The following is a 115,343-nucleotide window of genomic DNA, read 5'->3' as shown; positions in this document are numbered from 1 at the left end:
TGTAGAACTTGAAAATAGAAATTCAGTTATTATTTTTGATGAAGTTCAGTTATGTCCAAAAGCAAGACAAGTTATTAAATTTTTAGTTAAAGATGGTCGTTATGATTATATAGAAACCGGTTCTCTTATTTCTATAAAGAAAAATGTAAAAGATATTTTAATTCCAAGTGAGGAAAGAAAACTTCAAATGCATCCAATGGATTATGAAGAATTTTTATGGGCTTTAGATGATAAAACAACGATGAGCTTATTAAAAATGACTTTCGATAATAAAAAGAAATTAGGGGATCAACTAAATAGAAAACTTATGAGAAGTTTTAGACTTTATATGCTTGTTGGTGGTATGCCACAAGCTGTTAATGAGTATATACAAACAAATAATTTTAAAAAGGTAGATGATATTAAAAGAGATATTATAAATCTTTATGAAGATGATTTTAGAAAAATTGATTCTACTGGAAGACTTGCACTTTTGTTTGAAGCTATTCCTTCCCAATTAAACAAAAATACAAAAGGTTTTCAAACAAAAAAAATATTAAATTCTTATAAAACGGAAGATACAACTATTCTAAGTTTAATATCAGAATTAAAAGATTCTAAAACAATATCAGTTGCTTATCATGCTAATAATCCTGAAATAGGTCTTTCTGCATATAAAGATTTAAATCTATTTAAACTTTATATGGCAGATACAGGTTTATTTGTAACCTTACAATTTAAAGATAGAGATTTTACAGAAAATACAATTTATGAAAAATTACTTAATGATAAGTTATCTACAAATTTAGGATATCTTTATGAAAATGCTGTTGCTCAAATTCTAACAGCTAATGGACATGACTTATTCTATTATACTTTTAAAAATATTGAACAAAAACGCAATTATGAAATTGATTTTATCATCTCTAAAAAGAATAAAATATGTCCAATAGAAGTTAAATCTTCAAATTATAAAAAACATACCTCAATTGATGAATTTTATAAAAAATACTCATCAAGAATTTTAGAAAGATATATCATTCATACAAAAGATGTATCTAAAGATCAAGATATACTATGTTTACCAATTTATTTAACACAATTTATTTTATAAAAAATGATAATTTATGAGTATATTTTGTAAAAAATTCACTGTTTTTTCAAAAAACAGTGAGTTTCATGTATAGAAAATCACTAAATTTTAAAAAAACAGTGAAAAAATAATAAATACTTTATTAATGAGATATTTTTCTCATCTAAAAATGAATATATAAAAATATAAATAAGAAAAAAATTCTATTTCAGTTTTGAAAGATTTTTTTCTTTTTTCTTTATGTAAAAATAAGGGCAAGGAGGGAAAAGAAATGTTACACAAAAAATTAAAACCATTCCCTAAAGATTTTCTTTGGGGTGCAAGTACAAGTGCCTATCAAGTAGAAGGGGCAAACTTAGAAGATGGAAAAGGTCCATCATGTCAAGATGTTAAAGTTATTCCAGAAGGAACATCTGATTTAAAAATATGTGCAGACCATTATCATCATTATAAAGAAGATGTGGCGTTAATGGCTGAAATGGGATTTAAGTCTTATCGTTTTTCTATTTCTTGGTCAAGAATTTTACCTAAAGGAATAGGAGAAATTAATCAAAAAGGAATTGATTTTTATAATAATTTAATTAATGAATGTTTAAAATATCAAATTGAACCGATTGTGACAATGTTTCATTTTGATATGCCAGCATTATTAGATAAGAAAGGTTCTTGGAGTAAGCGAGAATCTATTGATTGGTTTTTAGAATATGCAAGAGTCTTATTTGAAAACTTTGGTGATCGTGTTAAATATTGGTTAACAATCAATGAACAAAATATGTTAACTCTTGTAGGACCAACGATTGGAACACTTATTGTTCCTGAAAATACAACAAATTTAACAAAAGAGATTTATCAACAAAATCATCATCAATTAGTTGCACAAGCAAAAGCTATGGCTTTATGTCATGAAATGTTACCAGATGCAAAAATTGGACCAGCACCTAATATTGGACTTGTTTATCCAGCAAGTTGTAAACCAGAAGATATTTTAGCTGCTCAAAATTATAATGCCATTAGAAACTGGCTTTATTTAGATATGGCGGTATATGGTGTTTATAACAACTTAGTATGGGCCTATTTAGAAGAACATGACGCATGTCCAGAATTTGGCGAAGGTGATGAAGAAGCATTGAAGAACGGTCATCCTGATTTTATTGGCTTTAATTATTATACAACATCTACTGCTGAGGAAAGTGATGGAACAGAAGAAATTGACCCAGGTGCAGATCAACAATCAGATCGAGGAGAAGCAGGAGTTTATAAAGGATATCATAATCCACATTTAATGAAAACAGAGTTTGGTTGGGAGATTGATCCTGTCGGTTTTAGAAATACCATGAGAGAAATGTATTCACGTTATCATTTACCAATGTTGGTTACTGAAAATGGCTTAGGTGCTTATGATACATTAACGGATGATGGAAAAATTCATGATCCTTATCGTATTAAATATTTACAAGAACATATTAAACAAATTCAATTATCTATTACAGATGGTGTAGAAATGATGGGATATAATCCATGGAGTGCCATTGATTTAATTTCTACACATGAAGGAATGAAAAAAAGATATGGTTTTATCTATGTTGATCGAGATGAATTTGATTTAAAAACATTAAAAAGATATCGTAAAGATTCTTTCTATTGGTATAAAAAAGTGATTAAAACCAACGGAGAAGATCTAACAAATGATTAAAGGAGAAATAAGAAAATGAAAGTATTATTAGTATGTAACGCAGGAATGTCAACAAGCATCTTAGTACAAAAGATGGAAATGGCAGCTAAAGAACAAAATATTGATTTAACAATCACTGCCTTAGGCTTTACTCAAGCAGAAAAAGTTTTAAAAGAATGGGATATTGTTATGCTTGGACCACAAGTTAGACATCAATTAGTAGGACTTGAAAAAGCTGCAGAAGGTCAAGTTCCAGTAGAAGTTATTAATATGAGAGATTATGGAACAATGAATGGCGCAAATGTTTTAAAAAGAGCTATTGAAATTGTAGAAGCTAGAAAATAGTAGAAGGGGTGCATCGAAATGGATGCGTTTTATAAGGAACTCTATGTTGTTTATTTTAGAAAGTGGCTTTTTAACCAACAAAATAAGACATGCATTGTCTATAATGATCCTCAAGATCAAGATACTGTTATTTTAGAAGAGAAGAATTGTCTTTGCAAAATCACATTTAATCTTCATTCAATCATAGAATTTACAATAATTAATAAAAAAACAAATAAAGCAGAATGTTATTTGCATTTTCAAATGCAAAATTTAAATCATGCTTGTAAGCTTTTTTATGAGATGCTTGAAAATATGTCTCAAATAACGAATATACCAGCAAAAAAAATACTTTTAACCTGTTCAGGTGGGCTAACAACAGGATATTTTGTAGAAAAACTTAACACGACTGCACAACTTTTAGAATTAAACTATATTTTTCAAGCAATTAGTTTAGAAAAATTAGAACAAGTATCTCAAAAATATGATCTTATTTTACTAGCACCTCAAGTTTCTTATCAATGTGCTTTATTACAAGAAAAATATAAGAATAAGCAAATCTTAAAGATACCAGCAACTATCTTTGCTAGATATGATGCTTATAAACTCATAGAACTTATAAAAGATACCTTAGAAAACCCTGAATAGGGTTTTCTTTATCTTTATAAATATATTAAAATAGAAGTGGTGATAATATGAATTTATTTATGAACTTAAAAGAAAATAAAGAGCTCTCTAAAAATGAAAGAATACTAGCCGATTATATTTTAAAACATCCAGAAGATGTTTTAAAAATGTCATCTAAAGAACTTGGTAAAGCCTGTTTTGTTTCTACAGCGACGGTTTATCGTTTATGCGATAAATTGAATCTTGCGGGATTTTCTGACTTAAAAATAAAAATTACGAGCTCTTTAAATGATTATCTAAAAAGTAATGGAGATTTTAACTTTGATTTTCCTGTTAATCCGTTTCAAACTCATTATGAAATTGTCCATAAAATCAAAGAAGACTATGAACAAACTCTCAATTTAACCGCTAATCTTTTTAGTTTAGATCAACTAAGACTCATTGCTTCTGCAATGAAAAAAGCAAAAGTGATTGATATTTATACATCAGCAGGAAATATCAATTTTGCTTTAAACTTCCAATTTCAAATGAAAGAAATAGGTGTAAATGTCAATGTTCCTATTGAAGATTATCAACAACGATTAAGTGCCGCTAGTAGTGATGAAAACCATCTAGCAATAGTGATTACTTTTGGTGGAAGAGGCATTTTATCAGATATTGTACCTCGTATTTTAAATAAAACAAAAACACCAATTGTTTTAATTTCTTCATATGAATATACTTTTAAAGATATAAAACCAGATTATCAATTATATATTTCACCTTATGAAAATCATTATAAAAAGATATCCTCTTTTTCTACAAGATTATCACTTCTTTATATTTTAGATGTTTTATATACATGTTATTTTGAATTGGATTATCAAAATAATTTAGATAGAAAATTAAAATATTATGAAAATCTTGTAGAAGGTAATATTAAATGAGAAAAGAATTCTAAATAATAAATAGAAAATGAGAATTTTTGAGAAAAAAATTCTTTTTTTTATCTCTAAATTGTTTTAAAGAATGAGATTTTCTATGATAGCTTTAGGAGGTATTTTTATGAATGTAAAAGCAATTATGTGTGATATAGATGGAACACTTCTTTCAAGTGAAGGGGTGGTTACCCCTAAAACAGTAGAGATGATCAAAAAAGCAAGAGAAAAAGGAATCTTATTTGGTTTATCTACAGGAAGAGATGTTAATAGTATTCAAACTTTATTAAAAACATGGGGAATTGATGGTCTTGTTGATATGATTGTTGGTACTGGTGGTGCAGAAATTTATGACTATACGCTAGATATCGCTAAAGCTCAATTTCCTTTAGATGGAAGATTGATTCAAAGTATTGTTAAACATTATGAAGATATGGATTGTAACTTTGCCATTCCTGAAGATGGTATCTTATTTGCGCCAAAAGATGATGAACATATTCAAATGTTGTCAAAGGCAGATAGAGTACCTTATCAAGTTGTTGATTATAATGAATTCTTACAAAATCCAAAACCTAAATTAATTATTATTTGTAAACCAGAGGATATGGATAAAATCATTGAAAGATCAAAAACATTCCATAGTGATGAATTTAAATCATCATCCCTTAAAACAGCAAGTGTTCTTTATGAATATATGGATCCAAGAGTTTCTAAAACAGCAGGATTAATTGAAATCTTAAAACTTCATCATATTGATATTAAAGAAATTGTGACATTTGGAGATGCTGATAATGATTATGATATGACCTTAAATGCTGGTGTTGGTGTCGTTATGGCTAATGGAAGTGATAAAACAAAGAGTGTCGCAGATTATATTACGGATGATAATGATCATGATGGTATTGGAAATTATATTGAAAAATTTATTTTAGGAGATTAGAAAAATGGGAAAAATTATTTTTATTGATGTCGATGGAACATTATTAGATTATGAAAACAAATTACCTGCTTCTGCTGATAAAGCTATTAAAGAAGCAAGAAAAAATGGACATCGTGTATATATTTGTACAGGACGTAGTGAAGCTGAAGTTTATGATTATATTTGGGATATTGGTCTAGATGGAATGATTGGTGGTAATGGTTCTTATGTTAAAGATGAAGATACTGTTGTGATGCATCAATTAATTACTTTAGAACAATGTAAACATATTGTAGATTGGTGTCATTCTAGAAATTTAGAATTTTATTTAGAAAGTAATAATGGTTTATTTGCTTCAGAAAATTTTGAAGAAAAAGGAAATCCAGTAATTAAAGTTTATTGTCAAAGAAAAGGAAAAGAAAACGCCAGTGAACAAACAGTACGTACAGTTTTCCCTGAAATGATTTATGGAGGAGAACTATACCGAGATGATTGTAATAAAGTGAGCTTTATTTTAAATAGTTACCAAGATCGTTTAGATTCAATTGAAGAATTTCCTGATTTAAAACCTGGTACTTGGGGTGGCGCTGGAGAAATTGCATTATTTGGTGATTTAGGTGTTAAAGGTATTGATAAAGGACACGCTATTGATGAGTTATTAAAACATTTAGGGGCTTCAATCGAAGATACTTTTGCTTTTGGTGATGCAAAAGTAGATATTCCAATGCTTGAATATTGTCATGTTGGTGTGGCTGTTAATAGCGGTGGTGATGAAATCAAAGCCATGGCTGATTATGTTACAGATGATGTTGATCAAGATGGTATTTATAAAGCATTTGTTCATTTTGGTTTAATTGATGATGTTTTAAATCTTTGTTAAAAGTTTTTGCTTGGGCAAAAGCTTTTTTAGTAAAAAGGAGGTGTATATTACATACACCTCAAATTATTTAATTTGTATCTGATAAAGTTAATTGGTTTGTACAAGATAATACCTGTTATAGCACTGACTAAATGGAAGAAGATATCAGCTGTACAATAAGTGTATTGAACGTATCCACTAAAGTAGTTTATATATATTTGTAAATTTTCAATTCCAAAAACAATAAGAATAACGATAAAAATACTTTTAAATAAAGTTGTTTCATATCTAATAAGATATCCTAAAGGTATAAACATAAGTAAATGACAAATAGAATATTTAGTTTGATGTAAGAACCTATAATATGGATTATAGAAAGTTACCATATATTTAATATCTTCGGAAAAATGATAATGATTACCTGGATTTGTTACTACTGGGAAAAATAATACACAAAATAATAATGAAATATATAGAGCACATATACTACTATAAATAATAGAAAATTTCTTGTACTTATAAAAAATGATTGTAAGTAAAATAGCACTTACTATAAATAATATATACGGAAATTCAATGATATTATTGCCACTATAATCATAAAATTTAAATGAATTAATCATTTGCTCTTGCTCTCCTCTCTTAATTTCTTGCTCTCCTCTCTTAATTATAGTTAAAGTATAAAAATAATTTAGAATTTAAAATATCAAAATAGTATTAATTTTCTATGTTTTTTATATATAGAAGTTACTTTTTTCTTTTAATAAACAAAGCTATAATAAAGTGAGGTGATTTTAATGGAACATGTAGAAAAATATAAGATTTTTCAAAAAGAATTGGTAGGTACAAAAGAAGGAAATCCTTTTAAAGATATTATAATAAAAACAAGTTTTATAAATGAAAATGAAAAGATTGAAACAGAAGGATTTTATAAAGGAAATGGTCTGTATGAAATACGTTTTATGCCACAAAAAACAGGGAAATGGCAATATGTTGTAGAAAGTAATGATTCTCAAATGAATGGGATCCAAGGAGAATTTGTTTGTGATGAAGCAAGCAAGAAGAATCATGGACGTGTTTGTTTGAAAAAAGATGTGATGTCTAAAAATAAAATAAACTTCTATGACAATGAAGATGATTTTCATTTTGCTTATGAAGATGGTACAAACTATTATCCATTTGGTACAACATGTTATGCTTGGATCAATCAAACAAATGAGCTTCAAGAAGAAACATTACATACCTTAAAACATTCACCATTCAATAAAATAAGAATGTGTATCTTCCCTAAATATTATAGTTATAATACAGAAGATCCTCAAAACTATGCTTTTATAAAAGATGAAAAAGGTTTTGATTTTACAAGATTTGATAATACTTTCTTTGAAAATTTAGAAAAAAGAATTCAACAACTTGATGAACTAGGTATTCAAGCAGATATTATTTTATTTCATCCTTATGATCGTTGGGGATTAAGTAAAATGACAAAACAACAAGATATTTATTATCTTTCTTATGTTATTAGAAGATTAAGTCATTATAAAAATGTATGGTGGTCTCTTGCTAATGAATATGATTTAATGCCTCAAAAAAGCATTGAAGCTTGGGATGAATATGCTAGAGTTATTATGAAATATGATGTTTATGGACATTTAAGATCTATTCACAATTGTATTCCTTTCTATGATTATCATAAATCATGGATAACACATGTCAGTGTACAAAGAGTAGATGTCTATAAAACTGCTGAAATGGTAAGTCAGTGGCGTGAAGAATATCATAAACCAGTGATTATTGATGAAGTAGGTTATGAAGGAAATATTGATTATGGTTGGGGAAGCTTAACAGGACAAGAATTAACAAGAAGATATTGGGAAGGATGTCTTCGAGGAGGTTATCTTTCTCATGGAGAAACTTATGTAGATAAAGGTCCATCTATTTGGTGGTCACATGGTGGTAAGCTTTATGGAGAAAGTGTTGAAAGAATTGGCTTTTTAAAAACAATTATTGAAAATGCTCCACAAGGAGTAAAACCATTAAAATTAACTGCTGAAAATCATGAAGAAAACTGGGATTCAATTTGTCTTTGTAAAGAAGATCATTGGTATTTATATTATTATGGATTTTTTAAGATGATGTATAGAAATTATACATTACCACAAGGTAAAAAATACAAGATAGAATTAATTGATACATGGAATATGAAAATTAAAGAATTACCAGATATTTATGAAGGTAAAATACGTATTTGTTTAGGTGGTAAACAATATATGGCAGTACGTATGATAGAGATAAAATAAAAAGTCTAACAATTTGCTAGACTTTTTATTTCCATAATTTTTCAGGATAAACACCTTGATGAATAAGTTCTTGAATAGAATCTTGAACAGCTTGTTTATCTTCTGGATAAGTAACTCCAAACCACTTATCTGTTGTTTCTAATACTTTAACAGAAGCTCTTTTTGATTTGATAAGTTGATCAACAATAATTGGTAATAAATATTCTTTTGTAAGAGGATCATCATTTTTATTCAATAAAAATTCTTTAAAACCATTTTCAAGATAATCAATAAAATGAGGATAACCAGCCCACATATTCATAGAAACACGATTATTTTCTTGAATAATATCTTTACTTTCTTCTGTATCACAATCAATTGTTCCATGATCATTTCTAATAATACCTTTTGTTTCAATAACTCTATGTAAATAACCATCTGCATCTTCTACGCAAATACCACGAGTCACTGTCCCATTATCACTTAAAGTATTCTTTAAGATAAAACCAGCCATAGCCATTGTAAATTCACTTTGTTCTTGATTAGCACTAATTAAAAAATCATGAAGTTTTTTAAATGCTAATTTTCCATAATAATCATCAGCATTAATAATGACAAAAGGTTCATTAACAATACCTTTACAAGCTAAAATAGCTTGACCAGTTCCCCAAGGTTTTACTCTTCCTTCAGGGACACTGCATCCACTAGGGATATGTGTAATTTCTTGATATACATATTCAACTTGAATATATTGTTGGATACGATTGCCAATAACTTCTTTAAATTCTTTTTCTATATCTTTTCTAATAATAAAAACAACTTTATTAAATCCAGCTTCGATAGCATCATAGATTGAATAATCCATAATGATTTCATCATGAGGGCCAATTTTCGCAAGTTGTTTAATTCCTTTTCCATAGCGTGAACCAATTCCAGCCGCCATAATAATAAGTGTTGTATTCATATTTATCTCCTTTGTATAAACAAGATTATAACATATTTTCATAAATATCCATGTAAATTTTATTATTTTATCACGGTGTGATAAAATAATCATGAGGTGAAAAACATGAACTATAGTTTAATTCTTTTATGTGCTGGAAGTGGCAAAAGAACAGGTTTGAAGTATAATAAAATATTTTATAAAATAAATAATCAAACTGTTTATGAAATGAATATTTCTCATTTTTTAGAGGATAATAGATGTAAACAAATTATTGTTGTAACGAAAGAAAATGAAATAGAAGAAATTAAAAAATTAGTCAATGATCCAAGAATTGACTATGTTTTTGGTGGAAAAGAAAGACAAGATAGTGTTTATGAAGGTTTACAAAAAGTAAAAGAAGATTATGTTTTTATTCATGATGGAGCAAGACCGTATGTAAGTAAACAAAGTATTAATGATTTAGTTGAATGTTTAAAAACATATGATGCTGGGTTATTAATGGTTCCTTGTAAAGATACTATTAAAGAAGTTAAAGAGGGTATTGTTGTTAAAACTTTAAAAAGAGAAACTTTGATGCAGGCTCAAACACCACAAGTATTTAGAAGTGAAGATATTAAGGTGGCTTATCAAAAGGCAAAAGATGAAGGATATGTTGCGACTGATGATAGTCAATTATTTGAAAGATATATAGATAAGGATATTAAAGCAGTATTAGGGGATTATAGTAATTTAAAAATTACAACACAGGAAGATTTAAAATGAAAGGTAAGCATATTAGGAAAGAGAAAAAGAGTATAGTTTGGATTTTAATTGCTTTATTTGTTTTAATAGGAGTTATTTTTGGATATTTTCATTTTAAATCTGATGATCAAGAAGATTTAAGTCAATATAAAACAGTTGTAGGAACAATTAAAAATGTGGGTGATGAAACATTATTGATAGAAACAAATGATCATCAAAAGTATTTAATTTCTATTGCAGGAGCAATAGATTCTAATAAAGGTCTTATCAAAGGAAATAGAATATATATTTACTATGAAGGAACATTAGATATAAAAAATAAAGATATCCAAAGTATAAAAGTAAAATCATATAAAGTATTGGAGTAATAAACCTAGAACAATACCAATTAAAGAAGGTATTGTTTCTTTTTTATTTTCAATATTTATATTTTCTTTTTCATCTACTAACATCCATATAGAAACAAAAAACAAATCTACCCACATATCAAGATGTTCAAAAGTCTTACCAACAATAAAAGTAAAAAATGTATATAAAATAGTTTTTAAATACTTTTTTAAATATTCTTTAAATAAAGGAGAATATTTAAAAAGTCTATTAAGATATTTTTGAATAAAAGAAAAATCATTTTTGATTAAATAATGAAATAAAATCATAAAAAATATCCAAAATAAAAATAATAGATAATCCATAATATCACCTCAATATAGCATATGAAAAAAACATGCCTATAAAGGGGTAAAATTACATAAAATAATCATTTTATTATTGCATAAAAGTAAACAATAAGATATAATGGACGAGCATGTAAAGATTATTTTACTGCCTGCTTACTAAAAAGTAAGCCAAAAGACCATAGGAGGTAAAAGAGATGAATAAATATGAAATTATGTTTATTGTAAAACCAGATGTTGAAGAAGAAGCTAGAAATACTTTAATTGAAAACTTCAAATCAATCTTAACTGCTAACGGTGGTTCAGTTGATAATGTCAACGAATGGGGATTACGTGATTTCGCTTACGAAATTAAAGATTACACAAAAGGTTACTATGTTGTAGTTGATGCAACTTGTGCACCAGCAGAAATCGCTGAATTCGAACGTTTATCAAGAATCAACGCTTCAGTTTTACGTCACTTAACTCTTCGTAAATAATTAGGAGGCATTTGACGATGATTAATAGAGTTGTTATGGTTGGTAGAATGACTCGTGATCCAGAACTTAGAAGAACTGGAAACGGGGCTGCAGTTACAAGTTTTACGTTAGCATTAAATCGTAACTATAACTCTGCAGATGGGCAACAAGCTGATTATATTTCATGCGTTGTATGGAATAAAGTCGCTGAAAATGTTGCACAATATTGTGCAAAAGGATCTTTAGTAGGAGTTGAAGGTAGACTTCGTTCTAGATCTTATGATAACGCTCAAGGACAACGTGTATACGTTACAGAAGTTGTTTGTGACTCTGTTCAATTCTTAGAAACAAGAGCTCAAAGAGAAAGAAACCAAAGTTCTATGAACCAAGGTATGATGAATAATCAATATTCTCAACCTGCTCAACCACAAACAGATAATTTCCAAGATATGCAAACAGTTGAATTAGAAAAAGATTTTGATAATTCGTTTAATATCATGGAAGACGATATTCAATTTTAGAAAAGGAGTATATGAACATGGCTTTTAAAAGACAAAGAATGGGTAGAAGAAAAGTTTGTTATTTTACAAAAAACAAAATTACTTACATCGATTATAAAGATGTTGAATTATTAAAAAGATTTGTTTCAGCTAACGGTAAAATCATTCCTAGACGTGTAACTGGAACTTCTGCTAAATATCAAAGACAATTAGCAGTAGCTATCAAACGTGCTAGACAAATGGGATTATTACCATACGTTGGTGAATAATAACTATTAAAAAACCTTGATAAATTCAAGGTTTTTTTGTTTTTAAAAACATATTGACATCATTTGTATAAACTATTGAGTTTTTCTGATAGTGCTTCTTTACTTTCGGCGTATAAGTGGCTATATGTTTTTAAAACAGTATCTACCGTATCACCAATTCTATCAGCTACAATTGTTGGGCTATATCCTAAATCTATAAGTAATGAAACATGATTATGGATTACGTTTTAAATTACTTTCTGAATATTACGGTGTGGCAAGGCCACTCCGTAATATTCAACTTGAGATCGTATTCTTTGATATGTTAAATCATCAACGAAAAGACTTTGTTTTCTTTTATCAAATAATAAATAAAGTTGTCTTTGAATAGAGGACATTTCATAAAAGTCCTACTAATATTATTTTTATATAGTACATATGTTGAATTTCATTTCAACATATGTATTCGCTAAAAAAGAGTTTTTTCTTTTTAAATAATAATTAATTGATACAATAGTATAAAGGAGGAATCATTGTGGGATTTTTAGACAAACTATTAAAAAAAGAAAATAATAAACAAGAAGAAAAACCTGCCAAAAGAATCTATCAAAGATTAAAAGAAGTAAGTGAAATTGAATATATACGCTTTGAATTAGAAGAAAAAGAAACACATATCTTTGATAGTAAAGTAGGTGGTGCTTATTATGTACCTAGAGATCAAAATCTTCCAGTAAATCAAAAAACAGGAGCACCTTTATATTTATTAGCACAAATAAATTTTGAACAAATACCTCATATAAAAGATCTTCCAGAAAAAGGATTACTTCAAATCTTTATTAGTGGAGATGATGATGTTTATGGATTAGACTTTGATAATGAATATAACCAATCAGGGTGGTGTTTACGTTATTTAGAAGAAGTACCAAAATTAGTAGATAAATTATGTATCTATAGGTTTCAATGGAGCGAAGATACTGATCTGCCTTTAGAAAAAGATACAACTTTTTTATTAAAGGCTCATTTAGATAAACAAGTTATAACAATGAATGATATTCATTTTGATGAAGTTGTTGATACTTATTTAGATGAAAAATTAAAAGAAGCTATGCAAGATGATGAGGTAATGGATGAATTAAATGATTTGTTTACTTTGATTCCTTGTCAAATAGGCGGTTATCCTTTTTTCACACAATATGATCCTCGTCAAGAAGATAGTAATGAAGTATTGTTATTTCAACTTGATTCACAAGATCATATTTTATGGGGCGATTCAGGCATCGGTAATTTCTTTATTTCAAAAGAAGATTTAAAAAATAAAGATTTTAGTCATGTTCGCTATAATTGGGATTGTTATTAGATGCATATTGTTTGCTTAATAGAGAAAAATAGTTTATATTATAAATAGGAATAATTACTACTTATAGAAAAGAGGAAAAGGCTATGAAACAAAAATTTTATATTTGTAAACACTGTGGAAATGTGATTGAAAAAGTTGAAGATAAAGGAGTCCCTGTGGTATGTTGTGGAGAAGTTATGAAAGAACTTCAAGCAGGAATAGAAGATGCTGCATTTGAAAAACATATTCCTGTTTATACAGTGGAAGGAGATACTGTTCATGTATTTGTAGGAGAAGTTGAACATCCAATGACAGCAGAACATTGGATTGAATGGGTTTCTTTAAAAACAGATAAAGGTATTCAAAGAAAATATCTAAAACCAGGAGAAAAACCAAGTGTTGATTTTAAAATCTTAGAAGATGAAAAAGTAGAAGAAGTGTATGCTTATTGTAATCTTCATGGATTGTGGAAAAAATAATGAAGCTATAAAAAGACCAGAAATGGTCTTTTTATATGTATTATATGAACAGTTCAATTATAATTATCATTTGATAAATAGTTTTTAGTATATTAATTCTTAATAATATATAAACAATGGTAAGTATAATAAAAACAAACACTTTAAAACAAGATATACGTCTTAAAAAATGGTAATTAAATTTGTTTATGCAACCGTTGGTTTAGTTTATGTATGCTTTATAAAATACCAAGTGAGGATGAACATCGTTTATTTGATTAAAAAAGTTTCGAATTGAAGTGAACTGAATAAGTTGGACCAACAACTTAGGAGGTTCACTTCATTTTTTGCTTTTTTGATGAATTATTAGGTTCTTAGGAATCGAGTCTCATTGTCAATAAGGAAATTGGAATAAATTTAGGACATTTTCATTTTCGAATCACATTTTTTAAGTATTGCTGGTAAGACTTGGAGATTAGAGCATTATGATTTTTTTGTATATTTAGAAATTCTATAAAATTATTGATTTATATCTTAATTAACCATCTGAAACAGGTGGTCAATTAAGATTTATATTAAAAAATCACTAAAAAAGGACTTAGCCTTTTTGTAAGCTAAGTCCTTTTGTCACACTTCTTTGTACAAATCCCATAATTGGTGAGAAGATACAAGTTGCGATAATGGTTCCTTCTCTTAGGGCAAAACCACATTGAAAAATAAGTGATAAGCTTATACATGATATAACAAGGATAATATCTATAACTTGTCTTGTTTTTTGAAAATCTACTTTAAATGTATTTGAAAAAGTTAAGGCAAAGCCTTCACAAGGGAAAACACATACATTTAAAGCAACAAGTAAACCACAACCACTGGCAGAAATACATAAACCAATGATTTCCATAATGAGTGATTGATAGTATTGAAGAGAAATACCTCCTAATACTTGATAAACAATCGTATTAACAACCATTCCAAAACATAAACTCATTAAAAATTGAAGAACATATTTTATTTTAAATTGTTTAGAGAAAATGACTTGAAAAAGAATCATACAAGCATTCACAAATAAAGTGAGCGTTCCTACTTTAATATGTGATATATAATTAAAAGTTAAAGCTAAAGCTTCATAGGGAGAAACCCCAATGTTTGCTTTAAAACAAAGGGAATCTCCAATAGAAACCATCATTAAAGTAAGAATAAAAAGACAATATTTTTTCATTAAAGTTTTTCTCCATTAGAAGCAATGACTTGTTTATACCATTCAAAAGAATCCTTTTTATATCTTTTTAATGTACCATTTCCTTCATTATCTTTATCAACATAAATAAATCCATATCTTTTCTTCATTTCACCTGTTGTAAAAGAAACAAGATCAATACATCCCCATGGTGTATAACCTATCAAATCAACACCATCTTCTTCAATAGCTTTTTTCATTTGAACAATATGTTCCTTTAAATAATTAATACGATCTTGATCATGTACAGTACCATCAACAAGTTCATCAATTGCGCCAAAACCATTTTCTACAATAAATAAAGGAATTTCATATCTTTCATAAATAGCATTCATAATATAACGTAAACCTTCAGGGTCAATTGTCCAACCCCATTTTGTGGTAGTTAAGTATGGATTTTCAACATTATGTTCATTTACAGCTTCAACAGAGGAAGCAAGATCAATGGTGCTTTCACCATTAACTGTTGTAGACATATAATAACTAAATCCAAAGTAATCCACTTTTCCTTGTTTTAAGATATTTAAATCATTATCTTCCATTTCAAGATGATATCCTTTTCTTTCAAACATCTTTAAAGCATAAGCTGGATAATGTCCACGACATAAAACATCACTAAAGAAATAACGATCATGCATAGCTTCTAGGGCAAGTTGATTGTTTGATGGTTTACAATCAAATGGATAAACAGGTTCCATCGCTAACATACATCCGATTTTAAAATCAGGATTGATTTGATGCCCTAAGATAACGGCTTTAGCACTTGCAACAAATAAATGATGCACACTTTGATACATAGCAAGTTCTGGATTTTCATATTGGCTATAAAGAACACCAGCATTTGTCCAACCAAAGATATCGTTATGATAATTGGCTTGATTGTTGATTTCGTTAAAAGTCATCCAATATTTCACTTTATTTTTATAACGTTTAAAACATACTTCTACAAAGTTCATAAAGAAGTCAATCATTTTTCGATTATGCCATCCACCATATTCTTTAGCTAAATGATAAGGCATTTCAAAATGACTTAAAGTAATGACAGGTTCAATTCCATATTTTAATAATTCATCAAATAAATCATCATAGAATTGTAATCCTTTTTCATTAGGTTCTAATTCATCTCCATTAGGAAAAATACGTGTCCAAGCAATCGATGTTCTAAAACACTTAAATCCCATTTCCGCAAACAATTTTACATCTTCTTTATATCTATGATAAAAATCAATGGCTTCAAGATTAGGATAATATTTACCTTCTACTAATCCATCAGTAATTTCTCTAGCAACTCCATGTGCTCCAGCAGTCATGACATCAGCAACACTTAATCCTTTACCATCACAATAACCACCTTCTAATTGATGGGCAGCAACTGCACCACCCCATAAAAAATCTTTCTTCAACATTGATACATCCTCCTTTTTTTCGCATTTATCATAATCATAAATAATAGAAATGAATAGATAAGATGTGTTGATTAATAATTATTTCCTATTAAATGATCTATTTTAAGATAAAATTGGAAATTTTTTCCTAAAATAAGTAAAATAGAACTATAAATTTCCAATTATTTATAAAAAGGAGGAAAAATATGTTACTCATTCAAAAATTAGAATATTATGATCATTTAACCCCAAATGAACAAACTGTTGCTCATTATTTACTTGATAATCAACATCGTATACAAGATATTTCAATTTCAGAAATAGCCAAAGAAACGTATACATCATTATCGACAACAGTACGTCTTTCACAAAAATGTGGCTATCAAGGATGGAAAGAGCTTAAAAAAGCATTGATTGAAGAAATCAGTTATTTAAATAAAGAAACAACCTATGTAGATGCTAATTATCCTTTTAAACAAGGAGATTCAATCTTTAAGATTGCAAAAAATATGTCTTCTTTACTTTCAGAAAGTATTTTAGATACGTATCAACTTTTAGATCATGATTATTTCCAAAAAGCAATTCTTTTAATTAATTCATGTCAAATAATTAATGTTTATGGTATTACGCATCCTATTAGTGTTGCTTATGATTTTAAATTAAAAATGCGTACGATTGGAAAAACAGTCAATATTGTAGAAGATGAAGATTCTTATTATTATCAATCTTATTATACAGATCAAAATACATGTTCATTATTTATTTCTTATTCAGGAGAGACGTTGGAATTATTAGATGCTATGAAAAGAATTAAACAAAAAGGTTGTCCTTTAATTGCACTTACAAGTATTGGTGATAATACTTTTTCAAAGTTGGCAGATACATGGCTTCCTATTTCTACAAAAGAAAAGTTATCTAATAAAATCTCAACTTTTTCTTCTAATATTTCAATCCATTATTTATTAGATTTAATCTTTGCTTGTGTTTTTGAACATGATTATCAAAGAAATATTGAAATGAAAAAAGAAATATCTAAAGAATTAGATCATGAGCGTTTTTCTAATGTTTCTTTGTTGAAAGATGAAGATAAAAAATAAAATTCATTGGTGTGAGCTAAAATGAGATTTGGTATAATGAGTGAAGAAAGGAATGTGAGCAGATGAACGAATTAGAGCTTTTAAATTTAATCAATCAAGGTGAAAGTGAAGAAATAGAGTTTAAATCGTGGATAGCAACACCAAATTTCAAACAAATGATAAAGCTTTGTGTAAAGGAGATTGTTGCACTTGCTAATTCTAATGGTGGATATTTATTGTTGGGAGTAGAAGATAATAAAGAAATTACAGGGTGTACAAATTATGATTTGCAAAATATTATAGAGAGTATTTATGATCGTACAACGCCTAATCTTTTTACAAGGGCTGAAATTGTTGAGTCACAAGGAAAAGATGTTATTGTTATTACAGTTGACAAAAGTAATCGTTTATGTGGAACCTCTTCGGGTGAGTATTACAAAAGACTTGGGAAAAATTCAAAGCCATATACACCTGATAGAATGAAAGAAACATTTGATGAAGAAAATGATTATTCTTCAAGGGTTATTAACCAATCATGTGTGGATGATATTAATTTATTAGAAGTATATAAGTTGAAAGAAAAATTAAAAACACGTGATTTACAGTCAACATTGGTCGATTTAGATGACATATCTTTTTTAAAAGATTTATCTTTATTGGTAGAAACAGAAGAAGGATTAAAACTTAATGTTGCAGGATTATTATTTGTTGGAAAAGAATCAGCTATTCAAAAATTCTTGCCACAGGCAGAATGTATTTATTTACATTATAGCGATAATAATAGAGAAGAATATGATAATAGATTAGATTTAAAAATGCCCATTATTTCAGTATTAGATAGGTTAACTGAAAAAATTCAAGATTATAATCATTTAATTAATGTACAAGTAGGATTATTTCGACTTGAATTATATGATTTTTCTGAAAGAGTATTTCAAGAAGCTATATTAAATGCTTATACACATCGTAGATATGACAGCCCTGGTTCGATATATGTTAAACATTATTCTGATAAATTAGTTATTGAAAGTCCGGGTGGATTTATGGCAGATATTACGATTAATAATATTATTACGCATCCATCTTTACCAAGAAATAAACTAATTGCAGAAACATTACAAAGATTACGATATGTACAAAGATCAGGACAAGGTATAGATATTATGTATAAAGAAATGGTATCTATGGGAAAACCATATCCAGAATATACGGCATATGATGATGCAATTCGTTTAACTCTTTATAGTGTTTTAGAAGATGAAGGGTTTGTAAAGTTTATAGTGGAAACACAAGATAAAAATATGATTTCATTCTCTTTATCTGAATTAATGATTCTTCGCTATTTATTTGAAAATAAAAATATAAATTTATCACAATCTAAAAAAATAACACAAAGATCAATGAGTGAAGTAAAACATGCGTTAATTCATTTAGAAAAATTAAATCTTATCGAACAATCTGGAAGAGTATATATGATGACACCAAGTATGTATCATCAAGTAAAATCTGATATAAATTACACCCAAGACCAAAGTGTAACTTATTTAAAATCTAAAAATTTAATATTAGATTATTTAGATACACATGAAAGTATTAATAATGAAACTATTAGAGAATTGTGTAGATGCACTAAAAAACAAGCTGCAACCTTTACCAAAAAAATGAGAGAAAAGGGTATATTAATAATGGAGGGGAAGGCGCGAGCTACGATATATAAATTAAATAAGAAATAGATTTTCTTATAATAAAATCGTTCCAAATCGTTCCAAATCGTTCCAAATCGTTCCAAATCAATCCATAGTGGAACGCAATTATAAAAAACTATTGACCTCGAGTTACTCGAACTTTCTATAATGATAGAAAAGTAACGGAGGTAAAAGAGATGGAATATAAAGCATTAAATAATGGTATAAAAATGCCGATGGTTGGTTTTGGTACATTTCTAAATAATGGAGATGAATGTGAAAAATCTGTTTGTCAGGCAATTAAAGCAGGATATCGTTTAATTGATACAGCTGAAGCTTATGGTAATGAAAAAGAAGTAGGGAAAGGTATTCAATTAAGTGGTATTGATAGAAAAGAATTGTTTATTGTTACAAAAGTGAATTTTAAATCTTATGAAAATACAAGAGAAACGGTTTTAAATTCTTTAAAGAACTTACAAGTAGATTATTTAGATATGGTTTTATTGCATTGGCCTTTTGGAAATTATTATCAAGCATGGAAAGAATTAGAAAAACTTTATGAAGAAGGTCTTATTAAAGCGATTGGTGTTTCTAATTTTGAACCTGATCAATTAGTTGATTTAATTTCATTTAATAAAGTAAAACCAGCTATTAATCAAATAGAAACACATTTATATTGTCAAAGACATAAACATCATGAATGGGAAGATAAATATGATGTCGCTCATATGGCTTATGCTCCTTTAGGACAAGGTAAAGCAAATGAAATGTTTCAAGAAGAAAAAGTAGTTGAATTATCTCAAAAATATCATAAAACACCTGCACAAATCTTATTAAGATATAATGTTCAAAATGGGGTTATTGTGATTCCTAAATCTATTCATGAAGATAGAATTCAAGAAAATATCAATATTTTTGATTTTAAACTTACTGAACAAGAAATGAATGATTTAAAAGCATTAGACCATCAACAAGCAATGATTGGAAACCCAGAAGATCCATCAATGGTTGAAATGGCAATGACGTGGTAATAAAAAAAGAAATATCATTCTTTAGAATATTTCTTTTTACTAGGATTCTTATCATCTGGAAGTAGATGATGAAGAATCTTTTTTTCTTTTTCTATTTTATGATTTAAAAATTCGATACGTTTTTTAGCAATCTCTAATTCTTTTTCAGCGTTTTCTTTTTGTTTTAAAAGAATATCAAGTCTTTGTTTGATTGCTTCATCACCCTCTTGCATGCATAGTTCATGAAAGGTTTTAATATCTTGAATGGACATACCTAAACTCCTTAAATAACAGGTTCCTCTTAACCAATCAATAGCTTGTTCATCAAAGATACGACGATTATTTTGATCTCTTTGGACAGTTATCACACCGATATCTGTATAATAACGAACGGTATGTTCTGATAAATTCAACATTTGACACACTTGTTTTAAAGTATACATAAATTTCTCCTTGACCTCGAGTCACTCGAGGATATTACAATTCTATTGTAATCAATCAAAGATAAAAAATAAAGGAGAATAAGATGGAATATATTACATTAAATAATGGTTTAAAGATGCCATTATTAGGATTTGGTACAATGAATATTTTTGATGAAGAAGAATGTACAAGAGTATTAAAAGAAGCTTATGAAGAAGGTTATCGTTTATTTGATTGTGCACAAATCTATGGAAATGAAGAAGTTGTAGGAAATGCTTTAAAAAAAGCAGGTATCGATAGAAAAGATATTTTTTTGACGACAAAAGTATGGTTTACCAATTTTGAAGGAGAAGATGTAAGAAAATCATTATTAGAATCAATGAAAAAGCTACAAACAGATTATTTAGATTTAGTTTTCATTCATTGGCCTTATGGAAATACTTATCATGCTTATCGAGAATTAGAAAAGATGTATGAAGAAGGTTTAATTAGAAGTATTGGTATTTCTAATTATCAAGAAAGTCAATATTTAGATTTAATTCATTTTAATAAAGTTGTTCCTGTTGTCAATCAAATAAAAATCACATTAAGATGCCAAAGAAAACAGATGAATGAAGTAATGAAAGAAAGAGGAACTTTATTACAAGGGTATCAAGTTTTTGGTAAAGAAGAAACATTAGCAATTTATGAAGATGAAAGAGTAAAAGAAATAGCTTTAAAATATCATAAAACAACAAGACAAATCGCGATGAAGTATCTTGTTCAAAAGGGTATAAGTGTGATTACAAGACCAATGCAAAAACAATGGATGAAAGATAATTTAAATTTATTTGATTTTACATTAAATGAAGAAGAAATGAATTATTTAGCTTCATTTGATTTATTAGAATATAATACAAAACCTTCACAAGATTATCAAAGAACATTAAGTATGTTAGAAAAATAAACTAAATTTTCATAATATGAACATACAATGATAATTATATATCTTATGATATACTCTAGATAAAGAATAAATAAGGAGGACATAGAATGAGTTTACCAAAAGATTTTTTATGGGGAGGAGCAACAGCTGCTAACCAATATGAAGGTGGATGGAACGAAGGAGGACGTGGTAAATCGAGTGATGATGTTATCACTAACGGAACACATACAGAACCTCGTTGTATTACTTTTATTAATAAAGCAGGTGAAAAAGTAAAAGCACCTATGTTTGTTGGGGCTGATTATCAAGATGTTGATCATTTTGAATGTTTTGATGATTGTTTATATCCTAACCATGAAGCTACTGATTTTTATCATCACTATAAAGAAGATATTGCTTTAATGGCAGAAATGGGCTTTAAATGTTTTAGATTATCTATTGCTTGGTCTAGAATCTTCGCTAATGGAGGTATGGAAGGTGAACAACCATTAGAAGAAGGATTAAAATTCTATGATGATGTTTTTGATGAATGTAAAAAATATGGTATTGAACCATTAGTCACATTATCACACTATGAAACACCACTTGCTTTAACTGAAGCTTGGAATTCATGGGCTGATAGAAGAACAATTGATTGTTATGTAAGATATTGTGAAGTTGTTTTTAATAGATATAAAGATAAAGTTAAATATTGGCTTACATTTAATGAAATCAACTGTATAGAAATGTCACCATGGATGGAAGGTGGTGTGCTTACAAAAGATAAACAAACAATGATCAATATGGCACACTATCAATTTGTCGCAAGTGCTAAAGTTGTTAAATTAGGACATCAAATCAATCCTGATTTTAAAATTGGATGTATGTTAGCTTATACTTTAACTTATCCAATGACATGTAATCCAGAAGATACATTAGCTGCATGGAAAAATACTCATAATAATATTTTCTATACAGATGTACAATGTAGAGGATATTATCCATCTTATCGTTTAAAAGAATTTGAAAGAGAAGGAATTACTCTTCCAATTGAAGATGGTGATTTAGAAATCATTAAAGAAGGAACAGTTGATTTCTTATCATTCTCTTATTATATGTCACAAGTTGCTGCTTCTAATCCAGAAGAATATGAAGGAGCAGGTGGTGGAAACTTATCACTTGGTTTAAAAAATCCTTATCTAAGTGCTTCTGATTGGGGCTGGCAAATTGATCCAACAGGACTTAGAAATGCTTTAGATAGATTATATGATCGTTATCAAATGCCATTATTTGTTGTAGAAAATGGTTTAGGAGCATTTGATACAATTGAAGAAGATGGATCAATTCATGATACTTATAGAATTAATTATTTAAGAGATCATATTAAAGCTATGGATGCTGCTGTTAATGAAGATGGTGTAGACTTAATGGGATACACTATGTGGGGATGTGTTGATTTAGTTTCAGCTTCTACAGGAGAAACAGCAAAACGTTATGGATTTGTTCATGTTGATAAATATGATGATGGTACAGGAGATTTATCAAGAAGAAGAAAAGATTCATTCTATTGGTATAAAAAAGTAATAGAATCTAATGGAACTGATTTAGATTAAAAAATAACCCGTGGGTCATAAGACTTACGGGTTTTTAATAATCATAATATTGATCTATTTTATCAATGAGTTCTTTATATTTCTTCTTATTTTCTTTTAACATAACAACATAATAAGTCACATGAGCTTCATCTTCATCAATTGGTAAAATAATACGATCAGACATCTTTCCTTCTCTTTTAATAGAAAGATTTGAAGTATAAGAAGGAAGCGTAGAAGCTTTCACGATTTCATTAAAAGTAAGGCGTTCTTCTTGTAATAAATATTTTGTTTTTGGTGTTTTTTGCATATGTAAATCATGCCAAAAACCAATATTTGAATAAAGTAACATGGTTTGTCCATCTAAATCATGAAACTTAATTGTTTTTTTCTTTGTAAGAGGATGATTTAAAGGTAATGATAATAATAAGTCTTCTTCTACATATGGAATACAAACATATTGAGAGTCATCAACTTGTTCAGGTGTAATAATTAGTTGATACTCTTTTTCTTTTAATTTTGTCAGAAGTTCTTTTTGTTCAAGAACTTTTGTTTGAATATTCATTTGGGGATAGATTTCTTGAATTAATGGTTCAATATCCCACATTGGTGCAGGAGAACAAGTTGCAATAGAAATACGATGAAATGATTGATCATATTCTTGTACATCACTTACCATTGTTTGAATATTTTTAATGATTTTTTGAGCATGTTTAACAGCTAATTCACCATTTTTATTAAGAGCAATTTTATTTTTATAATGATCAAAGAGTTCTACTCCTAAATCACTTTCTAATCTTTGCATAGAACGTGAAAGGGCTGGTTGTGAAATTAATAATTCTTTGGCTGCTTTAGAAATTGTTTTATTTTCAGCAATGCAAATAAGTTGTTCAAGTTGGTTAAGTTCTATCATAATGTATTCCTCCTACTATGCGTTTAAATTATAGCACATTTCTTTATTGGTATTGTACTTTTAAATGATAAAAAAATAAAATATAAGTGTAGAAACAAGGAGGAACCAAAAAATGAAAACATGGTTAATTACAGGATGTTCAAGTGGTATTGGAAAAGGAATTGCGAAAGCTGTCTTAGAAAGTGGAGATCAAGCAATCGTTACTGCCAGAAATAAAGATAAAGTGATGGATATTGTAGAAGCTTATCCAGAAACTGCTTTAGCTGTATCTTTAGATGTATGTAGTCAAGATAGTATTAAAAATGCTGTAAAAGAAGCATACGATAAATTTGGAACAATCGATGTTCTTGTTAATAATGCGGGATATGGTTATCGTAGTGCGGTAGAAGAAGGAGAAATCGAAGCGGTTCAAACATTATATCAAACAAACTTATTTGGACCAATTGAATTAATTAAAGCTGTTCTTCCTAAAATGAGAGAACAAAAATCAGGTTATATTTTAAATGTGACTTCGATTGCAGCAGCAAGATCAGCTGTAGGTTCAGGATATTATGCTTCAAGTAAAGCAGCTTTAGAATTACTTACAAATGGTTTAATGAAAGAACTTGCTCCATTAGGTATTAAAGCCATGGTTGTTCAACCAGGAGCTTTTAGAACAAGATTCTATGATGGTGAATCTCTACAAGGAGCTAAAGCACAAATTGGTGATTATGAAGCAACAGTTGGTAAATCAAGACCAGGTAACTTTGAAAACAAACATCAACAAGCAGGAGATCCAGATAAAGCAGGAAAAGTCATTGTAGATGTAGTGCATAATGATGATTTACCAGAAATTTTAACATTAGGTAAAGCAGCAGTAACAGCTGTTAAATCAACTTTAGAAGCAAAAATTGCAGAATTAGATAAATGGGCTGAAGTATCAGCTTCATGTGATTATGAGGAAGGAAAGTAGAAAGATGAAAAGAGTAAGACTTGGAAAAACAGATATGTATGTTAATGCGATTGGACTAGGATGTATGGGATTAACTCATGCTAGTGGACTTCCAACGCCTAAAGAAGAAGCAGTAGAAATTTTAAGAAAAGCACATGACATGGGATATGATTTCTATGATACAGCTGAATGTTATACAGGAGTTAATCCTGATGGAAGTACAGCTTATAATGAAGAAGTTGTTGGTGAAGCTGTAAAACCATTTAGAAAAGATATTATCTTATGTACTAAATTTGGTGTTAAACATATGGGTGATCACCTTGAATTTGACAGTTCACCAGAAACAATTAGAAAATCATTAGAAGGATCATTAAAGAAATTACAAACAGATTATGTTGATATCTATTATCAACATCGTATTGATCCTAAAGTAGAACCAGAAGTTGTTGCTGGTGTGATGAAAGAATTAATTGAAGAAGGAAAAATTAAAGCATGGGGTATTTCTGAAACAAATGAAGAATACTTAAGACGTGCTAATGCTGTATGTCCTGTAACTGTTATTGAAAATAGATATTCAATGATGGCTAGATGGCATGAAAACTTAATGCCTGTATGTAAAGAATTAGGGATTACTTATGTAGCTTTCTCACCTCTTGCTAATGGAGCACTTACAGGAGCTTATCAATCTAAAAAAGATTTCGGTAGTGGTGAACAAGATTTTAGACCTGATATGCCTCAATATACAGAAGAAGGAATTAAAAAGACAAATGAATTATTAGATGTTGTATCTAAAATTGGTGAAAAACATCAAGCAACAAATGCGCAAATGTCACTTGCTTGGATGATCAATAAATATGATTTCATTATTCCAATTCCAGGATCAAGAAAACTTGAAAGACTTCAATCTAACTTTGAAGCAGGTAATGTTGAATTAAGTCAAGAAGAAGTTAAAACAATTGATGATAAATTAAATACAATGGAATTTAAAGTATTTGGAGGTCATTAATGATTCAATTAGATAAAAGGGAACCTGTTCCCTTTTCTTCTAATCCTTTTGGATTGGTTTATGAAAATGCTATAACTGAAAATAAAGAAAACGAAGTTCAAATACATTTATTCACTTATTCCTTAAATGGAATAAAAATCGCTTCTAATATCTATACACCAAAAAACTATAATAAAGCTAAAAAATATCCTGCTATTGTTATTGCCATGCCTAATGGAGCGGTCAAAGAACAAGCAGCAGGGCTTTATGGACAAAGACTTGCTGAAAAAGGATATATTACAATTGTCTCTGATTGCATGTTTTTTGGTGAAAGTGAAGGAATGCCAAGACAACAAGATATTCCTTATTACCGCATAGAAGATATTAGAGGAATGATTGATGCTCTTTCATCTTTTCCAGGTGTTGATCAACAACACATTTATGGCTTAGGTCTATGTGGAGGTGGAGGCTATATGCTTTCATGTGGTCAAATGGATAAACGTTTAAAGAAGATAGCCACGGTTTCTATGTTTAATACTGGTGCTGTTAGACGTGAAGGTTTTCAAAATAGTCAAGTTGATACTGTGTTAAAAAGACTTCATGAGGTTGCTTCAATTCGTGAAAAGGAATTAAAGGAAGATACTTTGGTTTATAATGCGAATATGACAGAGATGAAACCAGAAATAGGACATCAATTACCGATTGAAATGTATCGAGAAGGCTATGAATATTATGTAGAAACACATTTTCATCCTAATAGTCATTCATGTTTTTTACAGAGAAACTTGATGGATCTGATGGCTTATGATCCAGTTCAATTTATGTATCTTATTGATCAACCACTACTCATGATAGTTGGAGACTTGGCAGATACTAAGTATATGAGTGAACAAGCTTTTGAACTAGCAATTACGACAAAAGATAAAGAACTTTATTATCTTAAAGAAGCAACACATATTCAAACTTATTACAAAGAAAACGTTGTTAAAGAAGCAATAGAAAAATTAGATTTATTTTATAAATAAAGTTGGTGAAAAAATGCAAAAAGCAATTATTGTTTGTCCTATTGAACAAAAGGATGAACTTATAAATCTATTACAATTAAATGACTATTCTTTTCAATCACTTGATTCAAATGAACAACTTTATTTGATAGGAGATATCGAAGAATATCAAATCAATTTATTAATTAATATTATTAAACACTATAAAATTGTTAGAAATGAAACACAATTATATATAAGTTATCGGGAGGTATAAAAAATGAGTATTTTATTTATTAATGGAAGTCCTAATAAAAATGGTAATACAGTAAGACTTACTAAAAAATTCTTAAAAGATCAAGAATTTAAAACATTAAACTTAGTTGATTATAAAATCTATAGCTATGGTCAAAATTTTGAAGATGATCAATTAGATGAAGTTATTGAACAAATGAAACAAGCAGATACAATTGTTATTGGTTCACCACTTTATTGGCATAGTATGTCAGGAGCAATTCGTAATGTTTTAGATCGTTTCTATGGTTATGTAGATGAAAGCTTATTACAAGGAAAAGATATGTATTTTGTCTTCCAAGGATATGCGCCTACTAAAGAACAATTAGCAGCTGGTGAATATACAATGAGTCGTTTTGCTAAACTTTATGGAATGAACTATAAAGGTATGATTACTGAATAAAAAGACTATAAAGAAACCTAGCTTTTAGGTTTTCTTTATAGTCTTTTTTATAGCTTTAAATATTCAGCAAGTTTGGTGAATTTTGGAATACATATAAAATGTTTATCAAGAAGTTTTTTGAAAAAACTAATGAATGTTCCATTAAACAAAGCAACAAGAATAGTTTCTATACCAATACCAACAATTCCATGAAATAAGAATAAAGACATGATAAAAGATAAAATAAGGAATGTACAATCAAAGCATGTTTTAAATATTTTTAAAGTAATATGATATTTTTTTGATATTTCTTGAACAAAAAAATCATAGATTTGAGGATATAAATAAGTTTTATAAAACATAGCGACAGCCATTGCTGAAAGTATAAAACCGATAAAAAAATAAACAATACGCAATTGAAAACATATTTCATTTTGAGTTTGAAAGAAAGGAATAACTATTTTCCAAATATCTGCCATTGTTGCATATAAAACACCTGTGATAAAAGAACTCAAATATGTCATTTTAAATTTCTTCATTAAAATACAAAAAATGATAAAGATAATCCCTTCAACAATATATTCTGCTTGACCATAAGTAAGTGAATAAACTTTTTCACTTAAAATATAAGCGGGTCCATTTATAGCAGATAACCCCATGTTTGCAATAGTCATTAAGTCTATTGAAAATGATAAAACTAATATTGCAATTAAATACAATATCTCACTATTTATTCTTCTTTTTTTCATTTTAACCACCTCAACGTGCATTATAGAAGTATTTATCTATAAAATTAAAAATGTTTCCAAATTGGAAACATTTCTAAACATGTCTACAATTGGTAGATAGTCATTTTCTTTCTATTTCAATGAGGTTCATGTATAGTTAAAGTAGGAGGTGGTATTATGGATAATGATAGATTTGCTAGAACAATAAAAAATGCAAGACTTAAAAAAGGGTACACTCAAAGTCAACTTGCTGATTTACTAAATGTCAGCAACAAAACAATTAGTAAATGGGAAACAGGAAGAGGTTATCCTGATATTACCTTACTTGCTGAAATAACATCTGTTTTAAAATTAGACTATGAAGAACTCCTTCAAAGCAATGAATATATTATTCAAAAAAGAAAGAAAAAAAGAAAAGATATTTTTATCATCAGTATTGTTTGTTTTATTTTTGCAATTACACTCATTGGTACGTATAAAGTCCAAAAACAACAAAAATATGAAAATAATTATAATAATATCATTCAAAGATTATGTAGTGATTATTATGTAGGTGACCAATTGGCTTTAGCTTATCGTGAACCTGCTTCGTTAGTGGTTATGTATTCGGGTGGTTTGACACAAAAGAAAGTTATTCAATTTTGTGATTATTTAAATATTAATGATTTTAAAAAGATTAAAACAATTAAAACGGAACTTACATTTAATCCTGTAGTTTCTTATATTGATCAAGATAATCAAGAAAAACAATATGAATTTTATATTATGAGTCAAAAAGATGATATAAAAGTAACGATTGTCATACTTAAAAATAATATCATTAAAATCCTTGATAATGAGAATCATCAAATTGACTATTATCAAAGTCAAAATATAAATTATGAAAAACTTAATATAGATCACTTACCTTGGTAATGCCAAGGTATTTTTTTATAAAAATGTTATAATTTTTGTAACATATGATACCTTTAAAAAGTATTACTAATGAAAGGAGGTTTTTGTATGGAAGAAGTGATTCAACGAGAAAAAGAACTGGTCTATCGTTTAGCTTTTAGTCAATGTCATCAAAAAGATCAAGCAGATGATATCTTTCAAAATGTGATGTATCGCTATATGAAAAGAAAACCAGTTTTTGAATCTTTAGAACATGAAAAAGCTTGGTTTATAAGGGTAACACTTAATTGTAGTAAAACATCTTTGAAGTCTTTTTGGCATAATAAAGTAGATGAAATCGATGAACAAACTTATATTTTTGAAAAGCAAGAAATTGATTTGACCCCTTATTTAAATAAGCTTTCTAAAAAGTATAATGCAGTTCTTTATTTATTTTATTATGAAGGATATTCAACAAAAGAAATGGCGGAATTATTACATATCAAAGAAAATAATGTTCGTGTTTTATTAAACCGAGCAAGAAATCAATTAAGAAAGGAGATAGAGGCTGATGAAAAATAAATCATTTAAAAATTATTATGATGAAATTCAAGTTGATGAAAATCTTCTTCAACAAATTCCTATAAAAAAACATCATTACTATAAACCTATTTTGATTATTTCTTGTGTAGTTCTTTTATTTGTATTAGGTATTCAAAACAAAGAAACAAAAGATACATTTGAAATTCTTGCTTATAATCAAACCTATAATTCTATTACTACTCAAGCAACACCGATGGATTATTATTTAATTCATGATCAGGTAGATATAATGGATAAAGTGCAATTGAAAAAGAAATATGAAGAAAAGTATTTTTCTAAAAAAACAGATTTTAAACAATCGCAATTAGATTTAAAAAATTATGATGGAAAATATTATTTAGATGGATATCTTACAACGAGTTATTTTACAGTAGATGTACAAAGTGATGAAATTGAATCAATTCGTATTGTTCAAGGAGGAAATCCTTTAGAGATTCATCTAGGTGGAAAAGTCTATCAAAGTGATACTACGATTTCTTATGATCTTTATAAAAAATATTATCATACAAAAAAAGGCTTAAAAGTTATTTGGAAACCAGAAGACTATCTTTTTAACTCTAAGATGAAAGATATTTCTGATAATTTTAGAATTGAAGTGAACTATAAATCTAAAGCAAGTAAACTTTTTGAAGTAGAACTTTCTTTTAATCAAAAAGGACAAATGTTTGTTAAAAAAAGAAAAGCAAAACGTACAGAAATCAATACTGAATTAAAGCAATCAAAACATAAATACTTACGTTTTAGTACTTTAAGTGAATCAGAAACAATCAAAGAATTAAAAGAACTCCTTCCTCAAGAAGTTATAGATGAATTGATGAAAAATGGTTATGTTTATGAAGATAAAAAAGAAAATTATTTTAATTTCAGTAATGATAAAGATGAACCAACCTTAAGACTTGATGTTAGTTATGATAAAAATAACAAAATCATTCAATATGTTTCAAAAGAATATGGTTTTACAGATAGTATTACATCAACTCTTGAAAAAGACCCAATAGAAATTATTAAACATGCACAAGATATTTTGATGAATCAACAACTTCCTCTTACAGAAGTCATCCTTCCTAGTCATTATAGTGGAGGAAACTATAAAGCATATATTGATGATTCTTATCAATATGTTATTCAAACAGATATCAATATGCTTGTTCGTATAGAAAGAAGAGAAGAAAATGATATTGTAGAAAAAGAAGTCACTTCAAATATTTATAGCTATGATGATATTACTTCAGCAATTAATACAGTTATTGATTATTTTAATGAAAATTTTAAAGGTTGTACATTAAAAGAAATTTATTATGCGGGAGATAATGAAAATTATTTTAAAGAAATACTACAACAATATGGTGGAGATGAAGCTATTGTTTTAACATCAACATTTGATGTTGATGGAAGTGGTGGAGATGGTTCTTTAAATCCTAATAGTACTTATAAAGATTGGATTTGGTTACTTGTAAGAAATAAACAGGGTGAATGGAAACATGTGGATCATGGTTATTAAAATAGTATAAAAAAGAGGAGCATCCATCAAGGATGCTCAATCTCTATACAAACACTACACTTCCGACATGGTTATTATGAACTATTTTATTGAATAAATAAAACAAAATAATTAAAAAAATTAATTTTCACATAATCCATTGATAGAAGAGTATAAAATAGAAAAAATAGTTATTTTGATAATAAGTTTTTTATTATTTGTTATGTTGTTTTAGTTTGTAAAAATGAATCAGTATAATAATACAATTCCTTTTTAACAAATTATTTCCCAAGAAATAATTCATAAATTGGAAGATTTAAAATAAAGGAGAAAGATGATGACGAAAGAGAAAATAGAAAATAAATTATTTTGGCATTATTTATCAGGAGGAGTATTAACACTTATTTGGATCTGTATGGAAATTGATATTTATCCTGTTAGAAATACTGATGAGTATTATTGGGGTGGATATAATCAATTAAGTTGTTTATGCTTGATTATTTTAGGAATTTTGGTTTATAAAATAATAAAGATCATCTCTTTGAAGAAACAATTAAAAAAAGCACAGTTGTGCATAGAGCATAAATAAAGTTTGATTGTTTTTTGTGATAGATGCACAAGAAAAATATTTTTTCTTGTCTTTAAAATAAAATATCTCTAAAATACACCTAGACACTAAATGTCACCTTGCTACTGTCAGAGAGCGAAGGTGGCATTTATTTTTTTAGGAGGAAATTTATGAAAAAAGAATTAAAAATGCCCAAAACAAGATTTGAAGCTATTGTTTTTACAGCTATTACAGCTTGGATGATGGTTTATGTAATGACACTTTACAATACAGTACTTGCAACATCATCTTTAACCAATAGTACTTTTTTTATTGCTTTAAAAAGTATGTGGATCGAGTTTGTGATTATTTTTTTATGTGCTTATTTTATTTCAAGTAAAGTTGCTAAGTATTTTGCTTTTAAAGTTGTGCAGCCAACAGATCGAGGAATTGTTATTGTTTTAATGATTCAAGTATTTACGGTTATTAGTCAAGTGGCACTTGCTAGTATTTTAGGTGTATATCATGGTTATGGTTTTGATAGTCAATTTATTCCTCATTATTTGATAACATATTGTCGTAATTTTATGATGGCTTTACCTGTTCAACTGTTTATTGTAGGACCAATGGCGAGATATTTATTTAGAGTTTTATTTTCTTCTACAAATGGTGTTGAGGAAGAAAAGATTGAAAAAGAATTATTAGAAGAAGGCTTCGCTGAATAGTGAAGTCTTTTTTTGTACAGGTTTATGTGCAATTTTTTTGCAAAAATAGTATACCAAGAGTTGCATGTTTTTTTGCAATTCTTTGTTATATTCAAGAACAGAGGGCTTTGCTAATATATAGGTGTAAGGAACGGAGGGATAGAAAATGGTGATTGATAAAGATCTTATCTTACTAGATTTAACAGGAGATAAAGAAACAATTATTTCTACTCTAGCCAAAAAAGCATTCGATCAAGGGAGACTTGAAAACCAACAAGAATATATCGATGCTGTATTAAAAAGAGAAAAAGAATATTCAACAGCTTTAGGTTATGAGGTAGCTATACCTCATGGTCAAAGCGATACAGTGAAAGATCCATTTGTGGTATTTGGTAGAGTGAAAGATCCAATTATATGGGATCAAAATTCAGTAAGAATAATATTTATGATTGGTGTTCCAGAACATAATAAAGATAAGATTCATATGAAAATCTTAGCTAATATTTCAAGAAAATTGATTGATGATGAATTTAGAAAATCATTAATTGAAGCTAAAGATGAAAAAGAAGTATTCGATATCTTATCACAAATAACAATTTAGAAGGGAAGAGTAAAAAATGAAAATCGTTGGAGTTACAGCTTGTCCTACAGGTATTGCTCATACTTATATGGCACAAGAAGCATTAGAAAAAAAAGCAAAAGAATTAGGACATGTTTGTCATATTGAAACACAAGGTTCTATTGGTATTGAAAATGAATTAAGTAAAAAAGAAATCAAGGAAGCAGATGTAGTTATTTTAGCAGTAGAAATTGGTATTGAAGGAATGGACCGTTTTGATGATAAATTGGTTGTTCGTGAAAATGTTGCTAAATGTATCTCTGATCCAGAAGGTGTTATTAACGATGCTTTATCGCACGTGAAATAAATAAAAATAAAGTTGTCAAAAAAAATTTAGAAGAGAGGGAAAGACGATGAAAGAATTTTTTAAAGAATTAAAAAATCATGTCATGACTGGCGTATCATACATGATTCCAGCAGTTACTGTTGGTGGTGTCTGTATCGCATTTGCCTTAGCTACAGGTAAAGCTGGCGCAAATGGGATGGAAGTTACAAATGCCTTTTGGGCAAATATTAATACGATAGGTGGAGCTGCAATTGGCTTCATGTGTCCAATGTTAGCTGGTTATATCGCTTATTCAATTGCTGGTAGACCTGGGTTACTTCCAGGGATGACAATGGGTTATCTTGCTAATAATGCTATTGGTAGTGGTGAAGTTAAAACAGGTTTCTTAGGAGCTATGATCTTGGGTATCTGTGCTGGTTATTTAGCTAAATGGGTTAAAGGATGGAATGTTCCTAAATTCTTAAAAGCAATTATGCCTATCTTAATTATTCCTATTGTAACTACTGTTATTGTTGGTTTAGGTTATATTTATATTTTAGCTAATCCTTTAGGTGGAGTTGTTAATGCTCTTACAAATGGTTTAAATAGTTTAAGTGGTGGTTCTACTGTAATCCTTGCGATTGCTATTGGTTGTATGATTGCCTTTGATATGGGTGGTTCTGTTAATAAAGTTGCTTTTGCAACAGCTTCAGCATTAATTGCTACTGGAAATACTGAGATGATGGGTATGACAGGTGTTGCTATCTGTGTTCCTCCAATTGGTATGGGTATTGCTTCAATGTTACTTAAAAAGAAATTTACTCCAGAAGAACAAGAAGCTGGTAAAGCAGCAGCTGCTATGGGATTAATTGGTATTACTGAAGGTGCTATTCCATTTGCTGCATCTGATCCATTACGTGTATTACCTTCTATTATGGCTGGTTCTTCAGTTGGTGCAATTATTGCTGGTCTTGCAGGATGTACTGATGCTGCTCCTCATGGTGGTTTAATTGTTTTACCTGTTGTTGGAAATGCTTTGATGTATATCGTAGCTGTAGCTGCAGGTGTTGCAGTTGTTGTTGGTATGATTTATCTTTTGAAAAAAGATATTCCAGCAGAAGAAGAATAAAGCTAAAAAGACGTTCTTTGACAGAACGTTTTCTTGCTTGTAAAATATGATAGGATAAGGAGGGTTTAAGATGAATGCTAGACAAAAGAAATTGTTAAAAATTCTTATTAATGAAGAAGATTATATTTCTGTTGATCAATTGATGGATCAATTAGCTGTTTCTAAAAGAACAGTTCATAATGATCTATGTAAAGTAGAAGACTTCTTATCTGATTATCATATTGAATTAAAAAGAAAATCAAAACATGGTGTAAAAATAGAAGCGTCTGTTTCTAAAAAAGAATCACTCCTCTATTATTTAGATATTCATAAAGAAGAAACAGATATTTTATCTACTAAAATAAGAAGAATGAAAATATATTCTAGATTGTTATCAAACAATGAAGGAACTTCTTTAAATAAATTAGCAGATGAATTTATGGTTTCTAAAACATCTATTGTTAGTGATTTAGATATTATAGAAAAACAAGTACAAAAATTTAATTTATCTTTAATAAAAGACCGTAAAGGAACACGTATTGAAGGAAATGAAATTGATATTAGACATGCACTTAGTCAACTTGCAAGTGACTTTGTACAATTAGAATTTGAAGAAGATCAAATAGAACCTAAAGTTAGTCGTCTAGATTTATCGACTTACTATCGTTTAAAGAATCTCTTCAATATTGATGCAATTGAAAAAATAGAAAAAATTATTAGTGAAGCAGAACAAAGATTAGGCTATGTAATTAATGATTTATCTTATGTCAACTTAATAACCCACCTCCTCATTTTAATAAAAAGAGTTGATAATGATACTTTATATACAAAAGAAACAGCGAAACAAATTTATCAAGCAGAAGTGATTGATAAAACAATGGCAATTGCTAATTATATAGCAGTAGCCATTGCTCAAGAATTTGATATTGAACTTCCAGAAGGGGAAGTTCAATATATTCATCAATATCTTGTATGTTCAGGTATTCAAAGTGATTTTATGCACCTCAATATTGAGAATCATTTATTGGATATCAAAGAAGAACATATTGAACTTGTTAATCAATTGATTGAATTTGTCTCTGTAGCGATCCATTGTCCATTACAAGAAGATAAAGAATTAAAAATAAGTTTAATGACACATATCGTTCCTTTGCTTCAAAGAATAAAATATCATGTTAAATTAGATAATCCTTTAATCAATGAAATAAAGGTACAATATTCAGCAATGTTTTCAATCATTACATTAGCAGTAGAAATGATTGATAATCAAACACTACATAATTTAAGTCAAGATGAAATAGGTTTTCTAACAATTCATTTTCAAGCAGCTGTTGAACGTTCAATGCAACAAAAGAATGTTATTATAGTTTGTCCAGAAGGAATTGGTTTTTCAAGATTAATTGCGCATCGTATAGAAAGATTTATTAGTTCTATTGTGATTAAAGATATTGTTTCTTTAAATCAATTACAACAAATTGATTTAAAAGAAATCGATTTTGTAATTTCAACAGTACCTATTAAAGAATGTGCTAAACCAGTTGTGTTAGTATCTTCTTTTTTATCAGAGATGGATATTAGAGGTATTAACAATTTTCTAGTAGATCATGTAAGTGAACAAAAACAATATTATCAACATTTAGGAAAAATCATTGATGAAACAGTTGTTCATGTTCAATTGGACTTTGATAATAAAGATGATGTCCTTAGTTATTTATGTGATGAATTACATAAACATCACTATGTTAGTGAAAACTATAAAGAAAGTGTATTTCGTCGAGAAAAAATCATGGCTACTGATTTAGGTAATAATATTGCTATTCCTCATGGTAGTGAAAAAGAAATTATAAAATCTAAAATCGTTATAGCAACCTTAAAAAAACCTATTTTATGGAATCAACATCAAGTACAGATTATTTTTATGATTGCTATGAATATGAAAGAACCTCAAGTAACTAAAAATACTTTAAAAGATCTTTATGCAGTTATGGATAATAAACAAGCCATGCAAGTTTTATTAGAAGCCAAAGATGCTAAAGATGTTATTGAATATCTTAAAGCTTAAGAAGAAATTCTGGCTCCGTGTCAATAGTGGAGGGGCTTAAGAGATAGCGAAAGCTATCTCTTTTCTTTTACTCAAATTCATATGAGAACCCAAGATGAAGAAGAATCCTCTTTCTTAAATTATAAAAATATCTGTAGCCATAGGCATTTCGTTTTACAAGCTTGACCTTGTTGTTCATACTTTCAATAAAACCATTATTAAAACTTGTTTCATATGTTTTATCGTTTCTAACATAGATTGCTTTGTATGTAAGTGACTTAAGTATTGGCACAAACCAGTTCTTTCTTATGTTTTTTGCAGACGAAATAAAATATGTATTATTTGTTTCAAATATATGGTTCAGCCAGTTATTCAATTCTTTCTTGTAATCATTGTGCTTTTCATGGATGAGTTTCAACAGATTCTGATAGATCATATAGCTCTGGTAGAATTCATCTGTACCATCCTGTTCAAATATATGTTCAACATATGTTCTGCAGGTAAAGTGTTTTTTTAAATGACGATCATACCATTCTGTTTGATCATCAAGATCCTTTCTATATTTGTCAAAAAGATGAAGATTTTTCTTAATAGATTTGGCTATCTTTTCATTTTTTAATGAAGAACAGGTATCCAGTCTGCTTCTTTTTAGACATTCACCGAATAATTTTACATAATGAAAACGATCAGCGATAATAGAAGCATTGGGAAAAAGACGCTGCATGATACAACGAAAAGGATTGGAAAGATCCATAATGATGATCCTTACTTTTTTTCTTTCTTTATAGGGAAATCTAAGAAAATAGTTTCTTAGACTGCGTTCTTTTCTGTCTTCAATAATATCAAGAGTTTTGCCGTTGATAGGATCGGTAATATGAAAAGCATAAGTTCCTTTATCAGTGGTTGCTTTAAATTCATCAATAGAAATAACAGACTTAAGATGATAGAATCGTTCTTTTACTTTGATGTGATGAAAAAATATTCTGTATACAGAAGATTTAGAAACACCCATCATACGAGAAATAACGGCCATGGCCGTATTCTCTCTAAATTGAATCAGGCAGGCATGAGCAGCAGAAGAAGTCATTCTAGTATTTTTAAATTTAAAAGGGATATCATCCTTAAAATAAGAATGACATGAATGACAGAAATATCTTCTGTATTCAACCTCAATAACGAATCTTTGATGACCATTGGCAATATGAGACAGGGAAATCTTACGTAAACCTTTAGATTCATGATGTTCGATAACGCCGCAATGAGGACAGACGAAATTATCTTTAAGAACAGATCTAAGTCTAATAAATTTAGAATGGTGACCATGCTTATCAAGACCATATCTAAAGCAAGAATCAGAGTCCTCATAAGGGACAGGAATAAAATAATCAGATAAATTATCAGGAAAATCTAGAGATTTAAATAAATCATTGATATAATTCAAATTGGACATAGTGGAATACCTCTTTTCTATTTATTTTTGGTCATTTAAATTGTAAAACGGTATGAAAGCTATGTCTATTTAAATATAAGAAAACTGGAGCAGGATATATTTCCCCTCCAGTTTTAGTATAGAGCCGAAATTCTTAGGCTTTTTTCTTAATTTAGGAAATCCATTGTTTCATTTCATTGTAAAGATTATTGTAAAGATGAAATGGAGGAATAATGATGAAAAAAGCAGCAATTATAATAGCATCAGGTTTTGAAGAAGGTGAAGCTTTAACAATTGCAGATATTATAAAAAGAGCACATCTTCAATGTGATTTAGTAGGTTTTGAACAAGAGGTTAAAGGAGGACATGAAATCATTGTAAGATGTGATCACATCTTAAATGAGACACTTCTTGATTATGATATGGTTATTTTACCAGGAGGTTATGGTGGAGCAGAAGCGATGAAAAATAACCCAACACTTATTTCATATTTACAACAAATGAATGAAAAAGGTAAATACGTTTGTGCTATGTGTGCAGCACCTATTGTTTTAGAAAAAGCAAATTTATTAGTTGATAAAAAATTTACAGCGTATCAAGGCTATGATCAAAAAATAAAACAAGGGACTTATTTAAATGATAAAGTGGTCATTGATGGCAATATTGTTACAAGTAGAGGACCAGCAACAGCTTATGGATTTGCTTATAAACTTGTAGAATTATTAGGTGGAGATGCTTTAGCAGTTAAAAAGAGAATGGTTTATTTTAATGCATTTGATGTCAAGGAGGATGAATAAAATGGGACGTGTTGCAGTATTAATGGCAGAAGGATATGAAGAAGGAGAAACATTAACAATTGTGGATTTACTTCGCCGAGGGGGATTAGAATGTCATACGTTTAGTTTTAATGAAGAATTTGTAAGAGGAATGCATGGGATGTATGTAAAAGCAGATAAGTATTTTAATGATGAAATTAAAAACTATGATATGCTTGTTTTACCTGGAGGAAGACCTGGTGGTCAAAATTTATTAGAAAATCAAGATGTGATTTCACTTGTTCAATATTTTAATGAGCATCATCAATATATAGCAGCGATGTGTTCAGGAACAGTTGTGTTAGAAAAAACCAATGTCATTAAAGGTAAAAAAGTAACAGGATATACAGGTTATCAAGATAAACTTGTAAGTGGAGATTTTGTAAATGAAGTCGCTGTTTTTGATCAAAATATTGTAACGAGTCAAGGACCAGCAACACCTTATCCTTTTGCTTTTAAAATTTTAGAAGTCTTTGGTAAGGATGTTACTGAAATGAAAGAAAGATTAATGTATAATTTTGCTGGAGGAAGATAGAAAGAGAGTGATTGTATGCTTTATGGAAAGTTACCGATTGTTTTTTTAAGTACTTTAGCGAGTGAAAAGAAAGATTCAACGAATAGTCAAATTGCAACGTATTTATTAAATCATTTAGATGATATTAAGGATATTGGTATTCAAGAGATGGCTAAGGAATGTTCTGTAGCGATGAGTTCTATTTCAAGGTTTTGTAAGGAAATAGGATTAAATGATTTTAATGAATTGAGAGAGTTATTGATTTCAACAAAGATGAATTTTGAACAATATTCTTCATCTTCTAAGGCTAAAGATCGTTTAGAAGAATATAGTTTAAAAGTTAAAGAAAGTATTACAATGGTAGAAGAATCAATAGATATGCAACAAATAGATGCATTATGCAAAGAAATCCAAAAATATCAACAGGTAGGTATCTTTGGTTTATTAAAAGCAGGAGCAGTTGCTTTTAATCTACAAAGTGATTTATTGATGTTAGGAAAACAAACTTATTCACATATTTCCTATAAGCAACAATTACAATATATTTCATCAACCAATGAAGATGATTTATTGATTATCTTTTCTTATACAGGATGTTATTTTGATTATCCTGATATAAGAACTTTAAAGAATAAATTAAAGAAACCACAAATTTGGTTGATTTCAAGTAAACAAGAAAGTTATCCAGACTTTATTGATCATGTGATTACCTTTGATTCTAAACAAGATCAAAATAGTCATCCTTATCAATTACAATTTATTGCAAGTTTAATAGCTCAAGAATATGCAAGGAGGATTTGATCCTCCTTTTCTTAATTTAGGAAATCTAATGCGTTAAAGATCATAAAGTTATATGTTTTTATTGAGGTGAAAATTATGATCAATAAAAGTTATAAACATTGGATGATTGTTTTATTAATGTGTTGTTTAGCAGCCAGTTCTATTGGTTTATGTACCAATGCGATAGGTGTTTTTTATACACCTGTAGCTAAAAGTTTAAAAGTGTTAAAAGGAACTTTTGCGATGCATGCTACACTTTCAACTTTAGCGACAGCATTAACTTCATTAAAGATGTCAAAAGTGATTAAAAAATATTCCTATAAAAAGGTCTTACTAATAGGTGTTATTTTATCAAGTGGTGCAACTTGGTTGATGTCTTATAGTACATCTGTTTATTTATTTTATATATTAGGTATTTTAAGAGGAATCGGTGTAGGTATTTATGGAATGGTTCCTATTACAGTTGTTATTACAAATTGGTTTGATAAAAAACATGGCTTAGCGACGAGTTTAGCATTAAGTTTTAGTGGACTTTCAGGGGCTATCTTTTCGCCTTTATTAAGTTCGTGGATTACTCGTTATGGTTGGCAAATGACTTATCGTTTTATGGCTATCTGTATTCTTGTTTTAGTTCTACCAGCATTAATTGTTCCTTGGAATATTGATCCTCGAAAAGAACATTTACTACCTTATGGTTATCAAAATAGAAGAGAAACAGCTAAAGTTCAAAATAATAAAATAAAGTTACTAACCATCAGTTTCCTTTGTATGTGTTTATTCACTCTTTTACATACTTCAATTACAGGAATTTCTCAACATCTATCAGGTATTGCTGTAAGTATTCATTTATCAGCTGCTATCGGAGCAACTTTCATGTCATTTACCATGATAGGCAATATTAGTACTAAATTATTAATTGGATTTTTAAGTGATTTATTAAGTCCTATAAAAGCAGTAATCATGATGATTCTAACAAATTGTATTTCTTTAGTTCTATTATTTTTGGGAGTGATTCATCAAGAAACACTTTTACTTTCTATTGGTTCATTTATGTTTGGGTCTATTTACTCTGTTGGTGCTGTAGGTATTCCCATGTTAACACGTTATTTCTTTGGAAATGAAAACTATGCAAGAACTTATTCTGTTATTGGTTTTCTTACAAATGTAGGGAGTGCCAGTTCATTAACATTAATTGGTTATTTATATGATTTTACGAAGAGTTATCAAATTGTTTTTATTATCGCTTTATGTTTTCATCTTATAAATTTAATATTGTTAGTTATTATTTGTTTACGTTATAATGGCGTAGGTGATAAATAATGAAATATTGTAGTGAATGTGGAACTCAGTTAATAGAAAAAGAATGTGGCATAGATGGACTTGTGCCTTATTGTCCAACATGTAAACAATTTCGTTTTCCAATGTTTAATAGTGCTATTTCAACAATTATCTTTAATCCAACAAAAGATAAGATTTTGCTTATTAAACAATATGGAAAAGATTTTAATGTATTAGTAGCTGGATATATTACAAAAGGTGAAAATGCGAAAGAAACGTTGATAAGAGAAATTAAAGAAGAAGTCAATTTAAATGTAATTGATTATACATATAATGATAATGAATATTATCAACCATCTAATACCTTAATGCATAATTATGCAGTTGTTGTTGACAGTGAAGATTTTAAACTGACAAATGAAGTTGATGAAGCTCATTGGTATTCAATTGAAGAAGCAAAAAAACAAATCAAACAAGGCTCTCTTGCACATTCTTTTTTAGAAAGATATTTAAAAAAACAGCATTAGCTGTTTTTTTAATACAAATCTTCTCCATTTTTTTCAATGACTTTTTTATACCAATAAAATGAATCTTTTTTCATTCTTTGATAAGTTCCATTTCCTAAATTATCTCGATCTACATAAATAAAACCATATCTCTTTTTAACTTCACCTGTACCATTAGAAACTAAATCAATACATCCCCAAGTAGTATAACCAATTAAATCAACACCATCTTTTTCAACAGCATCTTTCATTGCTTGAATATGTTGTCTTAAATAATCAATACGGTAATCATCATGAATAGAACCATCTTGTTCAATAATATCTTTCGCTCCTAAACCATTTTCTACAACAAATAATGGTTTTTGATAACGATCATAGAGTTCATTGATTGTACTTCTAAATCCTAATGGATCAATGGCCCAACCCCAATCACTTTCTTTTAAATAAGGATTTTTAGCAGAAGAAAAAATATTACTTTCTGATTGTTTACCTTTAAATAAATCACTACTACTTACTCTTGATGAATAATATGAAAAACTTACAAAATCTACAGTATTTTCTTTAAGTAACTCTTTATCTCCTTCAATAAAAGGAATAAGTGCATCTCTTTCTTTGATCCATTTTAAAGCGTAAGGATGATAATAACCTCTTGCTTGAACATCCGCAAACATATAGACTTCTCGATTATCACAAATTGCTTTCCAATAATCTTCTGGTTTACATGTTTCAGGATAATAAGAACCGGCCGCTAGCATACAACCAATTTGATTGTTTGAATCTATTTCATGAGCAAGTTTTGTGGCCATGGCACTTGCTAGAAGCTGATGATGAACAGCTGTAATCATAGCTTGTGTTTCATTTTCACCTTCTTCAAAACAAAGACCAGCAGCGACAAAAGGAAAATGTAAAATCATATTGATTTCATTAAAAGTCAACCAATATTTAACTAATCCTTTGTATCTTATAAATAAAGTTTTACAAAGCTTGTAGAAATAATCAATCATTTCTCTACTTCGCCAACCACCAATTTTTTTAATTAAATACATTGGACAATCAAAATGATTAATAGTAACAAGAGGTTCAATACCATATTTATGACATTCATTAAAGATATCTTCATAATATTTTAATCCTGCTTCATTTGGTTTTTCTTCATCACCATTTGGGAAAATACGTGTCCAAGCAATAGATAAACGAAAAGTTTTAAATCCCATTTCACCAAATAAAGCAATATCTTCTTTATAATGATGATAAAAATCAACAGCAGTTAAAGCTGGATAAAAATGTTGATCATCAAAATCATACATTTTCATTTTACCAGTACCGACTAAATAACGATCTTCACCTAAAGGCATAAGATCTACATTAGCAACGCCTCTGTTTCCTTCATTTGCTCCACCTTCACATTGATTGGCAGCTGTAGCACCACCCCATAAAAAGTCTTTTCTAAATCCCATAATTTATTGCTCCTTTTCTTTTAATTGCAAAATCATTATAGAAAATAAATCTAAATTAAATAAAAAAGTTTCCAAAATGGAAACCTAATACATCAAGATAAAATCAAGAATATGTCTTAATAAATAATCATTGTATTTATCATTTGTAGTTGGAATATATAAATAATTTTTAGAAAAAGCAATATCCTTTTTACAACTTATAAGCCATGTATTTACCGAATATTTTAAAATATGGTGAATCACTCTTTTATCAAAATGAAATGTATTTCCGTTGATGCTGATGAGTAAAAGAAGATCATTATCTTGAAAGTGATATTCTTTTTCAAAATCAACATCACATATAATGGTTTCTTTTTGTTTGGTAGAAAGTTCATTTTGAATATAGGTACAAAGTGTTCTAGCGTGACCGTGTCCATAAACGAAGATACGTTTACTTTTCTTTAGATCACTGACTAATTTTATTAAATTGATTTCATCAATTTGATTCATTGTATAATGTAATTCATCAATGATATTTGTTGTAAAATCGGTATATTGTTTTTTTATATTGTTTTGTAATGAAAAGAGAGTTTTATTAGTTCTTTCCATACCAGAAATATTATCCAAACAATCTTCTTTAAAATCTTTCATTGTTTCATAACCTAATGATTTTACATATTTAGAAATTTGGCTTTTAGATGTATGACATGAAAGAGCAATAGCATCTATAGACATTGAAGGAATTTCATAAAGATTATTTTTAACAAATGAACTAATGATATATTTAGGAGAAAATTCATCACTAGAATTTAAAATAATATTTAATTTATCAAGCAACATGATTATTTCCTCCTTTCAATACAATTTTAACATATTTTAAAATTTATCAAATAATATTGATTTTATCAATAAACTTATGTAATATAAATTTCGTACAAAAATCTGTACAGAATGACCAGCAATATGCTAAAGGCTACACGGACGGCCGGGTCAGATGCCGAAGACTTGTTGAAGAGACAAGAACCGTATTTAGTGGAATACGGAAGGGCATATGCCCTTATTGATTGAGTTAAAAGCTCAGTTTTGTAAAGTGTTTATATATACCTTATGAAATGGTCAGTAAGTAGGATTTCTGTTACAGATAGTTCAAAATATGATGATGAGACAGGTGTGTATAAACATCTGTCTTTTTTATTGTTTGGGAGGAAATAGAGAATGAAAAAAAGGGTAAGTTTATTGATTGTTTTAACAATGATGGTTTCATTGGCTGGGTGTAAGCCTAAAAAGACAACAATGGATCATTATTTAGAGAATGTTGATGCAAAGTATGCTTACAACATTTCTAAAACATTAGCAGAAGATGATGATTTATTATCTAATGAGTTAGGATATCGTTCTGCAGGATCAGATGCTGAACATAAAGCAGCTGATTATATTGAAAAGGAAATGGGAAAAATTGGATTAGAAACAGAAAAAATTCCTGTGACTGTAGATAAATGGCAATTTAACTCAGCTTCTTTAAAAATAGAAGGAACAGATATTCAAATGATGCCAGCATCCTATCAGTTATCAGGAACTTCAAAAGAAGGAATTGTTGCTGAAATGGTTGATGTTGGTAATGGAACAGCAGCAGATTATGAAGGAAAAGATGTTGAAGGTAAGATTGTTCTTGCTGGTGTAGATCAATTTAATGTAGCTTGGATCGATATGTATATGGAAGAAGCTGCTTTACATAAAGCAGCAGCATTAGTGACGTATGATAATGGTGGTTATGGAACTTATGATGATGATCAAATTAATGTACAGGATGTATGTTGTGATGACTTAATTCCAACGGTGGCTATTTCAAAAAATAATTATAAAAGTATAAAAAAAGCATTAAAAGCTGGAAATAATAAAACAACACTAAAAATAGATAATGACTATTCTTTAGATGATGGTGTTTCATACAATGTTGTAGGAAAGATACCAGGAAAATCTTCAAAACAACAAATTATTATTTCTGGTCATTATGATATTTATTTTAGATCATTTCAAGATGATAGTTGTGCGATTGGTTTAATTATGGCTATTGCTAAAGCAATGAAAGAAAGTAATTATACACCTGAAAATGATATTTTATTTATTGCACATGGTTCAGAAGAATGGGGTGCAGCTAATACTGAATATGATTGGACAACAGGCGCTTGGGAAATGATTAATACAGTTCATCCAGAATGGGCACAAAAAACAATAGCAATGCTTAATTTTGAATTACCAGCATTTTATGATGGAGCTAATCAAATGGAAATATCTTGTGTTCCAGAATATGCCTCAGCAGTTAAACAATTTGTAAATGAAATTGCAATTGATCCAGAAGATAATATTTATCCTAAAGGAATCAATGACACTTCTGTAGATGCAAATACAATGGAAGATGGAGTTTCTTATCGTCATGCTGGAGTTCCTTATTTTGTGAATGTTCCAGGAACATCTAAAGGTGAAAAAGGATGGATTCAAATGCATTATCATACAAAATCAAATAATCCTTCAACTTATTCACGTGAAGTTATGACAACTAATATCAATACATATGGAATGCTTGCTATTTGGTTAGATCAAGCCCCTGTTATGAAGTTGGATTTAACAGCGGCGGTCGATGATTTAAATGTATTAAATGAAGATATTGCTAAAAAAGCAGGAATTGATGTAAGTCAATATAATCAATCTTTAAATTCTTTAAAGAAAGCTACAGTTAAAGTAAATAAAAAAATTGAGAATATAAATAAACGTTTTGCTGATGCTAAGACTGAAAAAGAAAAGGATGCTCTTAGAAAAGAAGGAAGAGAATTAAATCTTAAGCTTCATGAAGCTTTTAAGTATATTCAAGATCATTTTATTGGTATTGAATTATCTTCTACGATTACAACATCATTTGCACAATACCAAGAAAATATTGAATTATTCAATGATATTATTCAAGCATTGGAAAAAGGAAATATTTCTAATGATAAAGATGGAGCTTTAGATTTAGCTTGGCATATAAATGGTGGATCTGAATATGGTTTTTATGATTTCTCTGTAGAATCAAACTTAAGAGCACAAAGAAGATTAAGTGAAGAAACAAATCCAAATAATGTTTTTTGGACAACAAATAGACAATTTAAATTTGCTAAAACATATCCTGCTTTATTAGGAATCTTTGAAAAAGCAGAACAAGAAAATCCTGATTTTGCAGATGAAATTAATATTTATCAAGAAGAAATCAAAAATCAAGAAGTATATTTAAATGAAGAAGTTACACAAGTAATTCAAGCAATGAATGAATTAACAAATAAGCTTTTAGAATACTAAGATGTAGAAAATGACTGTCAAAAAACAGTCATTTTCTATTTACCAATATTTTCAATAGTTGTTTGAATCGTCTTTTCACCTAATTTCCATTTAGCAGGACAAACATTATCCCCATGTTCATATACAAATTGACAGGCATGTAAACGTCTTAAAAGTTCATCGGCATTTCTACCAACATTTCCAGCATTGACTTCATAGACAACGATTTTACCTTCAGGATCAATAATAAAACTTCCTCTTTGAGCTAAACCATCATTTTCATCAAAGACATCAAAATCATAGGTAAGTGTATGTGTAGGATCACCAATCATTGGATATTCTATTTTAGAAATATTTTTAGAAATATCATGCCATGTCTTATGAGCAAAATGAGTATCTGTAGAAATGGCATAAATTTCACAATTTACTTTTTTGAATTCTTGATATTTTTCTTGTAAATCTTCAAGTTCAGTAGGACAAACAAAAGTAAAGTCAGCAGGATAAAAGAAAAATAAAGTCCATTTTCCTAGTAAATCCTTTTTTGTGACTTTTTTAAATTGTTTTTGATGATAAGCATAAACTTCAAAATCATCTACTTCTTTATAAAGTAAAGACACAAAATCACCTCCATCTAAAGTATGTGAATAAAGACTTAAGATTATCATCACATAATTCACAGTAATTCTTTACATGTTTGACACAAAAAAGTTGCATAGAGTTCACAAAAGCTGGGTATATTAAAGATGTAAAAGATGAAACAACCTTTTACAATATGAATAGTTTTTCATATTCCCTTCCCAATTATATATATCAAAGAGAGCCGAGAGGCTTTTTTTGTGTTTGAAAAGAACTTTTCATGATTTTTATTTATTTTAAAAAGAAATAGATAAAGACTTTCCAAAATGTTTTACATAAAAGAAATCAATTTATTTACTTGTTAGAATAAGTGTGTAGTTGAAGGAGGAATTTAAAAATGAAATTAATGTTAGTTTGTAATGCAGGGATGTCAACAAGCATGTTGGTATCTAAAATTGAAAGAGCAGCAAAGGAACAAGGAATAGAACTTGAAGTAGCAGCATTTCCACTTACTCAAGCTGAAAAAGCTATTAATGATTGGGATGTTGTCATGTTAGGTCCACAAGTAAGACATTGTCTACCACAACTAAAAAAGGCAACAGATAAAACACCTATTGAAGTCATTGATATGAAAGATTATGGACTTATGAATGGGACCAATGTTTTAAAGAAAGCATTAGAAATTGTAGGAAATAAATAACAAAGGGGATGATTCTTTTGGATGAATTTTATAAAGATTTATATATGGATATTTTTAAAAAATGGATTTGTATCCAAAAAAGTCCAAATTATAGAATTAAAGAATATAAAGATATTGTTCAAATAGAATCATCATATGGTATTGCTGAAGTGACTTTTAATTTATATTGTATTATTGAATTAAAAGTCACTTCTAAAAAAAGAGAAGAACTTGATTTTTATTTACATTTTCAAATGAATACGCTTAAACACGCAGTTTCTTTATTTAATGAAATGATTACATGTTTATTAAAACTAGATTATGAAGCAAAAACAAAAGTTCTATTATGTTGTAGTGGAGGTTTAACAACAAGTTACTTTGCTCAAGAAATCAATAAAGCAAGTAAATTACTAAAAAATACAATAGAAGTTAGTGCGGTAGGTTATAACCAGCTCTATCAAATTGGTCAACAATTTGATTTCATTTTCTTAGCACCACAAATTTCTTATTTACATGCACAAGTTCAAAGTATTTTAAAAGATCAGGTTGTTATGAAAATACCTCCACTTGTTTTTGCTCGTTATGATGTAGGAACATTGCTTAAGATGATTGAAAATTCAAAGAGTAAAAAAATAGTGCATGTTCAAGAAAAAGAAAATGACTTAAAGCTAGATATTAAGAATAAACAACAAATAGCTTGTTTAACAATTTTTAAAAATAAAGAACGTATTCATATTGCTTATCGTATTTATGTACAAGGGAAAGTCTTATTTCAAAATGAAACTATTAAATATAAAATTCATATCCAAGATATCTATGATTTATTAGATACACTTATCATTCAATACCAAAAACTTTCTACAATTAGTCTTTCATTGCCAGGAATTGTTGATGCAGGAAAGGTTACTTCAACTTATATAAGTGGTGTTGAAAATGAAAACATTGAAGAAAAATTGAAACAATGCTATAAGCAATCAATAAAATTATATAATGATATAAATACAGCAGCAGTTGGATATTATGCAACACATTTTGAAAATAAGAATCTTTTTTTCTTGTTTCAAGCAATTTCTTTAAAAGCAGGGGCAGGACTCATTATTAATGGTAAATTGATTGAAGGCTTTTGTAATTTAGCAGGAGAAGTTTCATATTTACCTTTAGAACTTTCTAAAAAACAAGAAGAACTTTCTAAAACACCAGAAGGAACATTGGAAATAGTAAGTAAAATTATTCTTACTACAATGTACCTTGTGGCACCTGAAGTGATTGTAATCTTTAGTGAATTATTACCTGATTTTAAAGTATTAGAGGAAAAAATAAAGGAATTGATGCCACAACATCAAATTCCTAAATTAATTAAAGTAAATAATGTGATAGAATATATGTTAATAGGGCAGATGTATTTATGTTTGAAGGAGGTAGATTAAATGTTTACAGATTATCATGTGCATACAGAATTTAGTGATGATTCTGATTATTTAATGGAAGATGTTATTAAAGATGCAATCAAGATGAATATGGATGAAATTTGTTTTACAGATCATGTAGATTATGGTATTAAAAGAGATTTTGATGATCCAAGGGGTATGCTTTATAGAAAAGGTGGACCAGGTGAACCGGAAAAGATGCCACTTGCAAATGTGGATTATCCAAAGTATTTTGAAAAGATAGCATTATTGAAAAAAAATATCCTGAAATTGTTATTAAACAAGGTATGGAATTTGGTATGCAAATGCATACGATTGATCTTTATCAAAAACTCTTTAATCGATATCCTTTTGATTTTATTATCTTATCTTGTCATCAAGTAGAAGATAAAGAATTTTGGACACAAGATTTTCAAAGAGGAAGAACACAACAAGAATATAATGAACGTTATTATAAGGAAATATTAGATGTGATTAAAAATTATAAAGACTATAGTGTTTTAGGACATCTTGATTTAATTATAAGATATGATGAAAATGGTCCTTATCCTTTTGAAAAAATCAAACCAATGATTCAAGAAATATTAGAAATTGTAATTCATGATGGAAAAGGAATTGAAGTTAATACCTCAAGTCATCGTTATGGTTTAAAAGATTCACAACCATCTAGAGATATTTTAAAGCTTTATAAAGAATTAGGTGGAAAGATTATTACGATTGGTAGTGATAGTCATAAGATAGAACATTTAGGAGCTTATATTGATGAAGCAAAAGAATTATTAAAAGAAATAGGTTTTGATTCTTTTTGTACATTTGAAAAAATGAAACCAATCTTTCATCAACTATAAAAACATTTTGCGAAATAAAAAAACATGTAAATACTTGCGATATAAGAAAGAGTCGTCTATAATGTGAAAGGTTTGGATATTTTTGGAAATTGAAGGAGAAAAAAGTGAAAGAAAATTATGATGTAATCGTTGTTGGTGCAGGTCCAGCAGGAATTATGACATGTTACGAATTATATTTAAAAAATCCTGAATTAGAAGTATTACTTATAGATAAAGGACATGATGTTATGAATAGACATTGTCCTATTAAAGATAAAAAGATCAAACAATGTCCAGTTCATAAAGATCGTGAACCTGGATGTATCCCAGCGTGTTCTATTACTGATGGTTTTGGTGGAGCGGGTGCTTACTCTGATGGTAAATTTAATATTACAAGTGAATTCGGTGGTTGGTTAACTGATTACTTAAGTAATGATGAAGTAGAAGATGTCATTCATTATGTAGATAACCTTTATTTAAAACATGGAGCTACTAAAGAAATTACAGATCCAACAACAGATAAAGTAAAAGAAATTGAACACCGTGGATATGCGGTTGGATTAAAACTTTTAAGAGCAAAAGTAAGACATTTAGGAACAGAAGAAAACTTAAGAATTATGACAGAAATGTCTAATGAATTAAAACAACATATGGATTTACAATTTAAAACATCTGTTCAAGATATTATTGTTGAAGATCATCACGCAACTGGAATTGTTTTAGAAGATGGAAGAACAATTCACGCTAAAAAAGTTGTTTTAGCGCCTGGTAGAGATGGTTCAGCATGGCTTACAAAAGTTTTATCAAATCAAGGATTAAAACTTTATAATAATCAAGTAGATATTGGTGTTCGTGTAGAAACAAGCAATATTGTTATGGAAGAAATTAATAAGAACTTATATGAAGGTAAATTTGTTTACAATACTTCAGTAGGAACAAAAGTAAGAACTTTCTGTTCAAATCCTAGTGGTCATGTTGTTATTGAAAACCATAGTGGAACAATGCTTGCTAATGGTCATGCTTATCATGATCCAAAACTTGGAAGTAAAAATACAAACTTTGCTTTACTTGTATCTCATACATTTAGTGAACCATTCAATGAACCAAATGAATTTGCCCATGAAATTTCAAGATTAGCGAATAAATTATCAAATGGTTCAGTTATTGTTCAAAGATATGGAGATATCAAACGTGGAAGAAGAACAACATATAAGAGATTAAAAGAAGGATATACAGATCCTACTTTACCAGAAGCAGTACCTGGAGACTTAGGACTTGTGTTACCATACAATACGATGAAATCAATTATTGAAATGATTGAAGCATTAGATAATGTTACACCAGGAATTGCGAATGAACATACTTTATTATATGGTGTAGAAGCAAAATTCTATTCAGCAAGACCAAAAGTAAAAGAAGGTTTTGAATCTGAAATTGCTGATTTATATGTTGCTGGTGATGGTGCTGGTCTTACAAGAGGACTTGCTCAAGCTGGTGCAAATGGTATCTTAGTCGCAAGACATATTGTTGAAAATATTAAATAGTAAAAAAGAAAAACATGTTTCAAAAATGAAAACATGTTTTTTTATCTTAATAAATTATTTTAATCGAAGAGATGAAAGTATATTATTTTTTTGAGGACAAAAAAGAATAGAGAAGAGATTCAAAAATAATGAGAACTTGTCCAAAGAAAGCATTTGGAACAAGGTTATCATGGTAAAAAGGATTATAGTGACCGATGATAATAGGTAAAGTGGCATATTGACTTATTTTTGATTTTTCATTACCAGTAAAAGTAATGATATCAATATGATTATTTTTAGCTGTTTTAACGACTTCTTCAAGCCTTGTTGTAATTCCTGAATTAGAGATGACAATGAAAAAGGTTGAGTCTTGAAAATTAACATCTAACATTTCCATATGAACAACACTCATGGCACAAAAGCCATTAAGAGTTAATCTTTGTGAAATGTAATCAGCAATTGGAGCTGAAAATCCCATACCAAAAACAACGATTTTACTATTTTTATGTTTATTTAATAATTGAATAAAATGAGGTAAATAGTTTTCGTATTTTTGAGCAGGAGCATTATTATGAGTGTTGCTAGATAGATGATAAATCATGTCACTATAACCACTAAATTCTAATTTATTACATAAACGATAGATGGCAGAAGTTGATGTAAAATTATCTTTTGCCATTTGTCTAATGGTAATGTTTTTCAATCGTTTTTGATTTTTCTTAATATATTCCAATAAAGAGACTTCTAATTCGTTTAAATCAAATTTATCTTTTAAATGATCAATATTCATAAGTTTCACCTCGCAATAATTATGTCATAGAAAAAATAAAGGAGCAAGAAAAATGGCAAAAGCAATGTACGACCCTTGGTCAAAAATCGTTACAAAAAATGGCTATGCAGGAGATGAGGTTATTTCTGCTTTGCAAAAATCAATTAGACGTGCCAAAGAAGAAGATGCATGTATGTTTGCTTATGAAATGTATATTTCTTCACCACAATTATTAGAAAAAATGTGGAGACGTTTACTTACAATTTCAGTAGAAGATATTGGAATGGGAGATCCAATGGCTGCAGTTCTAGTCAATAATCTCTATCAAATGTCTAAAAACTTTGAATATGCAGATGGTGATCAACCAATGTATTTCATTCATGCAATTCGTTACTTATGTAGCTGTCAAAAAGATCGTTCAAGCGATTTATTAAAAAATATTTGTATTAAATCATTTGCAATGGGTAAATTCCCAGAAATTCCTGATGTTGCTTTAGATAAACATACAGTAAGAGGAAAAGCAATGGGACGTGATTCTTTCCATTTCTTACATGAAGCAAGCAAAGTTATTCCACAAATGGAAGTAGATAATGATTATAAAGAACGTTATGCAAAAATTTTAGAAGAATACGATCCAGAAAATGTCGTAGATACAGCCTTTACATTTAATGGTTGGCAATTTTAATAGATAAATTATAGTTTGAGGGGAATATAGAATGATAGAAAAATTAGAGAAGATATTAGAGCCTTTTGCGAATAAACTCGCACAACAAAGACATCTACAAGCAATTTCATCAGGAATGATGATGCCACTTGGATTAATCGTTATAGGATCATTATTTTTGATTGTTGCGAATCCACCAATTAATTTAGATTTAGTTGATTTACATACAGGAAACATCTTTTTAAAAGCTTTAATAGGTTGGAAACAATTTGCAGTTGCTAACTATGATGTACTTACATTACCATATAATTACACAATGGGATTGGTTGGCTTAATTTCTGCTTTTGGTATTGCTTATTGTTTAGCAGAAAGTTATCAAATGAAATCAGCTGTTTATGGAATTATTGCTATGTGTACTTTCTTAATGGTGTCAGCACCATTAAAAGATGGTGGTATTTCAACAAGTTATTTAGGAGCTGATGGTTTATTTGTTGCTATTATTATTGCTTTAGTTTCAGTAGAAATTTCACGTTTTGTAAGTAGTAAACTTGTTATTTCATTTCCAGCAAGTGTACCAAGTGCAGTTACTGATTTTGTAAATAGTTTATTACCGCTTGCTGCTAATATTATTATTATTTATGGTTTAAATGTTGCTTTAATGGCAGGAACAGGTAAAAACTTACCAGATTTTATTATGTCAATTTTAACACCAGCTATTTCAGGTGTTGATAATATTTGGATGTTTATGGGAATTTATTTATTCTCAAATATTTTATGGTTATTTGGAATTAATGGTTCTTCTATTGTCTTCCCAATTGTTTTTGCTTTATGTATTGCAAATACTGGGGTAAATGCAGAACTTGTTAATGCTGGAAAAGATCCAACAGCTTTAATCAACTTACAAATGTTTAGATATGTTTTACTTGGTGGTGCTGGTAATACTTTAGGACTTGTTTTATTAATGTGTAAATCAAAATCAAAACATATTCGTTCAATTGGACGTTTAAGTGTTTTACCAGGAATTTGTGGAATTAATGAACCAATTATTTTTGGTACACCAATTGTATTAAATCCAATTTTATCAATTCCATTTTTAATTATGCCATGTATTTCATCAGGTCTTGGATATCTTGTTCAAAGTATGGGACTTGTTTCTTTAGGTTATATTGTTGATCCATCTTTTACACCATTCTTTGCACAAGGGTTCTTATCAGCGTTGGATATTAGAAATGTTATTTTCATGTTCGTATTGATTGCTATTTCTGTGGTTGTATACTATCCATTCTTTAAAGTATATGAAAAAAATACTTTAGCTCACGAAGGTGAATAATCAAGAGGTATAGGCTTTGGCTTATACCTTTTTTATTGAATTTGGCCCTTTCTTCCTATATAATCATAAATAATATGAGGGGGACATATTATGATTATTAGTGGAAAAGAAATTTCAACAAAGATTAAAGATCAACTAAAAGAAGAAGTTGAACAAATAAAAAATAAATATAACCGTTTACCAAAACTTGCTGTTATTTTAGTAGGGGAAAATCAAGCAAGCCAAGTATACGTGAGAAATAAAGAAAGAGGTTGTGCTTATATAGGCATTGATTCTTTAAAAATCACACATGATGCAACTTTTAGTGAAGAAGAACTTTTAAATGAAATCAAACAATTAAATGAAGATGAAACAGTTGATGGAATTTTAGTACAATTACCTTTACCAGATCATATTAATGAAGATAAAGTTTTAGAAGCCATTGATCCATCAAAAGATGTAGATGGTTTTCATCCAGAAAATGTGGCTAAGTTATTTTTAGGACAAAGAAGCTTAGTACCATGTACACCTAAAGGAATGATGGTTTTATTAGATGAAATCAACTATGATTTGACAGGAAAAGAAGTTGTTGTTGTGGGAAGAAGTAACATTGTAGGAAAACCAGTAGCGCTTTTATGCTTACAAAAAAATGCTACTGTGACAATCGCTCATAGTAAAACAAAAAATTTAAAAGAAGTTTGTCAAAGAGCAGATGTTTTAATTGCAGCAGTAGGTAGAGCTAAAATGATCAATAGTGACTATGTTAAAGAAGGTGCTGTTGTTTTAGATGTTGGTATTAATCGTGATGAAAACAATAAACTTTGTGGAGATGTCGATTTTGAAGATGTAAAAGATAAAGTTTATGCAATCACTCCTGTTCCAGGAGGAATTGGACCAATGACGATTACAATGTTATTACAAAATACTTTAGAAGCATTTTATCATCATCAAGGAGAATAATTATGGATTATCAATTAAATGATATTGTAGAAATGAAGAAACAACATCCATGTAAAAAATCAAATCAATGGAAGATTGTAAGAATGGGTGCTGATATTAAAATTAAATGTTTAGGATGTAATGCCATTGTTATGTTTTCTAGACGTGATTTTGAAAAACGTTTAAAAAAAGTTGTAGAACATGTAGAGTAGTATTTATGAAATTTCATAAATACTCTTTTTTTTAGGAATATTAAGAGCTTGATGATATAGTCATTTTTATGTAATAATTTGAATGATAAAAATGAAAGGGAAGAACTTGAAATAGTTCTTTTTGGAAGAAAAAATGGAAATAATTAAATATGAACCAAAATATAAACAACAAGTACAAAATGTATGTATTTCTCAATCAACATCTAGATATAAAGATGATAATGCTAAAAAGGCAACATTAGCTTTATATTGTGATCCTTATATTGATAAAGAAATATGCTTAATACTTAAAAATGATTTAGATGAGGTGTGTGGTTATATTTTATGTGCCAAGGATTTAAAGGCTTATGAAAAAAATGCATATCCTTATTATTTGACTTTAAAAGAATTAGATGAAGTAAAGGCAGAAAGATTTCCTACTTCTAATCGTGAAATGGAACGTTTTTATCCTGAATATCCAGCACATATTCATATTGATATATTAGAAGAATATACAGGTAATGGAGTGGGTTCAAAATTAATGCAAGCTTTATTTGAAGTTTTAAAAGAGGAAAAAGTACCTGGTATATGTGTTTTAGTTGATACAAATAATAAACGTGCGGTTAGATTTTATGAAAAAATGGGATTTAAAGCATTTGAAGAAAATCCAGGCATTATGTTATGTAAGTTAGATTAATATAATAAATGAAAAAACCTGCCAAGCAGGCTTTTTTAATCTTGAATAAGATCAAGTTTTTCTAAAGCATAAGCAATACCATCATCTTCAATATCTTTTGTCACAAAATAAGCAATATCTTTCATAGCTTGTACACCATTAGCCATAACAATAGAATGTTTAACATAACGTAACATACTTTCATCATTGAAAGAATCTCCAAAGACATAACAATGATCTAAATCGCTTTTAAAATCATCTGCAACAGTTTGAATACCTGTAGCTTTTGAGTGATTCTTTGGTACGATTTCCCACATTTCTTCACTACGTTCAATAATATCGAAATCTTGAGAAATATTATTTCTAAAGGCTTGAATATCATGATCAAACCAAATAGTAAATTTATCAAAGGAAAGATTTGGATCTTCACTTGTTGAAACATTGAAACCATTATTTGTATATCTTTCTTGAATTCCTTGAACAAAAGAATTTTTAATATGGGTATTAAAATAAACATGATCTTTTGATTCTAAAACAGCATCAATTTCATATTTTTTTATAAGAGATGCAATTTCTTTACATCTTTCTTTAGATAATTGATGATGATAGATTATTTGGTCATGATAAGTGATATATGTTCCACATCCACAAATATAACCATCAGGATTTAAATCATGAATCTCTTGATCGATTGTAGAAATCGGTCTACCTGTATTAATAAAAATGAGATGTCCATTTTCTTTAGCTTTTTTTAAAGCTTCTTTAGCGCTTTGAGGAACAGTATGAGTTTTTTCACTCAATAATGTACCATCAATATCAAAAAATAATAATTTTCTATCTTTCATTTTTTTTACTCCTTCGTAAGTATTATAACGAATAATCGAAAAAAAGGGTATTTTGTTTCTCGCTCTTTATAAAAAATTATGATAGAATGAACCAATAAAAAGGAATGATGATATGAGTTTAATAATAATTTTATTTATTGTAATGTTAGTAATCTTTAGTATTTTATGGGGAAATCGTACTTTTTCAGTAAAAACCTTAAATCAAATGATTTATCACATGGTGGTTCCATGTGATGGAACAGATGAAGGTATTTTTAAAGATTGGTTTTTAAATTGTGCCCCCCCAGCATTTTTAACAACTTTAATAGGAGTATTTTTATTATATAAAACACCACTTGTTTTTTTATTTGATTATCAAGGTATTTGTATTACTGTTTTAATTCTTGGAACATTACTTTACGCATTAATTAATTATCAAATTATTACGTATGTTTTTGATATGGTTAGAACATCTAAACTTTATGAAGAACATTATGTAGATCCTCAAAATGTTGAATTAGAATTTAAAGAAAAAAGAAATTTAATTCATATTTATTTAGAATCTGTAGAAAATACGTATCTTTCTAAAGAAGATGGAGGACAAGAAGAAAATAATTATATTAAAGAATTAGGTAAGCTTGCAAAAGAAAATATTAATTTTTCACACTCGAATAAAATAGGGGGTTCTTATACTATTGAAGGAACACAATGGACTATTGCTTCAATGGTTGCACAAGAAGCTGGAATTCCACTTTTATTTCCACTTTCTAAAGATAAATATGATGAAAATTCTTCATTTTTATCAGGATGTTATACACTTGGTGAAATATTAGAAAAACAAGGTTATCAAAATCGAATTTTAATGGGATCAGATGCAAACTTTGGTTGTACCTCTAATTTTTATAAACAACATGGAAATTTTAAAATAGAAGATACGACTTCTTTAAAGAAAGATGGAAGACTTCCTCAAGATTATCATGTTTTTTGGGGCTTTGAAGATAAAAAAGTCTTTGAATTTGCGAAAGAAGATTTAACAGAAATGTCTAAAAGTAATCAACCATTTTTTATGGAGCTTGTGACAATTGATACCCATACACCAGATGGGTATATTTGTGACGAGTGTAAACATGAATATGATAGTCAATACGCTAATGTTATTAGTTGTCAATCAAGACAAGTGGAAGCTTTTGTAAGATGGTGTCAAAAACAAGAATGGTATGAAAATACAACAATTGTTATTACAGGCGATCATAAAAGTATGTCTGAAAAATTCTTTAAGCACTTAGATAAAAACTATTTACGTACCCCTTATAATTGTTTTATTAATAGTGCAATTGAACCTCTTCAACCTAAAAATAGAAAATTTGCTATCTTTGATTTTTATCCAACAATTCTTGCGAGTTTAGGAGTCAAGATCAAAGGTGAACATCTAGGATTAGGAACAAACTTATTTAGTGATGAAAAAACACTTTTAGAAAAATATGGGGTAAAGAAAATTAATAGTGAAGTCACTAAATACTCTCGATTTTATCGTAAAATATTAATTAATAAACAAAAGAACGTGTAATTTGCACGTTCTTTTAAGATTGAAAATATTTTTTCATTTCTTCCTTTTCTACGCTGGATAAATCTAATAAGTCCATCGCTTTATCTAATGGTATTGCCATTTTTTTCATTAAATTTTTAATCGATGTAATTCTTTCTAATTTTTGTCCTTGTTCAAGTCCTTGTTCCAATCCCATAGAATGTCCTTTTTCTATATTCTCTCTCGCTATCATTTCTCCTAAATTACACATCTTTTCAACCTCCTTCTCTATTTCTTTAAATTTATATTTTTTCATGACATCTTTTTTTACTAAAAGATCGTATGTATTATTAAAAAATATGACTAATGGTGTCTTTATCCAATCACTGCTTTCATACTTGTCTTCTAGCTTATGATCTTTATTTAAGTATATCATAATCTGTTCATTTTTATCATAGCTATCTAACCTTTCAATTGTTGCTCCACTGATATTTTCTTCAGTTGTTTTATAACGATTAACATGTCCATCTCTTTTTCTAGCTGCCTGTGGCAGTATCCATATCACATAGGCTTTTTTCATTCCATCATAATTTCGATAATCATATTCTTTACCATTTTGACTGGTAATCATTCTTGAAAGATAATCATTTCCTCTTGTTAATAGAGCATAGCCTGGATTTTCTACATTTTGTATTTCAACATCTAGATAGATTCTTTTTGATGTACCCTCTTTTTGTGGTAAGTTGATATAACAGAAATAATCGAATTCTACTTTTCCATGATAGGGAATATCTATTACATTATTTAATTGTTGAAAACCATCATTTCCTTTAATTATTCCAATGATTTCTTCTAGAGATACATCTTTAGCTTCTTTAATAAAACCTTTGATAATTCTTCCTAAAATTTCTGGATGACCTAATATTCTTTTACAGAGTTTATCAATCATGATGATATGATCATTTGATGTGATTTCTAATACTTTATCCATATAATTTTTCCTCCTATTATTATATAGACAATTTTTTGATGTTTTTCTTTTTATTTTAGTAAAAAAATAACGAAATAAAAATTTCGTTATATTAAATAAATGATAAATGCAATTAAAAAACCACAAAGAACATCGCTTATAAAATGAACAGCACAAATAATTCTTGATAACCCTACAATACATGCAATAATTAAAGCAATGACTCCTAAATAAATATTAATATTTAATAAGGCAAAAGCAATTGCAAAAGCACTTACAGTATGACGACTAGGAAATGATTCTCCAGTTTTATGACCTACAAGTGGTTCAATATTAAATGTTATACATGGACGTGGACGATCATAGAGTTTTCTAATGATTGTTACAATTAAAAAAGAACTTAATGGTTTAATAATTGTTATTAATAATTTTGATGAATGATTGATAAATAATATTAAAAGTGTTAGTGCGTAAAGTATTGCAGTAAGATAAGGTGTTGTCTTAGCAAGTACAACACATATTTTATCTAAATGATGTTGACGGATGAAATTGAGATTATTTTGATAAAATTTTTCCATTATTTTAAGATAAAAACTGTTTCTCCTTTATTAAGTGTCAATATTTTTCTTTCAATTCTTGGATGTGAATATGTTTTTCTAACATAGTTTAAAAGAATAGAAGAAGAATATCCATGAATCACAGTGACCTCTTTAACAATAGAAGTTCCTTTTAAAAAATGATCTAGTTTTACTTTTGCTTCACTTTGACTACATCCGTGTAAGTCTATAGTTGATAACATGAAATCACCTCTTTGATATTATAAAATAATTCTAAATGAAAAAAAATGACAAAACGAAAATATTGCTTTTATGGGTATTTTTCATTACAATAAAGAGGTAAAAAAAGAGGAGTGAAAAAGATGGCATTAACAGCAGGTATTGTAGGATTACCAAATGTAGGTAAATCAACATTATTTAACGCAATTACAAATGCACAAGTAGAAGCAGCAAACTATCCGTTTGCGACAATTGATCCAAATGTAGGTGTCGTAGAAGTACCAGACTATCGTTTAGATAAATTAACAGAAATGATTGAACCTAAAAAAACAGTTCCAACAACTTTCGAATTTACGGATATTGCAGGTCTTGTAAGAGGTGCAAGTAGAGGAGAAGGATTAGGTAATAAATTCTTAGGAAATATCAGAGAAACAGATGCAATTTGTGAAGTTGTAAGATGTTTTAGAGATAAGGATGTTACACATGTTGATGGTGATGTAGATCCTATTAGAGATATTGAAACAATTAATTTAGAATTGATCATGGCTGATTTAGAAACAGTTGAAAAACGTATTGGACGTTTAGAAAAGAAAGCTAAATCAGGAGATAAAGATGCTAAAGCTGAAATGAATGTTTTAAATAAATTAAAACCAGCATTAGAAGCTAATAAACCAGCAAGAAGTATTGAATTTGATAAAGAAGAAATGTTAATTGTAAAACAATATACTTTACTTACAATGAAACCATTAATCTATGTAGCTAATTTAGGTGAAGAAGATTTAGAAGATCCAATGCAAAATCCATATTATGTTCAAGTTTTAGAATTTGCGAAAGAAGAAGGAAGCGATGTTGTTCCTATTTGTGCAAAGATTGAAGCTGAATTAGTAGGAATGGATAAAGAAGAAAAAGATATGTTTATGCAAGATCTTGGTATTGAAGAAAGTGGTCTTGATAAATTAATTAAAGAAGCTTATAGCTTATTAGGTCTTAGAACTTATTTTACAGCTGGAGTACAAGAAGTAAGAGCATGGACATTTAAAGAAGGAATGACTGCTCCAGAAATGGCAGGAATTATTCATAGTGACTTCCAAAGAGGTTTTATTAAAGCAGAAACTTATAGTTTTGATGATTTAGTAAAATATGGTAGTGAACAAGCTTTAAAAGAAGCTGGAAAAATTAGACAAGAAGGTAAACAATATGTAGGTCAAGATGGAGACATCATGTTGTTTAAATTTAATGTATAATGAAAAAAGCAATTAGATATATTTTACTGACTGTCTGTGTTTGTGTATTTTGTTATTCGGCTTATAATTTAGTTAATATTTATTTGAATTATAAAAAAATAGATGATGATTATGGTGAAATTGCTAAAGATTATACAAAAGAAACTGATCCTGAAGAAAAAGAAAGTTACTTACAAATTAATTGGGATGAGCTTTTACAAAGAAATAAAGATGTAAAAGCATGGATTCAAATTCCAGATACGAATGTTAATTATCCTGTTTTACAAGGTGAAACAAATGATACTTATATTCATAGTGATATAGATCATAAAAAATTAAATGCAGGAAGTATTTTTGTAGCAAGTGAAAATGAAGATCCATTTAATGATTTTAATACAGTTATTTATGGACATAATATGAAAAATGGTTCAATGTTTAATAATATTAAATCATATACAGACCAAAGCTTTGCTAAAAAACATCCTTATATTTATATCTATTTACCAGATGGGACAGTAAGCCAATATAAAGTAGTTGTAGGACATATTATTTCTGAATCAAGTGTTTTATATAATACACATATTGTTGATACAGCTTCATTTGTACAAGAAATGGTTAAAACATCTTCTATTAATGTAGATTTTGATCAATCTCAAGTACAATCAGTGATTACTTTATCAACATGTACTTCTGCAGGAAGTGAAAGTGGTAAAAGAAATGTTGTACATGCAATTTTACAAAGAAAAGGAATTGATCCTGTAAATGAAAAGATGGAGAACTAGAGTTAAATCTAGTTCTTTTTGTTGTTTTATGTCTTTTAGCTTGAATTGAATAAGTAATCTTTATGTGCTAAAATGTTTTCTGTTAAGAGGGTGTTTTAATGGCTAAAAAAAAGAAAAGAAGTTTTATGTCTAAATTGTTTTCAAGACGTATTTTATTGTTAATACAATTTATTGTTTCAATCATCTTTTTAGGATGCATTTATATATTAAAAATGTTACCATTTAAGTATTTTATTGCGCTTGTAGTTGTTATTTTTCTATTATGGCTTTTAAGTTCAATATTAATTAAATCAGGTATTAGAAAGAAAAAGAGAGAAAATAAATATACAAGATTAGTTTTTGGAAAACTTTTATCATTAGCTTTAAGTATTGCTTTAGGATTTGTTTCAGTAATGGCATTTAAAGGAAATAGTTTTTTATCTAATATTACAGGTTCTTTTACACAAACAAGAGTTATTTGTATGTATGTTAAAAAAGATAGTATTTATCAAAGTTTAAGTGATATAGAGGATAATACAGAAATTGGAATTGCTTCTGAAAAGGGATCAAAGAATATTACATCGGCTATTGCTGAAATTGAAGATAAAACAAAAAAAGAATTTCAAACAAAAGATTATAAAGATTATTCTTCATTAGGTGATGCTATTATGGATGAAGATGTTGATGTCATTGTTGCTGATAATGCTTATATGGCTTTATTGGAGGCTAATCATGAAGGAATTTCTGAAAATTTAAAAAGTTTATATAAAGTAGAGATTCAAGAAAAATTGAATTCAGTGACACAAGAAACAAATGTGACTAAAAATCCATTTATTGTTTATATGACAGGTATAGATACTTATGGTACTGTTTCAGCAATTTCAAGAGCTGATGTTAATTTGGCAGTATGTGTTTCACCAATTCAAAAACAAATATTAATTGTTTCTATTCCTAGAGATACACAAGTTAATTTGCATAAAAATGGTAAAATGGATAAATTAACCCATTCAGCAATGTATGGAATTAATGAAACGATTTCTACAATAGAAGATTTCTTAGATTTAAAAGTGAATTATTATGCTAAAACAAATTTCAGTGGAATTACAAATATTATTGATGCTTTAGGTGGTGTTATTATTGATTCACCATATGATTTTACAACCTTACATGGACATTATCATATTAAAAAAGGAATTAATGAAATGAATGGTGATAAAGCATTATGCTTTGTTAGAGAAAGATATTCTTTACCTAGAGGAGATTTTGATCGAGGAAGAAATCAACAAAGATTACTTAAAGCAATGATCAATAAAGCAATATCTCCTAAGATTATTACAAATTATTCAAATATTTTACAAGCTGTAGAAGGATGCTTTGAAACAAATATGTCATCAGAAGATATAAAATCACTTGTTCAAATGCAATTAGATGATATGGCTAAATGGAAAATGTATAATGTTCAACTTACAGGAGAATCAGAAATTTCATATAAGACTTATTCTATGAAAGGTAAAAAGTGTGATACTATTAAACCAAATAAAAAGTCTTTAAATGGTATTATTAAAGTTATTAATAAAATAGAAGCAGGTAAAAGAATTACTGATCAAGATATAAAAGGATTACAAGGTGCATAAACCTTGTAATTTTTTTGTTATAATGATATAGGTGATCATCATGAATATAGAAATAATAATGTTATTTTTACTCGTAATCGTTTTACTGATTTTTTTATTGCCACGTACTGAAGAAGATGGAAAAGAAAGAGCAGGTAAAGAAGGAGAGATACTTGCTGGTAAAATGATTCAACAATATCTCAATGAACAAGATATTCTCTTTAATAATGTAGAAATTGTTGTTCATGGAAGAGAAACAGAATTAGATTATGTTGTTATCAATAAAAATGGTGTCTTTATTTTTGAAGTAAAGAACTATAGTGGCGAACTTGAAGGAAATGAAGATGATGAATATTGGAATAAGTATAAAATAAGTAGTGGAAATAATGAATATGTAAAAGAAGTGAGAAATCCTATTAAACAATTAAAAAGAGAAATTTATTTATTAAAAGAATATTTGAAGTATTATGGTATTGATTTATGGATAAATGGTTATGTATTATTTGTCAATATGAATAGTCCAATAGATAGTGATTATACGATTAACAATGAAAGGGAATTAAATAGTATATTACATACACGTGGTGGACAAACGCTTAATAAAAAACAAATAGAAAAGATTGTAAATATATTAAAATAAAAAGATATCCTACAAGATATCTTTTTATCATTGAGATACTTTATATAAAACAAGTGCCAAGATTGCTGTTAAGATATCAGCAATTGTTTGACTACAAATAATGCCATAATAACCAAATATATGAGATAAAACAATAATACAAATAACAAAAACAACTCCTTGTCTTCCTATAGAAAGTAATAAAGCAGGAAGTGCTTTACCCTCTGATTGAAATAAAGTTGTAAAAACTAAAATAATGCCTACACAAGGAGAAGATAAAAGTAGAAATCTTAACATTAAAGTTCCTGATTGAATAATTGTAGAATCATTCATAAAGATTTTAATAAATGATGGTGTAAATAAAGCTAAAGTAATAGATGTACATAAAGCAAAAATAATTTCTACCAGCAAATCAAATTTAATAATCTCTTTTAAACGTTTTGTATTTTTAGCACCATAATTATAACCAATTAAAGGTTGTGCACCAAAAGCAAAACCAATCATGACAAGTAAAACAATCATATTGATTTTTAATACAATTCCCATGGCTGCTACTTTATCATTTCCAAAGGCTACTAAGTAATTGTTTGTTATAGCCATTGCAAAGCTAGACATTAAATTTGTAATAGAAGCAGGAATACCAATTGTAAAAATAGAAATGAGTTCATCTTTGGTAATATGTGTATATTTTAAAGAAATAGACAGTTTTTTACTTTTCTTTAAAGTAAGATAAATAAAAACAAGGTCTGATGCAAAATAACCAATAATAGTAGCAATGGCTGCACCTCCAGCTCCCATGTTTAAATAAAGAATAAAAATAGGATCTAAAATCATATTAACAATTGAACCGGTAATTGTTCCAATCATGGATTCTGTAGCCAATCCTTCTGTTCTCATGAGATTACTAGGTGTCAAGGAAACAATAATCAAAGTAGCACCTAGTGCCATGTAAGTATAATATTGACTGGCATAAGGAAGCGTTGCTTGATTTGTTCCAAGCAGTGTTAAAATCGGTTTTCTAGCAATCATCATAATAATTGAAACAATAAGTCCACAAACAATAGCTCCATAGAAACAAAACCCACTGACATTTTTTCCTTCTTCATCTTGTTTTTGTCCAAACAAACGAGAAATAACAGAACTTCCTCCAATGCCAAAGATATCTCCTAAAGCAATCATTAAGGTAAAGATTGGGGTACATAGAGAAACACCGGCAACAAGGTTTGTATTTTGTGTTTGTGCCACAAAAAATGTATCAACCATATTATAGACTAAAGAAATAACCATGCTTAATACAACAGGTAAAGCAAGTTTAAAATAAGCTTTAGATATGGGCGCTTTTTCAAATAAATCATTATTATTCATATAAATACCTCTCTTTCTAGGGAAGTATAACAAAATGATTTGTCAATTATTGTGACATGTGTCACAATAAAGATATGAAAAAGATTTATGATAAAAATTTAATAAATAAAGTAAAAGAAGAACTTAATTAACCATCTGACACATCTTTTGATTTAACTCCGTTATTCTCACTTTAAACCGAGGAGTATAATCTATCACTTCTTTAAAATATTATATACTTTTCTTAAAGAGGTGGATACTATGGCTAAAAATCAAAAACCAAAAAAGGATTCTTTAATTACTTTAACTAGAAAATATGCAAATAATCATGATGAATGTGTAAAATTCTTTTTTAAAATGAAATGGCCTGTTGGCTTTTACTGTGAAAAATGTGGATGTACACATTACTATTCCATTAAAAGAGGTGATGTCTTTCAATGTAAAGAATGTGGTCATCAACATTACTTACTTTCTAATACTATATTTCAAGATAATAAGCTAGATCTTTATAAATTGATTTTAGGAATGTATCTCTTTTTTACGGCAAATAAAGGTTTGTCTGCGATTGAATTAGCTAATGAATTAGAAATAAATTATAAAACAGCGCTATTACTTTGTAGAAAATGTAGGATTCTTATGTCCCAAAGTAACAGTGAAAAAATTCTGGACAGCTTTTTTTATGAAGCAGACGTTGCTTATATAGGCTCAAAAAGTAAAGAAGAACACAAACAAGGAGTTGCTACTGAACAGCAACCCTTTTTAGTAATGTTATCAACAGATAAAGAAAATAAATATCCAAAATTTTTAAAATTAATGCCAGTAGCTGTAGATAGTACAAATAATATTGTTAGATTCATCTCAAAAAAAGCAATACTTTCAAAAGAAAGAATACTAAACACTGATGGAAAAACAACTTTTTTAGGATTAACTGATAAAATAACATTAAAATCAGAAAAAATACTCTATGATGAAGAAAATCATAGATTGTATTGGCTTAATGTATTAATTGGTGATATAAAGAATAATATTACTGGTATATATCATGGAGTAACTAAACGTGACTTACCTTTGTTTTTGAATGAACAAGAATGGCGTTTCAACCATAGATATACTGGAAAGAACTTCATGAACAAAATACAGAAATATGTTTTGAAATCACATCCATGTCCTAAAAAAGCAATTATTACTGTACTCAATTTATCCGAACCATACTATGCACATGTGTCAGATGGTTAATTAAGAAGAAGAATACAAAATAGGAAATTATTTTTCTAAGGAATATGAATTTATAGTGATTGAATATGAAGAAGGTGAAACAATTATTAATCCTTTAGAAAAAACACAATATATTCAATTTGTATTAGAAGGGACATTATTGATTTCTTTTATTGATCAAGAAGGCAGACAAACAATTGTTTCTCAAAGTGAAGAATTATGTATTTTAGGAGATATGGAATTTGTTGATGACTTAAAACCAATGTTTTTTGCAGAAGCAAAAACAAAAGTCAAAACTTTAGCACTTTCTTTGAAAGAGTATAAAAAAAATCTTAATCAAGATCTCCAATTTTTACATACACTTTTAAACTCAATTGCTTCTAAATTAAAATAATCTTCAACCAATCAATTTGTTTATCAAAGTGTTGAAGAACGTTTTCTACATTATATGCATTATTATTGTGAGGATTCATTAAAAAGTATTGAAGAAGCAATAAACTATCTTCACTGTAGTCGAAGACAACTACAAAGAATATTAAAAAAGCTTTGTGATGAGAATATACTGATTAAAGAAGGAAAAGGAAAGTATAAAATAAAGGGATGAAATTTTTCATCCCTTTAAAATTATGCATTTAACATTTTGTTGGCAAGTTTTTTAGCAACAACGACTAATAAAACAGCAACTGCAGCAAGAATAGCTGAACCAATGAATCCCATTACGTAAGATCCAGTAGCATCAAAGAAACTTGCTGAAATCTTAGGACCAACGAAAGCACCAATACCATAACCAATAAAGATTAAACCATAGTTTCTATTATAATATTTAGAACCAAAGATTGTTTTAACCATTGGAGCGAAAACAACAAGTAATCCACCAAATGAGAAACCAACTAAAGCAATACATACAACAAAGTATGCAAATGAATGAGCAATTGTTAACATAATCATTGAAATACCATTTAAGATTAAGACAAGAATTAAAGAATTCCATCCTTTTAATTTATCATAAATAACACCAAATGATAAACGACCAAACATATTAAATAAAGTCATTAAACTTACACATAAAGCAGCATCCATAGCTGATAAACCAATTTGAGTTTGAGCAATTGGTGATGTTGCAGAAACCATCATAGTTCCAGCAGCATTAGCGAAAATAAACATTACTAATAATACCCAGAAGATTGGAGTTTTAACCATTTGAGGAATATTGTAATCTTTTGTATGTAATTCTTTGCTTTGTTGTGCACTTGGTACCCAACCTTCAGGAGTCCATCCATCAGGACAAGGAACGATCATCCAAGCAACAGCTCCAACACCGATTAAGAAAACAACACCTAAAATTTTACAAGCCATTGGTGCTCCAAAATTATCAATTAACATTTGAGCGATAGGTGACATAATGAAAGGTCCACAAGCAGCTCCAGCTTGAACTAAACCAGAGATAGAACCACTTTTATCTGGGAACCATTTTAATGCTGTTGGTAAACATGCAGGATAAATTGTTCCAGCACCAGCACCAGCAATGACACCATAAGCAATATATAAGAATGGAATAGATGAAGCAAAACCAGTTAAGATCCATCCTCCAGCAAATAAAACTAAACCAATATAAATAGCAACTCTTGGTTGTAATTTTTCAGCTAAAATACCACCAAGGAAACCTACTGCACAGTAGATAAACATATAAATTGTGTATGCCATTGAAAAATCTGAATTACTCCATCCAAATTGATTACAAAATGGCAAGCAGAATAAACTAAAGAATGCAGTGGCAGAAGTGAATAAACTTTGAATCCAAACCCCTGCAAAAACACGCCAACGTGTTGCTTTTGTAATTTTCATATTCTCTTTTCTCCCTTATTATTGTAAAGTACCTAAATCAAGTGATACACCTTGTCCATTGAATTTACCAGCTTCTCTACTAGTTCCTAACCAATAAACCATACTTGCAATATCTTCTACTTCAAGGAATGGTACACCAGCATACATTTCTTCAACAGATTTGAAATCTTTACCAGTTAAATCATTAATGAATTTAACATAATCCATTGTTTCACACATTGGAGTTTTAACTTTAGTAGGACATAAAGCATTAACAATAATTCCTTTAGAACCCACTTCTTTAGCAAGAGTTTTAGTTAATCCTAAAATACCCCATTTACTCATACAATAAGTAGCTAATTGAGGAGTACCATATAAACCAGAAGTTGATGAAATATTAATAATACGACCAAATCCTTGTTTTAACATATATTGAGTAGCATATTTATCAGTACGCCAAGTACCAATTAAGTTAATATCCATTACTTTTTCAACTTGTTCATCAGTTAATTCCCAAGTATAACCGAAGTTAATAACACCAGCATTAGCAATAACAACATCTAAACGACCAAATGTTTCCCATGCAGCTGCAAATAATGCTTCCATATCTTCAGTAGAAGTAATGTTTGCTTTTTTAGCTAAAACTTTTGCTCCTTTAGCTTCACAATTTGCAATTGTTTCTTTAAATGCTTCATGAGATGGATCTAACATATCAGCTAAAACAACATTAAAACCATTTTCAGCATATTTGTAAGCATGAGCACGACCTTGTCCCATTGCTCCACCTGTGATAAGAACAACTTTTTTTTCTTCCATAATTTTTCTCTCCCTTTGTTATTTATTTAACATCACATGTTATTTTTTTAACAAAGTCATTTTAAACTCTCAAACAATTTGAGAGTCAATAGGGTAAAATGAAGTCAAAATCAGTAAAAAAATAAAGAAATATGTTATAATAAGGCGAAAACTTTAAAACTATTTGAAGGTTGGTGGATTATGTACAATACATATACAATTGGAGAATTAGCAAAAATACTAGGAATTACCGCTGAAACAATTCGTTATTATGAAAGAAAAGGTATCATTGCGCCTATTCATGATCAAGAAACAGGATATCGTTATTATACGACATGGGATTTACATATGTTGATTCGAGCACGTTGTTATCTTGGATTTGGTCTGTCTATTGAAGAGACTGCAGGTATCTTACAAAGTAAATCTTTAGAAGAAATTGATGATTTGTTAGAAAAACAAGAACAAATCATAGAAAAAAATATTATTTATCAAATGAATTTATTAAAAAGATTACGTACCAATAGAAAGCTTATTAGTCGTAGTGAAAATTTAAATTTTACTTTACAAAAAAGACCAGGAATTTATCGAATAGATACTCAAAAATGTTATACGATTGATTTAAAGAAAGAAGAACGTGAAGAACTTAAAGAATTTTGTCAAAAAATTCCTTTTGTTTTTTCTACAGCAGTGTTTCCTAAAGAACATATAGAAAATGAAAATAAAGAATTTTATTATGGAATAGGTGTTGAAGAAGAATTTGCAGGAGTATTAGATCTTAAAGAAAGTGAATATGTTCATTATTATCCTGAACAATTATGTCTTTATATGACGATTTCATCACGTTCAAGTCAAATACTTACTTACGAAGTTTTAAAGCCAGCATTTGAATATATGGAAAAAAATAGTCTTCAACTCGCAGGAGATGTGATTTCTCAGGTTGTTTCGATGTGGAAACCAGAAGAGGAATATTTTAATTATCATAATATTTGGATTCCTATTAAATAAAAAAGCAATTTCGAATGAAATTGCTTTTTATCTTGTTCTTTGTAATGATTTTTTAAGAATTGAATCATCAATAAAACGAATATTTGTTTCTAATACTTTTTGTCCATATGTAAAACGTAATTTTGATTTCTTTGGATAAGAAACTCTTTTAATTTTACGATAATCAAAGATAACACGACCAATTAAAACTTGTCTTTGTCCAAAATAAATAATCCATTGAATCGTAAAATAGAAAGCAATTGAATAAATAGTTAAAGCATTTAATGGTAAATAAACACTATCAACATCTCCATTTAATAAATGAGAAATCATGTAATAAATACAATAAACAAACATAACGAGATAAATAACAGTAAGTATTCCATAAAATACTTTTCCTTGTTTAATGACTCCACAAATCATTGTTTCATCTTTTTTCTTTGTTTTAATAATTGTAGCTACGAAGTTAACAATAAGGTAAGTAAACCAAACTAAAACAACAGCTACTAAAATAGGCACTAAATATTTTAAATCTCCCATAAAAGACGCTCCTTTGAATAATTACCTTATTATTATACAAGAAAAAACAAAAATAGTATAGTGTTAAAAAATCTAATCATTAAAACAATATGTTATAATAAATGAAAAAGGAGAATAAAATGGAAATTACAAAAGAAATATTAGAAAGTATTTTAGATGCTTATAGTTATGAAGTTGTTTTTGTTGATCGTCAACATATTGTTCGATATATGAATAAAACAGCTAAAGAAAGATATGGAAATCGTGTACAAATCAATCAAAGTTTATTTAATTGTCATAATGAAAATTCTAAAATTAAAATAGAAGAATTTTTAAAACGAGCTGATGCTGGTGAAGATGAGATGTTTGAAACATATAATAAAAAAACAGGAGAAAGAGAATTCTTTGTTCCTGTTCGTAATCATGATAAACAAGTGATTGGTTATTTTGAAAGACATGAAATGCCATGGGATGAAAGTAATCCAGAAATACCTGTAACTGAATATTGGAAACATAGAAGATAGCTTGCTATCTTCTTAATAGTTTCTAGCATAATATTCATCAAAAGTAAGACCACTTTTTTCTATTTTTTGAGCAAGTTCTTTTCCTACATAGCGAATATGCCATGCTTCATAGCTATAGCCTGTTAAATTTTCTGTATCTTTAGGATAACGTAAGATAAAACCATAATGACTTAATTGACTTAAAAACCAAGTATATTGAGGATGTTTTTCTACTTCTTCGAATTTATATTGATCTAAAGCAATATCCAAACCTAAACCTGTTGTATGTTCACTATGTCCAGGACGTGAACAAGTTTCATCAGCTCTTTCTACACTATAAGTTTCTACCATATGATTATAAATTTCTTTTTGCCATGCAGTTGAACGATAACCAGAAGCTACATATAATTCAAACCCTTTATTGGCACAAGCTTTTTTTAAAGCTTGAAAATCATCATAAACGATTTTTCTAGCAGTATGTTTACTATAAGGACTTCCATAAGTTCCTGCATTGGTATTGATTTCAACAAGATCACTAGGCTCATAGTTTTCATCTAATTGATAATATTTATTAACAATTGTATTTAAATCATTAGGATGTTCTTGTTTAATGATTTTTCCATAAAAATCAAAATCACGGTTCATATTTACAAGAGTAATGACTTCCTCTTGACTTAGATCTTGATGTTGTTTTTGATAATAATCATAACGTTTTTTATTTTCTTGATGATAATAACTTATAACAGGTGTTTTTTTCTTTGTTGTTTTTACTTTTTTTGTATTATTTTTAGGATAGAAAAAAACAATACCAGTAATGATACATATAATAAGGAATAATAAACAAATTTTCTTTTTCATATAAACCTCACATTTCTATTTTAATACCATCATTATTGATGACTTGTTTGACATAGTTTTTAAATTCTTTAACAATATTATTTTGATCTTTTAAAATATTATGTTGACTTGCTAGTGAAGCAGTATAGTCTTTAAGAGGATAGATAGTCACAACATCATTATTATAATGATTAACGAGTGGGATATATTGAATATTTTCAATACTGATTTCATTTTCTTTTTTCACAAAATCTAAACAAACCATTCCTTCTAATTGATTATAAACATCTTTCATTGTACTTAAAAAATTACCTAAAGAATAAATAATAAGTGTATTATTTATCTTTTCAATAGGTTGAATGAGATGAGGATGGTTTCCAATTACAACATCTACTCCCAAATCAGCAAAATATTGAGCATATTCTTGTTGTAAAGAAGATAATTCACTATGTCCTTCTTTACCCCAATGAACAGCTACAATGACTACATCACTTTGTGCCTTAGCTTTGGTTACATCTTCTTTAATTTGTTCCTTATCTAATTGACCTAATATATAAGGATAAGTCTTTAATTGTTTTTGAATAGATTTATAATTTTTAGTTTCATTAACACCAAAAGTATAAGCTAAAAAACTAAAGCGAATACCATTTCTTTCAATAACTCTGATAGTTTGACGATCCTCTTGATTTTCATATAAACCAGAAAATAAAATATCAGGGTGTTGTTTCCAAATGTGAGCAGAAGACATTAAAGCATCTTTTCCCAAGTCCATAGAGTGATTTGTCGCACTAGAGACCATATTAAAGCCTGTATCTTGTAAATCATCAATTAAAGATTCTGGGGAATTAAAATTAGGATAGCCTTTAATCCCATAAGAATCACCAGCAATTAAAGTTTCTTGATTAATGTAAGCTAAATCATGACTAGAAATATAGTTTTTTACATGTTGATAACAAGGTTTAAAATTATATGTTGTATTATTTCCTTGTTTGAGAGCATATTGATAAACATTTTCATGGATCATATTATCACCTACAGCTACGAAAGAGACTGTAGGATATGATGGTTCTTTTTTAGTTTTTTTATGTACTGTTCGAGGTTGAATAGGGGTAGAAAAATAAGAAAAAATAAAATAAAAAAGTAAGCATATTGTGATTAAGGAAATAATTGAAATAAATAATATTTTTTTCTTATTGGTTGTCTTCATATGTTTTCTATCCTTTCTTTTTAATTATAAATATATTATTATTAATTTAATAAAAAATAAACATTTTGGAGAGAAAAAATGAAAAATAGTGAAACAAGTGAACAATATGAAATAGAATATCAAAATGTAGATTACTATGGAGAATATAAATATGCTGATTTATTATCAAAACTTTCTAATCTTGCGACTAAAAATGCAATAGAAATAGGTTTGTGGAATGAATCATTTAATGGGAAATATGGATGGGTTTTAGTTAAACAAACAGTTAAATTAATAAGACCACTTATAGTAGGAGAAAACTTAACAGTTTCTACACGTGCAAAAGGAGAAAGAAAAATTCAATACTTTAGAACATATGATTTAAAAGTCAATAATGAAGTAGTTGGTGGCGTTTATTCAATTTGGACACTTATTGATATTGAAAAAAGAAGAATAGTAAGACCACAAAAAGTGGGTATCACGATTCCTGAATGTGAAGAATATAATAGCTTTGTTGAAAAATATGAACCGCTATTAGAATTAGATACTCATAAAGTGACTTCGAGACATGTTTTATATAGTGACATTGATTTGAATAAACATATGAATAATGCAAGATATCTTGAATGGGTCATGGATTTAATTCCTCAAGAAGTATTAGAAAAATATTTTATTGGAGAAATGACAATGCATTATCAAAAAGAAATTGCTCCTGAGAGCAATGTGGATTTATATTATGGACAAGAGAATGATTGTTTTAAAGTTGAGTTTAAAATTGAAGAACAAACACATTTTACTATAACAGGACGATATAGTAAAAAAGCTTATGATTGATTGCTTTCATAAGCTTTTATAATATCTTGAAAGGTAACAAGATGAATAGATGGATTGGTTTTAGCGTATTCTAAACAATAAGATGTAAAGCCTGTTTTAGAAAATAAATAGATAAATTTATTTGGAAAAGAGAAAAGCTCACTTCTAAAAATTGCTTTTTCTAAAACTTTTTTATCTATTTCTTCATTTCTCCATTTACATTCACCTAATAAAATTTGATTTTCATCATTATAAGCTAAAATGTCAATTTCTGCTTCTGCTTTGATACGTGGATCATTTCCCCACCATCTTCCTAATTTTAAGAAGAAAAGAGGTAATTCTTCACGGATATTAAGAAGCCATAAGTATTGTTTACATATATCTTCAAATATATAACCCATAAACTCATAAAAATGGGGTTCTATTTTTTCATAAACTTTTTCACCCATTCCAATATTAATTAAAGAAATATTAGGTAAAATAAATTTATACCAGAATTGAAACATGTGATCTTCTAATAAATAAATAGTTTGCTTTTTAGAAGGTTTATAAATAGGATAATCTTTGATAATAATTCCAAGAGAAATAAGTTTTTTTATATAAGTTGTACATAATCCTGTTTCGATTCCTACTTGATTGGATATTTCTGAAAGTTTTGTTGCTCCTGTGGCAATCGCTTGAATAATTGAATTATAGGTTGATGGATCACGACATTCTTGCTTAATTAAATTTGTGGGTTCCTCAAAAAGATAACCATTACTTGATAAAAAGATATCTATAATATTTTGTTTTAATGATTTATTTTCACGAAATAGTGAAATATAAAGAGGAATGCCAGAGGTTAGTCCATAAATAAACGCTTTTTCTTCATAAGAAAATGAGTTGAAGTAATCACAAGTTTCGAAAAAAGAAAAGGGTTTTATTTTGTATTGAGAAGTTCTTCTTCCGTATAATGGACTTTGGTATCCTAAAACTTGCTCTTCCATAAAAGATAGAGAAGAACCACATAATATTAAAAAGAGTTTAGAATCTTCTTTATTTTTATCAATAAGTAATTGTAGGATAGATGAAATCGCAGGATATGTATTTGCAAGGTAAGGATATTCATCTATAACAAAGATAATTCTCTCTTTCTTTGCTTTTTCAAAAACATTTTCTAAAGCTGCTTGAAAAGAATTAAAAGTGATATCATCTAAGCTGCTTTGTAAAATAACTTGACTTAAATTTATTAAATTTTGTTTTTGGGTTGTTTCTAGACCGGTAAAAAATAAAGCTTTTTTGTCTTTGATAAATTCTTGAATTAAGGATGTTTTTCCAATTCTTCGCCTACCATAAATAACGGCAAATTCAAAACGGCTTGAATTATATTGTTCATTAAGTTGTTTTAACTCTGTTTTTCTCCCGATAAACATTTTGAAAGCTCCTCTCAACAAATAGTATAATATAATAAAGTATATTACGATATACTTTATTATATTATACTATTTGTTGAGGAAAATATACAAGAAAAAAGTGGTCATTCCGGACCACTTTCAATATCTACTAATACATTGTAGGAGTTGGCATTGCAGGAGTGGCAGAAGTATCTTTTGCATCAGCGATACCGGCTTCTGTTGTAATAAACAAGGAAGCAATACTACATGCATTTAATAAAGCACTACGTGTTACTTTTGTAGGATCAATAATACCTTTTTCAAACATATCGACCCATTGACCATTTTTAGCATCGAATCCATAATTCTTTTGGGCATTTTTTTGGTTTTCCACAATATCTTCAGCATTATATCCAGCGTTTTCAGCAATTTGTTGAATTGGTGCAAACAATGCTTCCATAACAATATGAATACCTTTTTGAACATCAACATTAACAGCTTTTAAACGAGGTTTAACTTCTTTATAAGCTTCTACTAAAGCAGCTCCACCACCAATAACAATTCCTTCTTCAACAGCAGCTTTTGTAGCGTTTAAAGCATCTTCAATACGTAATTTCTTTTCTTTTAATTCACTTTCAGTTGTTGCTCCAACTTTAATTGTAGCAACACCATTTGATAATTTACCTAAACGTTCTTTTAATTGTTTTTGATCATAAGAAGCAGTTGTTTTAGCTAATTGATTTTCAATGCTTTCAATACGTTGTTTTAAACTATCTGATGGATTATTTCCAGCAATCATTGTTGTATGATCTTTTGTAACAATTACTTTTTTAATTGTTCCTAATTGATCAAGAGTGACATCTTTTAATTCCATCGAAATATCTTTATTAATAAAGGTACTACCAGTTAAAGCAGCAATATCTTGTAATAATTCTTTTTGGTTATCTCCAAATCCAGGAGCTTTTGTTGCGACAACATTGAATGTTCCTCTTAATTTATTTAATACAAGAGTTGAAATAACTTCATTTTCATAATCATCAGCAATTAATAATAATGGTTTATTACTTTGAACGATTTGTTCAAGAATTGGAAGGATTTCTTGTAAATTATTAATTTTATGATTTGTAATAAAGATATAAGGATTTTCCATTTCAACAGTCATTTTATCATGATCTGTGACCATATAAGGAGAAACATATCCTTTATCATATTGCATACCTTCATTGATTTCTAAGACATTGTCAAAACTATTAGATTCATCAACATTAATAATTCCATTTTTACCAACTTTATCCATTGCTGAAGCAATCAATTGACCAATTTCTTCATTACCAGCTGAAATAGTTGCTACTGAAGCAATATCTTGACTTGTTTCAACTTTATGTGAATTTTTCAAAACAACATCAGCAACTTCTTTACCTGCTTTTTCAATACCTTCACGCATTAAAACAGGATTAGCTCCTTTGTCAACAGCCTTTAAACCATTAACAATCATATTTCGCGCTAAAATGGTAGCTGTTGTAGTACCATCACCAGCAACATCATTTGTTTTATTGGCTACTTCATAAACAAGTTTAGCCCCCATATTTTCAAACTTATCTTCAAGTTCTATTTCTTTAGCAATACTTACACCATCATTTGTAATTAATGGAGAACCATATCCTTTATCTAAAACAACATTACGTCCTTTAGGACCTAATGTGACACTTACAGCATCTGCTAAAACATTAACACCTTTTAACATTGATTGACGTGCGTCATTTGAAAATCTTACTTCTTTACTCATAAATATCTGCCCCCTTATTCAAATTTCGCAATAATATCTTTTTCATCAATAACAATATAATCTTGATCGTCTACAGTTACCTTAGTTCCTGAATATTCTTTATAAATGACACGATCATTTTCTTTTAAAGAAGAAGTACATTCATCTCCAACTGCAATAACATTTGCAATAGATGGAACTTCTTTCTTTTCAGTAGATAAAACAATTCCACTTGCTGTTTTATTTTCCTTTTCTTCTTTTTTTATTAATACAAATTTATGCAATGGTTTAATCATACTATTCACTCCTTTAGCACTCACCATATCCTTGTGCTAATTTGTATTATAGTCTTATATGTTAACTGAATGTGAACTTTTTAGCACTCAAATTAATTAAGTGCTAAATCATGGTTACAAAAAAGTGCCTACTTTACCAAATAAAAAAGATACTTTATGATGTTATTGAAAGGAAGGATAAGAAATGATTAATAAAGAAAATTGGAAAGAAAATTATACACATATTTCAAATGAAGTGATTGATAATGAAAAGGTTTTAAGAGTTGTTAAAAGTGGAAAAATTAATGAATATGATGAAAATACGTACGCTAAATTAGTTGATTCATCATTTCATAATGGAATTATTGAAGTGAAGATGTTAAGTCGTTTATTAAAAGATGCTCCTGATTTTGCTAGAGGATTTATTGGTATTGCTTATCGTATTAATGAAGATGATACAAAGTTTGAATCATTTTATGTAAGACCAACAAATGGTAGACAATGTGATGATCCAGTAAGAAAACAACATGGTTGTCAGTATTTTTCTTATCCGACATATACATTTGCTTATTTTAGAGAACATGGTATTACAAAATATGAAAATCAAGTAGATATTGATTTAAATGAATGGATCAGTTTAAAAGCAGTTATTGAAGATGAAAAAGCTACATTTTATTTAAATGATGATCCTCAACCATTATTGGTAGTTGATCAAATGATTCATGATAAATCTATGAGAGGAAATATTGGTTTCTTTGTTGATATTGGAACAGAAGCATTCTTTAAAGATTTAAAAATTACTTATTTTGATTAAAAGATAATTTCTAGAGGTCTAACAGCGTTAGACTTCTTTTTTTATGGCTTTCATATTTTGTAATATTTAACTTTTTAAATGATAGAGATGTTAAAATCATATTCAATATCTTTTTTTGATGAGATTAGGAAAATTATTGCATTTTTAAATGTAGAAGGTTTCCTTTTGACAAAATTTTAATTTGATATAATAAAAATAGAGGAAGGTGGAAATACCAATGAGAATGTATCTAATTATGAAAGATTTTATAAATTCAAATATATATCTCTCACTAGATTACTTTGTTCAAAAGTATGATGTTTCAAAAAGAACGATTCAAAATGACTTATCATACTTAATGCGTATTTCTCCTCGAAAAGGTTTTACATTTCATAACAAAAGAGGTTCTGGATATCTCTTAGAAATAACAAATGAAGAATTGTTTAAAGATTTTATGGAAAGCTTAAATGAGGGTATTTATTTTCAGGTTAAAGAAAGACCAGCACAAATTTTAGCTTATCTTGCTATTCAAACTGGATATATTTCTATGGATAACATTGCAGATACTTTTCAAGTATCTAAGACTGTTATAAAGCATGATATGAATGATGTTGAAAATCTAGCAAAGAGTTATCATTTTGAATTAGAAAGAAAAACACATTATGGTATTTTGTTACGTTATGAATTGACACCTTTTAAAAAGTACTTAGTTGAAGAATATTTAAATCAAAATGTTTTTATTCAAACGGCAGTAAATGATGTTGTTGAAGAATTTAATGACATTGAACAAAAGTTAATTAGGCAGTTGAATAAAGAAGGATTGAAAATCAACTATAATGAACTTTTAAATGTGGCTGAATATTTAAAGATTGTTGTTTATGTTGCACATAGACAAGATGAACAAAAAGAGGAATTTATTTTTGATAAAAATGATGAGATTCATAGAATTGTTGAATTTTTAGTTGGAATATTAGAAAAGAAATATTCAATAGGATTAAATACAAAAAGCATAGAAGAAATTTTAGACGTTTTACAAAAAAATATAAAAAGAGAAATAGGTTCAATATCTTCTTTTACAAATTATTTAAAAGAAGATATTGAAGAATTTATAAAACAAATAGATGAAAAATATGATACGAAGTTTCTTGAAGATGAAGACTTTAAGAAAATGTTATTAGCACATGTTTCATTATTAATAGATAGATTACATAATAAAATTTCATATCAAAATCCATTAGCCAATGAGCTGAATATTACATATCCAATGATGTTTAACATCGCACTTCAGTTTTGTAGCATGTTACATGAAAAATATAATGTTGAAGTGACATTTGATGAAATTGGTTTTGTAGCGATGCATTTTGCATCCCATATGGAAAAAGAAAAACAAGGTAAATTGTTATCTTATAATCGTATTGGAATTGTTTGTTCATCAGGTGGTGGAAGTGCTTATATGATTAAAATACAAATTGAATCATTGTTTCCTCAAGCAGAGGTACAAACATTTTCGTTTTTACAACAAGATGAATTAAAAGCCTTTCAACCCGATTTAATTTTTACAATCATGCCTTTATCTCAAGAAATCAAGGCACCAATTATTTATATTAAAGAACTACTTGATGATAGAGATTTAGTGAAGATTAAACAAATTTTACAATGTGAAGAATATGATCCTTATACTTTGATTCAAGATAATCCTATGTATTATTCATTCTTCTCTAAAGATTTTTTTAAATTTATAGAAGCAGATAGTTATGAAAATATTATTCGGATGATGGGACAAGAATTAGAGGATAAAGGTTACGGTAAAAAAGGCTATACTGATTTGATTTTTGAACGTGAATCGTATGTAAGTACTATTTATACAAATGGAGTTTGTATACCCCATCCACTTGAAACAGACGCACTTAAAAATATGATTTCTGTAGCTATTTTAAAGAAACCATTTGTACAAAATGGCAAAGAAATAAAAATAGTTTTTATGATTTGTTTAAAGAAAGATCAAGTTGAAATATATAAAGTAATAACTAAAAAGTTATATCGTTTAATGCAAAAGAGTAATTATGTTGAAATGTTAACGAAGGTTGATTCTTTTGAAGAAATGATGAGTTTAATGAAAGAAATAGGAGGTGGAAATAATGAATAGTGAATTGTTAAAAGAATTGAGTAATGCTGATAGTGTAGCATCAGTTGAAGATGAAGTAAGATCGATTCTCTATCGAGAATTAGCAAAATATAGTGATGAAGTTTTTAGTGATCGTTTAGGAAGTATTGTTTTTCATAAAAAAGGGACTTCACCAAATCCTTTAAAAATCATGTTTTGTGCTCATATAGATGAAGTAGGTTTTATGGTAAGACATATTTCTGATATTGGTTTTGTATATTTAGTAGCTTTAGGTTCAGTTTTAAATAAAAGCAAAGAAATGCAAATGGTTAGAATTACGACGCAAGATGGTAAAAAAGTGGAAGGTTTATTAAATGTGACTAAAGATAGCAACGGTAACGTTAAAGAAATGTACGTTGATATTGGAGTTGATAGTGCAGATGAAGTAAAAGCTTTAGGAATTGATGTTGGTGACATGGTTTGTTTTGCTAGTGAAGCAAGACAGCTTCAAGATAAAGTGATTGCTGGCAAGGCAATGGACGATCGAACAGGATGCTATGTCATGATAGAAGCAATGAAAAGAATTCATGGAGATGTTGAAAATGATATTTATTTTGTAGGAACAAGTAGTGAAGAAGTTGGTGTAAGAGGTGGTAAAACAGCGACTCATCTTATTGATCCTGATATTGTTTTTGCACTTGATGTTGCAAATAATCCAGAACTTGTTAAAAACTATACGAATCATCGTTTAATTGGTAAAGGACCAATGATTGTTCATTATGACAAAACTCTTTCACCAAATAAAAAATTGATTAAATATGTTAAAGAATTAGCCAATGAACATGGAATACCTTATCAAAGCGATATGTTCGGTGGAGGAGGAACAGATGCTGGAAATGCACACTTAGAAAAAGGTGGACGTTTGGCACTTGTTTTAGGAATACCACTTAGATATTGTCATGGATCTTATTCATTTGTTCATAGTGATGATTTAGAAAGTTTGACACAGTTAGTTAACTGCTTAATAGATCATTTGACATATCAAGATTATCAAAATTTTATTAATTTTATTGGAGGATAAACAAATGACAGAAACGGAACAAATTATTGTAGGATTAATTTCTTCAGCTGGACAAAGCAAATCTTTAGCTTTTGAAGCATTGAAGAAAGTAAAAACAGGTGAATATGATGAAGCAAGAAAGATATTAGAACAAGCTAAAGAAGCTGATTTACAAGCTCACACTGTTCAAACAAAGCTTATTCAAGCCGAAATGTCAGGCTCTGGAAATAAGCCAGAAGTTGGGTTATTAATGGTTCATGCACAAGACCATTATATGACTTCTCAATTAGCAAGAGATCTAATTGAAGAATTAATAAATGTATTTGAAGCAAAGGAGGGTAAATAATGAGAATTGTATTATGCTGTGCAGGTGGACTTTCTACAACAATGCTTATGAATAGTATGAAAGATACAGTACATAACAGTGCAAAATTAAATGATGCTGATTTTGATTTTATCGCTATTCCAATTGATATTCTACAATCTGAAGCAGACAATTGTGATGTTTTAGTTTTAGGACCACAAGTTGCACATAAATTAGATGCAGTAAAACCTATCATCGAACCTCGTAAGATTCCTTATGTTATTGTTGATCAAGAAACATATGGAAAAATGGATGGGGCAACTGTCATGAAACAAGCGTTAATTGCACGTAGAAAAGCAGATTTAAAAAAATAATTTTATGGGGAGGAAAAAACGATGTACTCAAAATTTGAGAACTTTATGAAAAAGTATTTAGCACCGCTTGCTGATAAAATGGATAAAGAAGTTCATTTAAGCGCTGTTAAAAAAGCAATGGTTGCAATGACACCATTGTTAATTATCGGTAGTTTTTGTTTGATCCCAGAAGCAATTCCAAATATGATTGGAGAAAATCATGTAATTTCTCAATGGATCTTAGCAAATTTGGATATTATCTATATTCCTTATAATGTAGGTATGGCTTTAATGTCAGTTTATGTTACTGTAATCATTGCATATCAATTAGCTAACTCTTATAAGTTAGATATTCCAGGATGTGTAACAATGGGATTAGTATCATTCTTAATGTTAGTTGTAGAATTCACAGAAGATGGTGGAATTTCTAAAACTTATTTAGGACCTAAAGGTTTATTCTGCGCAATGTTTGCAGGATTTATCGCTGTTGAATTATTCCGTTGGTGTAAAAAGAAAAACTTTACAATCAAGATGCCAGATACAGTACCTGATTTCGTATCTCGTTCTTTTGAAATGATTCCTATTTCAGTAATCATTATTGGATTCTTCTTAATTGTACGTATTGTTTGTGTCAATGTATTAAATACAATGCCACCATTAATCTTTACAGCAATCTTTGCACCATTGGTAGGATCTATGGATAATCCAATTGCTTATACTTTCTTAAAAATGTTACAAGCTTTAATATTCTTCTTTGGTATTCATCCATCAGTATTAAGCCCAATTACAAGTCCAATTTCGACTCAATTCTTAGCAGAAAACATTGCTGCTGTTCAAGCTGGTGGTGTAGCAACTCACTTCTATGCTCCTGGACCTGAATCAGCATTTGGTAACTTTACAGGTAGTGGTGTTACTATTGGTTGTGTATTCTGGTGCTTAATGAGTAAGAATAAAGCTTTAAAACAAGTTGGTAGATTATCATTTATTCCAGCATTATTTGGAATTAATGAACCAATTCTATTTGGTGCGCCAATTGTATTAAATCCAATGTTCTTTATTCCATTTGTTATTTGTGGTGGTATTATTGGTTCATTAGGAGGATGGGCAATGTATTTAGGTATTATGAAATGTTCAACCTTCACACCACCATATGTAGGTGTATTCTTAGAAGGATTCTTAACAAATATGGATCCTATGTCTATAGTAGTTAATGCAGTACAATTAATATTATCTATTTTAATATGGTATCCATTTGTTAAATCATATGAAAAGACTTATGGTAATAAAGAAGAAGAAACTAATGCTATCAGTGCAGAAGATGCAGCTATCTTAGACGATTTAGACTTAGACTTCTAATTAATAGGCAAGTTTCGACTTGCCTTTATTTGTAGGAGGATTAAAAATGGCAAAAAGAATAAATAAAATACAAGAATTTTTAGATGAAAAAGATATAGATGCTTTATTAATTAAAAGTAAAACAGTAAAAAAATGGATGAATACTATGACTGGTAGTGGTTGTCAAGTATTGATTACAAAAGAACATGGCTATTTAATTGTAGATGGGCGTTATATTACAGAAGCCAAAGAAAAAGAACATGATTTAGAAATTATATTACATAATCCACATTTAACAGGACGTAATTATTTAGGGACAGTAGAAGAAATATTAAAAAAAGAAAATTGTAAAACGCTAGGGGTAGAAGCGTATCAAGTATTAGTTAAGGAATATCGAGAAATAGAAAAATTAGGGATAGAAGTTCTTTTATTGGATCAAGAAATTGCTCATCTTCGTATTGTTAAGGAAGATGAAGAAATTGAAGCAATGAAAAAATCAATTGCAATTACTGATGAAATCTATCAAAAAGTAATTGAACACATTCGTGTAGGGATGAGTGAATATGAAATTAGCGCTTTAGTACAATATTATTCAATTGCATCTGGTGCACAACAAATGTCTTTTGATACAATAGTAGCAACAGGTGAAAGAACAGCTTTACCACATGGTCGTCCAACTTCAAGAAAAGTAAAAGCTCATGAACCTATTATGATTGATTTTGGTATTCAATATCAAAATTATCAATCAGATATGACACGTATGTGTTTTATTGGAGAACCTGATCCAAAAATCAAAGAAATCTATGATGTTGTTTTAAAAGCACAACTCGCTGGTCTTGCTGCTATTAAAGCAGGAGTTAAGGGAAAAGATGTTGATAAAGCAGCTAGAGATGTGATTGAGGCTGCTGGTTATGGTGAATATTTTAATCATGGTTTAGGACATGGACTAGGAATTGGAGAAGATGGTGAAGGACCAACTTTAAATTCAAAGAGTGAAACAGTTTTACAAGAACATATGATGATGTCTTGTGAACCAGGTGTTTATGTTCCTGGTGTTGGTGGTGTTCGTATTGAAGATGATGTTGTTATTATTGATGGTGTAGGTGTACCATTAAATAAAACAACAAAGGATTATATTATTTTGGAGGAAAAATAAATGAAGTATGATTTTAATGAAGTTCATAATCGTTTAGGTACTTATTGTACGCAATGGGATTATATACAAGATCGTTTTAATAAAAAGGATTTAATACCATTTTCAATATCTGATACAGATTTTATTATTCCTAAACCTATTACTGAAAAAATATTTGAGGTGGCACATCATCGAATTTATGGATACACAAGATGGAATCATCATGATTTTAAATCATCTATTACAGGATATTTTGAAAGAAGACATCATACACATATTGAAGAAGATTGGATCTTATATAGTCCTACTGTGATGTATTCAGTTTCCTTATTGATTCGTTTATTAAGTCAACCTCATGATAAAGTATTAACATTTGAACCTATGTATGATTCATTTTATACAGTTATTCAAGATAATGATAGACAATTAGTAGCTCATCGTTTAATATCGAAAGATGGGACATTTGAAATAGATTTCGATCTTTTTGAAAAACAAATACAAGAATGTCAATTATTATTACTTTGTTCTCCACATAATCCAACAGGAAGAATTTGGACAAAAGAAGAAATGGATCAAATAGTAAAGATATGTAAAAAATATCAAGTAAAAATTATTTCTGATGAAATTCATATGGATATTCAATTAAGAGATAGAAAACATATTCCTTTATTATCTTATATTCATGAATATGATGAACTTTATACAGCAGCTTCATCTAGTAAAACATTTAATACACCAGGATTAATTGGTTCATATTTAATGATACCAAATGATGAAGTTAGAGAAAAATTCTTGATGCATACAAGAAGAAAAGATTTCTTAAATTCTGTAAGTATTTTTGGTATGTATGCGACAATGATAGGTTATACACAATGTGATGATTATATTGATCAACTTAATGATTATATTAAAGAAAACATGAAAATTGTAGAAGAATTTATAAAAGAAGAGTTACCTGATTTTAAATTTAAAACACCAGATGGAACTTATTTAGCTTGGATTGATGCAAGAGATGTTCCATATACTGCTGAAGAAATACAAGATGCTTTAGTGAATGTTGGTGGAATTGGGATTATGAAAGGTGAAATTTATGGTGGCCCAAAATATTTAAGAATGAATATAGGGTGTCCACAATCTAAATTAAAAGAAGGATTGCGAAGATTTAAAATAGCAATGGATGCATTATATTCAAAATAGGAGGTATTTATTATGCATTATTTATTAATTAAAATTCAATTACTGTGGGCTAAACATACAAAATGGCTAGATAGAAATCCTGTAAAAGTTCCAGTAAGTAAACGTGTCATAGCTTATGCTATTGATTGGGCAGTTGGAGGTATTATTAGTGGTTTTCCTGCTGTTTTATTCTATGGGGGAGTTACTGGTAGATCAGATATGTTTAGTGATCTTTATGTTTTTCCTAGCTTAGGTTTTCCAACGTATTGGTCCTATCTTGCAGGTATATTATGTATTGTTGTGGCTTTTGTTTATTATATTTATATTCCTTATAAGAAATATCCAGGACAAACACTCGCAAAACATTGGTTAAAAATAAAGATTGTAAATAATGATGATTATAGTGATGTGAGTTTAAAAACTTTGATTATTAGACAAGGGGTTGGATTATTCTTATTAGAAGGTTCGGCTATTGTTGTTACTAATTATTTAAGACAAATGCTTACACTAGCAACAGGTTTCTATTTTGACTATTATTTAAAAATGATTGGTATGGTTATTACAATGATTTCAGGAGTTTTTGTTTTAGGGTCAGCTTCTCAAAGAAGTATCCATGATTATCTTGCTAAGACAAGAGTTGTGGGTGAAGATGAAAAACCAGCAAAAAGAAAAGAAAAAAAGAATAAAAAAAATAAAAAGAAAAAATAATGCATAATAGTAAAATATAAAGAACAATGTCGGCTCCGTGTCAATAGTGGAGGGGCTTAAGAGATAGCGAAAGCTATCTCTTTTCTTTTACTCAAATTCATATGAGAACCCAAGATGAAGAAGAATCCTCTTTCTTAAATTATAAAAATATCTGTAGCCATAGGCATTTCGTTTTACAAGCTTGACCTTGTTGTTCATACTTTCAATAAAACCATTATTAAAACTTGTTTCATATGTTTTATCGTTTCTAACATAGATTGCTTTGTATGTAAGTGACTTAAGTATTGGCACAAACCAGTTCTTTCTTATGTTTTTTGCAGACGAAATAAAATATGTATTATTTGTTTCAAATATATGGTTCAGCCAGTTATTCAATTCTTTCTTGTAATCATTGTGCTTTTCATGGATGAGTTTCAACAGATTCTGATAGATCATATAGCTCTGGTAGAATTCATCTGTACCATCCTGTTCAAATATATGTTCAACATATGTTCTGCAGGTAAAGTGTTTTTTTAAATGACGATCATACCATTCTGTTTGATCATCAAGATCCTTTCTATATTTGTCAAAAAGATGAAGATTTTTCTTAATAGATTTGGCTATCTTTTCATTTTTTAATGAAGAACAGGTATCCAGTCTGCTTCTTTTTAGACATTCACCGAATAATTTTACATAATGAAAACGATCAGCGATAATAGAAGCATTGGGAAAAAGACGCTGCATGATACAACGAAAAGGATTGGAAAGATCCATAATGATGATCCTTACTTTTTTTCTTTCTTTATAGGGAAATCTAAGAAAATAGTTTCTTAGACTGCGTTCTTTTCTGTCTTCAATAATATCAAGAGTTTTGCCGTTGATAGGATCGGTAATATGAAAAGCATAAGTTCCTTTATCAGTGGTTGCTTTAAATTCATCAATAGAAATAACAGACTTAAGATGATAGAATCGTTCTTTTACTTTGATGTGATGAAAAAATATTCTGTATACAGAAGATTTAGAAACACCCATCATACGAGAAATAACGGCCATGGCCGTATTCTCTCTAAATTGAATCAGGCAGGCATGAGCAGCAGAAGAAGTCATTCTAGTATTTTTAAATTTAAAAGGGATATCATCCTTAAAATAAGAATGACATGAATGACAGAAATATCTTCTGTATTCAACCTCAATAACGAATCTTTGATGACCATTGGCAATATGAGACAGGGAAATCTTACGTAAACCTTTAGATTCATGATGTTCGATAACGCCGCAATGAGGACAGACGAAATTATCTTTAAGAACAGATCTAAGTCTAATAAATTTAGAATGGTGACCATGCTTATCAAGACCATATCTAAAGCAAGAATCAGAGTCCTCATAAGGGACAGGAATAAAATAATCAGATAAATTATCAGGAAAATCTAGAGATTTAAATAAATCATTGATATAATTCAAATTGGACATAGTGGAATACCTCTTTTCTATTTATTTTTGGTCATTTAAATTGTAAAACGGTATGAAAGCTATGTCTATTTAAATATAAGAAAACTGGAGCAGGATATATTTCCCCTCCAGTTTTAGTATAGAGCCACAATGTCTTATCATTACATTGTTCTTTTTTATTTAAAGATTTTTTCCATATCAAAAGGAAGTAAACATTCAATTTTTATTGTTTGATAAGTCAATGGATGAATAAACTCTAAACAATAAGCATGTAAAGCCATTCTTTTAATCATAGAAGAAGTTTTTCCATAAAGAGTATCTCCTATAATAGGATGATGTAAATGATTCAAATGAACTCTTATTTGATGCTTTCGACCAGTTTCAATTTGACATTTTACAAGTGTATAATTTTCTTTTGTTTTAATTTCTTTAAAATGTGTTAAAGCATCTTTACCTGTTTTAGAAATGCACATTTTATTTTTACTATGACGGTCTTGACCGATAGGTAAATCAATAGTCATTTCTCTTTTAGGTAAATGTCCTTGAATGATTGCTAGATAAGTTTTCTTAATTTTTTTAGATGCAATCATATAATCAAAATAGGGTTGTAAAAGAGCACATTTACAAAACATGACCAATCCTGTTGTTTCTTTATCTAAACGATGAAGATAACGAATAGGTAAATCTTGTTGTGTTTGTTTGTAATAATAACTGACATAATTACAAAGTGTATTCATCTTACTTTTATCATCAGGATGAATAATAAGATGACTTGGTTTATTGACGATACAAAGAAGATCATCTTCATAAATGATATCTAATGCACTTTCTTGTTCAATAAAGTCTCTACCTTGTTCGTAGGCTTTAATTGAAAGAATATCTTTATCTTTTAAAACGGTTTGATAATCAACATAGTTATTATTTAAAGTATAATCTTTATTTTGACGAAGTAAGTGAATTGTTTTTTTAGAAAGATGTAGATAATGAAAGAATTCAAGAAGAGTCATTCCTTGAATTCTTTCATCAATTTCTATTACTAAATGATTATTTTCTTTATGATAATGCATAAACTGTTACTTTGATATCAATTGTAATATCTAAACCTTGTAAAGTATCTAAAACCCCACGTTTTTCTTTTTTAATATGATAATAGTGAGGTGTCATCATTAAAAGATTAAGTGCATCTTCACGATTAGAAATATGAACTTTCTCTTTAAAATCATAACTTTTCACTTGATTAAAATCTAAACGAATATACTTATCACTTTTTACTTTAATTTCATCATAAATCAATTCTTTAATTTCAATTAAATGTTGATTATTAGCAGTAACATGAATAATATAACCATCTTTTTTTAACGCTCTTTTTAATTCATCTTGATTGACTACTGTAAATAAAGCGCAAATAAAATCTAAACTATGATCTAGAATAGGAATATTTTTAGAATTTCCTACTAACCAAGTAATATCTTTACGATAACGTGTTGCCATATCAATAGCAATCTTGGAAATATCTAAACCATAAACATCACTGCTTTCAAAATGTTTCTTTAAACCTTGTGTATAATATCCTTCACCACAACCTAAATCTAAAATACTTAAAGTATCTTGATGTTTAAATTCATCAATACAATGAATGACTTGATTTAAAATAGGATCATAATATCCTTTATTTAAATAAGCTTTTCTTGCTACTAAAGATTCTTTACTATCTCCAGGATTATTGGTAGCTTTATCAGGATTTAACAATAAATTGATGTAGCCTCTTTTAGAAATGTCATAACAATGATTGTTTTCACATTTAAGTGTTTTGTTTTCTAAATGAAGTTGTTGATGACATTTGGGACAAGCTAATAATTTCATAGTATCACCTCGAAAGACATTATAACAAAAGACAAGCTAAAAATTAACTGAATTTATGATGAATTTGTGATACTATTATTTGCAGGGGAGGAATGCTTGATGTTTTTTAGAAAGAAACAAAAAGTAGACTTAGATGCTAAGTTTAAAGAGATTTATCATGAAGTTAATAAAATTACTGCAGATGCAGGAAATGAATTAGATGTAACAATCAAATATTCACAAATGAAATTAGCTTGTCGTAAATATGATGAATTAATTGATTTGATTCATAAAGGAGCAAATTTTGATGAAAAACATTTCTTATCTTTAAAAGAAAGTGTGGAAGAAGAAACAAAGAGAGTAGAAGGTTTATTGGATGAAGATTAAGGCATATAAGAAAGATTTTGATTATACTTATACGTTAGGTGTTTTTGAAACAATTGAATTATTGAAAAATAGGCCTGATCTTGTTTTAAGAGTGTATATAAAGAGTAATTCTTATAAGAATAAAGGAATACCTATTATTGATGAAATTTGTAGAGAAAAGCATATTGAACTTATTGAAAGTGATAATACAGTTCAAAAGTTATCAAAGAAAGATAATTGTTTTGCAATAGCAATCATAAAAAAATATGAAATGACTTTACAAGAAGGAAATCATGTTGTTCTTGTTAATCCAGGAGATATGGGAAATATGGGAACAATTATGAGAACAATGTTAGGATTCAATTATTATAATTTAGCTATTATTAGACCAGGTGTAGATGTTTTTGATCCACGTGTATTAAGAGCTTCGATGGGAGCGATGTTTCATTTAAATATTGAATATTTTGATAGTTTTGAAGATTATTTAAAAAGATTTCCAAATCATGATATTTATACATTGATGTTAAAAGGTGCCACAAATATTCATAAGGTTGAACCAAAAGAAGGATATCATTCACTTGTTTTTGGTAATGAAAGTAGTGGTTTACCAGATGAGTATTTAGATTATGGAAAGTCAATTTTTATTCCTCATAGTCATCATATTGATTCATTGAATCTTTCAATGGCTTTAGGAATGACTTTGATGCATTTTTCAAAAGATGAATTTAAAGATAAAGAAGTATTATAGGAGGGAAAGTATGTTTGATTTTGATGAAGTTGTAGATAGAAAAGGGACAAATTGTGCTAAATGGGATGCCATTGAAGCTAATAATAAACCTAAAGATGTTTTACCTATGTGGGTAGCTGATATGGATTTTAAATCACCAAAGGAAATTGAAAATGCTTTAGTTAAAAGAATAAAACAAGGGGTTTATGGTTATTCGTTTGCACCTGATGAGTATTTTGATGCGGTTATTTCTTGGATGAAAAGAAGACATGATTTTACTGTTGATAAAGAATGGATTATTCCTACACCAGGTGTTGTAACAGCTATTAAATTATGTGTGAATGCTTATACTAAAGAAAATGATGCTATCATTATTAATAAACCAGTGTATTATCCATTTGATTTTTCAATTGAATTAAATCATCGTAAAATCATTGAAAATGAAATGGTTTATAAAGATAGTTATTATGAAATGGATTATGTAGCATTTGAAAAAGCAATTGTTGAAAATGATGTTAAGATGTTTATTTTATGTAATCCATATAATCCAATTGGAAAAGTATGGAAAGAAGATGAATTGAAACAAATTGGTGAAATTTGTAAGAAACATCATGTTTTAGTCATTGTTGATGAAATTCATGAAGATTTTGTTTATGGTGATCATGTACATATTCCTTTCTATAATGTAGATGAAAGTTATAAAGAATTCTCTGTTATTTTAACAGCACCATCTAAGACATTTAACTTAGCTGGATTACAAACATCTAATATTGTTATTGCGGATGAAAAATTAAGAAAAGCTTATCAAGAAACAATGAATCGTTATGGAGTTAACGAACCAAATTTCTTAGGTATTATTGCTTGTATGACTGCCTATAATGAATGTGAATTATGGGTAGATGAAATGTTAGAATATGTTTATGATAACTTCACATATTTTGATGAATTCTTAAAAGAAAACTTACCTCATATTCATTTAGTAAAACCTGAAGGACTTTATTTATGCTGGGTTGATTTTAGAGAATGTGGTTTAGATAAAGATGAACTTGAAAAAACAATGTTAGAAAAAGCAGGCTTATGGTTAGATGAAGGATATATCTTTGGAACAGGTGGAGAAGGTTTTGAAAGATTTAATCTTGCAATTCCTAGAAGTGTTTTAGAAGATGCTTGTCAAAGATTATTAAAAGCTTTTGGAAAATAAGGTTTTTATGATAAAAACTATGGAAATTCTATATAAAAGATAGTATTATATAACCGAAAAAAAGAAAAGGAGATTTGTTATGGGATTAGTATCAGCAACAGAAATGTTAAAGAAAGCTAAAGAAGGACATTATGCAGTAGGTCAATTCAATATCAACAACTTAGAATGGACTAAATCAGTATTATTAACTGCAGAAGAATTAAAAGCACCAGTAATCTTAGGTGTTTCAGAAGGTGCTGCTAAATATATGACTGGATATACAACAGTTGCAGCAATGGTTAAAGCAATGGTAGAAGCATTAAATATCACTGTACCAGTAGCTTTACACTTAGATCATGGTTCATACGAAGGAGCTAAAGCTGCTTTAGATGCAGGTTTCTCTTCAATCATGTTTGATGGTTCTCATTATGGAATCGAAGAAAACATCGAAAAAACAAAAGAAATCGTTGAATTATGTCATTCAAAAGGTGTTTCAGTAGAAGCAGAAGTTGGATCAATCGGTGGAGAAGAAGATGGTGTCATCGGTAAAGGTGAAGTAGCAGATCCAAAAGAATGTAAATCAATCGCAGACTTAGGAGTAGATTTCTTAGCTGCAGGTATCGGAAATATCCATGGTAAATACCCAGCAAACTGGGAAGGATTAGACTTTGATGCATTAGATGCAATCCAAGCTGAAACTGGAAAATTACCATTAGTATTACATGGTGGTTCAGGAATTCCTGATGAAATGATTAAAAAAGCAATCACTTTAGGAGTATCTAAAGTAAACGTAAACACTGAATGTCAATTATATTTCCAAGAAGCTACACGTAAATACATTGAAGCTGGAAAAGATTTAGAAGGAAAAGGATATGATCCTCGTAAATTATTAGCACCAGGTGCAGAAGCTATCAAACAATGTGTTAAAGATAGAATGGAAGTATTCGGTTGTATCGGTAAAGCTTAATGAATTAAAAAAAGCCTTCGGGCTTTTTTTGTTTATTTAAAATCTTATTTATTAAGTTGTTTTTTTAATGAATTTATAATATAGTATTAGGGAATATAGATAGAAGAAAAGGGGTAAAGTCATGAGTGAAATTATTGCTATTGAAGGTGGACATAAGTTAAATGGAACAGTAGAAATTTCAGGAGCAAAGAATGCGACTGTAGCACTTATTCCAGCAATTATTTTAGCGGATAGTCCTGTTACAATTTATGGAGTACCAGAAATCAGTGATGTAGATGCTTTAGCAGTTTTATTAAAAGAACTTAATTGTACAGTATTAAGAAGTCATGATAGTTTAATTGTTGATCCCTCTCGTATGGAAAATGTACCATTAGTATCAGATGCAGTAGATAAATTAAGAGCATCATATTATTTAATGGGAGCATTACTTGGAAAATGTAAAAAAGTTGTCATGAAAGCGCCAGGAGGATGCTTTTTAGGACCACGTCCAATAGATTTACATATTAAAGGATTTGAAGCACTAGGAGCAAAAGTTGAATTTGTAGATGGTGCACATGTTATTACAGCAGATCGTTTAGTAGGTGCAAAAATATATTTAGATTTTGCTTCAGTAGGAGCAACTATTAATATCTTATTGGCAGCAGTTAAAGCTGAAGGAAAAACAGTGATTGAAAATGCTGCAAAAGAACCAGAAATTATAGATGTTGTAAACTTACTTACAAAAATGGGAGCAAAAATTAGAGGAGCAGGTACAGATACAATCACTATTGAAGGAGTAGAACATTTAAAAGGATGTACACATGAAATCATTCCTGATCGTATCGAAGCTGGTACATTCTTGATTATGGCAGCAGCTGCCGGAGAAAGAGTTATCATTCAAAATATCATTCCACAACACTTAGAATCACTTATTTCTAAATTGAAGGAAGTTGGAGTTAAGATGGAAAATGTAGGGGATAGTATTATTGTTTATGGTGATAATAAGAACTTCAATGCTGTAGATGTTAGAACACAGGTGTATCCAGGATTTGCGACGGATTTACAACAACCACTTACAGCATTACTTACACAAGCTAATGGACAATCACAAGTAATAGAAACAATTTATCCTGAGAGATTTAGACATTGTGAACAACTTAATAAAATGGGTGCAAATATCGAATTAGATGAAGCTATGTGCTATATTAATGGGAAAACACCATTAAAAGGAGCAAAAGTAGAAGCAACAGATTTAAGATGTGGAGCTGCATTATTAATAGCAGGATTAATTGCTGATGGAATCACAGAAATCAGCAATGTATATCATATAGATAGAGGATATGCGAATATTGATCAAAAATTAATTACTTTAGGTGCTGTTATTAGAAGAATCAAAGTTGATGATTAAAATTATAAAAAAGGGCTTGAAAACGACATAATTTAATGTTAATATATCATAGCAACTTACTTTGTAGTGAGAAATCTACAAGGCGGAAGGAGAAATTAAAAATGAAAAAAGGAATTCATCCAAATTACAAAAAAGTAAAAGTAGTTTGTACATCATGTGGAGCAGAATTTGAAAGTGGTTCAGTATTAGATGAAGTACGTGTTGATACTTGTTCTAACTGTCATCCATTCTATACTGGAAAACAAAGATTTGCTAGTGCTGATGGACGTGTTGAAAAATTCAACAAAAAATACGGACTTAAATAAGAAAATGAGTACTTGGTACTCATTTTTGTTTTGGAGGAAAAAATGGAATATCATGTCTTAGCAAGTGGTTCTAAAGGAAACAGTATTTTCATTTATGATCAAGGAAACGGACTTTTAATTGATTGTGGAATTAGTAAAAGACAACTTTATACAAAAATTAATCAATTAGGATTTAATGAAAATGACATTTGCCATGTTTTATTAACCCATGATCATATTGATCATAATAAAAATATTGATATCTTTGATCAAAGTATTGTTTATTGTGGAAAAGGATGCATCCCTGGTATAGATGAAAGTCATGAATTAGAAAATTATCAAAATATACAATTAGATCATTATATAATTACACCATTACCTTTATCTCATGATGCAACATCACCCTTAGGATTTGTAATCAAAGGAAAAGATGAAACAATTCTCTATATGACAGATACAGGTTATGTTTCACAAAAGAATATGGAATATATAAAAAATTTAGATTACTATATTTTTGAAAGTAATCATGATATTGAAATGTTGATGAATACAAGAAGACCTTTATTCTTAAAAAATCGTATTTTTGGAGATAAGGGCCATCTTAATAATGAATATAGTGCACATGTTATGGCGCAGGTGATTGGTGAAAATACAAAAGAAATTTGTTTGGCCCATTTATCACAAGAAGCGAATACAAAGGAAATGGCATTAGATACATATCAAAGAGTTTTTGATGAAGAACATATTTATTTTGATAATATAAAGATTGCAGATCAAAAAGAAATTGTTTCTGGAGGACATTATGAAAATTAGAATCTTAACAATTGGTAAGATTAAAGAAAAATATCTTGTTAATGGAATCAATGAATATGTCAAAAGATTGAATGCTTACTGTAAAGTGGAAATGGTCGAAGTACCAGATGAACCAATTCCTGATAATGCAAGTGAAAATGTAGAAAATATCATCAAAGATAAAGAAGCAGATAAAATTGTTGCTAAAATTAAAGATGATGAATATGTTATCGTTTTAGATCTACACGGAAAAGAAATTGATAGTGTGGCTTTTTCAAAACATATTGAAGAATGTATGATTAGAGGAAAGAGTACGATTACTTTTGTGATTGGGGGTTCTTTAGGTTTAGGAAAATCTTTATTACAAAGAGCAAATTATCGTTTATGTTTCTCTAAAATGACTTTTCCACATCAATTAATGAAGCTAATCTTAGTTGAACAAGTCTATCGAGCATATAAAATCATGCGGAGAGAAACTTATCATAAGTGATGTTAACGTTCAGCAAAAATGTCACCAAAAATGAAGAAGGGTTCTATTAGTGAGAACCCTTTGTTTTTTTGTTCATTTCTTGAATGAGATTATTTAAATCTTTATGATCATTTATTAATACTTGTCTGTTTTTATGGTTTGTACCTATCAATGTACAGTCATAAATAATCCCAATATATTTCATTCTTACTTTATTTTCTAGCACAAAATATAAAACTGTGATCTCTGTTGAAGTTTTTATTTTTACTACTTATCCATTTTTATCATATGGGACATAATAATATCCGTTATAGGAAAACATATTGCCTTCTGCTATTTTTCTGGTATTTGAAACAGTGAACACTAGATTCAAATTGTAATTTTCTGTTAGCTCTACAAATTCATAAACAGGATCAACTGGAAGATGTGCAAATTTTTCATTCAGATATTTTATGTAAAAGTCATTGAACCATATATTTAACTGATCATAATCTTTTATGTTGAACCTGACAATGTCATTGGGCAATCTTCTTTGAACTGTACCATTGTATCGTTCTATCAATCCTTTGGTTTGAGATGTATTTGCGAAAATCATTTCAATGCAAAGTTTATCCATCATAACACCAAATGATGTTATATTACCTTCAGGACTTTTGAAGATAGTATGTTTGTCTGAATAAATAGCTAAGGGAATTCCTTTTTTTCTTGATAAGAAGTTCCATCATCTTACAATATCCATACATGCATTCGTTTTTGGTAAACCAGCCAGCAAGGATATCATTAGTTGTATCGTCAACAGCCATATGGAGAGTAAAACGTTGATCGTTGCCAAACCAGTCAAAAGGAGTTCCATCGATTTGAACAAGCATACCAGCTCTAGGACTTTTTTCTCTCAGTAAATGTAAAGGAGAGTCTCTTTTATGACTCCTATGTTTAACGGGAGAAGACCATTTATATTCTTTATAGAGTCTTTGAAAGAACGAGATACTTCTAGGTTTAACATCAAAGTATTCGAAGATCACATGCAAGCACACTATTTAATTCGTGCAATGAGCAAATATCTGGAAAAAATGGACAAATATGTACGCCAACGATTGAGGATGTGCATGATTCATAAACATCCAACAGTAAAGAAAGTATATGGAATGTGTTATAAATGGAACATTGAATTCTTTGTGCGCATCGGTTTAATTCCCTCAAAATGGTGGTTCTACTACAAAATGTGGGGAACCTATACTATTGAGAAGTATGTAGAATACCACATGCATAGAAATAAGGTTGATATGGAAAAACGTATTCAAAAATTTAAAGAACTAGGTATAGCATTCTACACAAAAAAGAGATTAAAGAAAATGGACGATTCTTTATCAAGATAGTCCGTACACAAATTAAATAAATAGTAAATTGGTAAGCCGTATGCATTAATAGCGCACGTACGGTTTGATAAGGGGCTAGCCTAGTGATAGGTTAGCCTACTTTCTTAAGCACCTTACGTTTAGTAGAAGAAGGAATATTCAATTGTTGTCTATACTTGACAATAACACGACGTGAACAATGTAATTCTAATTCCTCTAGTTTTTTGAGAATCTGATTATCTGAAAGTGGATGTTCTTTATCTTCATCATCTACTAACTCAACAATAGCCTTTTTAATAGAATCACTGCTATCTCCTGAAGCAGTTTGAGAAACAAGAAGTTTTTTAAGAGGATAAGCCTCACCATTAAAGCTATAGTACTTATTATTTAAAGTACGTGAAATAGTAGATTCATGGAATCCTGTCTCACTTGCAAGCTGTGATAAAGTACATGGATATAATTCATCATCATATAAGAAATATCCACTTTGTATATTTACTAACGCATTTGCGACAATAAGAACAGTTTGATTTCTCTTTGTCATATTCTCCATTAAGAAATGTGCCTCATTAAAATAAGCTTTCATATTCTCATCATTCTTTACTTTCTCATATAGAGTGTCATTCACCATGAGAGCAGGCTGGTTAATAGGTGTAATAGTAATATCTGAATTCTCTACTTCAATGAGTATATCAGGAGATACATAGTCATCATGAAACGTATTATACATATTACAAGGGAATGGATTACAAGAACGTATTTCACAGAATAAATGATCTATTTCTTCTTTATTTAATCCTGTTGTTTGTTTAATAAGTGAATAATTCTGAGTTAAGATGACATCTTGATAATCTCTAAATAGTGTATAGGTTTTAGTTTTATTATTATTTTTTAACTGAATAAGAATAGAATCAATCGCATCAGAGGCACCCACACCATTAGGTTCAAATGAACGTAATATATCTAAATGTGCATCAAGCATATCTTGATCGATATGAAGGTCACTCATATATTGATCAAGATTATAAGATAAGAATCCACTATCATCCAATGATTCAATCAGATATGTCATTACATCTTCATTATAAGGATGTGTATAGGCATATAACTGATAATAGAGATCATCTTTTAAAGAACGTTTATTAGAAATACTTTCAATAAACTGCTGATTATCATAATTCTTTGATGATTTTAATTCTAAAAAAGGATTTGTTTCTAGTATATCCTGTATTGCTTTGTTGATATCATCAATGTTGTCAGTCAAGAAATCTAAGGATTTTAATAGTTTTTGATTCAATTTTAAAGTTTGTTTCAATGTTTGAATATATTGCATTTTCTGCTTCATGTTCATCACCTCTTATCAATATATAGCAAAATTCGTGCCAATTAATGTTTAGGTATTTACTTGAATAGTATACCGAATAACTAATGTTGCGTACAAGTTTTATTTGTTTTATGATGAATAATGAGGTGATTTCATTGGAAGAAAAAATAATGTTGTTGATTAATGGGAAAATGGATCAAAATTCATATGATGAATGTCAATCCACCCAATTATCAAAAGAATTAAAACTAAGTAGAAATCAAGTGATAAGATTATTAAATGAACTTTTTAATGAGAAAAAACTTATTAAAATTAAAGCAAGTCCTATCTTATATCTTTCAAGAGCTTCTCTTGAAAGTAAATATAAGAAGAAACTTTCGTCAGATGAATACAAATCATTGGATGAATTGGAAGCTGAATTAAACAATCAGACAGAGTTAAAGAACTTTGAAAAGCTTATTGGGTCTAATGAAAGTATGTATCAGATTGTTGAGAAGATTAAGGCAACAGTAGCCTATCCACCAGTTGGATTACCAATGTTGCTTTATGGACCAACTGGTACAGGTAAATCATTTATGGCTAAACTTACGTATGAATATTGTGTAGATACAGGTTTAATTGATGCGTCTAAGAATTTTGTACAGGTAAACTGTTCAGAGTATGCCAATAACCCAGAACTACTCACAGCAAACCTATTTGGCTATAAGAAGGGTGCATTTACAGGTGCAGATAGTGATAACTTAGGTTTATTACATTTTGCAGATGGTGGTGTATTATTCCTAGATGAAGTGCATTGTTTAAATGCGGAATGCCAGGAAAAACTATTCCTTTATATGGACCAGGGAATCTATCACTTAGTAGGTGATAATAATAAGTGGTATAAATCAAAATGTAGAATTATATTTGCAACAACAGAAGTACCACAAAAAGCATTATTAAAAACATTCCTTAGACGTATTCCTGTTATTCTTACAATTCCATCTCTTGCCCAAAGAGGAGAAAATGAAAAGCTGGAACTCATGTATAACTTCTTAAAGAATGAAGAGAAGCGTATCAACAAAACAATTCTTATTTCATCTAATGTCTATGAGTTGTTACTGAATCATACATTTGTAGGTAATATTGGTGAACTGACTAATACGATTCAGGCAAGTTGTGTGAGTGCATTATATAAAAGTAATTCAGATACGTTAGAAATTCATGCTTATGATTTACCTGACAGTATTAGAAATAGTATAGATGTCTCTTCTATGATTATGAAGAAGCATAAGCTTGTGTCTCTTAATACACTTCTTCCTGTATCAGATCAGGGTATCATTAAAGATTTTTATCAATCATTAATTAATATAAAGAGAGATACTTCATTTGCGATAAATGCACAGAATACTGTAGATAGATATTTTGAAAAATTAATCTTTAATGATAATCGTGCAGGTTCAATTGATTATCTTACTAACTATCTAGAAAAGATATTTAATAATATCACTGAACATTATGGCTTTAGGACTTCACATAATGAGTTGATAGCACTCGCTACATATATCTCAGAATTCTCTAAGAATACATATTTGACTAATAACTGGATCAATGAGAATTATGATGAAGTGAAGAACTTAAAGAAATATCTTAAACTTGAATTCCATCGTGAATATGAAATAGGACAGGATGTTTCTCATTACTTAAAGAATAATATGAATCAGGATATTGATGACTTTGTAGAGTGTATTATCTGTATTTGTATGATTAAGTACTTTGTACATTCTGGTGAAGATCTCACAATTGCGATTATTATTGCGCATGGTTATTCAACTGCAAGTTCTATTGCGGAAGCAGCCAATAGAATGTTGAATAGTTATATATTTGATGCAATAGATATGCCATTAGATGTGGATGTACAAGCTATTACAAGAAAGATTAATGATTATATTGCATATGTTGGTAATATTTCAAAGCTTTATTTATTAGTTGATATGGGTTCTCTTGAAGAAATATATCAAGGATTAGATACAAGTAATGCGGATATTGCCTTAGTAAACAATATTAATACTAAATGTGCGTTAGAAATAGGACAGGGAATTAAACTTAATAAAACAGTGACTGAAGTCATTGATTCTATTCTTAAGGAAAACATCTATAAAACACATGTAGAACTTAAGAAAAAGAAAGAACCTATTGTAATCTGTTCTTGTGCATCAGGATTAGGTGCAGCGCATAAGATCAAAGAAATTTTATTCAATTCTTTACCTGAAGATACTAATCTAAAGATTATTACTTATGATTATCCTGCTTTAATACGTAAACAGGTTTATGACCAGTTAATGAATGATTATGAGGTTGTATGTGTTATTGGAACACTTGATCCTAACATTGAATCTATGAAGTATATTGGTATACAGGAATTGATCATTAATGAAGGTCAAAATGCGATAGAGATATACTTTGGAAAGTATATGAAAAAAGAACAGATGGAGATATTTGAAAAGAATATCTTACGTAATTTCACATTATCCAATGTCATGAATAACTTAACTATATTAAATCCGGATAAACTACTTGAACATGTTGCGAAAGCAATTGACCATCTACAGAATATCTTACATAAAAGATTTAAAAATAGAACATGCTTTGGGTTATATGTTCATATCTGCTGTCTTGTAGAAAGATTAGTTACAAGACAGGCTATTTCAAACTTTACTGATCAAGACTTTAAAGAAAAGCATCAAGAGTTTATAGATCAAGTAAATATCTCAATGAAAGAAGTTAAGACATACTACAACGTTGAGATTCCAGATGAAGAAGTAGAATATATATACAATTATATTATTAATGATTAGTGTGCTATTAATTGGCACACTTTTTGCTTGAGTATAAGTGGAAGTTAGTTGTACAGATTGAACGTATTGATCTCTAAACTGGCACGAAGCTTGCTTGGGTATAAGTGGAAGTTAGTTGTACAGATTGAACGTATTGATCTCTAAATTGGCACGAAGCTTGCTTGGGTATAAGTGGAAGTTAGTTGTACAGATTGAATGTATTGATCTATAAACTGGCACGAAGCTTGCTTGAGTATAAGTGGAAATCAGTTGTACAGATTAAGCGAAAGAATTTATAAACTGACATGAAGCTTGAACTTAAATGAAAAAGAAAGGAGTGTAGAGAATATGGCAAAAATCATACTTGCATCACATGGAGGATTATCTAAAGGAATGAAAGATTCAGTTTCTATGATTGTTGGAGATTTAGCTAAGGATATAGAAACATATAGCTTGCTTCCTGGACAAAATCCTGAAGACTTTTATCAAGAAGTTTTGAAAGAAGCAAAAGAGTGTGAAGAACAAATCTTAATCTTATGTGATATTAAAGGTGGAAGTGTTCACACAGCATTATCTAAACTTGCAGTATTAGATAATGTAATGGTCTTCTCAGGAATGAACATGGGACTAGTATTAGATGCAGTAATGAAAGGCTTGAATGGAAAACTTGAATTAGCAGAAGCGAACGATTTGATCGAAGCAGCTAAAGATGGAATGACTGTTATGAATGGAATGACAAGCGAAGATGATGAAGATTTCTAATAGGAGGAGAAGAAAATGATTAAATTATTAAGAGTGGATCACAGATTGTTACATGGTCAAGTTGCTTTTTCTTGGAAAAATGCAGTTGAAGCAGATTGTATCTTAATTGCGTGTGATGCAGTTATGAAAGATGATTTAAGAAAAACATCAATCAAGATGGCAAAGCCAAGTGGTGTGAAATTAGTTATTAAAAGTATGGATGATGCAGTAAAGGCAATCAATAGTGGTGTTACAGACAAATATAAATTATTGACTGTAGTTGAATCTATTAAGGATGCTGAAAGATTATGTAAAGAGTGTAACATCAAAAAATTAAATCTTGGTGGTACTAAGGCAACTGCTGAAACTCGTAATATTTCTAAAGCAATGAATATTACACCAGCAGAAGAAACAATTTTAAAAGGATTATGTGAAGCAGGTGTGGATGTAACAATTCAGATGGTTCCAGAAGATAATCCAGTAAATGTAGAAAAAGTTTTATAGGAGGAGAAATATGTTACTACAAGCAATTTTACTTGGCTTGGTAGCAATGCTTGGAAATGCTGAGTATTTGTTCGGTACAAGTTTGCTATCAAGACCATTGGTTATGGGTACTTTAACAGGTATTGTACTTGGTGATATTCAAACAGGTGTTACTCTAGGTGCAACATTAGAATTAGCATTTATGGGAGCTTTCTCAATCGGTGCTAGTATTCCACCTGAAATGATTTCAGGAACTGTATTAGGAACAGCTTTCACAATTACAACAGGAGCTGGACCAGAAACTGCATTAACTGTAGGTTTACCAGTTGCTTCACTAGTATTAATCGCAAAGAACGTTGGAATGGTATTCATCTTACCTCCATTTGTTCACAAAGCAGATAAATATGCAGCTGAAGGAAATATGGCTGGAGTTGCTAGAATGCACTTATTAGGTGGATTCTTCGGTGTTAACTTAATTATCGGTGTAATCGTGGCATGTGGTTACTATGCTGGTGGACCTGCTGTACAGGCTTTATTAAATGTCATTCCTACATGGATTTCAAATGGTTTACAAATCACAATGGGCTTATTACCTGCAATTGGGTTCGGTTTATTATTAATGATGATTATGGAAAAAGACGTTGCATGTTTCTTCTTCTTAGGATTCGCATTAAGCGTATACTTAAAGATTCCAGTAACAGCGATCGCAATCTTTGGAGTCATCATTGCTATCGTATTAACTCAGTTACGTAGTAATTCAGCTCAAACAGCTATAGAAGGAGGAGTGGATGAAGATGACGACTTCTAATAAATTAACTAAAAAAGAATTAAATCAAGTATTCTGGCGTTCATTCGGTTTGGAATGGTCTTGGAACTATGAAAGACAAATGAATATGTCATACTGCTATAGTATGTTACCAGTTATCAAAAAGTTATATCCAAATAAAGAAGACCAGGTTGCAGCTATGAAGCGTCACTTGGAATTCTTCAATACAACGCCACAATTGGCAACATTAATCTTAGGTATTAGTGCTGCTATGGAAGAAAGTAACGCAAATGATCCTGAATTTGATACAGAAAGTATCAACAGTGTAAAAGTTTCATTAATGGGACCTTTAGCTGGTATTGGTGATTCATTCATCTGGGGAACATTACGTATTATCGCTACTGGTGTGGGTCTATCATTAGCAAATCAAGGAAATATCTTAGGACCTATCTTATTTTTATTAATCTTCAACCTTCCAGCTCAGGGATTACGTTATTATTTAATGAATACTGGTTATAAATTAGGTAGTGGATTCTTGGCTAAGATCCAACAAAATGGATTAATGTCAAAACTTACTTATGCAGCAAGTGTTTTAGGATTGATGGTTGTTGGTGGTATGACTGCTGAAAACGTAGCAATCAGTTTCCCATTGAAGTTTGGTTCTGGTAATGAAGCAACTACGTTAAATGATGTATTCAATAATATCATGCCTGGTTTAATGCCATTATTATTCACATTACTAGTTTACTACTTATTGAAAAAGAAAAATGTTAAGACAACTACATTGTTATTAATCTGTGTTGTGATCGGATTGATCGGAGCATTCTTTGGTATCTTAGGTTGTTAATAAATTTAAAATAAATGGAGGAAAAGAAAATGGAAATGATTAAATTTAATGAACAGGAAAAAATCGATAGCGTAAATGGCGCATTAGCTCTACGCCCTCAGATCAACGAAATCGTTGATGAAATCTGCGAACGTGGATATTCAAACATCTGCTGGTTAGGTGTTGGTGGTACTTGGGCAAGTGCTATGCAGGCTACAGTACATATGAAAGAAATGAGTGCTATTGAAACTTGGGCAGAAAATGCTGCTGAATACTTAACTACAGGAAACAAACGTATTACTAAAGATACAGTTGTTATTATCTCTTCTGTAACTGGAAACACTAAAGAAGTAGTTGATGCTATCAAAAAGATCAAAGCTGAAGTTGGCTCTACAGTTATCTCATTTGTAGATGCTAAAGAAGCTATCTTATTAGATTTAGGAGACTACAAGATTTCTTACCCAGTTAACGAACAGTTAAAGTTCTTCATGGTTGCTGACCGTTTCATGTTCAACAATGGTGAATTAGAAGACTACGAAGATATGTATGCTGAATTTGACAAATACTTAGCAGAAGCTTTAGTAGAAGTTGAAAAGAAAGCTGAACCATTTGCTGTTGAATTCGCTAAAAAACACTGGAATGATGAAATGCACTACTTTGTAGGTGCTGGAAATCAATGGGGTGCTACTTACTCATATGCAATGTGCTATTGGGAAGAACAGTTATGGTTAAAAACTAAATCAATCACATCAAATGAATTCTTCCACGGTATGTTTGAAATCGTAACTAAAGAAACTCCAGTTACTATCTATATCGGTGAAGATGCTCAACGTCCATTATCTGAACGTGTAGCTAACTTTATTCCAAGAATTTGTGAAAACTACACAATCATCGACTCTAAAGATTACGAATTAAAGGGAATTAGTGAAAAATATCGTAAACACTTATCTCACCATGTAATGCATGCTGTAAACAACAGAATCGATGTTCATATGGAAATCGAAACTCGTCACCCTATGGAAATCCGTCGTTACTACAGAAGATTAGAATACTAAAATATAAGGGGTGGATTCATTCCACCTTTTATATATTAATAATTGGGGGTATATTATGAATAAATTAACAATGCTTGATTATGTTAAAGAAACACCAGACGTATTAAAAACAAATATTGAACAATATACTACACTAGTTGATCCATTGATGAAAGAAGTGCAACAAAAAGAAATAAAACGTATTTTACTTGTTGCTTCTGGATCAAGTCATAATGCTTGTTATTGTGCGAGAAGTTTTGTGGAAAAAGTAAGTGGTTTAGAAGTAAGAATCATTATGCCATATACATTTACGTATTATGAAAATGACATTAAAGAGAACGACTTAGTTCTAGTGGTTACACAGAGTGGGTTAAGTACAAATGCAATAGAAGCATTAAAAATCATCAAGAAAAAAGAATGTAGAGCTATTTGTTTAACAGGAAATAAAAACAGCGATGTAAAAGATGTTGCGGATGTTGTGATTGAATATGGTGTTGGTGAAGAATTAGTTGGCTATGTTACAAAGGGTGTTTCTTCACTTGCGTTATTCTTAGATTTATTCGCAATTGCGTATTCTGGAAAGATTGAGTATTTGGATGAATTAAAGAAAGCAGTTGATTTAAATGAAGAAATGATTGATCAGGCTACAAGCTTTATTCAGCAACATTATAAGAATTTCTCATCTATGTCCTGGGTTTACAGTTGTGGAGCGGGTGCTAATTATGGAACAGCACTTGAAAGTGCATTAAAAATGGGTGAAACTATTCATATTCCAAGTTGTTGCTATGAAATTGAAGAGTATATCCATGGACCAAACCTTCAATTAACGCCACAATACAATGTGATTTTCTTTGATGGGAACGATGGTGCAAGTCGACGTGTAGAACAAGTATATAAGGCTACACGAAAAGTCACAAATCGAGCTTATTTGATTTCAAACAACCCTCAATTATCGAGAGATGGTCATGTTTTAAGTTTGAGTGATACGGTATCAAGTGAATTAAGTCCACTTGTATATCTACCATTTGTACAATTATTAAGCTTTATTGTTTCAAATGACTTACACTCTATTTATCAACATCCATTATTAAAAGAATTTAAGGCTATCGCAGCTGCAAAAACGGAGAATTTTGTGAATTATGATGGAGACGATTAAAGCGATTATTTTTGATATGGATGGTGTCATCTTTGATAGTGAAACCATGTATATAAATGATTTGATAAGATTTTTTAAACAGCATGATATAGAAATACAAGTAAGTGATTGTATTCCTCTTATTGGTATTGATAGTAAATTATATTATGAACAAGCATACACAATGTGGAACAATAAAACAGATTTCATTACATTTAAAAATATGCTTCAAGAATATTTTCGTTCATTTGATTGTGATTATAAAGCAGTCGTTAGACCACAGATCTATTCTGTTTTAGAAAGCTTAAGTGAACGTTATAAAATTGCGTTAGCGTCCTCTTCAAGTTTAAATACTATTAATACTGCATTAGATCAAGTTGATTTAAGAAAGTATTTCACATTTATAGTAAGTGGTGAACAATTCAAAGAAAGTAAACCCAATCCAGAAATATATTTACATACAATCAAAGAATTGAATGTGAATAAAGATGAAGCTATTATTATTGAGGATTCATCTAAAGGAATATTAGCTGCAAATAGAGCTGGTATTAAGGTATTGGCTTTAAAAGATGATAAGTTTGGCTTAGATCAGAGTCAGGCAGATATAATTATTAATGAATTAAATGATATTATAAAGTTGATTGAGAAAGGGGCATAAAAGTATGAATGCTATGTTAATTGTCGCTATAGTGATTGCTGTTATTGGAATTATTCCAGTGATCATCAGAAAGAAACTTCTAAAAATCTATCTTACATTACTTCAAAACAATGATATTAAGGCAATAGAAGACTTAATAGCAACTAAACTAGCTAAGATATGTATTCCTTCATTTAATAGAGAATACTTACTTTTAAATGCTTATCTAAAACTAAATGATGATAAACAAATAGATACTCAAGTAAACAATATAATAGATCATGTTCCTATGAATTCTAAGCAGAAGTCTGTTCTTGCAAAATCAGTATTCTATATATATGTAGATAAGAAAAATGCACCTATGATTGATCGTTTGTTGGAAATGGTTAGCACGACAAATGATCATGCCCTATATAGACAGATGGATATGGTCAATGATACTTTAATTAGTGGTGGAATTAAGTATTTTGATGAATTAAAATCTGATCTAGAAAATACAGAATATACTAAAAACAATGCAGATACTCCCTATCTCGAATTCTTATTATCAGTTATCTACAAAAATATGGGTAATGAATCAAAAAGCAAGGAATATAGGAATAAAGCCTTAGAAGACAGTAAAGGAACTGTATATGAATCTTTAATTAAATCTCAAAATTAATAGGATGATTGAGAAAATCTCGCACTGAAAGACAACCTAATTAAATGGGTTGTCTTTTCGTGCGACAGGCAGTAGCTTATATGTTATGTCAACAGGGACATGACATTTTCTACTTATAAATGATTATTCAAGATAGGGCTCTATTAATTTAAAATGCGTCATGGGATGTAGAAATCCTGTAGGTGAAAGTCCTACATCGTGCGCACTAGTGCTATTCGAGAAATTTAATCTAATGCATCAACGTAAGGCGGTGTGTGAAGGAGATGCAGTATTCGAGAGTGGTCGAAACGAAGTGTGAATTGAAGGTGTGGCAGTAGAATGTGTGACGACATTGCGATAAATGTGGAAGTCTATTTACTGTGTTATCAATGAACTAGTCGATAACATAGGCCTTATATTGTGAAGTCAGTTGGCATGATATTAAGGAAATAGCGATGACCCTGTGAGACCTTATGACTACTTGGTGCATATCAAGGTACTTATCTATAAGTGTAATTCGAAGTGATAAGTACGTCATGAGTAGACAGACACTCTCATAGTAGTGAATGATATTGATGTAACATAACATAACATCAATGAGGGGAGTCATTTATTGGAATTATTATAGGAACTTATGGGATATCACAAATGGGCTTACGTTTATCGGTAGGATTATTGGAAGATTATAAAAATAAACATAAAATGATTATGCTTATAGGTGCTTTATCTTCAGGATGTGTTTCTTTATTTAGAATTATTTTCAATAATGGCATTGGTTTTTTGATTGAAAATCTTTTTCAGGACTTGCCAGGGCAATGGGCTTCTTCCAAGCGGTGTATGCTTTAGGAATGACTTTATTTCCTATGATTTGTGGAAATATTGTAAGTCATTTTTCAATGCTATATGCTTATTTGTTTTTAGCAGTGATTTGTTTAATTGCATCAAGTATTTCTTTTATATATTGTAAATCTCATTAACAAATAAAGCTCTTACAAAATTAATAATTTGTTAATGAAATTAAAAATGTATACAATACTCTTTTCGAAGAATCTAAAAAAGCATAAGCTACAGGTGTCTTAGGAAAGAGAGGAATAAATATTATGAGTATCAATGAAATTAACGCAGAAGCAAAAGAATCTTTAAGAAAGTATTTTAAAAATAGTCAAGATGTAAAACATGAAAATGAAGTAAGAAAAGAATTAACAAAAGAAGAAATCTTTGAATCCGTAGCAGGAGAAATCAAAGAATCAGAAATGAGATTAGAACAAAGAAATCAAATGAGAAACACATTACAACAAGATGCAAGAGAAGCATTTGAAAAAGTATGTGGAAAGAAATCAGAAGCAAAAGAAGTAGAACATATGACATTAGAAGGAATGCAAAAAGAATTAAAAGAAAATACAAAACATCAAATGGAATATGTCAATTCATTAAAATAAAATACAATGAATGCTAGAGCATAGGACTTCGAAAGAAGTTCTTTTTTTTACATTTATTTGATATTTTCTTAACATAAAAAGGAGTAGTATCTTGTTAAGAGGTGATCAAAATGGATGTAAAAAGAAATCAATTAATTGAAACAATTGTTTGGGTAGGAATACCAATGCTTTTTATGATTGTTGATTGGGTCTATAAACATGTATTTAATATAGAATATTTAGAGTTATCTATTCTTTTATTTGTAGTAGCAACAATCTATAAAACATATCAAAAAGTAAGTGCCAAATAAAATAGTGTATTTAAAAAAGTCGATTGAATGTAAGTGCCAAATAAAATAGTGTATTTAAAAAAGTCGATTGAATTGATACAATGATCAATTTAGTCGGCTTTTATTTCAAATTCTTCTTTTATTTCTTCACTCCATGGTAAGAACCAATCCAATTTCTTTGGATCTTCAACCAGATCTTGTTGAGGTAAATAATCCAGAATGAATTCAATATAATCATATGGATTAAGTTTGTTGGCTTTAGCTGTTTCAATCAAGCTGAAGACTGCAGCACTTGCTTCAGCTCCTTTAGTAGAAGTTGAAAACAGCCAGTTCTTTCGACCAACTGTAAATGGTCTGATTGTACGTTCATCTAATGAATTTGTCATAGGTACAAGACCATCTTCTAAAAATGAACGCAGTCCTGCCTCGTAATTCAAGGCATATTGTATAGCTTTTCCTGTCTTAGAAGCTGTTAACACCTTGTTTTGATTTTCTTTGCACCATAAAAAGAAGTCATCAACTAATGGCTTTGATTTTTCTTGACGTACTTTCTCCTTTTTATCAGGTGATAATGTTTCGATTTGTTTTTCTATCGCAAACAGTTTAGCTATTTTTTCAATGGCTGTATTTGCGAGTGTATCTGATGCATTCTTCATATCTACAGGCAAAGCATCATAGAACTTCCGTCTGGCATGCGCCCAACAATAAGCATTGGTTACACCATCTATATGGTTATATCCATAATAGCCATCAGTAATGATAGTACCATCAAATCCTTTCAGAAATTCTTGAGGGTTGGTTGCTTTTCTGTCAGGTCTGTAATCAAATATCTTAACAGGTCTTTTACTTTCTTTGATACTTGAATATACCCACATATATGATTTAGAAGTAGCCTTCTTACCTGGTTCATTCAATACCTGAACTGGCGTTTCATCACAATGTATATGTGATTCCTTCATCATCAGTTCGTGCATCCTGTTTACCAATGGAATGAAATATTCATTGGCGGCAATGATGATCCAGTTTGCCATTGTCGTTCTTGAAAGTTTCATTCCTAATCGTTTCCATTCTGATTCTTGTCTGTATAGTGGCATATGATTTACATATTTATCAATGATTACTTGTGACAGTACACTTGGCGATGTATATGAATGTGGAACAACCGGTTGAGGTGTGCCAGCTTTAAGCATGACTACCTTTCCTTTTTTTCTACAGTTTCGACATTCATATGTTTTTCGATAAATATCTTTTACATAGAGTTTGGCTGGTTCATAAATAACTTCATGTCTTACAAATTCCTCACCTACATAAGATAATTTAGAGCCACATTCATCACATACTCTGTCTTTTTCATCAACATCATAAACTTTTTTTACATGTTTTAGCTTGTCTAATTTGATATCAATTTTCTCTTTTTGTTTCTTTTTGGCTCTGGTATATGAGATATCTTCAAGCAGTTCAGGTTCACATTCATTTTCTGCTTCATCAAAAAGAGAAAGCTGATCCATAGAATGTGTTATCTTTTCACTCTTGGTACCAAACAGCTTTCTCTTTAAATAGGCATTTTCTTCACGTAAAAGTTCATTGTTGTTTTTTAAGTATTCATTTTCAGCTTTCAAACTGTCAATGGTACTGTTCAAAGATGCAATTGTAGCTTTCAATTCTTCAATAGAATGTGACAGATTAGCCATTACCAAAGCTAAATTTTCAACTGTACCTGTAGTAGAATCAGCCATCAAAAGCACCTCCATTTCATACATCCATTATACCATAAACAGGCATATTATCCTATGAAATCAAGGCTTTACAGTACAACTTGTGGATAACTTTTCTGAATGGTCTTAGGCTGTACGATAGAAAGTCCTTCAAGCAGCCATCTGAATTGTTGAGGGGTTATTTCTCGAGCTTCTGATTCATCTCTTGGCCATTTGAATTTACCATTTTCAAGTCTTTTATAAAGTAAGACAAAACCATCACCTTCCCAATACAGTGCCTTCATGATTCTTGTATTTCTACCACAAAACAGAAACACAGAATTAGAAAAAGGATCAAGCTTGAAGTTCTGTTGAACGATAGCTGAAAGACCATCAATCTGTTTACGCATATCTGTATAGCCAACAGCTATATAAATATGTTCGGCTTTTGAAATATCACCAATCATAATAGTGACTTCAAAAGAGGCTCAATACTTTGGTAAGGTGTATCTGAATCGAGTTCAATTTTGATGCTTCCCTTGATAATGATAATCTTTTCATTATTGTGTGGTTGCTTTTCAACAGAAACAAAGGATACTTCATTCTTGTAGCTGTTTTCATTTATCTGATCACATAAAATATTTCTGATTTTTTGTTGATAATTATAATAAGTCGACGGCTTGATATTGTTTTTGTCACAGAAATCTTTGACAGATAAACCACTTTCCTTGCATTCTTTGATTTTAAAATACCAAAATTTATATTTTTCATTTTCGGTAAGTTCCTGTACTGTCATATAGTCTCTCTTCCTTTCCATATAGTTTTTGGAGAATATAAAAACTACAATATAGTTTATGGAGTCTCCACATTCTATATTGTAGTTCTTAGAGTTCTATATTTTTATCCACTATTTTATTTGGCGCTTACATCAAAAATAAAAACAAATCGCTAATTACGATTTGTTTCAAACATTTCAAAACTAGATAATACAAATAAGAAGAATAAACCAGTGTGTATCCAAAAAATCGTATAATCTAAAATACCATGAATTAATAACACACCTATAAATCCCATAACAAGAGCAATATAAGAATAATGCTCTTTTACTTTATAAAGACGTTTACAGTTATCATAAATATAAGGAACAAGACATGCGAGTCCAATAATTCCAAACGAAAGTAAAGGATCTAAATAAACACTATGAGCATGTTGTGTTAAATGTCCATTATATTTATCTAAAATCATCATATAAGTAAATGGTCCTTGTCCAAGCAGTGGAGAAGCTTTTATACCTTGAATAGCACAACTCCAAATTTGAATTCTAACATCTAAATTTGAAATCAAATATTCTATTCTAGGAAACTTATCAGGATTTAAAACAAAGAAACCTGCAATTCCTAAACAACCAAGAGCTATCAAAGCACATAATTTATAGTTTTTATTAAAAATAAGAAATAAACAAATAGCTCCAGCAATTGCTACATAACCAGCACGGCATCCTGTCATATAAAGCATGAATAAGTTTAAAAAACCAACAATAACATAAAAAATACTTCTTTTTAGATTGTTTTTAACAGTAAAAAATTTATATACAGTACATACGGCAATAAATTCAATCATCATAGCATAATAGTTAGCATTGTAGAAAACACTATTTAAGCGATTTTCACGTCTTGCATAAACTTTAAAGGTGAAATGATCAACACCTAAACGATGATAAATTTGAAATTGTTCATAAATTCCATATATTGCCCAAAGAATAGATAAAACAATCAACATATCAATAATAAATTCAAAGGTCGATTGATTAATATGTTTTCGATAATAAACCATTAAAACAATCGCAATAAATATTCCTAGTGTTGCAAGTGCTCCTAAAATATTTTTATGAATAATGGAGATACTTAATGAGATTAAAACAAACAAATAGAGAAATTTAATTTGTGGTGTTTGTTTTAAGGCAATGATTGCTTTTTTTGATACCAATAAATAAATAAATTCAATCAATAAAATAGGTCCTAATATATAAAAAGGAAAAGTAAAACTAAAACATGTAAATATTAATAACAGTTGATCAAAAGTAAACTGTTCTTTTAAGTTTTTTAAATAGTTCATAATTGCCTCCTGGAGATAATATATCATATTTATGATTATTTCAGTAGCCAAAATGAAGATGTGTTGTTAAAATAGGGCACTAGAGGTAAGAAAAATATGAAACAATACTTTTATTTATTTAATTATCCACCAGAAGAATATGATTTATGTGCATTAGAATTTAAATATCTTTTTCATGAAGAATATCAACAATGTTTTATTACAAATAAAGATATTGATGTCAATATAAGTGTTTTTATGAAAGGTAAAATAGATATTTGGGCGATAAGTTCCAATTTTGATGACTTAAAAGAGAAGGTTAAACTACAAAAACATAATTATCAAGATTTTAAAGTTATTTATTTAAAAAATCCAATTAGTCATCCAGATTATCAAGAAACACTTGATAAATGTAAAGATATTTCATGGTTTATAGCGGGCAGTGTGAATATGTCCAAACCAAAACATACAATTGCTCTTACAAAAGTGAATGACTTATGGATTATTGGGTATTATCATCATGGTGTTCCATCATGGAAAAAATATGATGATAAACCAAATACTTTTTCAAATTCTTTAGATATTAGACTTGCAAGAACATTGATTAATATTGCTGGAGAAAATGATCAAACAAAAACAATGATAGATCCATGTTGTGGAATGGGTACAGTTGTTTTAGAAGGGTTAGCTTTAGGATATTCTATCAAAGGATTTGATATTTCAAGGGATATTTCATGGAAAGCAAGATGTAATCTTAATCACTTTGGTTTTGATGGTATGTTGATTACAAAAGATGATATTAATAAGCATCAAGGACATTACGATATTGCTATTATTGATATTCCTTATAATCTTTATACACCGATTACTTATAAAGAACAGTGTGATATTATTAATAGTGCTAGAAAATTATGTAATAAACTTGTTTTAGTAAGTTATGAACAAATGGATCAAGAAATCAAACAAGCAGGTTTTGAAATAAGAAATCGTATCTTAAGGAAGAAAACAGAATTTGTTAAATTTGGACGTTATATTTATGTGTGTTATTAAAAAATCATTGGATTATCATTTTCCAATGATTTTTTTAATCGTTTTTAAATCTTCGTTTTCTAACAAGGCATCAAATGTTTGATCATATTGTAATAGTGTTAAGTTTTCTAATAATTCATTATTTTCATCAGGAAAGAGCTTATTGAATAATTTTAATGTCTTTTCTTTAGCTTTCAAAAGTTCTCCTTCTTTTAAGCCTTCTTCTTTACCTTCTTGACGTATTCTTACTTTCTCTTGATGATGTTGTATCTTGACAAGCTGTCTTTTACTGGCTGCTAATACAAGTTCTTCATCTTCATTGAACTGATCCATCTTTTCTTTCATCATGATAACCACCTCACTGTTTAATGATATTATATCATCTGTTATCCCATGATATAAAGTATAAATAGCTAGTTCTAACGCATTTAAATTCTTAAGCCCTTTTTCTCTTACAACAGC

The 115,343-nt window shown here is 29.1% G+C and carries 125 protein-coding genes and 1 pseudogene (2 of these 126 cut by a window edge); 90 read left to right on the top strand and 36 right to left on the bottom strand.

Annotated features, from left to right (window positions below; translation table 11 throughout):
- From ACLVEP_RS00885 to ACLVEP_RS00855, 7 genes are all read left to right on the top strand, one after another.
- A protein-coding gene (locus ACLVEP_RS00885) for an ATP-binding protein (protein WP_412582193.1) crosses the window boundary here: on the top strand, positions 1–1,093 show its 3' portion. It extends 245 nt beyond the left edge of the window; only the last 1,093 of its 1,338 coding nucleotides appear in the window; its start codon lies off the left edge, out of view; the stop codon is at positions 1,091–1,093.
- A gap of 250 nt (positions 1,094–1,343) precedes the next feature.
- On the top strand, positions 1,344–2,765 hold the full coding sequence (locus tag ACLVEP_RS00880) for a glycoside hydrolase family 1 protein (RefSeq protein WP_412582192.1): 1,422 nt from the start codon (positions 1,344–1,346) through the stop codon (positions 2,763–2,765).
- A gap of 15 nt (positions 2,766–2,780) precedes the next feature.
- Positions 2,781–3,089 carry a PTS sugar transporter subunit IIB gene (locus ACLVEP_RS00875; protein WP_412582191.1) on the top strand — a complete coding sequence of 103 codons (309 nt, stop codon included), beginning with the start codon at positions 2,781–2,783 and terminating at the stop codon, positions 3,087–3,089.
- An 18-nt stretch (positions 3,090–3,107) separates the two neighbouring features.
- The gene (locus ACLVEP_RS00870; RefSeq protein ID WP_412582190.1) at positions 3,108–3,716 is read left to right on the top strand and encodes a hypothetical protein; all 609 of its coding nucleotides are present in this window, start codon (positions 3,108–3,110) and stop codon (positions 3,714–3,716) included.
- A 47-nt stretch (positions 3,717–3,763) separates the two neighbouring features.
- On the top strand, positions 3,764–4,621 hold the full coding sequence (locus ACLVEP_RS00865; protein ID WP_412582189.1) for a MurR/RpiR family transcriptional regulator: 858 nt from the start codon (positions 3,764–3,766) through the stop codon (positions 4,619–4,621).
- Between the two features lie 118 nt (positions 4,622–4,739).
- Positions 4,740–5,552 (top strand): Cof-type HAD-IIB family hydrolase, encoded by an 813-nt coding sequence (locus ACLVEP_RS00860; protein ID WP_412582188.1) that lies wholly within the window; start codon positions 4,740–4,742, stop codon positions 5,550–5,552.
- A 4-nt stretch (positions 5,553–5,556) separates the two neighbouring features.
- Positions 5,557–6,411: a Cof-type HAD-IIB family hydrolase gene (locus ACLVEP_RS00855; protein WP_412582187.1), complete on the top strand. Its 855-nt coding sequence runs from the start codon at positions 5,557–5,559 to the stop codon at positions 6,409–6,411.
- 47 nt (positions 6,412–6,458) lie between these two features.
- On the opposite strand, the gene ACLVEP_RS00850 is transcribed toward ACLVEP_RS00855, so the two are convergent.
- Positions 6,459–7,013: a VanZ family protein gene (locus tag ACLVEP_RS00850; RefSeq protein ID WP_412582186.1), complete on the bottom strand. Its 555-nt coding sequence runs from the start codon at positions 7,011–7,013 to the stop codon at positions 6,459–6,461.
- 174 nt (positions 7,014–7,187) lie between these two features.
- Here ACLVEP_RS00850 and ACLVEP_RS00845 point away from each other — a divergent pair, with 174 nt between their 5' ends.
- A complete protein-coding gene (locus tag ACLVEP_RS00845; RefSeq protein WP_412582185.1) occupies positions 7,188–8,690 on the top strand; it encodes a DUF5605 domain-containing protein in 1,503 nt (500 codons plus the stop codon).
- A 25-nt stretch (positions 8,691–8,715) separates the two neighbouring features.
- Here the strand turns inward: ACLVEP_RS00845 and ACLVEP_RS00840 are convergent, their stop codons facing one another.
- A complete protein-coding gene (locus tag ACLVEP_RS00840; protein ID WP_412582184.1) occupies positions 8,716–9,633 on the bottom strand; it encodes a nucleotidyltransferase family protein in 918 nt (305 codons plus the stop codon).
- A gap of 105 nt (positions 9,634–9,738) precedes the next feature.
- Here ACLVEP_RS00840 and ispD point away from each other — a divergent pair, with 105 nt between their 5' ends.
- Positions 9,739–10,377 (top strand): 2-C-methyl-D-erythritol 4-phosphate cytidylyltransferase, encoded by a 639-nt coding sequence (ispD, locus tag ACLVEP_RS00835; protein ID WP_412582183.1) that lies wholly within the window; start codon positions 9,739–9,741, stop codon positions 10,375–10,377.
- Positions 10,374–10,724 carry a hypothetical protein gene (locus ACLVEP_RS00830; protein WP_412582182.1) on the top strand — a complete coding sequence of 117 codons (351 nt, stop codon included), beginning with the start codon at positions 10,374–10,376 and terminating at the stop codon, positions 10,722–10,724. Before ispD ends, ACLVEP_RS00830 begins: the two co-directional genes overlap by 4 nt.
- Here ACLVEP_RS00830 and ACLVEP_RS00825 read toward each other — a convergent pair.
- The gene (locus tag ACLVEP_RS00825; protein ID WP_412582181.1) at positions 10,704–11,048 is read right to left on the bottom strand and encodes a hypothetical protein; all 345 of its coding nucleotides are present in this window, start codon (positions 11,046–11,048) and stop codon (positions 10,704–10,706) included. The genes ACLVEP_RS00830 and ACLVEP_RS00825 overlap by 21 nt on opposite strands.
- A gap of 179 nt (positions 11,049–11,227) precedes the next feature.
- Here ACLVEP_RS00825 and rpsF point away from each other — a divergent pair, with 179 nt between their 5' ends.
- The 5 genes from rpsF (at position 11,228) to ACLVEP_RS00800 (ending at position 14,051) form a co-directional block, all read left to right on the top strand.
- The gene (gene rpsF / locus ACLVEP_RS00820) at positions 11,228–11,509 is read left to right on the top strand and encodes a 30S ribosomal protein S6 (RefSeq protein WP_118463546.1); all 282 of its coding nucleotides are present in this window, start codon (positions 11,228–11,230) and stop codon (positions 11,507–11,509) included.
- A gap of 17 nt (positions 11,510–11,526) precedes the next feature.
- Positions 11,527–12,009, top strand: coding sequence for a single-stranded DNA-binding protein (gene ssb, locus ACLVEP_RS00815; RefSeq protein WP_022001179.1), 483 nt, complete (start codon positions 11,527–11,529; stop codon positions 12,007–12,009).
- A 17-nt stretch (positions 12,010–12,026) separates the two neighbouring features.
- Entirely contained in the window at positions 12,027–12,257 is a 231-nt protein-coding gene (gene rpsR, locus ACLVEP_RS00810; protein ID WP_032091007.1) for a 30S ribosomal protein S18, read from the top strand.
- A gap of 514 nt (positions 12,258–12,771) precedes the next feature.
- Positions 12,772–13,593, top strand: a complete 822-nt coding sequence (locus ACLVEP_RS00805) for a YwqG family protein (RefSeq protein ID WP_412582180.1) — start codon at positions 12,772–12,774, stop codon at positions 13,591–13,593.
- A gap of 83 nt (positions 13,594–13,676) precedes the next feature.
- Positions 13,677–14,051, top strand: a complete 375-nt coding sequence (locus ACLVEP_RS00800) for a desulfoferrodoxin family protein (protein ID WP_195993341.1) — start codon at positions 13,677–13,679, stop codon at positions 14,049–14,051.
- A gap of 577 nt (positions 14,052–14,628) precedes the next feature.
- On the opposite strand, the gene ACLVEP_RS00795 is transcribed toward ACLVEP_RS00800, so the two are convergent.
- Together ACLVEP_RS00795 and ACLVEP_RS00790 are read right to left on the bottom strand one after the other, a co-directional pair.
- Positions 14,629–15,249 carry a YczE/YyaS/YitT family protein gene (locus tag ACLVEP_RS00795; RefSeq protein ID WP_412582179.1) on the bottom strand — a complete coding sequence of 207 codons (621 nt, stop codon included), beginning with the start codon at positions 15,247–15,249 and terminating at the stop codon, positions 14,629–14,631.
- Positions 15,249–16,673: a 6-phospho-beta-glucosidase gene (locus ACLVEP_RS00790; RefSeq protein ID WP_412582178.1), complete on the bottom strand. Its 1,425-nt coding sequence runs from the start codon at positions 16,671–16,673 to the stop codon at positions 15,249–15,251. The genes ACLVEP_RS00795 and ACLVEP_RS00790 overlap by 1 nt, the downstream gene beginning before the upstream one ends.
- A gap of 185 nt (positions 16,674–16,858) precedes the next feature.
- Here ACLVEP_RS00790 and ACLVEP_RS00785 point away from each other — a divergent pair, with 185 nt between their 5' ends.
- From ACLVEP_RS00785 to ACLVEP_RS00775, 3 genes are all read left to right on the top strand, one after another.
- Positions 16,859–17,749: a MurR/RpiR family transcriptional regulator gene (locus ACLVEP_RS00785; protein WP_412582177.1), complete on the top strand. Its 891-nt coding sequence runs from the start codon at positions 16,859–16,861 to the stop codon at positions 17,747–17,749.
- 62 nt (positions 17,750–17,811) lie between these two features.
- A complete protein-coding gene (locus ACLVEP_RS00780) occupies positions 17,812–19,461 on the top strand; it encodes an RNA-binding domain-containing protein (protein ID WP_320096937.1) in 1,650 nt (549 codons plus the stop codon).
- Positions 19,462–19,610: 149 nt separating this feature from the next.
- The gene (locus tag ACLVEP_RS00775; RefSeq protein WP_412582176.1) at positions 19,611–20,444 is read left to right on the top strand and encodes an aldo/keto reductase; all 834 of its coding nucleotides are present in this window, start codon (positions 19,611–19,613) and stop codon (positions 20,442–20,444) included.
- A 14-nt stretch (positions 20,445–20,458) separates the two neighbouring features.
- On the opposite strand, the gene ACLVEP_RS00770 is transcribed toward ACLVEP_RS00775, so the two are convergent.
- Positions 20,459–20,866 (bottom strand): MerR family transcriptional regulator, encoded by a 408-nt coding sequence (locus ACLVEP_RS00770; RefSeq protein ID WP_412582175.1) that lies wholly within the window; start codon positions 20,864–20,866, stop codon positions 20,459–20,461.
- Positions 20,867–20,949: 83 nt separating this feature from the next.
- On the opposite strand from ACLVEP_RS00770, the gene ACLVEP_RS00765 reads away from it, so the two are divergent.
- Both ACLVEP_RS00765 and ACLVEP_RS00760 read left to right on the top strand, forming a co-directional pair.
- Entirely contained in the window at positions 20,950–21,792 is an 843-nt protein-coding gene (locus ACLVEP_RS00765) for an aldo/keto reductase (RefSeq protein WP_412582174.1), read from the top strand.
- An 86-nt stretch (positions 21,793–21,878) separates the two neighbouring features.
- Positions 21,879–23,363 (top strand): glycoside hydrolase family 1 protein, encoded by a 1,485-nt coding sequence (locus tag ACLVEP_RS00760; RefSeq protein WP_412582173.1) that lies wholly within the window; start codon positions 21,879–21,881, stop codon positions 23,361–23,363.
- A gap of 34 nt (positions 23,364–23,397) precedes the next feature.
- On the opposite strand, the gene ACLVEP_RS00755 is transcribed toward ACLVEP_RS00760, so the two are convergent.
- Positions 23,398–24,255, bottom strand: a complete 858-nt coding sequence (locus ACLVEP_RS00755) for a LysR family transcriptional regulator (protein WP_412582172.1) — start codon at positions 24,253–24,255, stop codon at positions 23,398–23,400.
- 112 nt (positions 24,256–24,367) lie between these two features.
- Here ACLVEP_RS00755 and ACLVEP_RS00750 point away from each other — a divergent pair, with 112 nt between their 5' ends.
- From ACLVEP_RS00750 to ACLVEP_RS00730, 5 genes are read left to right on the top strand one after another with little or no spacing between them, the layout of a single operon-like run.
- A complete protein-coding gene (locus tag ACLVEP_RS00750; protein WP_412582171.1) occupies positions 24,368–25,207 on the top strand; it encodes an oxidoreductase in 840 nt (279 codons plus the stop codon).
- A gap of 4 nt (positions 25,208–25,211) precedes the next feature.
- The gene (locus ACLVEP_RS00745) at positions 25,212–26,192 is read left to right on the top strand and encodes an aldo/keto reductase (RefSeq protein WP_412582170.1); all 981 of its coding nucleotides are present in this window, start codon (positions 25,212–25,214) and stop codon (positions 26,190–26,192) included.
- Positions 26,192–27,196, top strand: a complete 1,005-nt coding sequence (locus tag ACLVEP_RS00740; protein WP_412582169.1) for an alpha/beta hydrolase — start codon at positions 26,192–26,194, stop codon at positions 27,194–27,196. The genes ACLVEP_RS00745 and ACLVEP_RS00740 overlap by 1 nt, the downstream gene beginning before the upstream one ends.
- Before the next feature lie 13 nt (positions 27,197–27,209).
- Positions 27,210–27,431, top strand: a complete 222-nt coding sequence (locus ACLVEP_RS00735) for a hypothetical protein (RefSeq protein ID WP_412582168.1) — start codon at positions 27,210–27,212, stop codon at positions 27,429–27,431.
- A gap of 3 nt (positions 27,432–27,434) precedes the next feature.
- Positions 27,435–27,851 carry a flavodoxin family protein gene (locus tag ACLVEP_RS00730; protein WP_032090984.1) on the top strand — a complete coding sequence of 139 codons (417 nt, stop codon included), beginning with the start codon at positions 27,435–27,437 and terminating at the stop codon, positions 27,849–27,851.
- 47 nt (positions 27,852–27,898) lie between these two features.
- Here ACLVEP_RS00730 and ACLVEP_RS00725 read toward each other — a convergent pair whose 3' ends face one another.
- Positions 27,899–28,579, bottom strand: a complete 681-nt coding sequence (locus ACLVEP_RS00725; protein WP_412582167.1) for a YczE/YyaS/YitT family protein — start codon at positions 28,577–28,579, stop codon at positions 27,899–27,901.
- A 156-nt stretch (positions 28,580–28,735) separates the two neighbouring features.
- On the opposite strand from ACLVEP_RS00725, the gene ACLVEP_RS00720 reads away from it, so the two are divergent.
- The 9 genes from ACLVEP_RS00720 to ACLVEP_RS00680 all read left to right on the top strand — a co-directional run bounded on the left by ACLVEP_RS00720 (position 28,736) and on the right by ACLVEP_RS00680 (position 36,819).
- Positions 28,736–29,473: a helix-turn-helix domain-containing protein gene (locus ACLVEP_RS00720; protein WP_412582166.1), complete on the top strand. Its 738-nt coding sequence runs from the start codon at positions 28,736–28,738 to the stop codon at positions 29,471–29,473.
- Positions 29,474–29,560: 87 nt separating this feature from the next.
- Positions 29,561–30,013, top strand: coding sequence for an RNA polymerase sigma factor (locus ACLVEP_RS00715; RefSeq protein WP_412582165.1), 453 nt, complete (start codon positions 29,561–29,563; stop codon positions 30,011–30,013).
- Positions 30,003–31,535 (top strand): hypothetical protein, encoded by a 1,533-nt coding sequence (locus ACLVEP_RS00710; protein WP_412582164.1) that lies wholly within the window; start codon positions 30,003–30,005, stop codon positions 31,533–31,535. The genes ACLVEP_RS00715 and ACLVEP_RS00710 overlap by 11 nt, the downstream gene beginning before the upstream one ends.
- A 316-nt stretch (positions 31,536–31,851) precedes the next feature.
- Positions 31,852–32,103, top strand: a complete 252-nt coding sequence (locus tag ACLVEP_RS00705; protein WP_412582163.1) for a hypothetical protein — start codon at positions 31,852–31,854, stop codon at positions 32,101–32,103.
- Positions 32,104–32,252: 149 nt separating this feature from the next.
- A complete protein-coding gene (locus ACLVEP_RS00700; RefSeq protein ID WP_412582162.1) occupies positions 32,253–32,786 on the top strand; it encodes a hypothetical protein in 534 nt (177 codons plus the stop codon).
- Positions 32,787–32,931: 145 nt separating this feature from the next.
- Positions 32,932–33,366, top strand: coding sequence for a fructose PTS transporter subunit IIA (locus ACLVEP_RS00695; RefSeq protein ID WP_320096945.1), 435 nt, complete (start codon positions 32,932–32,934; stop codon positions 33,364–33,366).
- Positions 33,367–33,382: 16 nt separating this feature from the next.
- A complete protein-coding gene (locus ACLVEP_RS00690) occupies positions 33,383–33,691 on the top strand; it encodes a PTS fructose transporter subunit IIB (RefSeq protein ID WP_412582161.1) in 309 nt (102 codons plus the stop codon).
- A 46-nt stretch (positions 33,692–33,737) separates the two neighbouring features.
- A complete protein-coding gene (locus ACLVEP_RS00685; protein WP_412582160.1) occupies positions 33,738–34,778 on the top strand; it encodes a PTS fructose transporter subunit IIC in 1,041 nt (346 codons plus the stop codon).
- 70 nt (positions 34,779–34,848) lie between these two features.
- Positions 34,849–36,819, top strand: a complete 1,971-nt coding sequence (locus ACLVEP_RS00680) for a BglG family transcription antiterminator (protein ID WP_412582159.1) — start codon at positions 34,849–34,851, stop codon at positions 36,817–36,819.
- 67 nt (positions 36,820–36,886) lie between these two features.
- Here the strand turns inward: ACLVEP_RS00680 and ACLVEP_RS00675 are convergent, their stop codons facing one another.
- The gene (locus ACLVEP_RS00675; RefSeq protein WP_412582119.1) at positions 36,887–38,248 is read right to left on the bottom strand and encodes an ISL3 family transposase; all 1,362 of its coding nucleotides are present in this window, start codon (positions 38,246–38,248) and stop codon (positions 36,887–36,889) included.
- Between the two features lie 215 nt (positions 38,249–38,463).
- On the opposite strand from ACLVEP_RS00675, the gene ACLVEP_RS00670 reads away from it, so the two are divergent.
- The 5 genes from ACLVEP_RS00670 (at position 38,464) to ACLVEP_RS00650 (ending at position 42,141) form a co-directional block, all read left to right on the top strand.
- Positions 38,464–39,024: a DJ-1 family glyoxalase III gene (locus tag ACLVEP_RS00670; protein WP_318000955.1), complete on the top strand. Its 561-nt coding sequence runs from the start codon at positions 38,464–38,466 to the stop codon at positions 39,022–39,024.
- A gap of 1 nt (position 39,025) precedes the next feature.
- Positions 39,026–39,577: a DJ-1 family glyoxalase III gene (locus ACLVEP_RS00665; RefSeq protein WP_412582158.1), complete on the top strand. Its 552-nt coding sequence runs from the start codon at positions 39,026–39,028 to the stop codon at positions 39,575–39,577.
- Positions 39,578–39,592: 15 nt separating this feature from the next.
- Positions 39,593–40,357: a MurR/RpiR family transcriptional regulator gene (locus ACLVEP_RS00660; RefSeq protein ID WP_412582157.1), complete on the top strand. Its 765-nt coding sequence runs from the start codon at positions 39,593–39,595 to the stop codon at positions 40,355–40,357.
- A gap of 75 nt (positions 40,358–40,432) precedes the next feature.
- Positions 40,433–41,656, top strand: coding sequence for an MFS transporter (locus ACLVEP_RS00655; protein ID WP_412582156.1), 1,224 nt, complete (start codon positions 40,433–40,435; stop codon positions 41,654–41,656).
- Positions 41,656–42,141 (top strand): NAD(+) diphosphatase, encoded by a 486-nt coding sequence (locus ACLVEP_RS00650; RefSeq protein ID WP_412582155.1) that lies wholly within the window; start codon positions 41,656–41,658, stop codon positions 42,139–42,141. Before ACLVEP_RS00655 ends, ACLVEP_RS00650 begins: the two co-directional genes overlap by 1 nt.
- Before the next feature lie 8 nt (positions 42,142–42,149).
- On the opposite strand, the gene ACLVEP_RS00645 is transcribed toward ACLVEP_RS00650, so the two are convergent.
- On the bottom strand, positions 42,150–43,577 hold the full coding sequence (locus tag ACLVEP_RS00645; protein WP_412582154.1) for a 6-phospho-beta-glucosidase: 1,428 nt from the start codon (positions 43,575–43,577) through the stop codon (positions 42,150–42,152).
- A gap of 84 nt (positions 43,578–43,661) precedes the next feature.
- A complete protein-coding gene (locus tag ACLVEP_RS00640) occupies positions 43,662–44,396 on the bottom strand; it encodes a MurR/RpiR family transcriptional regulator (protein ID WP_412582153.1) in 735 nt (244 codons plus the stop codon).
- 375 nt (positions 44,397–44,771) lie between these two features.
- Between ACLVEP_RS00640 and ACLVEP_RS00635 the strand changes: the two genes are divergently transcribed.
- On the top strand, positions 44,772–46,889 hold the full coding sequence (locus tag ACLVEP_RS00635; protein WP_412582152.1) for a M28 family peptidase: 2,118 nt from the start codon (positions 44,772–44,774) through the stop codon (positions 46,887–46,889).
- 35 nt (positions 46,890–46,924) lie between these two features.
- On the opposite strand, the gene ahpC is transcribed toward ACLVEP_RS00635, so the two are convergent.
- Positions 46,925–47,485 carry an alkyl hydroperoxide reductase subunit C gene (gene ahpC, locus ACLVEP_RS00630; protein ID WP_412582151.1) on the bottom strand — a complete coding sequence of 187 codons (561 nt, stop codon included), beginning with the start codon at positions 47,483–47,485 and terminating at the stop codon, positions 46,925–46,927.
- 356 nt (positions 47,486–47,841) lie between these two features.
- Here ahpC and ACLVEP_RS00625 point away from each other — a divergent pair, with 356 nt between their 5' ends.
- The 4 genes and pseudogenes from ACLVEP_RS00625 (at position 47,842) to ACLVEP_RS00610 (ending at position 51,921) form a co-directional block, all read left to right on the top strand.
- Positions 47,842–48,144, top strand: coding sequence for a PTS sugar transporter subunit IIB (locus tag ACLVEP_RS00625; RefSeq protein ID WP_412582150.1), 303 nt, complete (start codon positions 47,842–47,844; stop codon positions 48,142–48,144).
- Positions 48,145–48,161: 17 nt separating this feature from the next.
- Entirely contained in the window at positions 48,162–49,550 is a 1,389-nt protein-coding gene (locus ACLVEP_RS00620; protein ID WP_412582149.1) for an ROK family protein, read from the top strand.
- Positions 49,551–50,398 (top strand): annotated as a pseudogene (locus ACLVEP_RS00615) (histidinol-phosphatase HisJ family protein).
- A gap of 104 nt (positions 50,399–50,502) precedes the next feature.
- Positions 50,503–51,921 carry an NAD(P)/FAD-dependent oxidoreductase gene (locus ACLVEP_RS00610; RefSeq protein ID WP_412582148.1) on the top strand — a complete coding sequence of 473 codons (1,419 nt, stop codon included), beginning with the start codon at positions 50,503–50,505 and terminating at the stop codon, positions 51,919–51,921.
- 82 nt (positions 51,922–52,003) lie between these two features.
- Here the strand turns inward: ACLVEP_RS00610 and ACLVEP_RS00605 are convergent, their stop codons facing one another.
- Positions 52,004–52,690: a MurR/RpiR family transcriptional regulator gene (locus ACLVEP_RS00605; RefSeq protein WP_412582147.1), complete on the bottom strand. Its 687-nt coding sequence runs from the start codon at positions 52,688–52,690 to the stop codon at positions 52,004–52,006.
- Between the two features lie 52 nt (positions 52,691–52,742).
- Here ACLVEP_RS00605 and ACLVEP_RS00600 point away from each other — a divergent pair, with 52 nt between their 5' ends.
- The 5 genes from ACLVEP_RS00600 to ACLVEP_RS00580 all read left to right on the top strand — a co-directional run bounded on the left by ACLVEP_RS00600 (position 52,743) and on the right by ACLVEP_RS00580 (position 56,469).
- Positions 52,743–53,354 carry a hypothetical protein gene (locus tag ACLVEP_RS00600; RefSeq protein WP_032090968.1) on the top strand — a complete coding sequence of 204 codons (612 nt, stop codon included), beginning with the start codon at positions 52,743–52,745 and terminating at the stop codon, positions 53,352–53,354.
- Between the two features lie 31 nt (positions 53,355–53,385).
- The gene (locus tag ACLVEP_RS00595; protein WP_412582146.1) at positions 53,386–54,663 is read left to right on the top strand and encodes a PTS sugar transporter subunit IIC; all 1,278 of its coding nucleotides are present in this window, start codon (positions 53,386–53,388) and stop codon (positions 54,661–54,663) included.
- A 90-nt stretch (positions 54,664–54,753) separates the two neighbouring features.
- A complete protein-coding gene (gene folD, locus ACLVEP_RS00590) occupies positions 54,754–55,602 on the top strand; it encodes a bifunctional methylenetetrahydrofolate dehydrogenase/methenyltetrahydrofolate cyclohydrolase FolD (protein ID WP_412582145.1) in 849 nt (282 codons plus the stop codon).
- 2 nt (positions 55,603–55,604) lie between these two features.
- Complete coding sequence (locus tag ACLVEP_RS00585; protein WP_022002571.1) at positions 55,605–55,793, top strand: DUF951 domain-containing protein; 189 nt, start codon at positions 55,605–55,607, stop codon at positions 55,791–55,793.
- A 133-nt stretch (positions 55,794–55,926) separates the two neighbouring features.
- The gene (locus ACLVEP_RS00580) at positions 55,927–56,469 is read left to right on the top strand and encodes a GNAT family N-acetyltransferase (RefSeq protein WP_412582144.1); all 543 of its coding nucleotides are present in this window, start codon (positions 55,927–55,929) and stop codon (positions 56,467–56,469) included.
- Positions 56,470–56,504: 35 nt separating this feature from the next.
- On the opposite strand, the gene ACLVEP_RS00575 is transcribed toward ACLVEP_RS00580, so the two are convergent.
- Complete coding sequence (locus tag ACLVEP_RS00575) at positions 56,505–57,293, bottom strand: HAD family hydrolase (RefSeq protein ID WP_412582143.1); 789 nt, start codon at positions 57,291–57,293, stop codon at positions 56,505–56,507.
- Between the two features lie 112 nt (positions 57,294–57,405).
- On the opposite strand from ACLVEP_RS00575, the gene ACLVEP_RS00570 reads away from it, so the two are divergent.
- Complete coding sequence (locus ACLVEP_RS00570) at positions 57,406–58,839, top strand: LTA synthase family protein (RefSeq protein ID WP_412582142.1); 1,434 nt, start codon at positions 57,406–57,408, stop codon at positions 58,837–58,839.
- A gap of 13 nt (positions 58,840–58,852) precedes the next feature.
- On the opposite strand, the gene ACLVEP_RS00565 is transcribed toward ACLVEP_RS00570, so the two are convergent.
- From ACLVEP_RS00565 to ACLVEP_RS00555, 3 genes are all read right to left on the bottom strand, one after another.
- Entirely contained in the window at positions 58,853–59,788 is a 936-nt protein-coding gene (locus tag ACLVEP_RS00565) for a hypothetical protein (protein WP_412582141.1), read from the bottom strand.
- An 86-nt stretch (positions 59,789–59,874) separates the two neighbouring features.
- Complete coding sequence (locus ACLVEP_RS00560) at positions 59,875–60,345, bottom strand: phosphatase PAP2 family protein (RefSeq protein WP_412582140.1); 471 nt, start codon at positions 60,343–60,345, stop codon at positions 59,875–59,877.
- Positions 60,345–60,566 (bottom strand): Smr/MutS family protein, encoded by a 222-nt coding sequence (locus ACLVEP_RS00555; RefSeq protein WP_412582139.1) that lies wholly within the window; start codon positions 60,564–60,566, stop codon positions 60,345–60,347. The genes ACLVEP_RS00560 and ACLVEP_RS00555 overlap by 1 nt, the downstream gene beginning before the upstream one ends.
- Before the next feature lie 120 nt (positions 60,567–60,686).
- Between ACLVEP_RS00555 and ychF the strand changes: the two genes are divergently transcribed.
- From ychF to ACLVEP_RS00535, 4 genes are all read left to right on the top strand, one after another.
- Positions 60,687–61,787, top strand: coding sequence for a redox-regulated ATPase YchF (gene ychF, locus ACLVEP_RS00550; RefSeq protein ID WP_318000388.1), 1,101 nt, complete (start codon positions 60,687–60,689; stop codon positions 61,785–61,787).
- Positions 61,787–62,548: a class B sortase gene (gene srtB, locus ACLVEP_RS00545; protein WP_412582138.1), complete on the top strand. Its 762-nt coding sequence runs from the start codon at positions 61,787–61,789 to the stop codon at positions 62,546–62,548. Before ychF ends, srtB begins: the two co-directional genes overlap by 1 nt.
- Before the next feature lie 98 nt (positions 62,549–62,646).
- Positions 62,647–64,161, top strand: a complete 1,515-nt coding sequence (locus ACLVEP_RS00540; protein WP_412582137.1) for an LCP family protein — start codon at positions 62,647–62,649, stop codon at positions 64,159–64,161.
- Between the two features lie 40 nt (positions 64,162–64,201).
- Positions 64,202–64,780 carry a nuclease-related domain-containing protein gene (locus ACLVEP_RS00535; protein WP_412582136.1) on the top strand — a complete coding sequence of 193 codons (579 nt, stop codon included), beginning with the start codon at positions 64,202–64,204 and terminating at the stop codon, positions 64,778–64,780.
- 27 nt (positions 64,781–64,807) lie between these two features.
- Here the strand turns inward: ACLVEP_RS00535 and ACLVEP_RS00530 are convergent, their stop codons facing one another.
- The gene (locus tag ACLVEP_RS00530; protein WP_412582135.1) at positions 64,808–66,124 is read right to left on the bottom strand and encodes an MATE family efflux transporter; all 1,317 of its coding nucleotides are present in this window, start codon (positions 66,122–66,124) and stop codon (positions 64,808–64,810) included.
- Positions 66,125–66,364: 240 nt separating this feature from the next.
- Here ACLVEP_RS00530 and ACLVEP_RS00525 point away from each other — a divergent pair, with 240 nt between their 5' ends.
- The gene (locus ACLVEP_RS00525; protein WP_257360652.1) at positions 66,365–67,339 is read left to right on the top strand and encodes an IS1595 family transposase; all 975 of its coding nucleotides are present in this window, start codon (positions 66,365–66,367) and stop codon (positions 67,337–67,339) included.
- Positions 67,340–67,394: 55 nt separating this feature from the next.
- Positions 67,395–67,712, top strand: a complete 318-nt coding sequence (locus ACLVEP_RS00520) for a cyclic nucleotide-binding domain-containing protein (RefSeq protein WP_412582134.1) — start codon at positions 67,395–67,397, stop codon at positions 67,710–67,712.
- A gap of 230 nt (positions 67,713–67,942) precedes the next feature.
- Here the strand turns inward: ACLVEP_RS00520 and ACLVEP_RS00515 are convergent, their stop codons facing one another.
- Complete coding sequence (locus ACLVEP_RS00515) at positions 67,943–69,163, bottom strand: OFA family MFS transporter (RefSeq protein ID WP_318000382.1); 1,221 nt, start codon at positions 69,161–69,163, stop codon at positions 67,943–67,945.
- An 18-nt stretch (positions 69,164–69,181) separates the two neighbouring features.
- Positions 69,182–69,958: an SDR family NAD(P)-dependent oxidoreductase gene (locus ACLVEP_RS00510; RefSeq protein WP_412582133.1), complete on the bottom strand. Its 777-nt coding sequence runs from the start codon at positions 69,956–69,958 to the stop codon at positions 69,182–69,184.
- Positions 69,959–70,138: 180 nt separating this feature from the next.
- Between ACLVEP_RS00510 and ACLVEP_RS00505 the strand changes: the two genes are divergently transcribed.
- Positions 70,139–70,942 carry a MerR family transcriptional regulator gene (locus ACLVEP_RS00505; protein ID WP_318000380.1) on the top strand — a complete coding sequence of 268 codons (804 nt, stop codon included), beginning with the start codon at positions 70,139–70,141 and terminating at the stop codon, positions 70,940–70,942.
- A gap of 27 nt (positions 70,943–70,969) precedes the next feature.
- Here ACLVEP_RS00505 and ACLVEP_RS00500 read toward each other — a convergent pair whose 3' ends face one another.
- Entirely contained in the window at positions 70,970–71,461 is a 492-nt protein-coding gene (locus ACLVEP_RS00500) for a hypothetical protein (protein WP_412582132.1), read from the bottom strand.
- A 119-nt stretch (positions 71,462–71,580) separates the two neighbouring features.
- Here ACLVEP_RS00500 and ACLVEP_RS00495 point away from each other — a divergent pair, with 119 nt between their 5' ends.
- Entirely contained in the window at positions 71,581–71,964 is a 384-nt protein-coding gene (locus ACLVEP_RS00495) for a PAS domain-containing protein (protein ID WP_412582131.1), read from the top strand.
- A gap of 12 nt (positions 71,965–71,976) precedes the next feature.
- On the opposite strand, the gene ACLVEP_RS00490 is transcribed toward ACLVEP_RS00495, so the two are convergent.
- Complete coding sequence (locus tag ACLVEP_RS00490; RefSeq protein ID WP_412582130.1) at positions 71,977–72,801, bottom strand: D-alanyl-D-alanine carboxypeptidase family protein; 825 nt, start codon at positions 72,799–72,801, stop codon at positions 71,977–71,979.
- A 7-nt stretch (positions 72,802–72,808) separates the two neighbouring features.
- Positions 72,809–73,987, bottom strand: coding sequence for a CapA family protein (locus ACLVEP_RS00485; protein WP_412582129.1), 1,179 nt, complete (start codon positions 73,985–73,987; stop codon positions 72,809–72,811).
- A 78-nt stretch (positions 73,988–74,065) separates the two neighbouring features.
- On the opposite strand from ACLVEP_RS00485, the gene ACLVEP_RS00480 reads away from it, so the two are divergent.
- Positions 74,066–74,800, top strand: coding sequence for an acyl-[acyl-carrier-protein] thioesterase (locus ACLVEP_RS00480; RefSeq protein WP_412582128.1), 735 nt, complete (start codon positions 74,066–74,068; stop codon positions 74,798–74,800).
- Here ACLVEP_RS00480 and ACLVEP_RS00475 read toward each other — a convergent pair.
- The 3 genes from ACLVEP_RS00475 to ACLVEP_RS00465 all read right to left on the bottom strand — a co-directional run bounded on the left by ACLVEP_RS00475 (position 74,791) and on the right by ACLVEP_RS00465 (position 78,213).
- Positions 74,791–76,191, bottom strand: a complete 1,401-nt coding sequence (locus tag ACLVEP_RS00475; protein WP_412582127.1) for an ATP-binding protein — start codon at positions 76,189–76,191, stop codon at positions 74,791–74,793. The two genes, ACLVEP_RS00480 and ACLVEP_RS00475, sit on opposite strands and share 10 nt — an antisense overlap.
- A 130-nt stretch (positions 76,192–76,321) precedes the next feature.
- Positions 76,322–77,938 carry a chaperonin GroEL gene (gene groL / locus ACLVEP_RS00470; protein ID WP_412582126.1) on the bottom strand — a complete coding sequence of 539 codons (1,617 nt, stop codon included), beginning with the start codon at positions 77,936–77,938 and terminating at the stop codon, positions 76,322–76,324.
- A 14-nt stretch (positions 77,939–77,952) separates the two neighbouring features.
- Complete coding sequence (locus ACLVEP_RS00465; RefSeq protein ID WP_022002595.1) at positions 77,953–78,213, bottom strand: GroES family chaperonin; 261 nt, start codon at positions 78,211–78,213, stop codon at positions 77,953–77,955.
- A 184-nt stretch (positions 78,214–78,397) separates the two neighbouring features.
- On the opposite strand from ACLVEP_RS00465, the gene ACLVEP_RS00460 reads away from it, so the two are divergent.
- The 9 genes from ACLVEP_RS00460 to ACLVEP_RS00420 all read left to right on the top strand — a co-directional run bounded on the left by ACLVEP_RS00460 (position 78,398) and on the right by ACLVEP_RS00420 (position 87,160).
- Positions 78,398–79,006 carry a hypothetical protein gene (locus ACLVEP_RS00460; RefSeq protein ID WP_412582125.1) on the top strand — a complete coding sequence of 203 codons (609 nt, stop codon included), beginning with the start codon at positions 78,398–78,400 and terminating at the stop codon, positions 79,004–79,006.
- Between the two features lie 217 nt (positions 79,007–79,223).
- A complete protein-coding gene (locus ACLVEP_RS00455; protein ID WP_412582124.1) occupies positions 79,224–81,131 on the top strand; it encodes a BglG family transcription antiterminator in 1,908 nt (635 codons plus the stop codon).
- Entirely contained in the window at positions 81,124–82,170 is a 1,047-nt protein-coding gene (ypdE, locus tag ACLVEP_RS00450) for an aminopeptidase (protein WP_412582123.1), read from the top strand. The genes ACLVEP_RS00455 and ypdE overlap by 8 nt, the downstream gene beginning before the upstream one ends.
- A 4-nt stretch (positions 82,171–82,174) precedes the next feature.
- On the top strand, positions 82,175–82,495 hold the full coding sequence (locus ACLVEP_RS00445; protein ID WP_022002599.1) for a PTS lactose/cellobiose transporter subunit IIA: 321 nt from the start codon (positions 82,175–82,177) through the stop codon (positions 82,493–82,495).
- Positions 82,495–82,827 (top strand): PTS sugar transporter subunit IIB, encoded by a 333-nt coding sequence (locus tag ACLVEP_RS00440; RefSeq protein WP_022002600.1) that lies wholly within the window; start codon positions 82,495–82,497, stop codon positions 82,825–82,827. Before ACLVEP_RS00445 ends, ACLVEP_RS00440 begins: the two co-directional genes overlap by 1 nt.
- 21 nt (positions 82,828–82,848) lie before the next feature.
- Positions 82,849–84,162 carry a PTS sugar transporter subunit IIC gene (locus tag ACLVEP_RS00435; RefSeq protein ID WP_412582122.1) on the top strand — a complete coding sequence of 438 codons (1,314 nt, stop codon included), beginning with the start codon at positions 82,849–82,851 and terminating at the stop codon, positions 84,160–84,162.
- Positions 84,163–84,208: 46 nt separating this feature from the next.
- Entirely contained in the window at positions 84,209–85,297 is a 1,089-nt protein-coding gene (locus ACLVEP_RS00430; protein ID WP_412582121.1) for a M24 family metallopeptidase, read from the top strand.
- Complete coding sequence (locus ACLVEP_RS00425; RefSeq protein WP_412582120.1) at positions 85,298–86,473, top strand: MalY/PatB family protein; 1,176 nt, start codon at positions 85,298–85,300, stop codon at positions 86,471–86,473.
- 12 nt (positions 86,474–86,485) lie between these two features.
- On the top strand, positions 86,486–87,160 hold the full coding sequence (locus ACLVEP_RS00420; protein ID WP_227359486.1) for an RDD family protein: 675 nt from the start codon (positions 86,486–86,488) through the stop codon (positions 87,158–87,160).
- Positions 87,161–87,247: 87 nt separating this feature from the next.
- Here the strand turns inward: ACLVEP_RS00420 and ACLVEP_RS00415 are convergent, their stop codons facing one another.
- The 3 genes from ACLVEP_RS00415 to ACLVEP_RS00405 all read right to left on the bottom strand — a co-directional run bounded on the left by ACLVEP_RS00415 (position 87,248) and on the right by ACLVEP_RS00405 (position 90,451).
- Positions 87,248–88,609: an ISL3 family transposase gene (locus tag ACLVEP_RS00415; RefSeq protein ID WP_412582119.1), complete on the bottom strand. Its 1,362-nt coding sequence runs from the start codon at positions 88,607–88,609 to the stop codon at positions 87,248–87,250.
- A gap of 155 nt (positions 88,610–88,764) precedes the next feature.
- Entirely contained in the window at positions 88,765–89,655 is an 891-nt protein-coding gene (locus ACLVEP_RS00410) for an RluA family pseudouridine synthase (protein WP_412582118.1), read from the bottom strand.
- The gene (locus ACLVEP_RS00405; protein ID WP_412582117.1) at positions 89,642–90,451 is read right to left on the bottom strand and encodes a methyltransferase domain-containing protein; all 810 of its coding nucleotides are present in this window, start codon (positions 90,449–90,451) and stop codon (positions 89,642–89,644) included. Before ACLVEP_RS00405 ends, ACLVEP_RS00410 begins: the two co-directional genes overlap by 14 nt.
- Before the next feature lie 99 nt (positions 90,452–90,550).
- Between ACLVEP_RS00405 and ACLVEP_RS00400 the strand changes: the two genes are divergently transcribed.
- From ACLVEP_RS00400 to rlmH, 8 genes are all read left to right on the top strand, one after another.
- Positions 90,551–90,817 carry a hypothetical protein gene (locus ACLVEP_RS00400; protein ID WP_317999804.1) on the top strand — a complete coding sequence of 89 codons (267 nt, stop codon included), beginning with the start codon at positions 90,551–90,553 and terminating at the stop codon, positions 90,815–90,817.
- Positions 90,807–91,544, top strand: a complete 738-nt coding sequence (locus ACLVEP_RS00395; protein ID WP_317999803.1) for a TrmH family RNA methyltransferase — start codon at positions 90,807–90,809, stop codon at positions 91,542–91,544. The genes ACLVEP_RS00400 and ACLVEP_RS00395 overlap by 11 nt, the downstream gene beginning before the upstream one ends.
- A gap of 10 nt (positions 91,545–91,554) precedes the next feature.
- Positions 91,555–92,724 (top strand): MalY/PatB family protein, encoded by a 1,170-nt coding sequence (locus ACLVEP_RS00390; protein WP_412582116.1) that lies wholly within the window; start codon positions 91,555–91,557, stop codon positions 92,722–92,724.
- Positions 92,725–92,803: 79 nt separating this feature from the next.
- Positions 92,804–93,670: a class II fructose-1,6-bisphosphate aldolase gene (gene fba / locus ACLVEP_RS00385; RefSeq protein ID WP_032090929.1), complete on the top strand. Its 867-nt coding sequence runs from the start codon at positions 92,804–92,806 to the stop codon at positions 93,668–93,670.
- Positions 93,671–93,791: 121 nt separating this feature from the next.
- On the top strand, positions 93,792–95,057 hold the full coding sequence (locus tag ACLVEP_RS00380; RefSeq protein ID WP_331872541.1) for a UDP-N-acetylglucosamine 1-carboxyvinyltransferase: 1,266 nt from the start codon (positions 93,792–93,794) through the stop codon (positions 95,055–95,057).
- A 101-nt stretch (positions 95,058–95,158) separates the two neighbouring features.
- Positions 95,159–95,362 carry a 50S ribosomal protein L31 gene (gene rpmE / locus ACLVEP_RS00375; protein WP_022000826.1) on the top strand — a complete coding sequence of 68 codons (204 nt, stop codon included), beginning with the start codon at positions 95,159–95,161 and terminating at the stop codon, positions 95,360–95,362.
- Between the two features lie 42 nt (positions 95,363–95,404).
- Positions 95,405–96,154: an MBL fold metallo-hydrolase gene (locus ACLVEP_RS00370; protein ID WP_032090928.1), complete on the top strand. Its 750-nt coding sequence runs from the start codon at positions 95,405–95,407 to the stop codon at positions 96,152–96,154.
- On the top strand, positions 96,144–96,623 hold the full coding sequence (gene rlmH, locus ACLVEP_RS00365) for a 23S rRNA (pseudouridine(1915)-N(3))-methyltransferase RlmH (RefSeq protein WP_412582115.1): 480 nt from the start codon (positions 96,144–96,146) through the stop codon (positions 96,621–96,623). The genes ACLVEP_RS00370 and rlmH overlap by 11 nt, the downstream gene beginning before the upstream one ends.
- 250 nt (positions 96,624–96,873) lie before the next feature.
- Here the strand turns inward: rlmH and ACLVEP_RS00360 are convergent, their stop codons facing one another.
- Entirely contained in the window at positions 96,874–97,218 is a 345-nt protein-coding gene (locus ACLVEP_RS00360; protein WP_412582114.1) for a hypothetical protein, read from the bottom strand.
- A 304-nt stretch (positions 97,219–97,522) separates the two neighbouring features.
- Between ACLVEP_RS00360 and ACLVEP_RS00355 the strand changes: the two genes are divergently transcribed.
- Positions 97,523–97,978, top strand: a complete 456-nt coding sequence (locus tag ACLVEP_RS00355; protein WP_175301269.1) for a hypothetical protein — start codon at positions 97,523–97,525, stop codon at positions 97,976–97,978.
- A gap of 91 nt (positions 97,979–98,069) precedes the next feature.
- Here the strand turns inward: ACLVEP_RS00355 and ACLVEP_RS00350 are convergent, their stop codons facing one another.
- Positions 98,070–99,302: an RNA polymerase subunit sigma-54 gene (locus tag ACLVEP_RS00350; RefSeq protein WP_175301268.1), complete on the bottom strand. Its 1,233-nt coding sequence runs from the start codon at positions 99,300–99,302 to the stop codon at positions 98,070–98,072.
- Between the two features lie 125 nt (positions 99,303–99,427).
- Here ACLVEP_RS00350 and ACLVEP_RS00345 point away from each other — a divergent pair, with 125 nt between their 5' ends.
- The 12 genes from ACLVEP_RS00345 (at position 99,428) to ACLVEP_RS00290 (ending at position 110,085) form a co-directional block, all read left to right on the top strand.
- The gene (locus ACLVEP_RS00345) at positions 99,428–102,115 is read left to right on the top strand and encodes a sigma 54-interacting transcriptional regulator (protein ID WP_412582197.1); all 2,688 of its coding nucleotides are present in this window, start codon (positions 99,428–99,430) and stop codon (positions 102,113–102,115) included.
- Between the two features lie 327 nt (positions 102,116–102,442).
- Positions 102,443–102,856 (top strand): PTS sugar transporter subunit IIA, encoded by a 414-nt coding sequence (locus ACLVEP_RS00340; protein WP_175301267.1) that lies wholly within the window; start codon positions 102,443–102,445, stop codon positions 102,854–102,856.
- 15 nt (positions 102,857–102,871) lie between these two features.
- The gene (locus tag ACLVEP_RS00335) at positions 102,872–103,339 is read left to right on the top strand and encodes a PTS sugar transporter subunit IIB (RefSeq protein ID WP_175301266.1); all 468 of its coding nucleotides are present in this window, start codon (positions 102,872–102,874) and stop codon (positions 103,337–103,339) included.
- Positions 103,340–103,349: 10 nt separating this feature from the next.
- Complete coding sequence (locus ACLVEP_RS00330; RefSeq protein ID WP_175301265.1) at positions 103,350–104,126, top strand: PTS mannose/fructose/sorbose/N-acetylgalactosamine transporter subunit IIC; 777 nt, start codon at positions 103,350–103,352, stop codon at positions 104,124–104,126.
- Positions 104,107–104,931 (top strand): PTS system mannose/fructose/sorbose family transporter subunit IID, encoded by an 825-nt coding sequence (locus ACLVEP_RS00325; protein ID WP_227212803.1) that lies wholly within the window; start codon positions 104,107–104,109, stop codon positions 104,929–104,931. Before ACLVEP_RS00330 ends, ACLVEP_RS00325 begins: the two co-directional genes overlap by 20 nt.
- Before the next feature lie 29 nt (positions 104,932–104,960).
- Positions 104,961–105,965 carry an SIS domain-containing protein gene (locus tag ACLVEP_RS00320; protein ID WP_022000662.1) on the top strand — a complete coding sequence of 335 codons (1,005 nt, stop codon included), beginning with the start codon at positions 104,961–104,963 and terminating at the stop codon, positions 105,963–105,965.
- 55 nt (positions 105,966–106,020) lie between these two features.
- Positions 106,021–107,100 carry an SIS domain-containing protein gene (locus ACLVEP_RS00315; RefSeq protein WP_175301264.1) on the top strand — a complete coding sequence of 360 codons (1,080 nt, stop codon included), beginning with the start codon at positions 106,021–106,023 and terminating at the stop codon, positions 107,098–107,100.
- Positions 107,084–107,737, top strand: a complete 654-nt coding sequence (locus ACLVEP_RS00310; protein WP_412582113.1) for an HAD family hydrolase — start codon at positions 107,084–107,086, stop codon at positions 107,735–107,737. Before ACLVEP_RS00315 ends, ACLVEP_RS00310 begins: the two co-directional genes overlap by 17 nt.
- Before the next feature lie 4 nt (positions 107,738–107,741).
- The gene (locus ACLVEP_RS00305) at positions 107,742–108,377 is read left to right on the top strand and encodes a hypothetical protein (RefSeq protein ID WP_227359494.1); all 636 of its coding nucleotides are present in this window, start codon (positions 107,742–107,744) and stop codon (positions 108,375–108,377) included.
- Between the two features lie 627 nt (positions 108,378–109,004).
- Positions 109,005–109,202, top strand: coding sequence for a hypothetical protein (locus ACLVEP_RS00300; RefSeq protein ID WP_175301261.1), 198 nt, complete (start codon positions 109,005–109,007; stop codon positions 109,200–109,202).
- A 254-nt stretch (positions 109,203–109,456) separates the two neighbouring features.
- A complete protein-coding gene (locus ACLVEP_RS00295; protein ID WP_412582112.1) occupies positions 109,457–109,795 on the top strand; it encodes a hypothetical protein in 339 nt (112 codons plus the stop codon).
- A 110-nt stretch (positions 109,796–109,905) separates the two neighbouring features.
- The gene (locus ACLVEP_RS00290) at positions 109,906–110,085 is read left to right on the top strand and encodes a hypothetical protein (RefSeq protein WP_412582111.1); all 180 of its coding nucleotides are present in this window, start codon (positions 109,906–109,908) and stop codon (positions 110,083–110,085) included.
- Between the two features lie 89 nt (positions 110,086–110,174).
- Here ACLVEP_RS00290 and tnpC read toward each other — a convergent pair whose 3' ends face one another.
- The 4 genes from tnpC to ACLVEP_RS00270 all read right to left on the bottom strand — a co-directional run bounded on the left by tnpC (position 110,175) and on the right by ACLVEP_RS00270 (position 113,873).
- On the bottom strand, positions 110,175–111,755 hold the full coding sequence (gene tnpC, locus ACLVEP_RS00285) for an IS66 family transposase (protein ID WP_412582196.1): 1,581 nt from the start codon (positions 111,753–111,755) through the stop codon (positions 110,175–110,177).
- A 113-nt stretch (positions 111,756–111,868) separates the two neighbouring features.
- Positions 111,869–112,225: an IS66 family insertion sequence element accessory protein TnpB gene (gene tnpB / locus ACLVEP_RS00280; protein ID WP_227352341.1), complete on the bottom strand. Its 357-nt coding sequence runs from the start codon at positions 112,223–112,225 to the stop codon at positions 111,869–111,871.
- On the bottom strand, positions 112,222–112,554 hold the full coding sequence (gene tnpA / locus ACLVEP_RS00275) for an IS66 family insertion sequence element accessory protein TnpA (protein WP_119362695.1): 333 nt from the start codon (positions 112,552–112,554) through the stop codon (positions 112,222–112,224). The genes tnpB and tnpA overlap by 4 nt, the downstream gene beginning before the upstream one ends.
- Before the next feature lie 152 nt (positions 112,555–112,706).
- Entirely contained in the window at positions 112,707–113,873 is a 1,167-nt protein-coding gene (locus ACLVEP_RS00270) for an O-antigen ligase family protein (RefSeq protein WP_412582110.1), read from the bottom strand.
- A gap of 96 nt (positions 113,874–113,969) precedes the next feature.
- On the opposite strand from ACLVEP_RS00270, the gene ACLVEP_RS00265 reads away from it, so the two are divergent.
- The gene (locus ACLVEP_RS00265; RefSeq protein WP_412582109.1) at positions 113,970–114,902 is read left to right on the top strand and encodes a TRM11 family SAM-dependent methyltransferase; all 933 of its coding nucleotides are present in this window, start codon (positions 113,970–113,972) and stop codon (positions 114,900–114,902) included.
- Positions 114,903–114,917: 15 nt separating this feature from the next.
- Here ACLVEP_RS00265 and ACLVEP_RS00260 read toward each other — a convergent pair whose 3' ends face one another.
- Positions 114,918–115,343, bottom strand: partial view of a PD-(D/E)XK nuclease family transposase gene (locus tag ACLVEP_RS00260; RefSeq protein ID WP_412582108.1) — the end only. Its footprint extends 513 nt past the window's final position; 426 of the gene's 939 nt are visible here — the last part of the coding sequence; the start codon falls outside the window, past its right edge — the gene reads right to left on this strand; it ends in the stop codon at positions 114,918–114,920.

Origin of the sequence: Faecalibacillus sp., assembly GCF_047023275.1 — a bacterium.
Lineage (GTDB): Bacteria > Bacillota_I > Bacilli_A > Erysipelotrichales > Coprobacillaceae > Faecalibacillus.
The sequence above is the reverse complement of the archived record's forward strand: the minus strand, read 5'-3'. Positions and strand labels throughout refer to the sequence as shown.

Excerpts from the sequence above, each read along its gene's own strand:
- ACLVEP_RS00340 (WP_175301267.1), top strand. The coding sequence starts at position 102,443 with ATGGCAAAAATCATACTTGCATCACATGGAGGATTATCTAAAGGAATG.
- ACLVEP_RS00410 (WP_412582118.1), bottom strand. The coding sequence starts at position 89,655 with ATGCATTATCATAAAGAAAATAATCATTTAGTAATAGAAATTGATGAA.
- ACLVEP_RS00665 (WP_412582158.1), top strand. The coding sequence starts at position 39,026 with ATGGGACGTGTTGCAGTATTAATGGCAGAAGGATATGAAGAAGGAGAA.
- ACLVEP_RS00840 (WP_412582184.1), bottom strand. The coding sequence starts at position 9,633 with ATGAATACAACACTTATTATTATGGCGGCTGGAATTGGTTCACGCTAT.
- ACLVEP_RS00500 (WP_412582132.1), bottom strand. The coding sequence starts at position 71,461 with ATGGGAGATTTAAAATATTTAGTGCCTATTTTAGTAGCTGTTGTTTTA.
- ACLVEP_RS00625 (WP_412582150.1), top strand. The coding sequence starts at position 47,842 with ATGAAATTAATGTTAGTTTGTAATGCAGGGATGTCAACAAGCATGTTG.
- ispD (WP_412582183.1), top strand. The coding sequence starts at position 9,739 with ATGAACTATAGTTTAATTCTTTTATGTGCTGGAAGTGGCAAAAGAACA.
- ACLVEP_RS00870 (WP_412582190.1), top strand. The coding sequence starts at position 3,108 with ATGGATGCGTTTTATAAGGAACTCTATGTTGTTTATTTTAGAAAGTGG.
- ACLVEP_RS00295 (WP_412582112.1), top strand. The coding sequence starts at position 109,457 with ATGAGTATCAATGAAATTAACGCAGAAGCAAAAGAATCTTTAAGAAAG.
- ACLVEP_RS00445 (WP_022002599.1), top strand. The coding sequence starts at position 82,175 with ATGACAGAAACGGAACAAATTATTGTAGGATTAATTTCTTCAGCTGGA.
- ypdE (WP_412582123.1), top strand. The coding sequence starts at position 81,124 with ATGAATAGTGAATTGTTAAAAGAATTGAGTAATGCTGATAGTGTAGCA.
- ACLVEP_RS00465 (WP_022002595.1), bottom strand. The coding sequence starts at position 78,213 with ATGATTAAACCATTGCATAAATTTGTATTAATAAAAAAAGAAGAAAAG.
- ACLVEP_RS00745 (WP_412582170.1), top strand. The coding sequence starts at position 25,212 with ATGAAAAGAGTAAGACTTGGAAAAACAGATATGTATGTTAATGCGATT.
- ychF (WP_318000388.1), top strand. The coding sequence starts at position 60,687 with ATGGCATTAACAGCAGGTATTGTAGGATTACCAAATGTAGGTAAATCA.
- ACLVEP_RS00310 (WP_412582113.1), top strand. The coding sequence starts at position 107,084 with ATGATGGAGACGATTAAAGCGATTATTTTTGATATGGATGGTGTCATC.
- ACLVEP_RS00515 (WP_318000382.1), bottom strand. The coding sequence starts at position 69,163 with ATGAAAATTACAAAAGCAACACGTTGGCGTGTTTTTGCAGGGGTTTGG.
- ACLVEP_RS00765 (WP_412582174.1), top strand. The coding sequence starts at position 20,950 with ATGGAATATATTACATTAAATAATGGTTTAAAGATGCCATTATTAGGA.
- ACLVEP_RS00400 (WP_317999804.1), top strand. The coding sequence starts at position 90,551 with ATGTTTTTTAGAAAGAAACAAAAAGTAGACTTAGATGCTAAGTTTAAA.
- ACLVEP_RS00485 (WP_412582129.1), bottom strand. The coding sequence starts at position 73,987 with ATGAAGACAACCAATAAGAAAAAAATATTATTTATTTCAATTATTTCC.
- ACLVEP_RS00355 (WP_175301269.1), top strand. The coding sequence starts at position 97,523 with ATGACTCCTATGTTTAACGGGAGAAGACCATTTATATTCTTTATAGAG.
- tnpB (WP_227352341.1), bottom strand. The coding sequence starts at position 112,225 with ATGATTGGTGATATTTCAAAAGCCGAACATATTTATATAGCTGTTGGC.
- ACLVEP_RS00775 (WP_412582176.1), top strand. The coding sequence starts at position 19,611 with ATGGAATATAAAGCATTAAATAATGGTATAAAAATGCCGATGGTTGGT.
- folD (WP_412582145.1), top strand. The coding sequence starts at position 54,754 with ATGATTATTAGTGGAAAAGAAATTTCAACAAAGATTAAAGATCAACTA.
- tnpC (WP_412582196.1), bottom strand. The coding sequence starts at position 111,755 with ATGGCTAATCTGTCACATTCTATTGAAGAATTGAAAGCTACAATTGCA.
- ACLVEP_RS00730 (WP_032090984.1), top strand. The coding sequence starts at position 27,435 with ATGAGTATTTTATTTATTAATGGAAGTCCTAATAAAAATGGTAATACA.
- ACLVEP_RS00735 (WP_412582168.1), top strand. The coding sequence starts at position 27,210 with ATGCAAAAAGCAATTATTGTTTGTCCTATTGAACAAAAGGATGAACTT.
- ACLVEP_RS00490 (WP_412582130.1), bottom strand. The coding sequence starts at position 72,801 with ATGAAAAAGAAAATTTGTTTATTATTCCTTATTATATGTATCATTACT.
- ACLVEP_RS00760 (WP_412582173.1), top strand. The coding sequence starts at position 21,879 with ATGAGTTTACCAAAAGATTTTTTATGGGGAGGAGCAACAGCTGCTAAC.
- fba (WP_032090929.1), top strand. The coding sequence starts at position 92,804 with ATGGGATTAGTATCAGCAACAGAAATGTTAAAGAAAGCTAAAGAAGGA.
- ACLVEP_RS00825 (WP_412582181.1), bottom strand. The coding sequence starts at position 11,048 with ATGGATTATCTATTATTTTTATTTTGGATATTTTTTATGATTTTATTT.
- rpsF (WP_118463546.1), top strand. The coding sequence starts at position 11,228 with ATGAATAAATATGAAATTATGTTTATTGTAAAACCAGATGTTGAAGAA.
- ACLVEP_RS00575 (WP_412582143.1), bottom strand. The coding sequence starts at position 57,293 with ATGAAAGATAGAAAATTATTATTTTTTGATATTGATGGTACATTATTG.
- groL (WP_412582126.1), bottom strand. The coding sequence starts at position 77,938 with ATGAGTAAAGAAGTAAGATTTTCAAATGACGCACGTCAATCAATGTTA.
- tnpA (WP_119362695.1), bottom strand. The coding sequence starts at position 112,554 with ATGACAGTACAGGAACTTACCGAAAATGAAAAATATAAATTTTGGTAT.
- ACLVEP_RS00600 (WP_032090968.1), top strand. The coding sequence starts at position 52,743 with ATGGCAAAAGCAATGTACGACCCTTGGTCAAAAATCGTTACAAAAAAT.
- ACLVEP_RS00270 (WP_412582110.1), bottom strand. The coding sequence starts at position 113,873 with ATGAACTATTTAAAAAACTTAAAAGAACAGTTTACTTTTGATCAACTG.
- ACLVEP_RS00565 (WP_412582141.1), bottom strand. The coding sequence starts at position 59,788 with ATGGATAAAGTATTAGAAATCACATCAAATGATCATATCATCATGATT.
- ACLVEP_RS00635 (WP_412582152.1), top strand. The coding sequence starts at position 44,772 with ATGAAAAAAAGGGTAAGTTTATTGATTGTTTTAACAATGATGGTTTCA.
- ACLVEP_RS00785 (WP_412582177.1), top strand. The coding sequence starts at position 16,859 with ATGTTACTCATTCAAAAATTAGAATATTATGATCATTTAACCCCAAAT.
- ACLVEP_RS00830 (WP_412582182.1), top strand. The coding sequence starts at position 10,374 with ATGAAAGGTAAGCATATTAGGAAAGAGAAAAAGAGTATAGTTTGGATT.
- ACLVEP_RS00740 (WP_412582169.1), top strand. The coding sequence starts at position 26,192 with ATGATTCAATTAGATAAAAGGGAACCTGTTCCCTTTTCTTCTAATCCT.
- ACLVEP_RS00680 (WP_412582159.1), top strand. The coding sequence starts at position 34,849 with ATGAATGCTAGACAAAAGAAATTGTTAAAAATTCTTATTAATGAAGAA.
- ACLVEP_RS00510 (WP_412582133.1), bottom strand. The coding sequence starts at position 69,958 with ATGGAAGAAAAAAAAGTTGTTCTTATCACAGGTGGAGCAATGGGACAA.
- ACLVEP_RS00685 (WP_412582160.1), top strand. The coding sequence starts at position 33,738 with ATGAAAGAATTTTTTAAAGAATTAAAAAATCATGTCATGACTGGCGTA.
- ACLVEP_RS00880 (WP_412582192.1), top strand. The coding sequence starts at position 1,344 with ATGTTACACAAAAAATTAAAACCATTCCCTAAAGATTTTCTTTGGGGT.
- ACLVEP_RS00555 (WP_412582139.1), bottom strand. The coding sequence starts at position 60,566 with ATGTTATCAACTATAGACTTACACGGATGTAGTCAAAGTGAAGCAAAA.
- ACLVEP_RS00305 (WP_227359494.1), top strand. The coding sequence starts at position 107,742 with ATGAATGCTATGTTAATTGTCGCTATAGTGATTGCTGTTATTGGAATT.
- ACLVEP_RS00425 (WP_412582120.1), top strand. The coding sequence starts at position 85,298 with ATGAAGTATGATTTTAATGAAGTTCATAATCGTTTAGGTACTTATTGT.
- ACLVEP_RS00605 (WP_412582147.1), bottom strand. The coding sequence starts at position 52,690 with ATGAATATTGATCATTTAAAAGATAAATTTGATTTAAACGAATTAGAA.
- ACLVEP_RS00595 (WP_412582146.1), top strand. The coding sequence starts at position 53,386 with ATGATAGAAAAATTAGAGAAGATATTAGAGCCTTTTGCGAATAAACTC.
- ACLVEP_RS00645 (WP_412582154.1), bottom strand. The coding sequence starts at position 43,577 with ATGGGATTTAGAAAAGACTTTTTATGGGGTGGTGCTACAGCTGCCAAT.
- ACLVEP_RS00700 (WP_412582162.1), top strand. The coding sequence starts at position 32,253 with ATGAAAAAAGAATTAAAAATGCCCAAAACAAGATTTGAAGCTATTGTT.
- ACLVEP_RS00370 (WP_032090928.1), top strand. The coding sequence starts at position 95,405 with ATGGAATATCATGTCTTAGCAAGTGGTTCTAAAGGAAACAGTATTTTC.
- ACLVEP_RS00435 (WP_412582122.1), top strand. The coding sequence starts at position 82,849 with ATGTACTCAAAATTTGAGAACTTTATGAAAAAGTATTTAGCACCGCTT.
- ACLVEP_RS00395 (WP_317999803.1), top strand. The coding sequence starts at position 90,807 with ATGAAGATTAAGGCATATAAGAAAGATTTTGATTATACTTATACGTTA.
- rpsR (WP_032091007.1), top strand. The coding sequence starts at position 12,027 with ATGGCTTTTAAAAGACAAAGAATGGGTAGAAGAAAAGTTTGTTATTTT.
- ACLVEP_RS00860 (WP_412582188.1), top strand. The coding sequence starts at position 4,740 with ATGAATGTAAAAGCAATTATGTGTGATATAGATGGAACACTTCTTTCA.
- ACLVEP_RS00845 (WP_412582185.1), top strand. The coding sequence starts at position 7,188 with ATGGAACATGTAGAAAAATATAAGATTTTTCAAAAAGAATTGGTAGGT.
- ACLVEP_RS00755 (WP_412582172.1), bottom strand. The coding sequence starts at position 24,255 with ATGATAGAACTTAACCAACTTGAACAACTTATTTGCATTGCTGAAAAT.
- ACLVEP_RS00290 (WP_412582111.1), top strand. The coding sequence starts at position 109,906 with ATGGATGTAAAAAGAAATCAATTAATTGAAACAATTGTTTGGGTAGGA.
- ACLVEP_RS00580 (WP_412582144.1), top strand. The coding sequence starts at position 55,927 with ATGGAAATAATTAAATATGAACCAAAATATAAACAACAAGTACAAAAT.
- ACLVEP_RS00475 (WP_412582127.1), bottom strand. The coding sequence starts at position 76,191 with ATGTTTATCGGGAGAAAAACAGAGTTAAAACAACTTAATGAACAATAT.
- ACLVEP_RS00795 (WP_412582179.1), bottom strand. The coding sequence starts at position 15,249 with ATGAAAAAATATTGTCTTTTTATTCTTACTTTAATGATGGTTTCTATT.
- ACLVEP_RS00540 (WP_412582137.1), top strand. The coding sequence starts at position 62,647 with ATGGCTAAAAAAAAGAAAAGAAGTTTTATGTCTAAATTGTTTTCAAGA.
- ACLVEP_RS00380 (WP_331872541.1), top strand. The coding sequence starts at position 93,792 with ATGAGTGAAATTATTGCTATTGAAGGTGGACATAAGTTAAATGGAACA.
- ACLVEP_RS00770 (WP_412582175.1), bottom strand. The coding sequence starts at position 20,866 with ATGTATACTTTAAAACAAGTGTGTCAAATGTTGAATTTATCAGAACAT.
- rpmE (WP_022000826.1), top strand. The coding sequence starts at position 95,159 with ATGAAAAAAGGAATTCATCCAAATTACAAAAAAGTAAAAGTAGTTTGT.
- ACLVEP_RS00420 (WP_227359486.1), top strand. The coding sequence starts at position 86,486 with ATGCATTATTTATTAATTAAAATTCAATTACTGTGGGCTAAACATACA.
- ACLVEP_RS00415 (WP_412582119.1), bottom strand. The coding sequence starts at position 88,609 with ATGTCCAATTTGAATTATATCAATGATTTATTTAAATCTCTAGATTTT.
- ACLVEP_RS00720 (WP_412582166.1), top strand. The coding sequence starts at position 28,736 with ATGGATAATGATAGATTTGCTAGAACAATAAAAAATGCAAGACTTAAA.
- ACLVEP_RS00875 (WP_412582191.1), top strand. The coding sequence starts at position 2,781 with ATGAAAGTATTATTAGTATGTAACGCAGGAATGTCAACAAGCATCTTA.
- ACLVEP_RS00670 (WP_318000955.1), top strand. The coding sequence starts at position 38,464 with ATGAAAAAAGCAGCAATTATAATAGCATCAGGTTTTGAAGAAGGTGAA.
- ACLVEP_RS00300 (WP_175301261.1), top strand. The coding sequence starts at position 109,005 with ATGGGCTTACGTTTATCGGTAGGATTATTGGAAGATTATAAAAATAAA.
- ACLVEP_RS00525 (WP_257360652.1), top strand. The coding sequence starts at position 66,365 with ATGGCTAAAAATCAAAAACCAAAAAAGGATTCTTTAATTACTTTAACT.
- ACLVEP_RS00330 (WP_175301265.1), top strand. The coding sequence starts at position 103,350 with ATGTTACTACAAGCAATTTTACTTGGCTTGGTAGCAATGCTTGGAAAT.
- srtB (WP_412582138.1), top strand. The coding sequence starts at position 61,787 with ATGAAAAAAGCAATTAGATATATTTTACTGACTGTCTGTGTTTGTGTA.
- ACLVEP_RS00695 (WP_320096945.1), top strand. The coding sequence starts at position 32,932 with ATGGTGATTGATAAAGATCTTATCTTACTAGATTTAACAGGAGATAAA.
- ACLVEP_RS00440 (WP_022002600.1), top strand. The coding sequence starts at position 82,495 with ATGAGAATTGTATTATGCTGTGCAGGTGGACTTTCTACAACAATGCTT.
- ACLVEP_RS00850 (WP_412582186.1), bottom strand. The coding sequence starts at position 7,013 with ATGATTAATTCATTTAAATTTTATGATTATAGTGGCAATAATATCATT.
- ACLVEP_RS00495 (WP_412582131.1), top strand. The coding sequence starts at position 71,581 with ATGGAAATTACAAAAGAAATATTAGAAAGTATTTTAGATGCTTATAGT.
- ACLVEP_RS00865 (WP_412582189.1), top strand. The coding sequence starts at position 3,764 with ATGAATTTATTTATGAACTTAAAAGAAAATAAAGAGCTCTCTAAAAAT.
- ACLVEP_RS00460 (WP_412582125.1), top strand. The coding sequence starts at position 78,398 with ATGATTAATAAAGAAAATTGGAAAGAAAATTATACACATATTTCAAAT.
- ACLVEP_RS00780 (WP_320096937.1), top strand. The coding sequence starts at position 17,812 with ATGAACGAATTAGAGCTTTTAAATTTAATCAATCAAGGTGAAAGTGAA.
- ACLVEP_RS00455 (WP_412582124.1), top strand. The coding sequence starts at position 79,224 with ATGAGAATGTATCTAATTATGAAAGATTTTATAAATTCAAATATATAT.
- ACLVEP_RS00265 (WP_412582109.1), top strand. The coding sequence starts at position 113,970 with ATGAAACAATACTTTTATTTATTTAATTATCCACCAGAAGAATATGAT.
- ACLVEP_RS00570 (WP_412582142.1), top strand. The coding sequence starts at position 57,406 with ATGAGTTTAATAATAATTTTATTTATTGTAATGTTAGTAATCTTTAGT.
- ACLVEP_RS00655 (WP_412582156.1), top strand. The coding sequence starts at position 40,433 with ATGATCAATAAAAGTTATAAACATTGGATGATTGTTTTATTAATGTGT.
- ACLVEP_RS00530 (WP_412582135.1), bottom strand. The coding sequence starts at position 66,124 with ATGAATAATAATGATTTATTTGAAAAAGCGCCCATATCTAAAGCTTAT.
- ACLVEP_RS00360 (WP_412582114.1), bottom strand. The coding sequence starts at position 97,218 with ATGGATAAACTTTGCATTGAAATGATTTTCGCAAATACATCTCAAACC.
- ACLVEP_RS00790 (WP_412582178.1), bottom strand. The coding sequence starts at position 16,673 with ATGTTGAAGAAAGATTTTTTATGGGGTGGTGCAGTTGCTGCCCATCAA.
- ACLVEP_RS00675 (WP_412582119.1), bottom strand. The coding sequence starts at position 38,248 with ATGTCCAATTTGAATTATATCAATGATTTATTTAAATCTCTAGATTTT.
- ACLVEP_RS00320 (WP_022000662.1), top strand. The coding sequence starts at position 104,961 with ATGGAAATGATTAAATTTAATGAACAGGAAAAAATCGATAGCGTAAAT.
- ACLVEP_RS00335 (WP_175301266.1), top strand. The coding sequence starts at position 102,872 with ATGATTAAATTATTAAGAGTGGATCACAGATTGTTACATGGTCAAGTT.
- ACLVEP_RS00430 (WP_412582121.1), top strand. The coding sequence starts at position 84,209 with ATGGCAAAAAGAATAAATAAAATACAAGAATTTTTAGATGAAAAAGAT.
- ACLVEP_RS00480 (WP_412582128.1), top strand. The coding sequence starts at position 74,066 with ATGAAAAATAGTGAAACAAGTGAACAATATGAAATAGAATATCAAAAT.
- ACLVEP_RS00560 (WP_412582140.1), bottom strand. The coding sequence starts at position 60,345 with ATGGAAAAATTTTATCAAAATAATCTCAATTTCATCCGTCAACATCAT.
- ACLVEP_RS00705 (WP_412582163.1), top strand. The coding sequence starts at position 31,852 with ATGACGAAAGAGAAAATAGAAAATAAATTATTTTGGCATTATTTATCA.
- ACLVEP_RS00505 (WP_318000380.1), top strand. The coding sequence starts at position 70,139 with ATGTACAATACATATACAATTGGAGAATTAGCAAAAATACTAGGAATT.
- ACLVEP_RS00855 (WP_412582187.1), top strand. The coding sequence starts at position 5,557 with ATGGGAAAAATTATTTTTATTGATGTCGATGGAACATTATTAGATTAT.
- ACLVEP_RS00405 (WP_412582117.1), bottom strand. The coding sequence starts at position 90,451 with ATGAAATTATTAGCTTGTCCCAAATGTCATCAACAACTTCATTTAGAA.
- ACLVEP_RS00325 (WP_227212803.1), top strand. The coding sequence starts at position 104,107 with ATGAAGATGACGACTTCTAATAAATTAACTAAAAAAGAATTAAATCAA.
- ACLVEP_RS00350 (WP_175301268.1), bottom strand. The coding sequence starts at position 99,302 with ATGAAGCAGAAAATGCAATATATTCAAACATTGAAACAAACTTTAAAA.
- rlmH (WP_412582115.1), top strand. The coding sequence starts at position 96,144 with ATGAAAATTAGAATCTTAACAATTGGTAAGATTAAAGAAAAATATCTT.
- ACLVEP_RS00315 (WP_175301264.1), top strand. The coding sequence starts at position 106,021 with ATGAATAAATTAACAATGCTTGATTATGTTAAAGAAACACCAGACGTA.
- ACLVEP_RS00535 (WP_412582136.1), top strand. The coding sequence starts at position 64,202 with ATGAATATAGAAATAATAATGTTATTTTTACTCGTAATCGTTTTACTG.
- ssb (WP_022001179.1), top strand. The coding sequence starts at position 11,527 with ATGATTAATAGAGTTGTTATGGTTGGTAGAATGACTCGTGATCCAGAA.
- ACLVEP_RS00660 (WP_412582157.1), top strand. The coding sequence starts at position 39,593 with ATGCTTTATGGAAAGTTACCGATTGTTTTTTTAAGTACTTTAGCGAGT.
- ACLVEP_RS00650 (WP_412582155.1), top strand. The coding sequence starts at position 41,656 with ATGAAATATTGTAGTGAATGTGGAACTCAGTTAATAGAAAAAGAATGT.
- ACLVEP_RS00690 (WP_412582161.1), top strand. The coding sequence starts at position 33,383 with ATGAAAATCGTTGGAGTTACAGCTTGTCCTACAGGTATTGCTCATACT.
- ACLVEP_RS00585 (WP_022002571.1), top strand. The coding sequence starts at position 55,605 with ATGGATTATCAATTAAATGATATTGTAGAAATGAAGAAACAACATCCA.
- ACLVEP_RS00640 (WP_412582153.1), bottom strand. The coding sequence starts at position 44,396 with ATGTTGCTTGATAAATTAAATATTATTTTAAATTCTAGTGATGAATTT.
- ACLVEP_RS00725 (WP_412582167.1), bottom strand. The coding sequence starts at position 28,579 with ATGAAAAAAAGAAGAATAAATAGTGAGATATTGTATTTAATTGCAATA.
- ACLVEP_RS00390 (WP_412582116.1), top strand. The coding sequence starts at position 91,555 with ATGTTTGATTTTGATGAAGTTGTAGATAGAAAAGGGACAAATTGTGCT.
- ACLVEP_RS00800 (WP_195993341.1), top strand. The coding sequence starts at position 13,677 with ATGAAACAAAAATTTTATATTTGTAAACACTGTGGAAATGTGATTGAA.
- ACLVEP_RS00750 (WP_412582171.1), top strand. The coding sequence starts at position 24,368 with ATGAAAACATGGTTAATTACAGGATGTTCAAGTGGTATTGGAAAAGGA.
- ACLVEP_RS00710 (WP_412582164.1), top strand. The coding sequence starts at position 30,003 with ATGAAAAATAAATCATTTAAAAATTATTATGATGAAATTCAAGTTGAT.
- ACLVEP_RS00715 (WP_412582165.1), top strand. The coding sequence starts at position 29,561 with ATGGAAGAAGTGATTCAACGAGAAAAAGAACTGGTCTATCGTTTAGCT.